The sequence below is a fragment of the uncultured Roseibium sp. genome, assembly GCF_947499295.1.
Taxonomy (GTDB): domain Bacteria; phylum Pseudomonadota; class Alphaproteobacteria; order Rhizobiales; family Stappiaceae; genus Roseibium.
In genome coordinates, this window is sequence record NZ_CANMNP010000013.1 from 57,672 (window position 1) to 172,374 (window position 114,703).

The following is a 114,703-nucleotide window of genomic DNA, read 5'->3' on the forward strand; positions in this document are numbered from 1 at the left end:
TTGAAAAATTGGCGTTATTTTTCAATATTCGGCTCGACCTCTCAGAGGTCGATCTGCCGAATACATGCGTTTTTTTTTAAAAATTTGAGCGCGCTGGTAGCAGGTTCTTCACCGCTGATTTGGTCTCAAGTGCTCTTGTAAGATCCAAGTCAGCGGTGAAAGAGGATTGCTTCAGGCTGGTCTCAATTGCCCGCCTCTGTGTCGATCTCCCAGCGAATGGTGACATCGGCGCTGATGGTGGTTTCACCCGCTTCGATCGGAACTGCAGCTGAGGCCATCATACTTTCTGCCCGCATCATCAAAGGTTGCGGCATCTGGGTAGAGGTTTCGGTGATGAACAGAATATTGCCAAGTCCAACGCCGGCAGCAGCAGCAAAAATCTCAGCCTTGTGTCGCGCATTTTCAACCGCCTTCTTGCGGGCCTCATCGAGCTTTTCATTCGGGTCGCTCACTTCGAACCGAATGCTATCGACTGAATTCGCGCCATTTTCAACCACAAGCGTCAGCAGGCCACCCAGTTTGGCCAAATCGCGAACGTTGACCTCGACACCGTTGCGGATTTCATATCCGATGATATTCGGCTGGCGTCCCGAGCTGCTGTTGGACTGCTCGTAACGCGGGTAGATACCAAATCCCCGGGTCTGGATGTCCTTTGCTTCAATACCCTGGTTTTTAATGGCGTCGATAACCTTGCTGATGGCGGAAGAGTTTTCAGCCAAGGCGTCTTCGGCTGTTTTGGCCGTTGTGACCACGTTCGCGGTGATGACCGCCATGTCGGGTGCCACCGCGACGGAGCCGCGACCCTGCATGGTGATATTGCCGGTTTGAACGGCATGAGCTTCCTCAGCAGAAGCGGAGCTGGATGCGAGCGGTGCCACGACGAGCATCGTTGCGAGCACCAGCTCGCGGAAGAAAGATACAGACCGGCGAGAGGCCGGTATTAAAAGGGAGGTCATGAAAAAGTGTCCTTTCTGAAACATCCGATTGGCGGCGATATGGCTCTTTATTGCGGCCTGGATGAGGCTAACCGGTTCATGTTCCATTCATTCTCATAACGGGCGCAGTCAGCTTCGCCTGCTTGAGGCCTCACCTTCCGCAAAGCCGACTTCACCAGTTTCCGACAAAAGCACGGCAATCGGTCGGGACGCTTCGAACCGCGCGCACACAATAACGATCATGACTGTGAGCGGAACACACAGGACCATCCCGACAACGCCCCAGATGGCACCCCAGAACGCGAGGGACAGCATGATGACCAGGCCCGACAGGTTGAGGTTGGAACCCATAAGTTTGGGTTCTACCAGATTGCCGACGGCGAACTGGATCAGTCCCAGACCGGTCGCAATGGCAAAGAAGGGCGCTAGAGTGTCGTAGTAGACGACCGCCAGCAAACTGGGAAAGATCACACCGATCAGTGATCCAATGGTTGGAATGTAGTTCAACAGGAAGGCGATGAAACCGAACAGCGCCGCATAGGGCAGACCAATGGCCAACAGTACCAGGCTGGTCAGGACGCCGGTTGCCACTGACACAGCCGTCTTGATCGAAAAATAGTGCATGATCGAGCGGTTGATCTCGGCCCGGATGGCAAACGCTGCCTGAGCCTTTTCCGGATCTGAAAAGAGCCGTTCAAATTTGCGGTCGAAGGTCGATTGCTCCAGCACAAGAAACAACACGTAGATGAAAACCAGGCTGGCCGAACCGGCGATGGTCGTCACCAAACTGGCTCCTGCCGTTACCATGCGAGGAACGACGGACTCCGGTAGCAGGTCTTTCAGCTCGATCGGATCATTGAGGTGAAATAGCGAGGAAGCCTGATCAAACAGTTCCTCAAGGCGTCTTTGATAGGTCGGTGCGTCTTGAGCCAACTGGGTCAGGTTGACCGTGACAATGTCGAGAACAAACGTGCTGACAGCGAAAATCGACAGAAGGGACAGGGTAAAGGTCACAAACCCGGGCAAGCGCCACCGGCCAATCGGTATCAGCTGAAAGACGTGGGACAATGAATTGATCATGTACCAAACGATCAGGGCGATGACGAATGGCAAAACCAGCGACCGGCCGACAACGAGCAGCCAGCCGATCATAAGGACCAGGAAAACACTTAAGGTAACGGACAGGAGCGGGGATCGCATGGCAGCTCCGCGAAAAGGATTCGGATAGACATTTTCTGGATGTCATTTAGACCCGAAGCAGCTCCTGAACGGAACCAGTTTTTGCTTGGGGACCGGGTCCTGGCAAAAATCCGTGATCGCAAAACCCGATTTCCCAGAGCTTTTGCATCATGTCTGCGCAAAGCCCTTGCCCGATAAAATGGCCGTGGTATAGGGAAGATCCGCATCGGCCGCCGCAAGCGCGAACCGGCAGGTGCTGTGGGCCTGTAGCTCAATTGGTTAGAGCCGTCCGCTCATAACGGATTGGTTGGGGGTTCGAGTCCCTCCGGGCCCACCATTTTTCTGTGATATTTGAACGCAGATGCGCTGCCGGGCCAGGCTATTCGACGTCAGACTGTTTGCTTGATGATGGAAAAAAATCGGATTCGATCAACCTGGTGCCAGTTGGCAGATTAGTCTGTCGAGTACTTTTTCTCCAATTCATCATAGTAACTCTTTCTGACGGCATCCTGGCGAACTTCGAAACTGGCGACCGGTCCGCTTTCGTCCATCCGGCCGTCGGTTTTCAGCATCGAAAGTGCATCGTGCATGCCTTTCAAGGCACCTTGCAGCGCAACATTTGCATATAGGACCAATCCGAAACCCATTTGGTCCAACTCGTCGAAATCGATAATCGGTGTCTTTCCACCAACAACGAGATTGATCAATTGTGGAGTACCGGACAGCCGGCGGGGAATGTCACGAATGTTCTGCAGATCCTTGGGAGCCTCAATAAAAGTGATATCGGCGCCGTCTTCAATGAAGGCTTCAGCTCGCTCAATAGCGGCGTCAAAGCCATGCGTCGCGCAGGCATCCGTGCGCGCGACAATCATAAAATTGGAATCCAGACGCGCATCGGCGGCAGCCTTGATCCTGCTGCGGGCCTCGCTCAGGTCAACGACGTCCTTGCCTGAAAAATGACCGCATCGTTTTGGATTGACCTGGTCCTCAAGCTGGATTGCGCTGGCTCCAGCGCGTTCAAGTGTGCGGACAGTGTGGTTCACGTTGAGGGCATTCCCGAAGCCGGTGTCTGCATCGACGACAATCGGCAATTCGGTCGTATTGCGGATGGTGGCCGTGTGCTGCGCAATTTCCGGGAGGGAGATGAAGCCGAGATCCGGCATGCCGAGATAGGTGTTGGTGAGACCGGCCCCTGAAATATAGACCGCTTCAAAACCGAGACGGTCGATCACGCTCGCTGCCAACGCATTTGCGGCGCCGGGCATCAAAATGGCGCCGCCCTTGTTCATGCGCTGCCGAAACGCCTTGTTGATTTCATGGTTCATCATTGCAGCGCACTCCGGTTAAAGGAACATGGGCATTGGCGTACTGTGCGCGTTGAGACAAAGCAAGCTGCGCTCTCATGCGTTCTGTCAGATGAAATGGTGAGTGTCAGTTGGCTGTCAGGCTTTTCGCGAGACTTTCCAAAAGCGGAATTGCCTTGGCACGTGCCCCCTCATCAAACCGTGTGGCGAGACCAGACACAGTGAGCGCTCCGGCAAGCTCCCTGGAGCCCGTGAAGACAGGCGTCGATATTGAAGAAATATTGGGGTTGGTTTGTCCGGCCGCACTCACCGTGCCATTTTCGTTGAACGGGGAAAGGTCGCCGACGTCTTCTCCGGAAAACCGGCGGAGCACGAGGCCGGATGCGCCTGTCGAGAGCCGCAGGCGCATGCCTTCTTCGACATGGAATCGAAGCAGGTTTGGGGAATTTTCCCTGTACAAACAAACACGCTCATTGCCTGCACGCACATAAAAGGACGCGGTTTCACCTGTTGCTTCAGCGAGAATTTTTAAAGACGGAGCCACGTGCTCACGCCGGGTGAAGTCACGGCGGAAAATCAGACCAAGGCGCCAAACGCTCGGTCCGACGCTGAAGCTGCCATCTTCGTTGCGCTGCATGAAGCCATAAATGCGCATCGAGTTGGTGAGACGCAGGATCGTGCTCTTGTGAAGACCCGTTTCCTCGGCGATTTCCGCAAGTGTCATGGTTGGTTTTTGCGTTGAGAATGCGCTCAGGATCGACAGCGCGCGCTCAACGGATTCTGTGCGATTGGCAGTCATGGCCGTTCTGTCTGGTGAAACGCAGTCCGGTTCAACTTGCAGCATCCGGGCAAGACTGTCTAGCCTAGCTCCAATTCAGGAGAGGTAAAGTGCGCTACCATCAAATCGCCCAGACAAACTTTCGGGCCGCGGATTATTGCGGCCTTCTCGGAGGAGGCTTTCGCAGCCTGCCTTATTCTCTGCGCCTCTTGGCCGAGAACGCGGCCCGCCATTCGATAGACGGTGCTGCAGCGCTGGATGTTCTGGCCCGTAAGGGAGACGCTGTTCCCTTCCGGCCAGCACGCCTTTTGCTGCACGATATGCTGGGGATCCCGGCGCTTATCGATATCATGGCCATGCGCAATCTCCTGGAAGAGCAAGGCGGCGATCCGGGCACTGTCGACATGAGCCTACCGGTTGATCTCGTGATCGATCACTCCATGTCGATCAATCACTGGGCCGACAGATTTGCTCTGCAGAAGAACATGGATCGCGAGTTTGAAGTCAATCGCGAACGATTTGCGTTTCTGAAGGCCTGTGAAACACGATTTCCCCGTCTGCGCGTCATTCCGCCAGGAGGCGGTATCTGCCATCAGGTCAATCTTGAGTATCTCGGCCAAACCGTTTTGCCGTCTCAAGATGAGGCCGATCTTCTGGTGCCCGACGCCAGTCTTGGCACGGACAGCCATACTCCGATGATCAATGCGCTCGGTGTCATGGGTTGGGGGATAGGTGGACTGGAAGCAGAAGCCATTCTCATTGGGGAAACAACTCCGGTTAACGTGCCGCGGGTGATTGGATTGGAAGTTTCCGGCGCGCCGTCCGGCGACATCACCGCGACCGATATTGCTCTGGTCGTTGCCGAAAAACTCCGGGCAATCGGTGTTGTGGACACCTTCGTTGAACTTTTCGGTTCCGGGTACCGCGCCTTGAGCGTTGCGGACAGGGCAACGATTGCGAACATGGCGCCCGAATATGGTTCGACCATGGTCTTTTGTCCGGTTGACGAGCGCACTATCGGCTATCTGAACGACACGGGGCGCAATGAAAGCGCTGCACGCTCGGAAGCATATTGCCGGACACAAAATCTTTGGCTGGAAGGCGTCGATAGCGCTGTCGATTATGACGAAGTTGTCGAGCTTGATCTGAGCAAAATCGGGCGTTCGGTTTCCGGCCCGTCGAGACCTGAACAGAGGATCGATTTGTCGGACGCGACCGAGAGGCTGAAACTGAAGGATGAAACCGAGCGCCGGGTTCAGGTCGAAGGGCAAGCGCATGACATCGGCGATGGGGATGTGATCATAGCGGCAATCACCAGCTGCACCAATACGGCAAACCCTCGCAACATGGTTACGGCCGGTTTGATGGCGCGCAATGCGGTTGCCAAGGGATTGCAAGTCCCTCCGCATGTCAAAACCTCTCTGGCGCCGGGATCCCGTGTGGTTGCGAAGTACCTCCAGGAGAGTGGACTGCAAAGCCCGCTGGATTCGCTTGGCTTCGAGGTCGCCGCATTTTCATGTTCGACCTGCAACGGCATGTCGGGGCCACTGCATCCTGCGCATGAAGCGACGATCAAAGCGCATGATGTGCAGGGAATTGCCGTTTTGTCGGGAAACCGCAATTTTGCCGGGCGGATCCACCCGCTTGCGTCCCGCAACATGATCGCTTCGCCACCACTGGTCGTGGCCTACGCCTTGATGGGCACGATCCTGAAAGACATTACATCGGAACCGCTGGGCAGTGACCAGAACGGCGATCCGGTTATGCTGACGGACCTTTGGCCCAGCGTCGATGAAGTGACAAAGATTGTCGAGACGTTCGTGACACCGGACGAATTCAACAAAAACTACGCCGCAATCAATGATGTGAATGCTGAATGGAACGCACTTGAGACAGATGCCGGCACCTATGACTGGGTTCCGTCGACTTATGTTTCCTTTCCGCCTTTCGTTCGCGAAATCGAGCGTGAAGCGTCACCGGTTGGCCCCATTACAGGCCTTCGACCTCTGGTCATTTTGGGCGACAGTGTCACGACGGATCACATATCGCCATCGGGTATCATCACTCCGGAATCTGAAGCCGGTCAGTTCCTTCAAGAAAAAGGTGTCGCTCCACGCGACTTCAATTCCTTCGGCACCCGACGCGGAAGTTCCGACGTTGTTGTGCGTTCGACCTTTGCCAATTACAGGCTGCGCAATGAAATGACACCCGACAAGGAAGGATCCTGGGCACGCATTGAACCAGAGGCCGAAGTCACCTCGGTATTCAAAGCGATCCAGACCTATCTCAAGCGAGACCAGAAGCTTGTTGTCATCGGGGGCAGGGAATATGGTTGCGGCTCTTCAAGAGACACAGCTGCAAAAGCGCCCTGGCTAGCCGGTGTCCGCGCCGTGATCGTTGAGAGTTTCGAGAGGATCCACCGGTCAAACCTGGTCAACATGGGCATCGCCCCATTGTGTTTTCCGGAAGGTGTCACGCGCAAGACGCTGGGTCTTGATGGCAGTGAAACTTATGACATTGCGTTCAATGAAGATCTCACTGGAGCAACGCTGTCAATCAATCGCAAGGATGGCAGCGTCGAAACAACCCCTCTGGATTTGCGGCTCTACAATGACGGCGAGCGTGCAACGTTTGCTGCAGGTGGACTTTTGCCACGCGCATTCCGGACATTCCTTGCAGGAGCAGCCTGATGCAGAACCGGTTACGAGCTGCCTTCTACAGGGGAGGGACCTCCAAGGCGGTGGTTTTCAACGCTTCGGATTTGCCGGCAGATCGTTCCTTTTGCGACCGGATTTTTCTGCATGTACTTGGCAGCCCGGACGCTTATGGCCGTCAACTCAACGGCATGGGCGGTGGTTTATCCTCGCTTTCCAAGGCTGTGATCATTGGGCCATCGGATCGCGATGACGCCGATGTCGACTACACGTTCGTTCAGATCGCCGTCGACGAACCTTTGGCAGATTACGGCTCGGCCTGCGGGAACATGGCCTCGTGCGTCGGTCCATTCGCTGTTGACGAAGGCTTGGTTCAGCTTGTGCCTGGCCAATCTGAAGCTCTCGTCAGGATCTATGACACCAATACCGACCGGCTTTATCATTCAAGGTTTCCGGTCCGGGAAGGAAAAGCGGTTGAAGAGGGCGATGTTGCGATCCCGGGTGTGTCGGGAACGGGCGCTCCGGTCGTGCTCGACTTTCTGACCCCTGGAGGGGCCGCAACGGGAAAACTGCTTCCAAGCGGGAAAGCGCTGGATGAAATCAACGTGGCTGGTATCGGCACGATTGCGATTTCGTTGATCGATGCTGCCAATGCGGTTGTCTATGCGCGCGCGTCCGACCTGGGAGCGTCAGCGGCGGATCTGCCCGCACAGCTCGATGCGGATACAAAGCTGATGGCAAAGCTTGAAGACGTGCGCTCAGCAGGCGCCATCGCAATGGGCATGGCAGTGACCGCAGACAAGGTCAAACGCTCAACCCCGAAGGTCGCTATTGTGGGTGGCCCTTGCCAATTCACTTCGCTTGATGGAGCGACGCACGGGCCGGAAACGCATGATATCAATGTGAGACTGGTGTCGATGGGCAATTTTCATCGAGCGATTACACTCACCGGAGGCATGTGTACCGCAGTTGCTGCGCAGGTTCCGGGGTCCCTGGTTCAGGATATTGCGCGCATCGGCGGGAAGGACCTCAGGATTGGAACCCCTTCCGGTGTCTTGATCGTAACGGCGGACGTCAGGTCCGGCAATCATGGGCCTGAAGCGGTGACCGCCGGGACCTATCGGACCCAAAGGCGCATCATGGAAGGTTCCGTCCTTTATCCGGCAAACTTACAAGAGCCGCAGGAAGGAACGAGGCTCTGACAGTCTTTCCGGCCTGCGATCTCAGCGAAAGTTACCCGGATCACGTTTGTTTTGTTCTTCTGTCCGAGGAACCGTTCCTTGCTTGACGCCCGACACGAACACTAGGGCCCGTACCTATGGCTGTACCATAGCGTTCAGCCAGGCGCGGATGAACGTGCGACGCTTGAGCTGGTCCAGATAAACGAGCAGGCCGGGACCGAGACGGATGGGACGAAAGGCTGCCTCGCGCTGCAAAACACCCGGATCGATCGCGGGCAAGCCGGTCAGTTCCTCGATGAGCTGACGATTGGAACCCGATACCAGGAAGTCTATGAACTGGCCGGACAGGTCCACGTCCTGGGTTGTCTTGGGAATGAGCACAGTCCGCAGCATGACGGTGGTAAAATCGTTGAATTGCAGGACATCCAGATCCGGGTTGTCTGGCAGATGTGCTGCCGCGTAGCTGCCAAGCACGTTATAGGCGAGCGCCAGCCGTCCATCGGCAACGTCTTGGATCATCTGGCTTGAGCAGCAATAAAGCTGTGCATTCAATCTGCCCATCACCTCGGCCATACGCCAGAGCGACTCCGATTGCCGGGAGTCTTGTGTTGCAAACAGATAGCCTGCACCGCTTTCCCGGATGTCATAAGTCCCGACTTTGCCGTTGAAACGATCCGGGTTCTCACGCAACAGCGCGATCAGTTCATCCCGGTTGGTCGGCGTCGGCAAACCCTGAAATGAGGATTTGGAAAAGGCCAGCACCGCAGGTTCCTGGGTAAAGGCGAACAGACGGTCCCGCCATTTGGCCCAGTCGGGTAGGGTGCTGGTTTCCGCCGACACGTGACGCAAGGCGAAACCGTCATTGACGAGCTTCGTCTGCAGGTCCATTGCCGATGACATAGCAATGTCGAATTCCGCATTCTCTTCAAAAAGTGCCTTCATCAGCTCGCTGCTGGAGGCGGTGACATAGCGGACCTCTATGCCCGGGTTTCGGGCCTGATAGGCCTCGATGAGCGGCGCGAAGATGTTGAGATCGCCGGTCGACAGAATGTTGAGCGTTGCCGTACGATTTTCGACCTCAAACAAGCGCTCTTCTTCGGCGACGAAAGCGCTCGCCGTGGTGATCAAGGCGCAGCACCAGGCGATTAGGCCAACGGTAAGGATATGGACGCGCATGTGCCTCTCTTTTCCGGGTTGTCCGACAGTTTCAGCGTGCCGCCGTGAGCCCGCATGACTTCCTCAACAATGGTGAGTCCAAGCCCGGAGCCAATAATGTCACGGACATTGTTACCCCGGCCGAACCGCTCGGTCAGGTGTTGCCGGTCGCCATCACCGAGACCGCGTCCCTCGTCGATGACATCGACCCTGACGGTTGATCCAGATTGCAGGATTTCCACCTTGATGATGCTGTCTTCTGGTGAATACTTGACGGCATTGTCCAGAAGGTTTCGCAACGCGTTCTGCAGCAGGATGGGATCGCCTTCCACCGACCCGATCGTGTCCGAGCCGGAGCAGGTGATCCTAATATCCTTCAAGTCTGCAGTCGGGCTGATCGACCTGATCACATCCTGAGCGAGCTCCCTCACATGGAGGCGTTCCTTTTCAAGATTGTCTGAGCGGAGCGCGACCATGGCGTGGTCGAGCAGCTGACCAGCGGAGCGCGAACTCTCGTCCGCAGCACGAATGACTTCTCGCAGGATCTGTTTGTTCTCTGGTTTTCGCACGCTGCGCATGGCGATCTCAGACTGGGTTCTGACAGTTGCGAGCGGCGTGCGCACGTGATGCGCGGCTTCGGCGATAAAATCTTCGGTTCTTGCAAGTGAAGCACTGAGCCGACCCATGAATGTATTGAGAGACTGCAGCAAGGGAACCAGCTCGGTCGGGGCCGACGTTTCGACCGGGCTCAAGTCCTGCGGACCACGGCGCGCGACTGACTGGGCAAGCCTGTTCAATGGCCGCATGGCGTTGTTGGTCGCAAACCAGCTGAGCGCTCCGGAGAGTACGAAAAATCCAATGCCGGCAGCTGCCGCAGCAATTGAGATCTGCAGAGAAACGGCGGCAAGTCCCAGACGTGTCTGAGCGACAAGGACAGTCAAAATCACTGTTTCATCGGCCACGGTCAACCGTCTTGGAAGGGCTGCGATGCGTACTTCGTCACCGCGGTAGATGGCCGTCGCAAAAACCGGATTGCCAGCGTCAATAGTGGCAGACGGCACTGGCAGGTCATCGTATCCTGTGACGGTCAGATCGTCTGCAGTTATGCGGTAGAACACCCGTTCTTCGGCTATTGACCCAAGCATCGACAAGGCTGAATAGGGCACGTCGACAAGGATCTGGCCACGCTCGGCGCGCACAGCCTCAGATATCGCGGTTGCCGAGGCAATCAGGATGTTGTCCTGGGTGGTTTCAGCCGCCTGCTGAGCGAGCGCACGTACCGTGAAATAGAGTGCCACCGACAGTATGGCCGCAACAAGCAGCAATTGAAGGAGAAGTCGCCGTCTGAGCGAGCCTCGTGTGCGGACGGCTGTCATGAGGCCGTCATCCTGTAGCCAACGCCTCGCACTGTTTCAATCTTGACGCGCCCTCCCTGAAGCTTTTTCCGGACACGCCCCACGTAGACCTCGATGGCATTTTCCGAAACGTCTTCGTCATAGGAGAACAAGCGATCGACAAGGTGCGACTTTGAAAAGATCATGTCAGGAGCTGAAAAAAAGACCTCGAGCAACCGCAGTTCCCGGTTCCTGAGGTCCGAGACGTTTCCGGCAACCGCAACGGTTCCCGCTAGAGGATCGAACACAACATCCTGGAAGGTTTTCTGATTTCGCGATGCGCCCTGTCGTCGCCGAAGCACTGCTCTGCAGCGGGCTTCGAGTTCGGAAAAGTCGAATGGTTTGGTGATGTAGTCGTCCGCACCAAGGTCGAGCATCCGGACGCGGTCCGACACTTCGGAACGTGCTGTCAAAACAATGACCGGCGTATCGTTGTCGCCTGTGCGGTGTCTTTCCAGGAAGGTGCGCCCATCCCCGTCGGGCAACATGATATCAAGCAGTATGAGCTCATAGCCGGTGCTGGCCAAACAGACAGCGGCCGTTTCCAGATCGGGTGCATGATCAACGACATGACCGTCAAGGCTCATGCGCTCGACGATGGCTTTTGCCAGTTTCTCATTGTCCTCGATCAGTAGGAAGCGCATGCCAATTCAGCCGTTTGTCGTTGTTTTTTGTTAGCGTGACAGGTTCCTGTCAGCTTTCCCAATACTTTTGTTGTTTGCAAGGGGCTCGTTAAGCCCCAGCGTGTCTGGGAGGATAATATGACACTTTTGAAAATGACCCGACGGGTCGTTCTGGCTGCTGCTGCGGTCTCTTTCTCATTTGCAACTCCGTCCTTTGCAGAACCTGCTGTCGACAGCATTCACTTTCTCATCCCCGGCGGTGCCGGCGGTGGCTGGGATGGAACTGCGCGCGGTACGGGTGAAGCCCTGACAAAGGCCGGCCTTGTTGGCACAGCTTCTTATGAGAATATGTCCGGCGGCGGCGGTGGCAAAGCGATCGGTTTCCTGATCGAAAACGCCGACAGCAACCATGGCACGCTCATGGTCAACTCCACGCCGATCGTGATCCGTTCGTTGACGGGTGTGTTTCCGCAGAACTTCCGTGATCTGACCCTGGTTGCCGGTACAATCGGCGACTATGCAGCACTCGTGGTGCCTGCCGACGGCGAAATCAAGGATGTCAACGGCCTGATCGAGGCTTTCAACGCGGATCCTGCCGGGACCGCGATCGGTGGCGGTTCCGTGCCGGGTGGTATGGACCATCTGGTCGCTGCAATGGTGTTCCAGGCAGCGGGCGCTGACCCGGTTGCCATGAAATACGTGCCTTATGACGGTGGCGGCAAGACCATGGCTGGTCTGCTTTCCGGTGAAGTCCAGGCCGTTTCCACGGGCTTCTCTGAAGCCGTTGAACTGGCCAAGGCGGGTGAAGTGCGCATCATTGGTGTGACGGCGCCTGAGCGTGTTGAGGCCTATGCAGATGCACCGACCATGGTCGAGCAAGGCAACGACACCACTTTCGTCAACTGGCGCGGTTTCTTTGCTGCACCTGGTCTTCCGGCAGACAAGCTGGCCGCTTACCAGGGCGCAATTGCCAAAATGTACGAAACCGATGAGTGGGAAGAAGTTCGTGCTCGCAACGGTTGGGTGAATATCCACAATCCTGGTGACGACTTCCGTTCCTTCCTTGAAGAGCAGGAAAAGTCCATCGGCGATCTGATGAAGAAGCTCGGCTTCCTCTGATCATCGTTCAGCAAAGCTGATACGCAAGACACGTCCGGGACTCCCCGGGCGTGTCGCCTAATCCAAAAAAACGGGGGGAACGATGGCGCTTGATCGCTGGCTGGCACTAGTCATCTTGTTGATCTGCCTAGCCTATGGCTATGCAGCTTACTTCACCATGGACGCGCTTTTGCCGCCGATCATGCAACGCAGCCCAATCTGGCCATCAAGCTTTCCCAAAGTCTTGGCCATTGGCGGAATTCTTCTTTCGCTGAGTATTCTGCTCGGTCTTGAAAAATCCCCTGACAAGAAAGACGCTGCCGATATCAATCTGTCGCGTCTTCATGAATATAAGGTCGGTCAGGCTGTTCTGCTGCTGGGCCTGATGGTTGCCTATGCGCTGCTGCTGCGGCCGCTTGGGTTCCTTACCTCCACCTTTCTCTTTCTCACGGTTGGCAGCTACATTCTCGGTGAGCGCCGCTATGTCATGATGATCGTGGTCGCGGCCATTGCCGCTGGCACGGTCTGGTACCTTGTGGACGTGGTGCTAGGCATCTTCTTAAGTCCATTCCCGTCTTTTCTGATTGGAGGCTGAGATGCTTGAAGGACTTCTGACAGGCCTTGCAACGGCCTTCACTTTCACAAACATCATGATGGTCGTTGGCGGCTGTCTGATCGGTACCTTTATCGGCATGCTGCCCGGGCTTGGTCCGATGTCGATCATTGCCATTATGATCCCGGTCGCGATCACAATCGGTGATCCGTCAGCCGCACTGATCCTGCTTGCTGGTGTTTACTATGGTGCAGTTTTTGGCGGCTCAACCTCTTCTATTCTGATCAATGCTCCAGGCGTTGCTTCAACTGTTGCGACCTCCTTCGACGGCTATCCGTTAGCGCGTAAGGGACAGGCTGGAAAGGCTTTGACGGTTGCCGCGATCTCATCGTTTGCGGGGGGCACCATCGGTGCGGTCCTGCTGATGGTCTTTGCGCCGGCGCTGGCCTCCGTTGCGCTGTTGTTCCATTCGTCCGAGTATTTCGCACTGATGGTTGTCGGGTTGTCGGCGATTGCCGCATTTGCCGGCACCGGACAGGTCGGCAAGGCGCTGCTGATGACGTTCCTTGGACTGATGATGGCGACCGTTGGCGAAGGCGTTCTTTTCAACATGCCGCGCTTCACCATGGGGGTCATGGATCTCCAGTCCGGCTTTGGCTTCATCACACTCGCCATGGCCATGTTCGCGCTCCCTGAAGCCATCTTCCTTGTGCTTGACCCTGCGCGCTCAAAAACCGGCGACGGCAGCGATGGTGGCAAGATCAAGAACTTGCGGATTACCAAGGACGAAGCGCGCAAAATCACGCCGGTGATCGGCCGGCAGTCGCTTCAGGGTTTCTTTATCGGTGTTCTGCCGGGTGCGGGAGCGACGATTGCCTCTTTCCTCGGGTATGCGGTCGAACGCAATATCGCGAACAAGGAAGAGCAGGAAGAGTTCGGCAAAGGCTCAGTGAAAGGCATTGCCGCGCCGGAAAGCGCCAACAATGCCGCCTGCACCGGTTCATTTGTTCCGCTTCTGACACTTGGTATCCCTGGCTCGGGTACGACAGCGATCCTCCTGGGTGCGCTGATTGCGTTGAATGTCAGTCCCGGCCCGCGCCTGATGGTCGATGAGCCTCAGATTTTCTGGGCCGTCATCATCTCCATGTATCTCGGCAACCTTGTGCTGCTGATCCTCAATCTGCCACTGATCCCCTATATCGCGAAGGTACTGGCGGTTCCACGCAACTATCTGATCCCGTTCATCCTGTTCTTTACGTTGATGGGCGCCTATATCGGCCAGAACAACGCCACGGAGCTTCTTCTCCTCGTCGGCTTCGGGATTTGCGCAACGCTGTTCCGCTTTGCAGACTATCCACTCGCGCCGTTGCTGATCGGGTTCATTCTCGGGCCTTTGCTTGAGAACAACTTCTCCCGCGCCATGCAGCTTTACGACGGTGTCGGATTCATCTGGGAACGGCCGATGACGCTCGGTTTGCTGATCCTTGCCGTTGTTCTGGTTGTTCTGCCCGGCTACAGAGCACGCCGTGCTCGCCTGCGTGCAGAGGGTGTCGCTGACGGCGATTGATGACGGCAGCACGAAGGGACACATCAGGTGTCGAAACCTCTTGAAGGGATTCGGGTCCTCGACCTGACCAATGTTCTGGCCGGTCCATTTTGCTGCCACCACCTGGCGCATCTTGGGGCGGAAGTGATCAAGGTCGAGGCCGCGGGCCGCGGTGACCTGGCGCGCAAGCTTGGCGCTGATCCCGACCTGAACGAGAAAGGTATGGGCGTTTCTTTTCTCGCGCAGAATGCGGGTAAGAAATCTGTCACCGTCAATCTGAAACACCCGAAGGGAAGGGCGCTTTTCATCAAGCTTGTCAGGTCCGCAGACGTGCTGGTGGAAAACTTCCGACCAGGAGTAATGGACCGTTTGCAGGTCGGTTACGAAGCACTCAAGAAAGAACAGCCTGAACTGATCTATTGCGCGATTTCCGGATTCGGACAGGACGGACCCTGGGTCCATCGTCCGGCGTATGACCAGATCATTCAGGGAGCATCCGGCGTCATGTCGATCACCGGTGACGGCGAAAGCGCGCCGTTGCGCGTCGGATACCCGGTCGCAGACACTGTCGGAGGTATTACCGCAGCATTTGCGGTCGCTTCAGCGTTAAATGCTTCGCCGAGGGGCAGCTTCATCGATGTCTCCATGCTTGAATCGGTGCTTGCGACCATGGGCTGGGTGGTTTCCAATTACCTGAATGCCGGTGTTGAACCCGCAGCGAACGGCAATGAGAATGTCACATCTGCACCGTCTGGAGCCTTTCAGGCAGGTAGCGGGCTTCTCAATATCGCAGCTAACAAGGACGAACAGTGGGTCTTGCTCACAGATCACCTGGGCTTGAGCGCACTGCGCGCGCGCCCCGAATACGCAACACGCGAGGACAGGAAGAAAAACCGTCTGGCGCTCAAGGCCGAGCTTGAGACGGTTCTAAAAACGCGCCCAGCGCGCGATTGGGCAAAGGAACTCAATCGCATCGGTGTGCCGTCCGGAGCTGTCCTGACTGTGCCAGAAGTGTTGCAAATGCCGCAAATCGCCGATCGGGGCTTCCTGCATACCTTCCAACAAGTGCCTGGTGTCGATCGGGATATCGCCGTGACGACGACCGGGATCAAGCTGGATGGCGATGCACCCAAGGTGTCTACACCGCCACCGCTTCTTGGTGAGCACAATCATGAAATCTGGGGCGGGCTTGGTCTTAGCAGCCAAGAGCTGGAAGACCTTCAAAGCGATGGTGCATTATGAGCAACGGGGGCAAAGATGTATCCGACTGGTGGGCAACAGAAATCATAGACATGGCGCCCGGCCAGATCCGGCTTCGTGGGCGACCGATCGAAGAGCTGATCGGCAACGTGACATTTCCGCAGATGATCTGGCTGATGACCAGAGGCGATTTGCCGACCCCCGAACAGGCAAAGCTTTTGGAGTGCGCCCTTGTGGCGGCGGTTGATCATGGTCCGCAAGCGCCGTCGATAGCCGCTGCACGCATGGCGGTTACCTGTGGGCTTGGTCTCAACGGCGCAATGGCATCTGCAGTCAATATGCTTGACGACGTCCATGGAGGTGCGGGTGAACAGGCTGTGGAACTTTTTGGCTGGATTGATGCAGCCAGGGATGATGGCCTTGGCCTGAATGAGGTCGCAACGAAGATGATTGACCGTTGGCAGGCAGAGCGGACAGCTTTCGTGCCGGGTTTTGGTCACAGGTTTCACAAGCCAGAAGACCCACGGGCACCACGCCTGCTTGGTCTTGTGGACACGGCCGCCGCCGAAGGTGTCGTGAGCGGTCGGTTTGCAGACATCGGGCGGGAAATCCAGAAGATCCTGAACACCAGAAAAGGCAAGCCGGTACCCATGAATATCGATGGGGCGACCGCTGTTGTGTATGCAGAGCTCGGTTTCGCCGGGCAACTCGCTCGGGGGCTTTTTTGCCTGTCGAGGTCGGTCGGCGTGATTGCGCATGCCTGGGAGCAAATGAACCAGGGTGGCCGGAACAAGGGGCCGACACCGCCGGACTATCGCTGGTCTTATACCGGGCCGAACCCAATCGACGACCAGACCTGAGCAAACGGTTCACGGGTTTCAGGGTACTGCCGGGATCATCGTCAAGCTGCCGCGCTCAGAGAAGCTGCAGGATTGATTTTCTTGCCTGGAGAAGGAGTTCCGCGAGGGTGCTTTTGAGGCGCGTGAACCTGTGGGAGGGAACAGGTATCGATACCGCATAGATCTGACCCATCGGATCTCTGAAGGCGAAACCGGCGGCTGAAATGCCGTCCGTGTGCTCATTCAGATCCCAACCGATGCCGGTTTGCCGGATATCTTCGATTTCCCGCATGAACTCTGACAATGGTTTGGGGTCGTCCTCGGTCGCTTTCAATTCCGGCGCTGCGATTGAAACGAGCGCATCGTCCTCGAACAGAGAGAGGGCGGCCTTGCCGTTGGCTGTTGTTGTCATGGGAAAGACTTCACCAACGGCGGAGACAGTTCTAAGGCGGTGGGAGCCGATCACCTGATCGACGAAGACCATGTGGTCTTCCCTGAAGGCAGCCAAGTCAACGGTCTCTTCTGTCTTCGAAGAGAGGTCGACCAAAACAGGCCGAATGAGCTCGGCCATGTTGATCCGGCCAGCGGCCGCAAGTGACTGGATTTCCGGTCCGAGCCTTAGGCCACCCTCGGCAGAACTTGCCATGACAAGACGTTCAGCAATGAGCGCATTCACGATGCGCTGTACCGTAGAACGGGGCAGGTGTACGCGTTCAGCGATGCCGCCAAGACTCAGTCCGGAGTTGTCTTTTTTTAGAATACGCAAAATCTCGGCTGCTCGTGAAATAACTTGAACGCCTTGATTTGATTGCGCTTTCCTTTCGGTGATCATAACTCTTTCCGCCGTTCTTCTGGTCCAGCTCCGGTCTGGAATCACATGCTAAAGCAGCGTGATACCGTCTGCATATAGCAAATTCGCCCATCATGTCGAGAAAACACTTGACCGCATTATGATACACTCGTACCGTAAAGCAATACAGATTGGCACTGACCTTCGGGAGGATCAAAAATGTCAGTGATGATTCGCGGGATCGAGTTTCAGGAAAACCTGAACAACGATATGGGCGTCGAGTTCTATAACCTGTCGCACCGCTATGGGTTTCAGTGCCCGAACTGGCCGTATTTCAAAGATGTCCAGATTGAACGGAAGCACTACATGGCCAAGTCCGGTGTGCTGTCCCAGACAATCACCACCACGATGCATGTAACGACCCACATCGATGCTCCGGCTCATGTCGTTCCCGGAACACCGTTCATCGACGAAGTGCCTTTGCCTCATTTTTTCGGGTCCGGGCTGGTTGTCTCGGTGCCAAAGAAGAGGTGGGAACCGATTACAGGCGACGATCTGGAGAAGGCCTGCGGCCACGCAATCCGCAAGAACGATGTTCTGGTCATCAATACGGGCTGGCACAAGCAATATGAGGATGGCGACTATTTTGCTTATTGTCCCGGCCTCGTTCCTTCCGCCGCCGACTGGATCGTGGAGAAGGGCATCAAGGTCGTGGGACACGATACCCAGGCAAATGATCATCCGCTTGCAACGGCCATCGGTCCGCAGCGCAATGGCCCGATCCTACCGCATCTGGAGCAGGAGTATCTTGAGTGGTCCGGCGGCCGCGACTGGAAAGACGATTTTCCCGAGTGGGAACCGGTTCACAACAAGCTTTTCAGCAACGGTATTCTTGGCATTGAAAATGTTGGCGGCGATCTGGATGCAGTCACTGGAAAACGCTGCACGTTTGCATTTTTCCCATGGAACTGGGACCGGGGCGATGGGTGCATCATCCGGCTTGTGGCGATGATCGACCGTGGTCAGCAGTACCGTATCGAGGCAGGCGAAAGCTTCTGATCCAGCATCACGGGTTGCCTGTTGTGGGCGGCCTTCATGCACAAGGTTCGGGAGGGCAACAATGCATGTGAAACGCTTTGAAGACGCTGCCCCGTACGAGGCGCCAAACCATCGGGATGTGGTCGGTTTGCGGCTGCAAGGGTTCGAAGAAGGTGGTCCGGAAAACCAGTGGGTCGGACTTAGTCAATTCCTGCCTGGCGGAGGCGCAGGGCCCGATTCAACGCCCTTTGAGAAGGTCTACGTCGTCCTGGATGGTGAGATGACTGTGATGACCGAAGGAGCTGAGACTGTTTTGCGAAAATACGACAGCTGCACCATCGCGCCGAATGAAGTGCGCACGATCGAGAACCGGTCAAACCTCGTTTGCACCATGCTCGTCGTGATCCCGTATCCACCGGAGGCAAAGACATGAGTAATGCCTGGAAAAACCCGCTGGGATTGTTTGATGTTTCGGGCAGAGTTGCGCTGATTACCGGCGCTTCGGGAGCCTTTGGCGCGGTCGCTGCAAGAGCCCTTGCGGGCGCGGGATGCAAATTGGTCCTGGCAGCTGGCAACGAGAAGGCCTTGGGCGAAGTGGCCACCGAGTGTGAAAAACTCGGCGCTGATGTTGTCACGAAGGCCGTGCGCCCGACTGATGAGACAGTTTGCGACGGTCTTGCCGATCTTGCCGTGGAGCGCTTCGGGTCGCTGGATATTCTTGTTGTCGCTTCAGGAATGAACAAGGTTGCGAAGATCGATACGCTCACTCCGAAGGATTTTGACGGGGTGATGGAAGCCAACGTGACCCAGTCCTGGCTTCTGACACGGGCTGCCACCAAAAAAATGAAGCAGCAGTCTACTGGCGGAAAGATTGTGCTGGTTTCATCAGCGCGCGGCCTGCTTGGTCATCCGGCCGGATATACGGCCTACTGCGCGTCAAAGGCTGCCGTTGACGGCATTACCAAGGCTCTTGGGTGCGAACTCGGCGAAGAGAACATCACAGTCAACGCCATAGCTCCGACCGTATTCCGCTCTCCTCTGACAGCGTGGATGTTCGAGGAGGACGATACGGCCAAGGGTTTCCGCAAAGGCTTCATCGCCCGTGTGCCGAAAGGGCGTTTGGGTGAACCGGAAGATTTGATCGGGCCATTGTTGTTTCTGGTGTCCCACGCATCGGACTTCTACACCGGTCACATACTTTACGCCGATGGCGGCTACACGGCAGGCTGAACGATGGCTCAATCCTTCATCATAGCCGTACTTGGCGCAGGACTGATGGGGCACGGTATTGCTCTGACGTTTGCCCGAGCAGGACACAAGGTCAACGTCTTCGATGCCTTTCAGGCCAGTCTCGACACCTTGCCTGAACGCGTTTCCAAAAGCCTTGGTGCCATGGGGGTCAAGGACGCCGAGATTGCAGAAGTTCAAGGCCGTATTACGGCTGGCAAAGAGATGAGCACATGCGTGCGAGAAGCCGACTTCGTGTTTGAGGCGGCTCCTGAGAAACCTGAGCTGAAGCGTGCCTTATTTCAAGACGTGGAGCAGCATACGCCCACCAACGCCATTTTGGCGTCCAACACCTCGGTCATACCGATCACCACCATCATGGCGGATCTGAAACATCAGGGCCGTGCTCTCGGCACACATTGGTGGAACCCGCCTCATCTGATCCCGCTCGTAGAAGTTATCAAGACGCAATGGACGGATGAAGCAACAATCCAAAAAACCATCGAGCTGCTGACTTCAGTTGGCAAAACGCCAGTGCGTGTTGAAAAGGATGTTGCCGGTTTCATCGGCAACCGCCTTCAGCACGCCATGTGGCGTGAAGCCATCTATCTGGTGGAAAGCGGCGTCTGCACGGCAGAGGCCGTCGACAAGGTTGTCAATGCCAGCTTCGGGCGCCGCCTATCGGTGCTCGGCCCGCTTGCCAATGCCGATCTCGTGGGCACGGATTTGACACTCGATATTCATGAAAATGTCCTGGCCGACCTCGACAACCGGCCAGCTCCTTCACCCTACCTGCGCGATCTGGTTGAAACCGGAAAGCTCGGCATGAAAAGCGGTGAAGGATTTATGAGCTGGACGCAGGAAGACATGGAGGATGTCCGAACGCGTGTCGCTACTCACCTTAGGAAGCTCGAAACGATCCTGACGTGACAGTCGCTTAAATCTTGAGCGCATCTGGGAGGAAAGATGATGACGCTGATTGGGAAGAAAAAAGGTATCACCCGCCGTGGATTTCTGGCTGGAGCATCGGCCGGGCTGGCCGCGCCGGCGATCTTGACGCGCACGCGTGCCTATGCTGCGGATCCGGTAGTCAAGATCGGCCACGTCAGTCCGCGGACCGGCCCTCTGGCGGGCTTTGCCGAGGCCGATGACTATGTTCTTGAAGGCATTCGCAAGGTGCTTGCGGCCGGTGTTGAGAACAACGGCAAGACCTACCAGGTAGAAATCATTTCCAAGGACAGCCAATCCAACCCGAACCGTGCCGCGGAAGTGGCCTCGGAGCTGATCCTGGGTGATGAAGTCGACATCATTGTTGCGGCCTCCACGCCGGACACAACAAATCCGGTATCTGACCAGGCCGAGCTGAACGAAGTACCCTGCGTCACAACGGATTGCCCGTGGCAACCGTATTTCTTTGGAAGAAACGGCGATCCGGCAACTGGATTTGACTACACCTATCATTTCTTCTGGGGCCTTGAAGACGTCATCAAAGCTTTCCTGGCGCTATGGGAAGAAAGCGGTGTTGAACGCAAGGTTGGCGGGCTTTTCCCCAATGATGCGGATGGCAATGCCTGGGGCGATGAGATTCACGGGTTTCCACCTGCCCTGATTGGAAGTGGTTTTGAGCTGACGGACCCTGGCCGCTATCAACCTCTGACCGATGATTTCTCAAGCCAGATCTCGGCTTTCAAGGAAGCGGGATGTGACATCATTACCGGCAATATGATACCGCCCGACTTCGGAACTTTCTGGTCGCAGTCCGCGCAACAGGGCTTCAATCCGAAGGTGGTGACCATCGGCAAGGCTCTCCTTTTCCCGTCTGTCATTGAATCCCTGGGTGAGCGTGGCAATGGGCTGACATCGGAAATCTGGTGGACACCGGACCATCCTTTCAGCTCCTCGCTGACGGGCGTCTCGGCGAAGCAGCTCGCGGAAGGGTATACGGCATCGTCCGGCCGGCCGTGGACACAGCCTATCGGCTTCAAGCACGCGCTCTTTGAAGTTACGACAGACATTATCCGACGCAGTGCCGATCTGGATGATCCGAATGCGATCCTGGAAGCCATCTCCAAAACCGATCTGGCGACTGTCGTTGGTCATGTGAACTGGGACTTTGGTCCGGTCAAGAATGTATCCAAGACGCCGCTGGTTGCCGGTCAGTGGCAAAAGGGAGCAAATGGAATGGAGCTGGTGATCACCTCCAATCACAGCGCACCTGAGATCCCGACCACGGGGACCTTACAGTTGCTTTCGTGATGCCTGGACGGCGCGTGGCTGCGAGGCCGCGCGTCAGCCATTTTATGACACCAGCTCTGAAGGTCTGCATGAAACCGGTCCTTGAACTACAATCCGTTTCCAAAGCATATGGCGCGATCACCGTGGCCGAAGACCTGAGTTATCAACTTAGGAGCGGTGAGGCATTGGGTGTGATCGGACCAAATGGCGCTGGCAAAACCTCAATGTTCAATCTGATCACAGGGACAGTTCGATCCGACAGAGGAGCGATCTTTCTCAACGGACAGGATGTGACCCGGCATTCGGCAGCCAAACGCTGCCGGGCTGGTGTCGCGCGTTCGTTCCAGATCCCGCAGCCCTTTTCCAGGATGACGGTCTTTGAGAACACACTGGTCGCTGCCACGCACGGAACACAGAATACACTTGCTGCGGCCAATGCGCATTGCCTTGAGGTGCTGGAGCTGACCGGCCTGATCGACCGTGCCAACGATCCGGCAGGCAAGCTGACACTTCTTGGCCGCAAGCGGCTGGAATTGGCGCGCGCCTTGTGCGCCCGGCCACAGGTTTTGCTTCTGGACGAGATTGCCGGCGGCCTGACGGAAAAGGAGTGCCACGATCTTGTCACGACAATCAACACGATCCGCAAGACCGGTCTGTCGATCATCTGGATCGAACACATCGTTCATGCGCTTCTCTCGGTGGTCGACCGACTGATCGTCATCGATTTCGGCAGGAAGATCGCTGACGGCGATCCGAAGGAAACCATGGCGAGCCAAGAGGTTCAGGAAATTTACATGGGAGTGGATGCCGATGGCTGATGCATTGTTGTCCACACAGGCTCTTGAAGCCTATTACGGCGATTTCCAAGCGCTCTTCGGAATTTCGATTGATGTGTTCCCCGGGGAAGTTATAGCCATCATCGGTGCCAACGGTGCAGGCAAAACGACACTGATGCGCTCCATCACCGGGCTGATCAAAAACAAACCCGACATGGTGTTCTGGAATGGTGCGGCAATCGGTGCGCGGCGTGCCGATCAGGTGGCCGCGGCAGGCATTGCCATGGTCCCGGAAGGGCGTCAGCTTTTTCAATCGCTTTCGGTTGAAGAGAACCTCATCATTGGCGGGCAATTGGGTCGGAAGGGTCCCTGGTCGCTCGAGAAGGTTTTTGAGTTGTTCCCGATCCTGAAGGAGCGGAGGAACGTTCCTTCAACGGCACTCTCAGGTGGTCAGCAACAGATGGTCGCCATTGGACGTGCGTTGATGTCGAACCCGCAAATACTGCTTTTCGACGAAATCAGCCTTGGGCTCGCACCCATCATCATCAAGTCGATCTACCAGGCACTGCCGGACATCATCGGCGAGGGCATGAGTGCCATCATCGTGGAGCAGGACGTTGCCAAAGCCCTGAGTGTTTCGAGCCGGGTCTATTGCCTTCAGGAAGGCCGGATTTCCCTGGAAGGGCGTCCGGAGACGCTGAACCGCGACGATATCAGCGCCGCTTATTTCGGAGTTTGAGATGGACTGGATCAACGCCATCATTCAAGGGATCTTGCTCGGAGGGCTTTATGCGCTTTTCGCCGCCGGTCTCTCGCTCATTTTCGGTGTGATGCGCCTGGTGAATATTGCGCATGGTGACTTCATCGTTCTGGCGGCTTTTTTGGGGCTTTCAGTGACTTCTGTTCTCGGGATTTCACCTTTGCTGGCACTGTTCCTGGTGGTTCCGGCCATGGCTGGGTTGGGATATGTGCTGCAGCGCGGCGTTCTCAATCAAACGCTTGGAGATGACATACTGCCCCCCTTGCTGGTGACCTTCGGGCTTTCCGTTATCATCCAGAACGGGCTTTTGGAAATCTATAGCGCCGACCCTCAAAAGATGAGCGCAGGTCCGATCGAGACGGCAAGCATTGCATTGCCTGGAGATCTCAACATCGGCGTCTTGCCACTCGTCATGTTCCTGGTGGCCGTTGCGGTGATTGCCGGTTTGCAATGGGTGTTTTACCGCTCTGCGCTTGGCAGGGCGTTCCGGGCCGTTTCCGACAAACAGGACATTGCTGAACTCATGGGTCTGAACAAGGCACATGTCTTCGGGCTTGCGATGGCCCTATCCCTGGCGGTGGTCGCCATTGCCGGAGTTTTTCTCGGCATTCGAACCAGTTTCGATCCGTCTATCGGTCCTGGACGCCTCATCTTTGGATTTGAAGCCGTCATTATCGGTGGCCTCGGCAACCTCTGGGGCACCTTGATCGGCGGCATCATCCTGGGCGTCAGCCAGAACATCGGTGCACAGATCAATCCGGGGTGGCAGCTTCTTGCCGGCCACATCGCCTTTCTTTTCGTGCTTGCCGTCAGGCCCCGCGGACTGTTTCCGAGGATCGACTGATGACTACGACAACTTATTCGATTTCCCGATCTTCGACGGTGACCCGGACTGCAGCGGTGGTCGGTATTCTGATCGTTGCAGGTTTGATAGCAGCGCCCTGGTGGGCAGGCCGGGCCGACATGAGGTTGTTGAGCGAGATGTTTCTCTATCTCTCTCTTGCATGTCTTTGGAACCTGCTCGCCGGATATGCGGGCCTGGTCTCGGTCGGTCAGCAGGCTTTCGTCGGCTTCGGCGGATACATGCTCTTCGCGCTTGCGATCTTTGCCGGTGTCTCGCCGATTGTTGCCATACCCCTGGCCGGGCTGCTCGGAGCCCTTGTCGCCGTGCCCGTGGCCTTGCTTATCTTCAGACTGCGGGGTGCCTATTTCGCGATTGGAACCTGGGTGATCGCTGAAGTGTTCCGTCTGTCATTTGCGCAAGTTTCCGCACTCGGTGGTGGGTCCGGCACAAGCCTGCCCGTGGCCATTGTGCGTGGCATGGCCTCTAACCGTTCAATGCGTGAAGCAACGACTTACTGGCTGGCGCTTGGAATGGCCGTTCTGGTGCTCGTGGTGATCTATTTGCTGCTGCGGTCCCGCAATGGTCTGGCGTTGACCGCGATACGCGACAGCGAGGTGGCGTCGGAGAGCTTTGGCATCGATATCTGGCGGCACAAATTCATCGTCTACATTATTGCAGCGGGTCTGACGGCGATGACCGGTGCCTTGATCTTCCTGCAAAAACTCCGGATTTCCCCGGATGCGGCCTTTAATGTCAATGACTGGACAGCCTTTGTCATTTTCATCGTCGTCATTGGTGGCATTGGAACGCTGGAAGGGCCAATCATCGGTGTAATCGTGTTCTTCCTGCTGCGGGAAACACTCTCGGATCTGGGTACGACTTACCTTCTCATTCTTGGTGTTGTGGCCATTGTGGTCATGCTGAAAGCCCCCAAAGGCCTGTGGGGGACTCTGAAGGAACGCACGGGGCTGGAGCTTTTCCCGCTGTCGCGCCGGGTCGTGAAAAACAAATCGGAAAAATGAGGAGGCGGTCTTGGCCGGCAAACGCAACAAAACCATCATCACATGCGCGGTGACCGGTGCCATCCACACGCCCACGATGTCTGACGCTCTGCCCTATACCTATGATGCTATTGCCGAGCAGGCGATTGAAGCGGCAGAAGCAGGGGCATCCATATTGCATCTTCATGCGCGCAACAACGAAACGGGCGCTCCATCAGTCGATCCAGCCGACTTTGCACCGTTCCTGCCGCGCATCAAGCAGGCAACCGATGCCGTCATCAATATTTCAACGGGCGGATCCCTAACACTGTCCATTCAGGACCGGATCAGGCCGGCGGCAACTTTCAGTGCTGAAATGTGTTCGATGAATATGGGAAGCATGAACTTTTCGTTCCATCCGCTTGCCAAACGATACGACAATTGGAAGTTTGACTGGGAGCGCGACTATGTCGCCAATTCCGACGGCAATATCTTTCGAAATACCTTCAAGGATATCCGCGAAGCGGCCGAGACACTTGCCCCTCATAACATCAAATTCGAGCATGAGTGCTATGATGTCGGTCACCTCTACAATCTGAAATTTTGCATGGATACCGGATTGTTCAAGGCACCGATCTTCATTCAGTTTGTCATGGGCATTCTGGGGGGGATAGGAGCGGACATCGACAATCTCGTGTTCATGAAAAAGACTGCCGACAAGCTGTTTGGAGATGACTATCGCTGGTCGATCCTGGCAGCCGGCAACGCCCAGATCCCCATGGCCACCACTGCCAGCCAGATGGGTGGGAACGTGCGTGTCGGGCTTGAAGACAGCCTATTTATAGCGCGGGGCGAACTGGCGCGATCGAATGCGGAACAGGTCGCCAAGATCCGCCGCATTGTCGAAGAGCTGGGGTGCGACGTGGCAACACCTGAAGAAGCAAGGGAAATCCTCGATCTGAAGGGCGGAGACCGGGTTGCGTTCTGAGCGTTGCAACAACGCGCCAACCGGTGATGGCGAATACACCGCCACCGGCGCTGATTATTCAATCCACGGTAACACTGAAGGCTCAGGCGGCCCTTTTCAGATGTTCCTCGCCTGACCAGGCGCCACCGGGCCGATAGCGACTTACAACCGAGCCCTCTTTCATTGCAAAGAGATGCAGCCAACCATTGTCGAAAAGGGTTTCGACTTCCGGATGCGCCTGAAGGATGGTCGATATTGCTTCCTGTGGTGCTTCGATCAGTACGGACAACCGCAAGGGTTTGTGAACCAGTGCCTTGCCGTCATGGAGGGTTTGCCAAGGCAGGCCAGGCCTCAAGTTGCCGCCATTTCCTTCGACGACGCCAATACCGCCAACCGCGTTGTGGATCAGCTTGTTGCCACCCCCGAAGACTTTGGGGGCAACCGAAGACCCGTAATATTGCAGGCTGATCCAACTTGCCACGACCATCGGTGCCGTCAGGATCAGTTCCAGGGTCTTGAAGTCTTCGTCCGTTTGCCAATCGTAGCTGTGAAGGAAGGCGCGGCCTTCCAGATCGGCAGTTGCAGTGACATACCGCGGGGCCGCTACAAAAGCGGCGCATCCAGCAAGACCCCATTCGGGCCGGATCTGCGACCAATCCATGGCCCTGGATGCAATAGTGGCGGCTTTGGCTCCCGGCAGCCGCAGAGCACGTTCGGTGCGCGCCTCTGCGCCTGCTTGCTCTAACCACTTTTCAAGGGAACGAACTTCTGTTCCGCTTCGTCCGCAATCCTCCAGATAAAGGGTTACGTTGTCCGTTGTCGTGTTATGGAGACCTGCAATGAAGCGGGTGTCTGAAGGCACTTCGATGCCTTTTGCGGGAAGTCCCTTGCGGGTTTCTGGATCATTGAGCAATGATGCCAGCAACCGGGCGGAAACTTCTCCTGAATACCCGCCGCATGCGCCACAGTGATAGGCACTCTTGTGGGGATTGTTGGTCATTTGCGCTCCGTGGCCAACGAGAAGGACCGTCGGTGCAAGACCCTTTGTCAGGCTCATGGCCTTCAAAACGGATGCCGCAATTTCAACCTTTGTTTCTGCCCCCAGATCCGGATCAATGTGGGGCACTGGCGACCGCCCAGACTTTTTGCCGGACATACCAATAGCGTTCCCGACCAGTTTGAGCCCATATAGCGGACCGGCAGCCTCAACAAACGCAAACGAGGAAACCGCAGCCTGGCGAAACCGATCAAAGGCCCGAAGCACACGGCGCCCGACCCGTTCTTTGTGTTCAGCTTTTTTGTCACCTTGACTGGTAGACGTCAGCGCGGGTTTCAGCAGGACCGGCAAGTGGTTTTCAACGACATCCGATCCATGGTCTGTGTGCGCAAGTGGCAGGCCGAAGAAGCCGGCAAATCCGATGGTCTCTATGCCTGCACTCTGGCTCTCAAGAGCGCGCCGGAACACCTCGGAGCGAACATCGATACAAAAGGCGGCTTGTACCGCCGGTCGTTTGAGCCCAGCGTTGGAGGTTCCAAGCTTGGATACGATTTCGCGCTGGTAAGCACGCTCGGCTGCTTCTTGCAGGATGGCATCGACCACCTGATCACCAGACGCTGAAAGCGGTGCCTCGTGCGCTGAGATTTCCTCCTTCCATTGGTCGTTGATCTCGGGGAAACGGGTGAGCAGAGCTTCCTCCCAGATCAGCCGAATGGCCAAAATATCGGCAAGGGTTGCGTCCGTTCCGCCATTTAATTCAGCTTGCCAGAGCAGCCAGCGGGCGTGTTGTGCCCAGCCGCCAAGGTCAATCAGGAGGCGATGAAATGCCGTTTCTGCAGCGGCGATGCTGAGTCCAAGAGTGTCCGTCGTTTTCAGGACAGCTTGTTCGGCGGTGTCAGGGGCTGCCGAAACATGCGAGCAAAATCCGCTAAGACCTGCAATTTCGGGGGTAAGGTCCCGGCTGGCCCAAGCGCGCCAGGCCATAAAGGCTCCCTCGTCAGGTGCTGGTGTCCACAGTGCCTGTCCCCTGTCAAAGTGACCTGAAGCCCAAAGCCCGAATGTTCTTGAGATGACGGATGGCCAGTCGATTCCAGATGCGGTTGCAGCAAGTTCTGCGATTGTGCTTGCAGTCTTGGGCTCCCGCGCGGGCTGTGAGGCACGGTCTTTCAAAGTTTCGAGGTTGCCAGGTTTCAAGGGCGAGGAGCTCGCGTCCAGAGCCGCGGTCAGATCTTCGTCTCCGATGCGTCCGGTTTGGATATCGTCAAAATGAGCCTTTCTAGGCTGCGTTAGGTTGACACCGGCAACACGGGCAAGGCGTGCCGACGCACCTGCAAGGTCTTCATTCACCTGACCGAGAAAAGGATTGACCGCAACCGTGGCGTCAAGCGGGAAAGCGGGGGGGATGGCACGGATGGCAGTCTCGCCAGCCTGTAAGATGCCTGACTTCCGGGCGGACGTGAATTGAGCGTGTTTGATGAACATGTGTCTTTTCCCCGGCTTACTTGAACTTTGTGACCTGATAACCGCCAACGAAGCGATCAAGGAGGGCGTTGAGATAAAGACCGTTTGCCACATGGACGCGCAGGCCGGCCGTTGAAGGATGATATGTCCAGAGTGGAAAGAGCGCCTGTGCGAAGGCTACGAGACCGAACGACAGGACTGCCAACGTGATCAGTGCCCATTCCAGCGTCCCGGGATCCGGTGCTGCCGGCAAAGAAGAGCCCCAGACCATGTAGGAGGTCTGCTGAAAGACGAAATAGGCAAACGCAACAACGGTGGCCAGAACAGATGTCCGATAGGTCAGTTCCGAGGGCGCCTCGTCTGCGAGGCCCTGGGCCACGAGGTAGGAGACACCGAAGATCAAGATTGCTCCAATAGCCAATACTTGCGGTGACTTGGGACCGGCAATCAAAGCAAAGACCAGGGAAAGCGCGCCATAAAGAACCAGAGCTATCGCAAACGATTTTGCGACATTTGCCAAACTCGGTACGGCAATCGGGCCAGGCTTGCGTACTCCGGCAACTGCGGCAATTGCCCCGCCTGATGACAGGAATGCATGTGCCTTGTATAGCGAATGAGCAACGATATGCAGGAGTGCGAGCGGCCACAAGCCCAGACCGCACTGAAGCAGCATGAAGCCCATTTGCGAAATCGTCGACCAAGCAAGAGCCGTTTTGATGGCGCTTTGGGTCAGCATGACCACTGCACCGAACAGGGCCGTCAAACCGCCAATGGCAACGAGCACACCCATGGAGCCTGGGCTGGCCTGAACAAGTTCGGCAGTCCGGATCAACAAGAATCCGCCGGCATTGATGATACCTGCATGGAGAAGTGCGGAAACCGGAGTGGGTGCTTCCATGACCTCCGTCAGCCAACCGTGGAGCGGGAAAGTTGCAGTTTTCAAAACTGCGGCAGCGACAAGAAAGGCGATGGCAAGATGCTGCGTGAGGGAAAGCTCTGGTTTCACAGCCTGGACAAGCGCTCGAAGGTCTGCAGTTCCATAGGCGGATATGAACAATGCGCTGCTCAGGATCAGCGCCAGATCGCCGGCATGCCAGACGATGGCAAATTTGGTGGCCGCCCTGTGTGCTGCAGCACGTTCAGGATAAAAGAGCAACAGCCTGCGCAGGCCAAATCCAACGCCGATAAACCCGATCACAAGAACCGGAAGACTTCCCGACTGCGCAAGGAACAGCACTGCGGCGAGCGTTGCGAGCATCAATCCGTGAAATGATCCTTCCCGTGGTTCCCCATCCAGATACGTGCGGGAATAGCGCAGGACGATCCAGCCGACGAATGCCACAAGTATCGTCATCGCTGCGCTGATCGCATCCAAACGAATTACAAGCGCAAATGCACCGTCGAATAGCGCAATTTGCGCCGGTCCGAAGGCGAGCAACTGTGCAAGGCCGATAGCGGATAGTAAAAGGGCTGCAAGTGCGGCGTATTCTGAATACCACCCCGAGAGACTCTGTCGGCGGCCAGTTTGAACCCTTGCATGCAATGCTGTTGCAAGCAGAAGTGCCGGGGCCAGTAGGGTCAATGGAATGAGCTGCGACATGGAGAACCTCGCGATCGTTTCTTGTATCGCAGTGCATATAGCGGCTGGCGTTAATTTTAAAAAATAGATATTATATTAGAATTCGTTCTATTTTTTGGAACTAATTATGCTGAACCTTCATCATCTGAGACTGTTTCGGGCCGTTGCACGAGAAGGAACACTGACGGGTGCTGCGCGTGTTTTGAACCTTTCTCAATCTGCTTTGTCCTCCCAGGTCAAAACACTTGAAGCTGCTCTCGGGCATGATCTTTTTGAGCGGCGCGGGCGCGGCCTTTTGCTGACCGAGGCCGGACGGATCGCGCTTGAACACGCGGATGCGATATTTCGAACAGCCGAGGACCTGACGGCTACGCTTCGACACTCGGGTACGGAGCGCAAAGTCCTCAGGGTCGGTTCGCTGGCGACCCTTTCGCGGAATTTTCAGATCGGGTTTCTGAAACCGATGATCCGACGGCCGGATGTCGAAGTTGTCTTGAGGTCTGGTCCACAAGGGGATCTCCTCAGAGCGCTTGAAGCGCTTTCAGCGGATGTTGTTCTTACCAACCTCGTTCCGGCCCGTGACGCTTCGAGCCCCTATCTGGTGCACACTCTGTCCGAGCAACCGGTCAGTCTGGTTGGCCCAATCGGCCTGCCGGAGCTTGCTGAACGCCCCTGGACAAAGTTGCTCGCAGAAGAACCCTTGATCCTGCCGACGCCGGAGTCGGCACTCAGGGCGTCGTTTGATGCGCTGCTGGTGCAGCTCGGGATTGTGCCGAAGATTGCCGCGGAAGCTGACGACATGGCGATGTTGCGTTTGCTTGCACGCGAGAATGCTGGCCTTGCCGTCATACCGCCAATTGTCGTGCGGGACGAACTGGCTGCAGGAACCTTGATGGAACTTGGCCGACTTGAGGGTATCAAGGAAGAGTTTTTTGCCGTGATGCTGCAAAGACGCTTTCCAAACCCTCTCGTCGCGGAGTTGTTGAAAACATTCAAGAATGACACTGCGTGACAGCGTTCCATCGATTGAGGAACGCTGGAAAAGCTTTTGCACAACAGGCAAGATCATCGAGAGAAAGGGCAAAACATGGCCACGGAAGATGACGTTTGGCGCCGTATCGCCTCCAGAAAGGAATTTGTGGCGGCTTATGCGGACAAGGTGCTGGTCGGGGAGGAGCTGCGTTTCACGATCCACTCGACTGGTAAAATCTCCGGGCACGTGGAGGGTCTAGATCTGGTTGGTGAATGGTATTGGGAAGACGGCTATTTTTGCAGGACTGCGACACTGAATGGCGAAGCGTTGGCTCTGGACTGTGAAATCATCGAGGGCTGCGGCCACCAAATGCGTTACACAAGGGAAAAGGGGCGGGGAGAGTTCTCTATTGTTTCCGTTGAGCAGGATTTGCCTGAATAGTTTCGCGGACATGGACCGATAGACCGGACGCCGATGCCGGATAAAAACGGACCGTCGCACGTTGGATCTAGTTTGCTCCGAATGGGAGGGGTGTCCACCTGTTCGCCACACCAACCCAGGAACATTCGTAGCCCTGTTTCGATCAGCTTAACCGAACCGACTTAGCCAAATCGCGCAACGTTCGGCATCTCTGGCGTCATATGTTGCCAGCGCTTCTGCCGGACTTTGGTCGAAATGATCTTCCCTATCTTCTCCCAAGGCTGTCAGAAGCATTGAGTACCATGCGGTAATGCCTCCACGCGGAGGTTTATCGAACATCGGAAACTCAGGAACGCCACCTGCATCGCTTAGCCAGGCATTCGCCAACGAGGGGTTCAACACCATTGCACGGGCAAGGCTGATTGCATCTGCGGAGCCATCCTGCAAGGCTTGCTGAGCCTGGTCCCGGGTTTCAAATCCTCCTGTCAAAATGATTGGCTTGGACGTGACTTTTTTGGCGCGTTTGGCAAAGTCAATGAAATAGGGCCCAGATGAGGACGTGCCATCAGAACTCGATCTAGCGCCTGGGAAATATGTACCGCCGCTGATATCGATCAGATCTACTGACGTAGCGTCCAGTAGGCGCACAACTTCCAGCGCATCTTCCGCAGAAAGTCCACCTTCGAGCTTGTCGGTCGAGTTGATCCTTATGCCAATCGGAAAAGCTGGTCCAACAGCACCTCGAACAGCATCAACGACTTCGCCGACGATGCGAAAACGTCTCTCGACCGAGCCGCCATAGGCGTCAGTCCGGTGATTGAAAAGAGGAGAGAGGAACTGACTGAACAAAAACCCATGACCGGCATGGATCAAGACGCCGCCGAATCCAGCATTTTGCGCGAGTGTCGCAGATTGTGCGTAGGACCGAGGCAGGTCATGGATTTCAGTCAACGACATGCCCTCGCATTTCAAACCATCAACATCCAAAGGAGACAGCCCTTTGGGGGTGCTGATCGGTCCATGAGCCAGTGCACCAGCGTGACCAAGCTGTGGCCAGATATGCGCACCATTTGTTGATCCGCGTTTCGCCAATTCCCTCATGGCAGTTAAGTCTACGCCTGGTGCCAAAACGAGGTTGCCCGGTTTCTCCGGATAGTGTGGGCTCGTTTGGACTTCTCCTATCAGCGAGAGAGCGGCACCGCCTTCTGCCCATCTTTCATACAACCGGATTTGAGCTTTCGTGGGGTTTCCTGCGCCATCTCCAAGGGAGTCAGACATAGCCGACTTGATCAATCTGTTTTTCAATTGCACGCCACAGGGGAGGTCTAGTGGCAACGCCAGCGGGTTTGTCGCAGGTTGGGTTCTCATCTTTTCTTTCCATCGAAATATTTCGATATACAGGTTCAATTGAACGCATGCCGGTTTAGACCAGGGTCATTTTTGTAACTCAAGGCTTCGAGAGTTCGTCTTTGACAGCAGCGATGAATGCTTGAATATTTTCTTCGTTACGTCTGTAGAATGTCCATTGTCCATGGCGTTCTGCAACCACGAAACCTGCTTGTTTCAACAATCCCATATAATTGGAGACTGTCGACTGAGAGAGTTTGGCTTTCTCCTGAATGTATGCGACGCACACACCTTCCAGGTCTTCATGACTTGGTAAAGCAGGCGGAAAGTTTGAGCGGTCCTTTAACCACTCTAGAATCCTGCGGCGGACCGGATTGTTCAGGGCTGATATTGACTTTTCGATGTCCATAAATCGAAATATCTCGATATATGTATTTTGTCAATGCCTCAAAAAAGAGCCGATGTGTGCATTGGCGTTGAAAAATTAGACCGCAAGGTCGACCGCGTTGCTGGCCAGCATCGTCAATCGATCAGCTTCGGCAATTTTTCCGAAGAGTGTCAAACGATGTATATCGTTCAAGAACCTGCGGATGAGTACTTAGGATTACTTTAAAGTCACTTCCTTTCATCCATATTTTAAGTAAAAATCAAACTGTCAATAAATGGTCAGTTTCTTGGAAAATTTCGCCTAACTAATTACTTTTACAATAGAAAAACATCTTTAGTTGAGAGTACGCTTCGGTCTATTTCTTCAATCTATACAGCCTCTGAGGGTATTGGTTCGGTGTTTCAAGGAATATTTATTGAGTTATCAGGGTAAATACGTATGTCTCAGCCAAAGTGATTATATACCTAAGTATTGATATACGTAAGTAGGCCATACGTAAGTAGTCTTGTCTGACAAGGGCGCGCTGTTACTACACTGCGTTGCAGCAATCAGACGCTTGCGCCAGCGAGGGCCTACTTCGACCGCAGCAGCCGGTCCCGGTCCTGGACTGAGGTGCCAACTGCTTCGTAAGCGGTTGGCTGTTCCGGCCGCCAAGTTTCTGCATTTGCGAACCGGTTGCGGCACCACGGGGTGCTTGCCGCTGCTGCGCCCGCTCTTGGAAGCCGGGCGGGAGGATGGACCGCGACGGCAAAGCACTCTGCCGCGGGACAAGCGAAGCAGGTTGTGGCTTCAGCCACGCCTCAAGGGACAACACGGGTTTAGGCGGAGGAGACATCATGTCCGACAACTCATCCAAAAACGGATATTGGGCAGCCAATATGCGCATCATTTCGATCAGCCTCGTTATCTGGGCGCTGGTCTCCTTCGGGTTCGGCATCTTGCTGCGGCCGCTGCTGAGCGGAATTTCCGTTGGCGGAACCGACCTCGGCTTCTGGTTCGCTCAACAGGGTTCCATTCTCGTCTTCCTGGCGATCATCTTTTTCTACGCAATATGGATGAACAAGGTCGACCGTGAACACGGTGTGGACGAAGAATAAGGGCGCCTGAACAAATGGATCAGTTTACAATCAACTTGCTGTTTGTGGGCGGCTCTTTCGCGCTCTACATCGGCATCGCAATATGGGCCCGAGCGGGTTCGACGTCTGAGTTTTATGCCGCTGGACGTGGTGTTCATCCCGTCACCAACGGTATGGCGACTGCCGCCGACTGGATGTCGGCCGCCTCCTTCATTTCAATGGCCGGTCTGATTGCCTTCACCGGTTATGACAATTCCACGTTCCTAATGGGTTGGACCGGCGGCTACGTCCTGCTGGCATTGCTGCTTGCGCCTTACCTGCGCAAATTCGGCAAGTTTACGGTGTCCGAATTCATTGGAGACCGGTTCTACAGCCAGACAGCTCGCATCGTCGCAGTTATCTGCCTGATCGTTGCCTCGACCACTTATGTTATCGGGCAAATGACCGGGGTTGGCGTTGCCTTTGGCCGCTTTCTGGAAGTGGACAACACGACCGGTCTGCTGATCGGTGCCTGTGTTGTCTTTGCCTATGCGGTTTTCGGTGGCATGAAAGGCGTGACCTACACGCAGGTGGCGCAATATGTGGTTCTGATCACCGCCTATACCATTCCGGCGGTCTTCATTTCGTTGCAGCTGACGGGAAATCCGATCCCGGGTCTCGGTCTTTTTGGAGATGATGTTGCCAGCGGAGTCCCGCTTCTGACCAAGCTGGATCAGGTGGTCACGGATCTTGGATTCAATTCCTATACGGCGCACCATTCCGATACTTTAAACATGGTGCTGTTCACCCTGTCGCTGATGATCGGTACTGCCGGGTTGCCGCATGTGATCATGCGCTTCTTCACCGTGCCGAAAGTCTCCGACGCCCGCTGGTCCGCCGGATGGACGCTTGTGTTCATCGCGCTTCTTTATCTGACGGCTCCGGCTGTCGGCGCCATGGCCCGGCTCAACATCACGGAAATGATGTGGCCAAATGGCGGGATCAATGGCGGTGCCGTTGCGGTCGAAACGATTGCCGAGGATCCCAAGTATGACTGGATGGATACTTGGCAGAAAACCGGTCTTCTCGATTGGGAAGACAAGAACGGTGACGGCAAGATCCAGTACTACAACGACCAGAATGCCGAAATGCAGGTTGTTGCGGAAGAAAAGGGCTGGGTCGGGAACGAGTTGACCAAGTTTAACCGCGACATTCTGGTTCTGGCGAACCCGGAGATTGCAAACCTCCCCAGCTGGGTGATCGGTCTGGTGGCCGCGGGAGGCCTGGCGGCCGCACTCTCAACCGCAGCCGGTCTCTTGCTGGCGATATCGTCGGCGGTCAGTCACGATCTCATCAAAGGGGCGATCAATCCAAGAATCTCTGAAAAGGGTGAGTTGTTATCGGCCCGAATAGCGATGGCGGTTGCGATCGTCGTGGCGACCTATCTGGGCCTCAATCCGCCCGGCTTCGCGGCCCAGACCGTGGCACTTGCGTTCGGCCTGGCGGCAGCTTCCATCTTCCCGGCGCTGATGATGGGTATCTTCTCGACCCGCATCAACAACACCGGTGCCGTGGCAGGCATGCTGGCAGGCCTTGTTGTAACCCTGGTCTATATCTTCCTGCACAAGGGTTGGTTGTTCATCCCCGACACCAATTCCTTCTCGGACGCTGATCCGCTTCTTGGGCCGATCAAGTCAACGTCCTTTGGTGCAATCGGCGCGCTGGTCAACTTTGCAGTTGCATATGTTGTGTCCGGCATGTCCAAGGAAACGCCTCAAGAGATCAAGGATCTCGTCGAGAGCGTACGTGTGCCGCGGGGCGCGGGCGAAGCTCAAGCGCACTAAGGCAGCCATTGGGGAGCCGATTTTCGGCTCCTCATTTCTCCCAGACCTGTCCTGTCCGTTCTTGAACGGGCAGGACCCTTGCATTTCCCGGACAAGCATTTCTCAGACAAGGCCAACGCATATGCCCCTGAAACCGGATCAGATCCTGCGGTTCCTGAAATCGGTCCATCCATATGATGTGCTGCCGGAAACCCTGCTGGCGAATTTGTCCGGTCAGATTGATGTGTGGAATTTGGCAACCAATAGCGTTGTCTATGATCTCGGTGACACATTGCGCGGCCTTTTCCTGATTTATGACGGGGCCGTCGAGGTTCGCGATGAAAACGGCGAGCTCATAAGTCAGCTGGGCTTACGCAATTCCTTTGGCGAACGCGGGCTGATGCTGGACGGTGTGGCCGTGACTTCGGCGCGAACGAGCGAGGATACTCTTTTGCTTGTGTTGCCACCGGCGGTGTTTCACGACCTTCTGGCGACACAACAATCCGTCTCATTGTTCTTCAACAGAGCACCCAAGAAACAAGCACGCGGCAATGAGCTGGCGACAACTCGAGCGGAAACGCTCATGACGAAGGACCCTCTCACCTGTCGACCGGCAGACAGCGCACAACTTGCCGCTCGAGAAATGCGCGACAACCGGGTGTCGTCCCTCTGTGTCACTGACGAGGACGAAACTCTTGTCGGTATCGTCACCATTCGAGACCTTTCGGGAAAAGTGCTCGCAGAAGGGTTGGATCCCGGGACGCCTGTCAGAAACATCATGACTGGCAACCCGGTGACACTCCCAACCTCTGCTATCGGTTCGGATCTTCTGCATCTGATGATGGAGAGAAAGATCGGTCATGTGCCGATTGTTGACGGAGGGCGCCTGGCTGGAATTGTCACACAAACGGATCTGACAACTTTTCAGGCGATAAGTTCAGCCGAGTTGGTAGGCGAAATCTCTCGCTGTGCTGACGCAGAGGAGATCTCCAAGGTTACAGCGCGTATTCCGGCGCTGCTGGTCCAACTGGTCGCGGGTGGCAGCCGGCATGAGATTGTCACAAGACTCATAACCGATATTGCCGACACAGCAACGCGTCGTTTGCTGTCGCTTGCGGAAAGCAAACTCGGTCCTGCGCCAGTACCTTACCTTTGGCTTGCCTGCGGGTCTCAAGGACGGCAGGAGCAAACAGGCGTCAGCGATCAGGACAATTGCCTGTTTCTTTCAGATGAAGTGAGCGATGAAGGCCGGAGCGGCTATTTCGCCGATCTGGCGCGAATGGTTTCCGATGGGCTCAATACTTGCGGATACGTCTACTGTCCGGGGGACATGATGGCGACCAATCCGCGCTGGTGCCAGCCTTTGCGCGTCTGGAGGTCCTACTATGAGAGGTGGATCGCCAAGCCTGACCCTGAAGCGCAGATGTTGAGTTCCGTCATGTTCGATCTGCGACCCATCGGCGGAGACACGTCTCTGTTTGAAGAGCTGCAGGAAACGACGCTCAAAGCGGCAAGCGAAAATTCGATTTTTGTGGCTCACATGATCAGCAATTCCCTGAAACACATGCCGCCGTTAAACCTGCTGCGCGGACTTGCGACAATCCGCTCGGGTGAGCACAAAAATGCACTGGATCTGAAGCTCAACGGTGTTGTGCCGATCGTCGACCTTGCCCGCATTTACGCATTGCGCGGACAAATTGGCTCCGTCAATACACGGGCGCGGCTCGAAGAAGCCCGGCAAACGGGGCAGCTCAGCCAATCGGGAGCCGGGGATCTTTTGGATGCCTATGACTTGATCGCCGAGACACGTTTGGAGCATCAGTCCAACCTGATCAAGCAAGGACAGGCGCTGGACAACTTTTTGCGACCGTCCAGTCTATCCGATTTTGAACGGAGCCATCTCCGGGATGCCTTTGTCGTGGTGAAGACGATGCAGTCCGCCGCGGGGCATGGACGGGGCATGCTAAGCTAACAAACTACAAAGAGCCGCTGCGGCAAAGAATGCAGTGGCTCACGGGAGGAAGCCATGTTTGTGGAACTGATCGCGACGATCGTTGCGGGCGTAGCAGCCGCCGGTCTCGTGATGCTGCTGAACAGAACGTTGAAAGGGCGTCTTCCGCGCTGGTTTGCACCTGTGGCTGCCGGTATTGCGATGTTGGCGACAACCATTGCGAATGAATACGGCTGGTATCCAAGGATCAAGGACACGCTGCCGGAAGAGGTGGTGATTGCCCAGACAGTCGAAAACACAGCGTTTTATCGGCCGTGGACATATGTCTTTCCGTTTGTGGAGCGCTTCGTTGCCATAGATCTGGCATCGGTTCGCACCCATCCGGCGCAACCGGCAGTCAGGCTTGCGGAAACATATTTTTTCGGTCGATGGTCTCCTGTCAGCAAATTGCCCGTGGTTACCGATTGCGTTGCCTTCAAACGAGCCGCCCTGATGGATGGCGTGAGTTTCGAAGCTGACGGCGTGATAAACGGCATCAACTGGACGCATGTGCCAGCCGAAGACCCGATCATATCGACGATCTGCGGGACAGAGTGATGTTTACCTCGCTCAGCCTGCGCTTCCGTATCTTCTTGTTGTTTGCCGGGGTCAGTGCGGGCAGCATCCTGGTCGTTGGTGTCTCGCTCTATGTCGGATTTCTGAGGACAGCGGATACCGATCCGGCCTCTGGATTTGTGTTTGCGGCTATCCTTTCCGGATTTGGGCTGCTGGCGATTTGCGCGGCTGTCTGGCTGCTCTTTGATGAAAATGTCGCCAAGCCGATTGAGCATATGGCCTCTGCGATGCGAACGCGCATTCATGCGGACACAAACGCTCCCTTCGATCTGGATCAGGCGCGCTACCTTGGTGACCTTGCTCCGGCCCTTCGTGCCGTTTCGGGCAGGCTGTCTGAAGTATCAGAAGACGCGGACGAGTTGATTGCCGAGGAAACGAGCCGACTGACAGCCGAAAGAGCCCATCTGGCGTTGCTGCTGACCGAAATACCGGTGGCAATCGTTCTCGTCAGCCCAGCCAACCGCATCATGCTCTATGACGGCCAGGCGGCGGACGTGCTTGGGCAGGTTCAAGTGCCGCGCTTAAGCGCTTCTATCTTCGACTACTTTGAAAAAGGCGATCTGGAATCGGAACTTGAAAAACTCGATGGAGCCCGGCGAGAGATTGAGGCGAGTGTGCGCGGAACCCGCGGCAACTTGAATTTCAGGTTGCGCCTGAAAAAGCTGAGCGCAGCAACCGGATACATGATCCTGATCGACGGTACCGACGCATCCATGGCGCCGGAGGCTGCACGCCCCCTGATTTATGATTTTGATTTGTCGGCACGCGATACGGAGCGAGAGATTGAGAACATTCTTCTCAAGGATCTCAGCTTCGTGGTGTTTGACACCGAAACGACGGGATTGATGCCCAACAAGGACGAGATCGTGCAGATAGGCGCGGTCAGGGTCGTGAATGGGCGTATTGTGGAAGGTGAAACGCTTGATCAGCTTGTCAATCCTGGACGTCCGATACCACCGGCCTCAACCAAGGTTCACGGGGTCAATGACGATATGGTCTCGAATGCACCGGGCGCAGAACAGGCTGTTTCACTTTTTCACGATTTTGCCAGGGATGCGGTGATTGTCGCGCATAATGCGCCATTTGATATGGCATTTCTCCGGCGACATGGCAGGCTCTCGGGGCTTGCCTGGGAACACCCGATCCTGGACACAGTGCTGCTTTCAGCTGTTGTGTTCGGGACAGCAGAAGATCACTCACTTGACGGATTGTGCGACAGGCTTGGTATTGAAATTCCTCAAGAGCTTCGCCACACCGCGCTGGGCGATGCGCGGGCAACCGCCGAGGCATTGTGTAAATTGCTACCAGTTCTGACCTCACTCGGATTTGAAACATTCGGGCAAGTTGTTCAGCAAACCAGGCGGCATGGCAGGCTTCTGAAGGATCTGAATTGAAAGTTGCCTCTGCCTGTTGCCACGCCTTGTTTTAGGCGGCCGCAAGGAGCGGAACGCCTGCGCGTTTTCCATCGATCATTTCGCCGCCATAGTCGGACCAAGCAGCACCTTGTCCGATATCTTGTTCGGGCTCCGGGAAGGCACTTTCCAGAACAGTGTCCGTGATGTTGTTGCACCAACCCTCTTCCGGATTGAATTCGAAGACTGCCATGATGTTTTCCAGCTGACCGCTCCGAATGTCTTCCATGAGCTTCTTCAGGTCCATTTCCTCCAGCCCTCGTTCGGGCGTATAAAGACAATTGCCGAGATCACAGACAACGGAAAAGTAAGATCGGTCCAAGTTCAACGCCATTCACATACCTCCAATACGTTCATACGCAGTCAGCTTATACGCAAAATGCGTACAAATCAAGTCGAATGAGTCAAGGCGTATGCTCGATACGTAAAAGGTTGCGGAGGTTCGTTAAGCATCAACTCTGAAGAGGCCGCTCGAAATCCAAGCGCGCAATTCAGCAGTATTTCACGCGCTGGTGCACTGATGGCGTTCAAAGCTATCAGACGATTTGACGGATAACACTCAGGATCTTCGCAATGATGCGGACTTCCGTGGCTTCCTCATCATGCTCGTTAAAAACAACCGGTTCCTGAAACCGGGGGTCATCCGATTCAGGGAGAAGCTCAATCTGACCGTTGTGGCGCAAGATACGTTTCGCAGTGCGTTCGATCGTGTGTCCGCCGTCGCGAGAGCGTTCCACCACAACAAGGTCACCGGATTTGATTTCGATGCCGGCTTCCATGAAGTCCAGACACAGAATGAAATCGCCGTTCCGTGCAATTCGATTAAGACTTTCGCCGTTGATTTGCAAAAGATATTGGCTTTCTGGAGGAAACCTCAGATCACCTGAAAGTGTCGCCCTTTTTGTTGCGTCAGTTTCGAAAAGGCCGGCCTCCATCCAAAGACCGGCGGCAACCTGCCCCTTGATTTCCAGTGCCTGCGCCGCTCTTGAAGGCGTGCTTGCAGCCTCCAGATCCGTGATGGAGTCCGGGGCAAGCGCCAGGATGTCCTCGCGCGTGATCGGGTGTTCGCCCTTTCCAATAAGAACGGGCAGCAGTTTGGCGACAAAGTCCGAAGGCAGAGCAGGTTTTGAATAGTCCTGACTGAAATACCGCTGAATGGACGACGCGTTCTGATAGCCCATTTCGCGCGCGATGGCGCGAATGGACAAGCCGCTTCTATCCTTCAGGTCGACAAGCTGTCTTGAGACAGCGGATTGCTCGATTTCACTCATGCTTGCTGATGCCGGTTGTTGTCCGTGGTGTACGCAATAGCATACAACTTTATAGAAATCTACCTTGACGTACGTACGCGCAAAGCGTACGAATTACTCGTGTAAAGAGTATGTTCAGGGAAGCACAATGAGAACTGCAATGAAATCGACCCGGCTTTCGGCCGAACCAGAGGCGCGGGCGGCAGATGCGTTAGGTGCAGATGCGGTTGGGAGGCCCGGCGATGAGCGAGCTTAGGGATCAAATCGATGCGGCGCGTGCGAAGGTTGCGCATTTGAGGATCAGGGCGGAAAGGCCGGATGCAAGGCTCGAGGATGAATTTGCACTTGAAAAGGCGCGAACAAGGTTGCTGACGCTCGAGTTGAGACATCTGAAGCAACGCAGCACCAGTGTTTCATCAGTGGCGCGTGGCGAAGGCCATCGGCAAAGCGAAAGGCGAAACAAACCAATAGGAACAAATAGAGAACGAAATGGAGGTCGTCCGTCGTCAGCGCGCGAGCGGGCAGAAGCTGCATTCAGCGCGTTGGGGCAAAAGAACGGACCAAAGAAGGAAACCACTTGATGGCATCAAAAGGACATGAAAGATGGGACGTAAAACCCGCCTGGCCGGTACTATTGGTGCGGCTGCAATTGCTCTTGTGGGTGCATGGGAAGGCCTGCGCCTGGTCGCCTACAAGGATGTTGTGGGAGTGCCAACCGTCTGTTACGGCGAGACCTACGGCGTGAAGATGAGCGACCGGCACACAAAGGCCGAATGTGATGCAATGTTACTGGCCTCGCTCAAGAAACACGAACGCGGCATGCGCAAGTGCCTGCGCAACCCTTACTCTATTCCTGCCAAGTCCTATGTCACCTTTGTGAGTTTGACTTACAACATAGGGGTAGCGGCCTTCTGCCGGTCGACGGCGCGAAAACGTCTGAACCGTGGCGACTACAAAGGCGCTTGCAACGCTGCCACCTGGTTTAACAAGGCAGGCGGCCGAACGATCAAAGGCTTGGTCAACCGCCGTACGGCTGAGCACAAGATGTGTCTGGAAGGCCTAAGATAATGGGTCTGGTTGCCTGGATCCTTCAAAGCCGTACCGCTTGCTCTGCCCTTGCCATTGCCGCCGTTTTGGGCGGCATTTTCATTTGGCATCTGGTAGACAAGTCGAGCGCGGTTCGGAAGGCCGTTGTTGAATACGTGGCAGATGTGGAATTGACCGAAGCACGTGCTCGGCTTGCAGAACTGAAGCGCCGCAAGGTCGTCACCGATCGAGCCAACCGGCGTTTTCTCTCCCTAATTGAACAGGCCAACGCGGAAGCGGAAGCCGCATCACAGGAGTTGGAGCATTATGTTTCGACTGTCGAGGACAGTTGCATTGTGCAGCCTGGTCTTTTTGAGCGCTTGCGCAACCGCTGACGATCGATTGCGGGCGGCCGCGAAACAAACCGCAGAGACAGAGGCAACCAAAGAGTTGCCCGACTATCCAGGGGATTGCCGGAAAAAAGAGCGCTCGGGCGTTCGAGAAGGTGAGCCACTGGACTTTGCCTTGATCCGCACCGATCAAGCGCTAGGCAGGGCAAATGCCCGTGTTCGGCGATGTCATCAATGGTATCAAACAATCAAAGTGGGATTTCGAGGAGAGCGATTTGACTGAGGACCAGTTACGCAAAGTCGCCCGTGAAAGTGGGGCAGAGGGGGCACGAGAAGTTTTACGGACACTCGGTGTGGACGTAGATCAACCTTTGGAAGCGCAGAAAGACATGCATTTTCTTCGGGATCTTCGGAAAGGAACGTTGAGCGTCAAAGGAAAAATAATCAATACGGTTATTGGTGCTTTGGTGCTCGCAGGGCTGTACAGAATTCTAAGCGGGCTGAGATAGTAAACCCAACACAGTCTGTAAATTTTAAAGTGCTTGGTCCAATACTCGTTTGTTTTCTGCTGACAATCTGGAGTTTTATGTGTGCTGGTGAGGCAACGATTGTCTCCATCGGGTTGCGGAATTTTGATTTCCTTACGGACTAGTCGGCTGCGTTGATCTGGAAAGTGCAAATAACCTTTCATCCGCTCGCCAATTCGCCTGAAGCCACTTTGGCTTCCAATGAGCAAGGTTTAATGCGCACTGAAATTCTGATCTAGTTTCAGAACTGTGATGGTCTGATGCCTCAACACACTGTTCAATAAATATGACCTAGTGATCAAAAAATCCAGATATTATCTCTAATTCAGAAACGATCTGTAAGCAATTGGCTTCGTATACTGGAGAGAGAGATGCAGAATTCGGAAAAAACAATTCTTCACATCGATGCCTCGGCACGTGTCGAGGGCTCAGTAACCCGTGAACTTACCGAGGTGCTGGTGAAGAACATGCTCGAGAAGTTCAAAGATGCAAAGGTGTTGCGGCGTGATGTTTCGCAAGGCTTGCCGTTCCTGGAAGAAGCGTGGGTGGAGGCTAACTTCACGGATGAAGCATTGCGTACCTCAGAGCAGCGTATGAGGTTGGCGCTGTCAGATACGCTCGTGAACGAACTTAAGTTATCGGACACGATTGTCATAGGCAGCCCGATTTACAACTTTTCCATACCAGCGGCTCTGAAGGCCTGGATAGATCTTGTCGCGCGTGCACGCGAGACCTTTAGGTACACTGACAATGGTCCAGTGGGCCTTTTAGAGGGTAAGAAAGCAATCGTTGTTGTGGCATCGGGAGGCACAAAGGTTGGATCCGAAATTGATTTTGCAACCAACTATTTAAAACACGTTCTTGGGTTTCTCGGTATCATCGATGTTGAAGTCGTCGCCGCCGACCAACTTATGGTCGACCCAAATCGACGCCAAGCAGCACTGGCCGCATCGCTACAGACAGCAGCTTAGTGGGAGCCCGCCAACCGCGAATATGTCTAAGGACTTTCAGGGTTTGCAACCTAAGAGAGTGTTTGATTTGATTTGGCGTTTCGACTGAGCTGAGCGATCTAACTTGTTTAAAGCTTGTTGTCGCTTCCCGACGAACATAAAGGCCAGTTTGATCAATCCACACAACTGACCGGCCGACACCTTCTGGTGCGGCTGGCAGCTAAGTCGCTATAAACAAGTTTAATTTAATTTCCAACAGGCCGATAGTGACCTAACGGCCTAAATTCTCTTTCTTTTTTCGGTTGGAACTAAATCAGTCCAACCACAATCGCAGCCAAAAAGACGAAAGCTGCAAGGAAGGCAATCACATTCAGGTTTCGTACTAGGGTCATCTGCCCGCTCCCGATTACCTCTGTCTGACTAACCAATATTAAGTCAGTGAATTAAGGAAGCGAAGCAAAAAAGATGCTGCAATGCAATGAAGAAATGCTCGTACGGGTTGTTTTGGGTACCAAAAAAATAAGTAACTTGTTGAAAGAAAAAGATACATTGCGTGAATGGAAAGATGGTCGCTTTTTCTGACTAATGACGTTGATAATTTTTGCTCACGCTTGTTTTCGCCACACTTCGGGACAGCTACCAGGGTCGGATTTCTAGTCGCCATCGGTAGCGGAGTGTTAAGGGGAGGATGGTAATCTCCGCTAACGCGAGATGCGCGTCGGAGCTTTGATGATCAGTCTTTCGAAATTATCAGATCTGGCTAGGGACCCCAGTGCGTCAGGCCGCAAGAGCTTGATCACGATGTTAACCGATTTGTTCGTCAGCAGCCGGGATGACCGCGATGAACAGATCAGTTTGCTCTTCGGTGACATTGTTCTGAAAGTACTTGGTCAGCTTGAAGACGAAACTCGGATAATTCTGGCCAAGCGTGTCTGTCGAGAGAAGGATGCGCCAAACGAGCTTATGGTCAAGCTGGCCAGCGACAAAATTGATGTCGCCGAGCCAGTTCTGGAACATTCGACTGTTCTGACTTCTGAGGACCTAGTTTCGATTGCGTCTTCCGCCTCAATGGATCACCTTGGAGCGATCGCCGGACGAAAGTGTGTCGACAAATCCGTCACGGAAGTCCTGGTTGACCGAGGGGACTCCAAGGTTCTCAGCAAAGTTGCAAACAACCAGGGTGCTGAGTTCGCAGACGCTTCATTTCTAAAGCTGGTCGAGAAAGCACGATCCGATGAGGCGATCCAAGCAGCGCTCATAGATCGGAGTGATCTTCCGGACGAGGCCGGACGCGCGCTGCTACCGTTTTTGACCTCCGAGTTGAAGAGCCGCGTCAGTGCGCTTGGCGCAGACAACACACTTGTTCAGCTTATGGCGGAAAGAGCAGCAACAGAAGTTGCCGCTCGCACCCAAAAGCTGGATGAAGCACGTGAGCAATCAAACGCGATGATAAAGGACGTTATCGCAAAGAAAACGAAGGTTGATGACGCCGTTACCGCTTTCGCACGCGCGGATAGAACGGCGGAACTTGGAATGTTACTGGCAAAGTTGAGTGATCTCCCATCAGCTGCAGTCTCTCAACTTCTCTTCAGTTCAAGCGATAAACCACTCATCATTGTCTGCAAGGCCAATGGCGTGACCACTGAAGCTTTTAAAGACATTCTCACGATGCGTGCGCGGCGTCTGCGACTGGGTGGATCAGAGCTTAATTCAGCAATCCAAAGATACGCGGCGTTGAGCGAAGCGGGTGCAACAAGGTCGTTGCAGGCGATCAAGCAGGGCGGATCCACATTCGGCCTGACAAACGCCTAAAGCGCAACAGCTGAGAACTCACAGACACACCTACAGCAAGAGCGATTGTTCCATGAGGACTTCTTCAGGGGGAGGTCAACTCGAGGACCTTTGGATTGTTGCGGTCATTGCGGCTGCCGATATCAGAAATCCACCACCTATGCGGTTGACCAAACGCATAAGCGAAGGGCTTCGAAGTTTGGTGCCAATTGCGGCTGCCGCCAATGCATAGATTGCGGCGTTGAGAATTCCGAGAACCACAAATGTCGACCCCAACAACACCAATTGGGGGGGCACTGCCGCTTGCGGAGCGATAAAGTGTGGCAGGAACGCCATGAAGAAGACGATACCCTTCGGGTTTAAGGCGGTTACGACATAAGCATGCCAAAAAATCTTCTTAGCAGGAACGTCGTCTACCTCGTGGGGACCCAATACTGCTGGTCGGCTGCGCCACAACTTGATGCCCAACCAAACGAGATATGCAGCACCAATCCATTTCAGGACTGCAAATGCGGTTGCAGACGTCGCCAGAACTGCACCCAGACCCATCAATGAGACTATTGCAGCGGTTGCATCACCCAGCCCGACACCCATCACGCTCGCAGCAGCCGATTTGCGTCCTTGAGAAAGCGCGTAACTTACCACAAGCATGATCGTTGGTCCGGGGACCGCGAGTACAATTAGGGTTGCGGCCACATAAGCTACATAAAGTTCGAGTGTCATGGAATGTGCCTTGCTAGATGATGGCCGAGTCTATGCTCGGGGCGCGGCTATTGCAATCGTTGGGGTTTGTCGGACGGGTTATGAGGATAGACGTGAAACACAAAATTTCTGTTCTGGCCATTTGGTTTCTATTAGATCAATTCTCTGCAGCGGTTCCGCAAGGTCATGCAACGCCTATTCCTGAAACAAAACCACTTTTCGACCTCAACGGAATTGGTTTTGTCGAGGGAGTTGACGTTCCGTCTGCGAAACCGCAGCCGGAAAAAGCAGTGCCAAAACAAAAAAACCAACAGACTGCCATTTCAGAAAATTCATGTATCATCCCCAATGCCGAGTTTGAGGAATTGGAGCCGGTGTCCGGAGCAATCCGTGAAGGCCAGTTGAATGACATCGCGTGCGGAATATCGGATCCTGTCCGACTAGAAAGTGTTTCGGCAGTTGGGCATAAAATTGAGTTTTCTTCACCCGTGACGGTTTCCTGCAAGTTTGCGAGGGTTGTTGCTGAGTGGTTGCGGGAAGATGTCCTTCCCTTGGCTTTAAACAACCTGGAAACTTCTGTTTCCGTCATACAAAGCGGACCTGGATATCAGTGCCGCCGGCGGAACAATCTACCGGATGGAAAGTTGTCTGAGCATGCACTTGGCAAAGCGCTCGACATCTCTCACTTCAAGTTAGGAAACGGAACGATCATTTCGGTTGAAGACGACTGGGGAAAGCGCACGAAAGAAGGTAAGTTCCTAGATCGCATTCATGCTGCAGCCTGCAAAAGATTTACAACAGTTCTAGGACCTGAGGCTGATCCAAACCATAAGTCCCACATTCATCTGGATACGGGCTGCCACGGTCAGGACTGCACCTATATTATTTGTCAATAGCGTTGCAAATCCGGCTGAGTTCCCCTTGGCAATCTTTACGTTGTTTTGGGGAGGCTCATGAACCGATATTCAACCGTAGCAATGCCGCGCTCGATCTTCGCCCAGATCAGCCAATTTATTGTTCCAGCCTCAATGTCTTGCAACAAGATGCTCAAAAAGTTTTCAATCATTGTTTCCGGGAAAGACTGCCTATGCAGCCAAGACCAATGGTGAACCGTTCGTACCAAAAACACTTTCAGAGGCGGGAATAGACTGTTTTGGCTTCGCATCTCCTGCACAGTTCACAGCTGTTCTAGCTGCCGTGCCAGATGCCGAGTTCTCCATATGCATCCGATCAAGTCCCCATCGGATATTCGGCTGGCGCTTGAGCGCTATCGTATACGAACATTTTCTCTGGATCACGAAGATGAAGTTGCCAAAAACCCTCGATGCTGGCGAGGCTCCAGAGGGTTTTGTCTCCGTAGAAACCAGGCTGACTGATCAGCATGAAAAAGAGGCAACGAGCAGTGGCCAGTTCGGCTGACCGGATACCCGTTGCCCCAAGTTGACGGGCTTCGTTCATTGAGCGCTAGCTTCTATTGGCAGAAGCGCTGTACACCGCGATACGTGGTGTAAGTGCCGGTAGATGGGTTGAACGACCGGTATTTGGAAGAACAGTACTGATACCAGGCCGGGCTCCAAGGTTGATAGCCAACATTGCCGTGAACATGTCCCGGATGAGGCGCCGGCGGATAGTAGTTTCTCTGAGGTGGTGCGGCGTAACTCGGCTGGCTTGTTGCACCGAGGAGTATGGCGCCTGCAGCAAGGCCAATCACGCCAGCTGCAACTGCAGCGCCGAGATTGTCATTGTTCTTGTGACGTTTGTGCTTACGGTGCTTTCGATGGTGGTGATGGTGACCGCCGCCATGATCCCGCCAACCGTGCCGCGGACCTGCTTCGGCGGTCACAATCGTTGGCACGAGGAGGACCCCGGTCAGGGCTGTTGCAATAAGGCGTTTGCTCATCTTGTTCATCGGTTCTTTCTCCAATGGCCTGCGCCTCTCCAATCGGCGCCCTAGCTGATGACGGCAAAATCACACAAGAGCTCTGAACCACTTCTGAGAAGTCCGTTCATCGGAGGTTCAGGTTTCTGTTATGGAGTGGCATTGTTAGCAGCTCATGCCCGATGGGCTTCGATGAAACCGGGTACCAATCGTGACCAAGTCAGAAAAATCAGGCCAGAACCAGAAGTCTGTTATTCGAGAGACAAGCAGTGAGGCCGTCAAACAGGCAAAGACCTTAATTCGCACCGCCCGATTCGGAGCATTGGCGGCGAATGAAGCTGATACGGGTCATCCGCTTGCGAGCCGTGTCGCAGTCGCAACAGACCTAGATGGTACACCAGTGATCCTGACCAGTGCATTGTCGGGACACAGCGCTGCTATATTACAAAACCCATCTTGTTCTTTGCTGCTCGGTGAACCTGGAAAAGGAGATCCGCTGGCGCATCCCAGAATTTCACTGTTCTGCAAAGCAGTCCGAATTGAGCGCAAATCAGACATTCATGAGCGTTTGCGTAGCCGCTATCTGGCCCGTCATCCAAAGGCAGAGCTTTACATTGACTTTGGCGACTTCAGTTTTTTTCGACTGGAAATGATGCGTGCCAGTCTCAACGGTGGATTCGGAAAGGCCTATGAGTTGAATTCCGAAAATCTATTGACAGAAGTAGTGGACTTGGAGGCTTGGGCCGCGATGGAAAGCGGCGCGATCGACCATATGAATTCCGACCACGGAGACGCTATCAAGCTTTACGCGGAGGTTCTATGCAAGGCCCAATCTGCGAGCTGGAGACTTGCATGTCTTGATCCTGAAGGATTGGATCTGGTCGCAGGTGACAAAGTTGAAAGGCTTTTCTTTCTCAGTCGCTTAGAGAGTTCTAAAGAACTGCGACAAACGTTAGTGGATTTAGCGAACCAGGCGCGAAGCGCCTGACAAATTGATCCTCAGTGTAGTTTCTACGACTGATTGCACTTGAATCTAATTCTGCGGATGGTTATCGAATGACTGGCTTTTAACTAGGACGCCTAAATTGCCTACGATTTAACCGGTCTTCGATCCCGCACCTGCGTTTTTAGCGCGCGACACGACTTGTTCGTCAATGTGGCGGATCGGGACCGGTATGGCTTGTCCAGACCGTATCTGAGACCTTCGATACGCCACCGATATCTCCAAATAGCCAGACCGTGGATCTGCAAAATCGGGTGAAACCGTTTGCACGACCGTCCCGGACGTCTGTTGGCGGACTTCCTTCAGGAAGACCAACGGAATGTCATCGAAAACAGAAATCGAATGGACCATTCGTGGTTCGCAAAACTATGAAATCAACCGGTACTGCAGTCGTTGCAGCACTGAGAGACCTTTTGCCTCAAGCCACAAATTTCGCCTGAATGCTAACGGAAGTCGATTGGATGCTTGGCTCATTTATAGATGTCAAATCTGCGGCAAGAGATGGAACTGCAGCGTCTTTGAAAGAAGGTCTGTTTCAAGTTTGGGACAGCGTGACTTGCAAGCGCTTCAAAGCAATGATCCCGAATATGCTGTGCAACAAGCCGGAGTCATTTCTGCAGTATCAAAATCGAAGCTCGGAAAGGCGACTTGCTGCTTTCAACTTGAGAGAAGACCAGTTCTCGTCTCCGACACTACGAGCTCCAGGTTACGACTTGTCATTCTCAATCCCGAGTTGCTTCGGGTCAGACTGGACGCCGTGCTGGCAAGAGGGCTTTGTCTGTCACGCAAACAGATAGTCAAACACGCAGCCTCGGGAACACTTCGCATTCGAGGCACTGGGGCGAATACACCCAAAGGTCTTAAAAAACCTGTCGCCCGTGATGTCGTGATCGAAATTGAAAGCGAAGCAGAGTTGCAACTCTCCTCGTTGTTCGATCCGTAAGGGGCGTGATTTGAAATCTAGCGGGTGTGTCGGAGAATTTGGATAGAAAGTCCAGTGGCTAGCGACTTGCGACGAAGCTTGCACCGAAGGTGCCGGATCCAGGTTCCGGTACCTTCGGCGCACTTTTGCGCAAGGGAGCAGGATACTGACATTCAATCAATTGCAAACAACGGCAATAAACGCCGCGAAGTCAGTGTCTTCTTGTGAAGGTTCACCATTCAATCAGAACGGGTTTTCATAGCGTGTTTGTCTTTTAGAGCCGCAAAGATTTTGAGAATAATCGCGTTGCATCACAAAAGGCCTTGAAGCCGATTTTGCCTTTTGTAGCAATTCACGAACAAAGCCACCAGATGGTGGCTTTGTTCAAAGAGAGTATAGGGCTCAGGTCGCGCCCCAACCTCCTGCCGTGGGGGTAATGACGGTGACAGCTTCACCAGCGTCCAGTTCAGTCTGGTCGCAACCTTCCAATATCTCGATACTTCCGTCTTTTCGGCGAACTTCAGTTCGTCCAAGCTTTCCGTCGCTACCACCGTCGAGCCCTTTCGGGGTTACAGTTCGGTGGGACGCCAAAATTGAACAGTCCATTTTCTCAAGGAATCTCAGCGTGCGACGGGTGCCGTCACCAGCATTCCATTTTCCACTGCCTCCCGAATCTTTGCGAATATGAAAGTCTTCAAGCAAGACCGGGAAGCGAAATTCAAGGACCTCCGGATCAGTGAGACGAGAGTTCGTCATGTGAGTATGGACACCATCGGTGCCATTGAAGCCCGGACCGGCCGGAGAACCGGAGCAGATGGTTTCATAATACTGGTAAGTGTCATTGCCGAAGGTCAGATTGTTCATGGTGCCCTGGGCATTGGCCATTGCCCCAAGCGCGGCGAAAACCGCATTGGTGACATGCTGGGATGTTTCGACATTTCCTGCAACGACCGCAGCCGGATAGGAAGGTCTCAACATGCACCCATCAGGGATGACGATGTTGATCGGCTTCAGGCAGCCGGCATTCATCGGGATGTCACCCTCAACCATCACCCGGAAGCAATAGAGAATTGCCGCGCGTGTGACTGGCTCCGGAGCATTGAAGTTGTTTGGTTTCACTGCAGAGGTGCCGGTGAAATCCACGGTGGCTTCGCGCTTGTTCTTGTCGACCGAGATTTTGACCTTGATGATCGCACCCTGGTCCGTCGGGTACTCATATTCGGAGTCCTTGAGTGCTTCTATGACGCGCCGGACACTTTCTTCGGCATTGTCTTGAACGTGCCCCATATAGGCCTGAACCACATCAAGACCGAAGTGGTTGACCATCTTGTTCAGTTCCTGAATGCCTTTTTCGTTGGCTGCGATTTGTGCTGACAAGTCCGCGACATTCTGGTGCGGGTTTCTTGCCGGGAAGGGATGATCGGTTAAGAGGTCAATAAGCTCCGCTTCGCAAAACCGTCCTTCATCGACAATCTTGAAGTTGTCAAACAGAACGCCTTCCTCGTCGACACTTGTCGCTCGCGGGGTCATAGATCCGGGGGCTGAGCCGCCGACATCGGCATGATGGCCTCTCGATGCGGACCAAAACAAAATCTCTTTGCCGTCATCGTCAAACACCGGAGAGACAACAGTGATATCAGGCAAGTGAGTGCCACCATTGTAAGGCGCGTTGAGTGCAAACACGTCACCCGGCTTGATTTTACCCTTGTTCAGTTTGATGACTGTCTCGACGGAGCGGTCCATTGAACCCAGGTGAACCGGCATATGCGGCGCATTGGCAACAAGCGCACCGCCGGCATCAAAGACTGCGCAGGAAAAGTCGAGGCGTTCCTTGATGTTGACCGAATAAGCCGTGTTCTGGAGTGTCACCCCCATCTGTTCCGCAATTGACATGAAGAGATTGTTGAAGACTTCCAGCATCACCGGGTCTGCGTGCGTGCCAATCGCATCGTCCCTGACAAGAGGAACAATCCGCCGCAATATGACATGATCCTTGGTGTTGATTTCAGCCTGCCAGCCGTCTTCAACCGCGATCGTCGCGTGCGCTTCGATAATCATGGCCGGCCCGGAAACCTTCATTCCGGGTTTCAGTTCTTCCCGTTTGAAAATACCAGCCTTTTGCCAGCCGCTTTCCGAATGGATGTAGGTTGATGTTGCCGGGGACGGCATACCTGTTGAAAGATGAATATCGGGCTCAACCAGCCCTGCGCCACCACCTGCTGTTTCGACCTCCAATGCTTCGACCACAATCGGTTTGCTGTCATACGCAAATCCGAATTGTTTCTTGTGAGCGTCTTCAAACGCGGCACGCATTTCGTCAACGCCGCCAAGTGGCACGGGCAAAGGCGTATCTGTGCCGTCATACCGTAAGTGAGCTGTGGCGAACGTGCGCCGGGTGGCGGCGGGAATGGCCTGTTTTTCAAGTTCGGCCTCAGTCTGGCCAGCCAGCTGGTCCCGCAAACCTGCCAACTCCTGCAGAAGTTCCTCAGTGAGCGTTTTCACCACAGCTTGCTGGCGATCGGCTCTGATATCCGCCAGACCCATACCATAAGCTGACAGAATGCCGGAAAACGGATGCAGTATCACTGTCTTCATGCCAAGACTATCGGCCACTTTGCAGCCAGTCTGACCGCCTGCGCCGCCAAAGCAGGTCAGTGCATATTCGGTTACGTCGTAACCTCGTTGAACAGAGATTTTTTTGATCGCGTTTGCCATGTTTTCGACGGCAATCTTCAAGAATCCATCGGCAACTTCCTCGGGCGTACGACCGTCGCCGATACGCATAGCCAGATCGGTAAACCTCTTTCTGACGATGTCCGCATCCAACGGTTCGTCCTGATTGGGGCCAAAGATCTTGGGAAAGAAATCAGGAGCCAGTTTGCCTGTCATTAGGTTGGCATCGGTCACCGTGAGAGGTCCTCCACGGCGGTAACATGCAGGGCCAGGATTGGCACCTGCTGAATCCGGACCGACCTGAAATCGGCCATCCGTATAGTGAAGGATGGACCCTCCACCAGCAGCTACGGTATGGATCATCATCATGGGTGCGCGCATACGCACACCTGCGACTTCGGTTTCGAACGCCCTTTCGTAGTCTCCCTCATAGTGGCAGACGTCGGTGGATGTCCCACCCATGTCAAAGCCGATGATTTTTTCAAACCCCGCCATTCGAGAGGTTTCCACGGCGCCGACAACCCCGCCAGCCGGACCTGACAATATGGCATCTTTGCCTTGGAACAGATCGGCTGCCGTCAATCCACCCGACGATTGCATGAACATCAGGCGAGGGCCGGTTCCCAGTTCTTCCTGGACCTGGTCCACGTAGCGGCGCAAAATCGGCGACAAGTAGGCATCAACTACTGTGGTATCGCCGCGTCCGACGAGTTTCATCAGCGGCGAAACTTCATGCGAAATGGATATTTGAGGAAAGCCGATGTCCTCGGCAATTTTTTTCAAGGACTGTTCGTGAGCTGGAAATGCGTAGGCATGCATCAAAACAATCGCGACAGAACGAATTCCCGCATCCCATGCAGTTTGCATCTCGCGTCTTGCCTGGATTTCGTCCAATGCAATTTCAACGACACCATCAGCCTGCACCCGTTCGGAAATCTCGTGAACCAGCTCATAGAGTAGTTCCGGCTTGATGATTTCTTTTGCAAAAATGTTGGGCCGGGCCTGATAACCTATTTCCAAAGCGTCGCGGAAACCCTTGGTGATAAAGAGAGCGGTTCGTTCGCCTTTGCGCTCAAGGAGCGCATTTGTGGCAACGGTCGTGCCCATTTTCACCGTTGCGATCTTGTCCGAAGGAATCGGTTGCCCCTGGTCGACGCCCAGCAGCTCGCGAATTCCCTGAATGGCAGCATCTCTATAGGCTTCAGGATTTTCGGACAGGACTTTGTGAGGATGAAGAGTGCCGTCCGGAGCCCGACCAACGATGTCGGTAAACGTGCCACCCCGATCGATCCAAAAATCCCACTTGCCTGTCATTTTCTTCCCTCTGATCCTGCAGTTTTATGCGTTCGCGAGACCTAATGTAGGAGCCCGCATCTCCTTAGATTGAGTTTATGTAGACATTTTATCGATAAATTGTCGATAAAAAAATCTCAATGACATCCCATTGATTGTTTTTATTGGTCTGTTCGCCCCTTGAGCAATCTCAAACCGCTGGCGCCCCAGCCGAAGCGCTGGGCCGCAGGAGGTTTGTCTTTGTTCGAGACTGCTCGGGTCGCGGCTTCAGTTTCTGCAGCATTGCTGTGAACGACAAGCAGCCAACGTTCTCCACTTTCCGTGTCCAGTGACAATTCCGCAGGTTGCATAGACTTTTCAGTTGCTTTGAAAGCACTCGGTTCTCGCAGATAATACTCCAGTGCTGGCGCTGCAAAGCCCTTGTAGAGCACCAATTTGTCGTTCGGCATTTTCTGCTCTCGGTAATCCTGAACGATTTCCCGCCATTCAGGGCGGATCTTGTCCGTCAACGTGAAGCTGAGTTCCGAATAGGACAGTATCAAAGATGCAGCGATCAGTGCTGGTGGCAACAAGCGGATCTGAAGCGAGCAAGCACCGGCCGAAGCGAGCAAAAGGAACCCAGGCCAGGCGGCAATCAGATAGCGATCAAAGAGAATTGGCTGAACCAGAACAGAATACACATATGCGAGCACAAGTGGCCCAAAGGTATAGGCCAGCAATATAGCCAGGTTCTGACTTGAGCGGGTGGCGTTCCCCGAACGAATTGCCGTCTCATAGATCAACTTGACTAAGAAAATTGCTGCAAATCCCAAGAGAAGAATGATCAGCTCGAGTGAGCCGGAAATGGCAAATGCCATATTCTTCAAGAAATTCAGGTCCGGAAATGCGATCCAAAAGCCATCCGCAGCAACTGATCTCGCGCGGCCAGCCAGGATCAGCAGCCATGGGAAAAAAGCAATGGCGCTTGCCCCCATCGCAATACAGGCTGCAACCGCGGGAGATCCTGTCAGAGACCGGTTCTTGATGACATCGCGCAGCGCATAGGCCGCGCAAGTCAGGCCAACCGGGGCAAAAGCCAAGAGCGCATAGATATGGCTATAGAGAAATAGAGCACCAAAAATCGTCAGCAAAACGAGCCATTTGCGAGAAGGTTGCTTCAGCACATTCAGAACCGAGAGCAAAAACCCCAATCCGCAGGTGGCCAACAGGGCATACATCCGAGCTTCCGTGGAATACCAGATGTGGAACGGTGAAAAACACAACAAAGCAGCAGCCAACAGGCCAAGCCGTTGGCTGCCTATGGACCTGCCAACCAGATAAGTGAGCCAGACAGCAATTGTTCCGAGGATTGCCGATGGGACGCGAAGGGCGATTTCACTGTCGCCAAGAAACGGCATGGTCAGCCAAAGAATAATGTTGTGCAATGGGGGGTAGTTGTCGGCTGAAACGGCTGTGAGGAGTTCGGAAAAGCTCCCATTGGATTGGCTCCAGCTGACGGCTTCATCATACCAGAGACTGGTTCTGTCGAGATTGACAAAACGCAACACCGCTGAAATCAGCAGCACTGCAGCCAGGGAGAGTGAATTGAAAACACTACCTGTTTCCCTCCGCATGTCTGTCTGCAGCACTTACACATTCCTCACCATTCAACTATATGCGCGAACGCTAGCCAATCCTTTGGAGTTAGCAAAGCCAGAACATCTAAAAAGGCAAACGATAATAATTTATCGATAAAATGTTGATGTTTTATATTTTTGAGTCTAGCCTCAAAGAAGATGCGCTTTTGAAGGTGTTCAAAGAATGCACCTGAGCGTCATCCTGTCAGGTTGAGACCTGCTTCCAAGAGGAGACTGTTTTGTTGAATTCATGTTTTTTGTCCAAGGCCGGACTTTGTCTGGCTGCCGCCGCCGCCTTCGGTCTCGCGGGTGTCTCTGCAGCCACCGCTGAAACCGAATGGAACATGCCCACGCCTTATGGAGATGGAAACTTTCACACCCAAAACATCAGCGCATTCGCTGAGGATGTAAAAGAAAAGACCGGAGGCTCGCTGAACATCCAGGTGCATTCCGCAGGCTCATTGTTCAAGCATCCAGAAATCAAAAATGCTGTTCGCAAAGGCATTGCACCTATTGGCGAAGTGCTGGTGTCGCGCCTTTCCAATGAAGATGCGGTCTTTGGGGTTGATTCAGTGCCGTTTCTTGCACCTTCCTATGATGACGCATGGAAGCTTTATCAGGCCTCCAAGCCTGCGCTTGAAGAAAAACTCGGTGAACAGGGGCTGCAGCTGCTTTATGCTGTGCCATGGCCGCCCCAAGGTATCTACGCCAAAAAAGAAGTTGCGAAGCTTGACGACATGAAGGGGCTCAAAATACGGGCCTATAATGCTGCAACGGAGCGATTTGCCATTCTGGCAGGGGGCATTACGGCGCAGATCGAAGTTCCGGATATCCCCACGGCGTTCTCAACTGGTCGGGTGGATGCCATGATCACGTCCCCGTCGACTGGTGCCAATTCAAAGGCCTGGGATTTTCTGACGCACTATCATGATACACAGGCCTGGTTGCCGAAAAACATGGTCATCGTCAACAAGCGTGCCTTTGATGGATTGAGCGACACAGAGAAGACTGCGGTTCTTGAGGCTGCAGAAGTCGCAGAAACACGCGGATGGGAAGCCTCAAAGGTTGAGACGAAAAGCAAGACCAACGTTCTGGCCGAAAACGGCATTACAGTTGTGCAACCGAGCACCCAGTTGATTGAAGAGCTCGCGGCAATTGGCGAAACCATGGCGAGTGAGTGGCAGGAGCAAGCCGGCGCAACCGGCGCAGCTGTACTTGAAGCTTACAAAAAATAGACAGGCTTCTTGCGCCGGACCAAAAAGGTCCGGCGTTTTTCATTCTAGCGTCTAATCCGACGGGGGAAGCGGATGCGAAAGGCATTGAACGCGCTTTATCAAGCGTCAACGGTTCTGGCTGCCAGTTGCCTTGTGGCCATTTCATCACTTGTAGTTCTTCAGGTGGTCGGACGAATGTTCGATTGGGCTAGGACTGTCCTCAGCCTGGAGCCATTGGGACTGCAAATCCCCTCTCTTGCAGAATTCGCAGGTTTCCTGCTGGTGGGCGCCTCCTTTCTCGCCCTTGCCGGAACGCTACGCAATGGGGACCATATTCGCGTTTCGATCCTGCTTCAGGCCGTAAAGCCTCCTGCGGCACGTTTGTTGAACATCTGGGTGCTAGCGCTTGCTCTTGCACTGGCTTCGTTCTTCACATGGCACACTGGCATGCTGGCCTATGACAGTTTTCAGTTTGATGAGACTTCGGTGGGCATCATTCCGGTGCCGCTCGTCTACCCTCAGCTCGTGATGACATTCGGTTTGCTTGTCTATTCGATATCGCTTGCCGACGATTTGATCGTAGCAATTACCGGCGGTGCCCCGAGCTTTGAAACTGCCGTCAGATCCGATCCGATCGAGGGGAGCGAATAATGGACCTTTCCTGGATAGCTGCATTTTTGGGTCTGGGAATGCTGGCTGCGCTCGCAACCGGCATTTGGGTTGCTGTCGCTCTATTTGCGGTTGCTCTGGCGGCAATGATGGCGCTGGTTTCAGTTCCAGCAGGCTCGGTCATGTCCACGACGGTTTGGGGGGCGGCAAATTCTTGGGACCTGACCGCCTTACCGATGTTTATCTGGATGGGCGAAATCCTGTTTCGATCCAGGTTGTCGGAGGACATGTTTGCCGGGTTGTCGCCCTGGATGAGAAGCCTGCCCGGTCGCTTGCTGCATGTGAACATTCTCGGATGCGGAATTTTTGCGGCGGTTTCCGGATCTTCGGCGGCAACAACTGCTACCGTGGGGCGCATGTCGCTGCCGGAGCTGAAACAGCGCGGCTATGACGAACGTATGGCCATTGGTACGCTGGCAGGGTCCGGCACGCTCGGTCTTTTGATCCCACCCTCGATCATATTGATTGTTTATGGTGCGGCCACAGAGCAATCTATTGCACGTCTTTTCATGGCGGGAGTACTCCCGGGCGCGATGCTGTGCCTGCTTTTCATGGGCTATGTTGCTTTGTGGGCGATGATGAACAAGGGCAAGATGCCTCCGCAAGAGGCGGCGGTTCCCTTCCTTGAACGTGTTTATGCAACCAGGCGACTCTTTCCGGTCATTGCATTGATTGTCGGTGTGATCGGTTCGATTTATGCGGGCCTGGCCTCCCCTACAGAGGCAGCCGCAATTGGCGTCATGCTGTCACTTCTGCTGTCCTGGATGTCCGGCACATTATCTCGTGAAAGCTTTGCGCAGGCATTGATGGGTGCGACGCGGACCTCTTGCATGATAGCGTTCATTCTGGCTGGGGCTGCGTTTCTGACGGTTGCAATGGCGTTTACCGGCATTCCTCGGGAACTTGCCGCGTGGATCGGTTCCATGGAGCTTTCGCCCTACGCACTCTTGATCGCTCTCACGTTGTTTTTTGTCGTGCTGGGATGCTTTCTGGACGGAATTTCCGTAGTGGTACTGACCACATCCGTGATCCTTCCCATGGTGGAACAGGCGGGGCTGGACCTCATCTGGTTCGGTATCTATCTGGTTCTGGTTGTCGAAATGAGCCAAATTACTCCGCCGGTCGGTTTCAATCTTTTCGTGCTTCAAGGGATGACAGGGCGCAACATTTTCACAGTGGCGCGCATGGCTTTGCCATTCTTCTTGTTGATGATCGTGGCCGTTGTCCTGATTGTTACATTTCCGGGCTTGGCTCTTTGGTTGCCGCAGACAATGCTAAGCAACTAATGAAAGCCTGCCCGGAGGTCTCTGAAATTGACGGATAAACCCGACGCTAAACCAGTACAAAAGAAAGATGCCAATATCGGGCCTGTAGTGTCGGCCGCTCATCTGGCTTCCGGGGCAATGCCTGCGCTCTCCGAGATCGAGTTTGCGGTCACGATGATGGTCAACGCCTACCACCGCTGGATGGTGCGCTGTATGTCGGCGAGCGGTTCTGAAGGCCTTGGTCCTCTCGATGTTCTGGTGCTGCATTCTGTCAATCACCGGGGGCGGGCCAAGACACTTTCGGATATTTGTCTTGTTCTCAATATCGAGGATACGCACACCGTGACCTATGCTCTCAAAAAGCTCGAAAAAGCCAAACTGATAGCGTCGGGCAGGAGAGGCAAAGAAAAAACGGCGGAGATCACCTCAGCAGGTGAAACTGCCTGCCTGGAATACAGGCGCTTGCGTGAAGCTTTGCTGGTTGAGCCCATGAAGTCACTCGGACTTGATGAAAGCGAGTTGTCTCGTCTGGCCGCGACTTTGCGGCTCGTATCCGGCAATTATGATCAAGCTGCCCGCGCCGCTGCGGCCATGTAAATTGTCGCTTGCGAGTTGGGCTCATATTTTTGTTGTATATTCCAAAATTTCTTGTAATACCGAATTATGGACGATCAAAACGCTGTTTCGGCGCTGGGCGCACTCGCTCAGGACAACAGGCTTGCTGCCTTTCGATTGTTGATGCAGCAAGGACCGAACGGCTTGCCGTCCGGAGACGTCGCCATGCGATTGAACGTGCCGCCGACCCGTATGTCGTTTCACTTGACGACACTTGAGAGGGCCGGACTGCTCATTGCACGCCGTGATGGCAGGCATATCCACTATTCGGTTGATATTGATGCCATGAGGACCTTACTGGCTTTTCTCGTAGAGGATTGCTGCGGCAATGATCCGAGCGTCTGCGGTTTTTCACCCAGCACGATCTCCAGGCCCAAAAACGCTGTCTAGGACCGGAAAACATGACAATCACGATCTATCACAACCCCAAATGCGGCACGTCACGGAACACGCTTGAAATGATCCGCAAGTCAGGCATCGAGCCGCAGATAATCGAATATCTGAAAACGCCTCCAAGCAGAGAAAAGCTTCTCGAGTTGATTGCCCAGATGGGTATTTCGGTGCGGGATCTTATTCGTCAGAAAGGAACGCCCTTTGAGGAACTTGGGCTTTCAGATGGCAAATGGACTGATGATCAACTGGTCGATTTTATGATGGAACATCCCATATTGATCAATCGACCGATTGTGGTGTCTGAAAAAGGGGTTCTTCTGTGTCGCCCTTCAGAAAAGGTGATGGACCTGCTCTCTACCGAAATCGGATCATTCACTAAGGAAGACGGTGAGATCGTGAACTCGGGATCCACGGATGCCTGATCTCGATCTGGTCGGAAACGGACTGCGAAATGTCATCAAAACCGACATAGCGCCCATTGCGGGCGATCGGCTCATGTCGTTGAACGACGAGATGCACGCTCCTCGTGTTCTGTTGCTTTATGGATCTCTGAGGGAACGTTCCTACAGCCGATTTTTGGTTCACGAGGCTGAAAGGATATTGAACGCCTTCAGAGCAGAAACCCGGATCTTTGACCCTGAAGGCTTGCCATTGCCGGATGATGCTGAAATCGACCACGCAAAAGTGGCTGAACTCAGGGAGCTGTGCAATTGGTCGGAAGCCCAGGTTTGGTGTTCTCCAGAGCGGCATGGTGCGATGACCGGAGTATTGAAATCCCAGATTGACTGGATCCCTCTCAGCACTGGAGCTATTCGGCCCACTCAGGGCAAAACGCTTGCACTCATGCAGGTTTCGGGCGGATCTCAATCCTTCAACGCGCTCAATCAGATGCGAATTCTCGGCCGTTGGATGCGCATGGTCACAGTTCCCAACCAATCGTCTGTTCCAAAGGCTTATCAGGAATTTGACGAAGACGGGCGTATGAAACCGTCTCCTCTTTACGATCGCGTTGTCGATGTCATGGAAGAGTTGATGAAATTTACGCTGTTGGTTCGCGGCAGATCCACTTATCTCGTGGATAGGTACTCGGAACGCAAGGCAGATCGTGAAAAACGCTCGGCCGCTTCAGAAGCCGCGCTGGGTGTTGCCCGCTGATCGAACCCGTTCCGATTATCCGGCCGTTTTCAGTTCCGCGTTTTTCTCAGTCGCTGGGTCTTCCATCGGCTTTGAACTTTGAGCGAGTTCCGGAGCAAGCCGGATTTTCGGAGATTTAGCCCGCCGAACCATGTTTTGGGGGAACCACAAACCGCCTTCTTCGTTTAATGGAAAGACTGGGTATTCGGCTTCATGCCGTGTCACCTCGTCGGGTTTGCCGAACATGTATCCCTGCACCAAATCACAACCGGTTGCGCTCAGCAGCACAGCCTGTTCTTCGGTTTCAACACCTTCTGCAGTGATGACAACATCGAGCGAACGTCCAAGGCCCACAATGGATGTGACAATGGCGTCCGTGCTGGCATCTTTTCCGAGATTTTGAATAAAGGCCTTGTCGATCTTGATTTTGTCGAATGGAAACAGGCTGAGATAGCTGAGCGATGAGTAGCCTGTTCCGAAATCGTCCATGGCAATCGACACACCCATGTCTCGGATTTGCCTCAGCGTTTCAACAACGGCGTCTGTGTTTGAGATGAGAAGGCTTTCTGTAACTTCGATCTCAAGCCGGTGCGGATCAAGTCCTGAGTTCCTGAGCGCAGTTGCGACGCGGTGCTGTGTTTCACCCGCAATGAACTGAGCTGCTGAAACGTTGACCGCAATACGTCGGCTCTTGTCTTCCCAAAGTGCGGCCTCCAGACAGGCATGATTCAGGACCCAAGTGCCAATCTCTTCGATAAGTCCTGTATCTTCGGCTATTGGAATGAATATGTCCGGACGAATGGTACCTTTGGCCGGATGATCCCAGCGGATCAGTGCTTCATAGCCCTTCAACTCCCCGTCGCGCAAAGAGTACTGCGGTTGGTATAGCAGTTTGAACTGGTTGAACTTAAGGGCCTTGGACAGGCCTTCCTCGACTTCTTTCCTTTTTTGAGCTTCGGCGTCGAGCTCAGCGGTGTACCAGGAAAATGTCGACCGGCCGCTGTGTTTTGCCCGGTAGAGGGCAAGGTCGGCGCAATGGAGCAGTCGCGATGCCCTCCAGGATCCGTCTGTTGCGCGTGCAATCCCGACAGAAAGCGAGATCTTGATGTCCTTGCCGTCTATTGTGCAAGGGGCATCGGTGGCCGCAATCATGTCCGCTGCAAGGCGGGTCATGCGGGCCGGATCCGAAATTGACGTCAACATGACCGCGAATTCGTCGCCAGACAGACGGGCAACAAGGTGATTGTTGAAGACAGATTTCAAACGCTCGCCGACAATCTGCAGAAACACGTCACCTGTTCCATGGCCGTACGTGTCGTTGATTTCCTTGAATTTGTCGACGTCGATCAACATGACGCCAATGTTGGAGGCTTTGGCCTGTGACAGACGTAGAGCTTCCGTCAAACGTGCATTGAATACGGCCCGGTTCGGCAGCCCGGTGAGCGTGTCGTGGTGAGCGAGATATTGAATGTCGCGATTTGTGCGCACCTGATCATAAAACCGCATCCACAAGAGAAAGCCTGCAAACACGATGGAGGCAAGGCAGAGGCCACCGATGGCCGCGCTGATTGACCAAATAAGAGGTGTCAGGCTTGTAAGGAGTTCCGACTGGGTCACCAATATGAGCAGACCGGGCACGTTCGGACCGATGTTTTCAGGTCTGTAAGCAAGCACAGCATTCGGCCCGAATTTCCCGAACAACGTCATGTCCGGCACGGCTGTCAGCAACTTTGAAGAATTCAATGCAGTGCGTGCGCTGGTCAGCGTGTCAGCAGAAACCAGCGTGTTGGCTTTGTACCAGTCAATCTTGCCGAAGCCGGTATCGAATTTCTCGGCGCTCGATGTTGAGCCGGGAAAGACAAGTGCTGCGTCCAGGACTTCGGACCGCCCCATCTTAAGCTGCAACATGTCTCTGATGTTGTTCAAAGTGCTTGTGGGCAGCAGGGATGTCGGCTCTTGTGCCTTGGATAAACGGAGCTGACTAACCTTCGGCAGCGCCGGCTGACGATCCTGCTGCAAGGACACAAGCATGTCCTGTATGGATTTCTCATACGGGATGAAGGCTTGTTCCAAACCACGCACAACCAGCCAATGGGTCAGCAGTCGGTTACTGGCATAGACCCCCAGCGCCAATGTCAGAACCAGTGACATCGATATGAAAAATATTACAATGTTTCTTCTGACCAGGGGGGCAGCCATTCGGCGTATTACCAGTATCTCAACATAAGTGCGAAAATTTTAGTCGCAATTCCTTTAACCATCATGAATCCCCATTGGGAATCAGGGCTATATTTGCTTATCTCAATTGTCTTCAGTCCCAGTCACGCTGTTGATCATGGCCAGTTGCCACCATGATCACTGGTCAAACATCCCTGTGGTGGATAAGAGTGTTGTGAGCAATTGAATCAGATGGATTGGGCTGGCCAGAACTTTCTGGTGCTATTCCGAATAGGAGCGCATGGGTGAGCGTCTGGAGCAGCCTGGGCAGTATTGTAAGTTCTATTGGTACGGGTGGAGCTCAATTCGTCGACCGGCTCGTACAGCTTGTGCTGGCACGCCCGGAAGGCACCAGCAGTGTTGGCTTTACCGTTGCAATGATCGCCTTGTCGGCCAAGATGGCAAAGGCCGATGGGGTTGTTACAACCGATGAGATCATCGCGTTTCGGGAGCTTTTCGAAGTTCCACCGAAAGAAGAGCGCAATGTTGCCCGCCTTTTCAATCTGGCGCAGGAAGATGTCGCCGGATTTGAAGTCTATGCCAAGAAGCTGGCTGATCTGTTTCCCTACGATCACAAGACTTTGCTCGACATTCTTGACGGCCTGTTTCACATCGCCAAGGCCGATGGTGTCGTTCACGAAAGCGAAGTCGGCTACCTTTCAAAAGTGGCTGAAGTCTTTGGACTGGACGAACGAGAGTTTTCAAAAGTCCTCGCGCGTCACGTTCGCAAGGACGGAAATCCTTATGATGTCCTCGGGCTTGGACCTGACGCCAGCAATGCCGACCTCAAGGCTCATTATCGCCGGGAGGTTCAGGAAACCCATCCGGACCGCTTGATAGCCAGGGGTGTTCCAGAAGAATTCGTCCGCATTGCGAATGACCGGCTCGCCGCGTTGAACAACGCCTGGGCACAAATCAGCGCGGAAAGGGGTATATGAGCGCCTTAACAGATACGGGAGTTCCAGCGAGGGTTCATCCGTCTCCCAATCACGGCCCACGAGCTAACGGTGCCCAAATCGATATGGTCGTTTTGCACTATACGGGCATGCAATCAGCGGAAGCCGCTTTACAGAGGCTATGTGATCCTCGAGCAGAAGTGTCTGCACACTACTTTGTTGACGAAGATGGATCGATCCTCCAGTGCGTTCCGGAGGCCCGGCGTGCATGGCATGCGGGGCAAGGTTCCTGGAAAGGTGAAACGGATACGAACTCCCGCTCGATCGGCGTTGAAATCGTCAATCCGGGACACGAATTTGGGTACCGTTCTTTCCCAACCGCCCAAGTCGCTGCAGTTATCGAGCTTGTCAGCGACATTTGTAGAAGACACGGAATTCAGCCCTGGATGGTTTTGGGACATTCCGACATCGCTCCGGAACGAAAAGTGGACCCTGGAGAGTTGTTCCCTTGGGACCGCCTGGCCGCATCCGGGGTCGGGCACTTCGTCGATCCGAGCCCGATTGGCAGCGGATTGATGATGCAGGAAGGCGATAGCGGTCAGCCTGTAGAGGCTCTTCAGTCCATGCTCGCTCTTTACGGCTACGAGGTCGCCGTCAGCGGTGATTTCAGTACCCAGACAAAGCATGCCGTTTCCGCGTTTCAACGGCACTTCCGCCCTGAAAAGGTGGATGGGGTGGTTGACAGATCAACGATCGAGACATTGCACGGCCTTCTGAAAAGGTTGCCGTCGCTCGCGAGTTGAACCGGACAGACGTCTGAGAAAAACTGTTGGCTCAAAGTTCGTTCACGCAACTGTTGAAATTATGCTGCGCTGCGGCAAGAAAGACTTCTGATTCGCCAGATGGCGTCACAGTCTTTCTCCAATTTGCCAACCAAACGCCCTGTTGCCTGCCCAATTTCGTCAAAATTTGCAGTTTCTGACGAATTTTTGCGCCGAAACTCCGAGAGAATTCGAAATAAATTGAAATAAATCGTGATTGGGAGGTGCCCAATTTTGTCCCATAGCTCCGTCATTTCTCCGCCTCGAAATCAACAACACCAAAAACCAAAAGGGCTGGACTGAATGTTACGGTCATTGACGAAAGTTACTGGGGCGCTTTGCCTTTTCGCCTATGCTACATCCTCTTTCACATCTTCTGCCATTGCAGTCGGATCAGGTGCGGACCCGATCCTGCATGTCATAGACACTAAGAAGAAGGACAAGGATGCCAATTCAAATGATGTGAAGCAGGCCACGAATGTCGGTTCGGGATCAAAACCGATCCTTCACATCATCGAACCGGAAAAACCGGAAAAGTCTGCGAAGAAACCCAAGGCATCGTCCGCGAAAGTGAAATCGAGTGCGAAAAGCACAAAAAACGCCAAGGCCAAGACATCCAAGAGGTCAGCAAGTCGCGACAGTTATACCACGCTGATCCGCAAGGCAGCGGCCAAACACGGAGTTCCGGTCAAGATCGCCAAGGCTGTTGTTGAAGTTGAAAGCAATTTCAACCCGCGCGCACGGGGCAGGGCCGGTGAAGTAGGTCTGATGCAGATCAAGCCCGCGACGGCCCGTGGCATCGGATATCGGGGCTCGACAAAGGCGCTTTACGATCCGGCGACCAATCTCGAATGGGGCATGAAATATCTTGCCGGTGCCCATCAGAAAGCCGGTGGCGACTTGTGCGGCACGATCTTGCGCTACAACGCCGGACACTATGCAAAGCGCATGAATCCGGTCAGCCGCCGCTACTGCTCCAAGGTCAAGCGTCTTATAGGTTCCATCTGAATAGATTGCAGGGCGGTCAATCGTGGACCAAAACCCGTCGGGAGATCCCGGCGGGTTTTTTGTTTGCATACTCCAAAACTACGCAAACTTTCGCTGCGCTGCGGGTACGGAAGCTGGAACAGGCGTCCCTTCCGGAACATCTGCGGCGGCAAAGGGTGGACCAAGGGCAGTAACGACAGGGACAACACCTGCCCACAGGTCTGTTCCAAGGTCTTCCTTATCGTCGACTGGACCGCCAGTTCTGACCTTTGAACTGGCATGTTCGATCTCAAGTGCGAGCACGCCTGTTGCTTTGTGCTCGGTCGCTGTCATTTCGCGGCATTCATCCCAACGACCGGGCATCAGATGATCGGTGATGGCTTTCAAGGCATCGATTTGCTCGGCATGGTCCTCAACAAGTCGCGCAGTGCCATGAACGATCGCGCAACGATAGTTCATCGAATGATGAAAAGCGGAACGAGCGGCCACGATGCCGTCGACGAGAGTCACGGTCAGACTTGCGGGGACACCCTTTGCATTTTCCTTGATGATGCGTGTTTTGCTCGCACCGTGAATATAGATCTTGTTGCCGGAACGTGCATAAGCCATCGGGATGACCATCGGTCGTTGTTCATGGATGAACGCACAATGCGCCAAAAGACCCGCGTCCAATATCTCGTTGACGAGATTCCGGTCGTAGCTTCCTCTGTTCATCTGCCGGATTTTAGCGTAGCGCGGCAAATCATTTGCCTGCCGCTTTTCCAAGGAGGACATCAAACTCTCCACTTGACTGTCAGTTGTGCGATGTTCTTTGCTCAAGAAATTGGCTCCACAAAAGGTCCGGTTTTTTAAAAATGACAGAACCAGTTTTGCCCGAAGGTGTTTTGACGCTCAAAAGACGGTCAGACGTGCCGCTCGCTGAGCAGATTTATCGGTCGATCAGGATAGCTGTTCAGTCTGGTCTGCTGCACTCGGGCAGCGCCTTGCCATCAACGCGTCGTCTTGCTGCCTCGTTGCAGGTCGGCAGAAATACGGTGAACACGGCATACGATTTGCTCAGAGCTGAAGGGATTACCAGGGTCAAGTCCGGAGCCGCGCCGCGCATTGCAAGCGGCATTCGTCTGGAAGGTGGACCTTCCCCTGCCGGACGTGGTGCGACGTTGCCGCGCCTCTCTGGGCGCGGAGAACTCATGGCAGCAAATATTCGTGGAAACGGGTGGGCCTTCAGACATGGAGCGCTGCAGCCTGGAACGCCCGCATTAGACTGTTTTCCATATGAAGAGTGGGCAAGATCGCTTCGCCGAGCCGCCCGACTTGAGCGTAGTCCGGATCTGCAATACCGAAACTTTTCCGGCCTGCCTGCATTGAAGAAACGTCTAGCGCGCTACCTTGCATCTGAACGTGGGGTAAGAGCAGAACCGGAACAGATCCTGGTCACCAGTTCCATGCAGGCTTGCCTGTCCTTGCTGTCTCTTGCATTGGCCGACCCCGGAGATGAAGCCTGGCTCGAGGAGCCAGGTTATCTCGGTGCTCGCACTGCGTTTCATGTGGCAGGGCTTAAGGTTCGGCCGCTGCCGGTGGATGAAGAAGGCGCAGATCCGGGCAAACTCGCACAGTGGGAGAAACCACCAAGGCTGATCTACGTCACGCCTTCCCATCAATACCCGCTTGGCATCCGCATGCCGCTCGCGCGACGTCTTGCGCTGTTGGACGCAGCACGCGAGGCCGGGGCGGCAATCCTGGAGGATGACTACGACAGCGAGTTCCTGTTTTCAGGTCGTCCAGTTGCAGCGTTGCAGGGTCTGGCGAGCGAAGGTCAGGTGATTTATCTCGGGACCTTCTCGAAAAGTCTGATGCCGGGTTTGCGCATTGCCTATTGCGTGGTTCCGCAAAACCTGGTGGCATCGCTTGAGCAGTTCATGCGCAACATGGGTTGTGCGGCCAATGTGCAGGCTCAGGCAGCGCTTGAGCATTTCATGGACTGCGGTGCATATCAAAAACACCTGAAGCAGATCCGCAGGGTCTATGAAGCGAGGGGGATTGCGCTGGTCGAAACCTTGCGGGCGTGTTTGGGCAATCGCGTCGACGTCAAGCTGCCAACAGGTAATGTACAGGTTGCGATCCTCTTTCGGGACCCGATTGACGATGTCACTCTTGCCGTTGCCATGCAATCAAGAGGTTTCGCGGTTTCGCCGTTGAGCAACTGTTATCTCGACAGGGGCGCTAAACCCGGGCTTATCATCGGTTTCGCTGGCGCTCAGGAGAGACAGATGGTGGCCGGTATCGATACACTCAGCAATCTCTTGGACAGTGGAAATTTCTGTATATGAAACTTCGAGGTTTTATCGCTATCAGGACGCAATGCTTCTTGCGGCATAATCCGCTGCTGCCCTAATTCTTGAAGAGCCGCAGTCAGCTTTGGCCATTGCGTTGAGGCCAAGAATAACAGCGAGAACGAAATTGGCTTGGTCGCGGGCACAGAGCGAAGCCGTTTCGTCGCCGTCTCTTTCCAGCGTTCGCAACAGCCGATTTTCCAGTTCGGTCATCTTTGAGCAAACAAACGACTGTTCACCACTATGCGCATCAGCTGTTTCGCTAGATGAAGACAAAAGCAGGCAGCCTCGCGGCGTATTGAGGGACATGAACGATCCGATGTGCCGAATGAAGTTCGCGACCGCCTGTTTTGGCGGCTTGTCTTCGTCGAGGATCTTGAGGCCAACCTCGGTCGCCTCATTCCAGTATTTTTCAAGAACTCTTTCGAATACGTCGTCCTTGCAGCCGAAAGCGGCATAGAAACTGCCGCGTTTGATGCCGGCAGCGTCTTGAAGATCGTCAACAGAAGTTCCTCTGTAACCGTTGGTCCAGAATACATCGACAAAAGCGTCAATAGCATCATCGACATCAAAGGATTTTGGTCTTCCGGCCATGAAACCTCATTGCATTTCAGTCTCCGGCATTTGATTTGCCGGAGACTGAAAATCGTTATTCGGCTGCGATCGCCGCTGGAGCCCAGGCGAACTTCTGAAACGGTGGATCAACAGGCGTGTCAGCCAGGTGGTTGACGTAATTAGACATTACTTTCTGTGCGACGCCAAGAATGACGTCAAGAACATGTTGTTTGGTGTAGCCGGCGGCCAGAAAGCTCTCCACATCTTGCGTTGAGACATTGCCGCGTTGACGCACGACCTGAAGCGTGAACCGACGAAGGGCTTCAAGTTTCGCGTCTTCAAGCGGTTTCCCGTTTCGAAGGTCTTCGATGAGGCCGCTGTTGATTTTCTGCATATGTGCAATGGCGGTATGGGCCGGTACGCAATAGTGACAGGTGTGCTCCACATTGATCGTCATCCAAACCACAGTTTGCTGAGCTGCAGTGAGGCTGGTCTGCTGGAAGAGCTCATGAAGCTTCTGGTAGGCCTCCAGGTGCTGGGGAGATTCAGCCATGACGGCATGCAGGTTCGGTATCATCCCAAACGCTTGAAGTGAGTTGTTGAGAAGCGGTTTGCTCTGCTCTGGTGCGGTCTCAAGTGTGTGGCGTGAAAATTCAGTCATATGCCTGTCTCTCTTTCATTTCAGAGCGCGACTCGCACTCATGATGGCAGGAGACATATGGGAATTATGTACTGCATAGTCAAAAATGTAGTGATGCTATTTTTCGGCAGAAAACATTGGTTTTTTAGTTCGCTCAAGGAAACGTGAAACCGAAGCTTTCAGCTGAATTCCCTAAAAGTTAGCCAAAAGCCGAGACAGTCAAAATGATCGGACAGCTCGCCAGCGCCATGCGCAGTTGCTTGACCTTGCCGACAAAGCCACTTAAGTCCGCAGACGCCAGTCGGCCGGACAGCCGCTGCCGCAAATGCCGAAAGGTTGCGGGGGAGGAAAGTCCGGGCTCCAAGGAAACACGGTGCCGGGTAACGCCCGGCGAGGGCGACCTTAGGGAAAGTGCCACAGAAAGCAAACCGCTCCGGGTCAATCGAAAGGTTGTATCGGAGTAAGGGTGAAAGGGTGGAGTAAGAGCCCACCGCGCTGCTGGCAACAGCAGCGGCATGGTAAACCCCACCGGGAGCAAGACCGAATAGGGACAGCATTGGGCCATGGAGCGATCCTGGCCCGGGCCCGTTTCCAGGCCGACTGTCCGGGTTGGTTGCGCGAGGTGCCTGGCAACAGGTGCCCCAGACGAATGGCTGTCACGTCCGCGAAAGCGGGCCATACAGAACCCGGCTTACAGGCCGACTGGCACTTCTTTGACCACTTTCAGCATGCGGTATATTGCGGCGTGCTTTTCAGGAAATCTCCATATGCATCTGCATTTGGGTATGAGAACTGTTCGGCCACCGGATTGGCGCGCTTGCGCTTTGTTGCGCCCATGTCGGCCAGCAACTCGTCGAAGTGACGGAAATGAAATGGTGCAGAACACAACCCACCATAAACCTTGGCGGCGGGACGTTCGTGACGTTTCCATTCAAGCATTTCATCGATATTTTTGCGCATGACGTCTGCGCTGGGCTGGTTGGCAAGCTTACCGTCGGCATAACGTACCAGCCAGTTGGCGATCATCTCGGCCGACAGGATCGTGCAGAAGCTGGAATTGAAACCGACGAACCCCATGTCGGGCAGATCGGGATTAACGGCAAGTCTAAAGACCCGATATTGCCCGTCCGGCTCAATCAGCTTGTCCTGATACGTTTGCGCCAGGTATGGGACTCCCAGTTTCCAGCCAACAGCGAGAACGGCAAGGTCGCAGGGCAACTTGTCGCCGTTCGCAAGAACCACTTGACCTTCCTCATACCGCTCAAAAGTACTTCTTATCGGCTTTATAGATCCGTTCTCAAAGCCTTCAAACAGGCCAGGCGTTACGATCGGCAATGAACAAGACGCGTCTTTCTCGATGGGGCCGTCTGGAACCATGTCCCACTTCTTCAGTTTCAGTTGAAGTTTGAGAAGCGTTTCAAGTCCTCGGAAATTGGCCCAAATCAAAGGAGTGAACGCGGCGAATACAGCTTTACGTATGGGTGAACGCCCCCAGCTGTTGAACTGCTGCTCCTGTGCGCGCATGTACAAAAGCCGTTTGAAATTGATGCCGCCCACAAAATATGGAACGCGCCATACCGGTTCCCGGTAGACCATTGTTACGGATCTCGCTCCGTTTCGGGCTGCATTGACGACGATGTCGGTGGCCGATTTCGACCCGCCCAACACGACCACTCTTTTGCCATCTGCCAGATTGCTATCGGTGTATTCGGAACTGTGCATGACGTTGCCACCGGCAGCTTCAAATTCGGCCTGTCCTGGGTGGCGCATAATGTTCTTGTTGGAAAACTGGCCGGTACATACAGCGACGAAATCGAATTCTTCGGACCATGTCTTTCCGGCTGCCTCCAAAGTGAGCGTCCAGCCTTTCCCGCCATCGGCGCGCTTTTCCATGGATTGAACGCGGGTATTGAGACGAAAAAGTCTGCATAGCTTATGCTTGTCGGCATAGGCATGCAGGTAAGCGTGCACCTGAGGCCCCTTTGGCCATTCCGGATAACTCTCCGGCATCGGCATATCTGTAAAACGGTAAAGGTCTTTCGGCGATTGTGTCTGGACATCCGGGTATGACCTTGATGGTTCCCAAACCCCGCCAAGATCGTGACTGCGTTCAAACCCGAGTACGCGGTGGCCGCGCTCGTCAAAAGCTTTGGCAGCCGCAAGCCCACTTACGCCGCCGCCGATGACGGCGACAGTCTTGCGTTTCGTCATTGAACTAGTCCTCTGTCTTAATCTATGAGACGGCTCGTTCGATCAGGCCTCATCTGGCGGGGGTAGAAAATCGACCTCGTGCAACGCAGAAAGCCGCACAAGCTCCGCGGGGTCGGTAATGCCGTTCAGGGCGCCGAAAAGGTCAAACAGCTTTCGGGTCGGCGCGACACCAAAGACGCAGGTTGCCGTCTTTCCGGACCGATTGAAGATGCCGTGAGCTTCGCCCATGGGCATGCGCACCGTGTCTCCAGGGCCGGCTTTGTGAACGTTGCCGCCCATTTCTACCTCCAGTTCCCCCTCCAGCATGACGATCCATTCGTCCTGTGTGGGATGAATATGAGGTGGCACGAAGGTTTCCGCCGGTATCTCGGCATGCCAGATAAAGGCGTTGTTGCTCACCAGCTTGGGCGTATAGGTGTGGCCAACAACATTCCAGCTGACATTGTCCAACCCCTTTTCGGCAGAGGTGACGCCTGCTCCGTTCTGCATGATGTTTGTCTCGCTTGTCTTTGCGTTAATCAGCGCAAAAAGCTAAGCGCGCCTTGCGCAAAAGTTTTATCCGATTTGCGAAATTACCTGATCACCTGCTGTGAAATGCCGCATTGCGGAACGTGTTCTTCTTGAACGGCGAAGGCTTCGACGGCATGCTCTCATGCATGATTTCGCAGCTGTCAGGCAAAACTCCGCTGGATCGCTATCGGTGCTTCGAAACGTTGGATGTCGATGAAGCCCGGGACATTGTTGCGCGCCATTTTTGCAATCATCGATTGGAGTTGGCTTCGGCAGATGCTCGTTTTGACGCTTGTCAGAACAGAGTGGCCGGCCGGCACCTGTCACTGAACTACCTTCGATACGGTGCCGATGTGTCCATCGACCCCGGAGAGTTGGCGGATTTCTACCTGATACAGATACCTATCGCCGGCACCGCGGAGGTCGCGAATGGTCATCAGTACGTCTCGTCCGATACCAGGACAGCGACACTTCTGAACCCTGATCGCCATACGAAGATGCAGTGGCATGCGGGTTGCGAACAGGTTCTCTTGCAAATCGAACGCGCATTTGTTCGGCAGATTGCGGTTCGCATGGCTGGAACCGAGCTTGGTCCCATAAGGTTCAACGCAAAGCTTGATCTTACGCAGCCGGAGCTTGCCCGGTGGTCAAGGAGGCTTCGCGGGCTTTTCAAGGGAGCTGAAGCGGGGGAGATCATTAGCAATAAAAACGATCGTTGCCAGGACCTCCTGGAAGAAATGCTGGTTGCATCGCTGTTAGATAGCCAGCCAAATACCGTTTCTCCGATGCTGGGCAGGACCAGCAGCGGGGCGACGCCGGCGATCGTCAAGCGTGCTACTGAAATGATCTGTGAGCGCTTTCAGGAAGATATCAGCCTGCTGGACATCAGTTCACACTCCGGAACAACGCCGCGCAATCTCCAACTGCTTTTCAAGCGCGAGTTTGGTCGCAGCCCGTTCCAGTATCTGCAAAGCATCCGGTTGGCATATGCGCGCCATCTTCTGATCAGTGGATCCGACAGTCTCACGATTGCGGAAGTGGCCGACATGTCGGGGCATCGGCATTTCGGCCGTTTTAGCGTCGCTTACAGACGGTGTTTCGACGAAACTCCTCGGGAAACCCGGCGTTATCATAAATTCCGTTGAGCTCCGTTTTTGGGAAGAGACGAATTTCCCAAATGTTTAACGCAATCCGCGCGTATTTTTCTTGGGCGAATTGGTAACCCGGTTCTTGGGATGCTGCGAGAACCGGCTGAATTTTGCTTAAGGTGGTGCGCGGTTTCCCGTCGTTTTTCATTCTCCACAAGTCTTTAGGCGCTAGGCAATTTTTGCCTAAATCCGCAACTGCAATTTGGAAAACCTCCGTATTCCTGCGAATCCGATTCTTGGTTTCTGTCAAGGCTTCATTAAGCATGTTCGTCTTAACATCGCTCGACGGGGTCGTGTGCGATCAAATCATGCTGGAATCCATGAGATTCCATTGACCGCCCATGAATTCCCATGGTATCCCATAAGAACCCAGAATGGGGAGTGCGGGCCCATATTTGTCGGGCTCAGGGCATCTGTTTTAACGGCTTAGCAGGAGCCGCTTTCGCAAATTGCATGTCCTGGCGGGTATCTGGCCTTCCTTCATTCCAGGGTGATTAGGGGATTTCTGCGGGTGGGGACCCGCTTCGAGGGGATTTATGGCCGGATTTGTTTCTCACTACACCAACCGGCTGGATGCCAAGGGTCGCGTTTCGATCCCGGCGCCTTTCCGCTCGGTGCTTGCGAGAGATGGTTTTGAAGGTCTTTATTGTATCAAATCCTCCCATTGCGACGCGGTCGATGCAGGCGGCAACGAACTGCTGGCGCAGATCGAGGCAACGTCTGAGGCCTTTGCCAAACTTTCACCTGATCACGATGCGCTTGCCGTCGCTCTTTTTGGGGCCAGCGAAAATCCGAGAATTGATGGAGATGGGCGTATGACCATCTCCGACATGATACGGGACCACACAGGCATTTCCGATCAGGTCACATTCGTTGGCCTGAAATACAAATTTCAGATCTGGGAACCAAACAAGTTTCGTGAGTACAGCGCGGAGGCCCAAAAGCGCGCGCTCGCGATGCTGTCGGGGCAGAGCCCCGTCTCCTCTCAAGGAGGACCGGCATGATGACGCTTGGCGTAAGAGATGAAAATCTCGCCGCAGGCGGACCTGAGCGTCATGTGCCGGTTCTTCTGGATGAGGTTCTTGAGTGGCTGGACCCGCAGCCCGATGAAGTCATGGTCGATGGCACATTCGGCGCCGGCGGTTATTCCCGTGCAATTCTAGAGCGTGGCGCAAAAGTTGTCGGCATAGACCGGGATCCGGATGCGATTGCCGGTGGGCAGACGTTGGTCCAGGAAGCCGAAGGCCGCCTGATACTTGTTGCTGGACAGTTTGCAGGTCTGGAAGATCATGCTCGTCAGTCTGGATTTGATGGTGTTGACGGGGTTGTTCTGGACCTTGGCGTTTCGTCCATGCAGCTCGATGAGGCCGAGCGTGGTTTTTCCTTCATGAAAGACGGCCCGCTTGACATGCGTATGGAGCAATCCGGCCCGTCTGCGGCCGATGTGGTCAACGAGATGCCGGTGAAGGACCTTATTCGCATCATTGGCCTTTTAGGGGAAGAAAAGCGGGCTACGACCGTTGCGCATGCGATTGGCAATGCGCGCAAGGAAAAACCATTTTCTCGCACGCTGGAGTTGGCGCGTCTCGTTGAGAAGGTGCTTGGCCGCTCACCGAAGAAAGCCCAGATTCACCCGGCAACGCGTACGTTTCAGGCGCTGCGGATCTACGTAAATGGAGAGTTGCACCAGGCAGCTGAAGCATTGGGTGCCGCTGAGCGCATTCTTAAGCCCGGCGGGCGTCTTGTGCTGGTGAGTTTTCATTCGCTGGAAGACCGTATCGTGAAGCGGTTTTTCCAGGACAGGACACGAACTCGCGGGGGTGGTTCGCGTCATATGCCCGAGCAAGAAGTGCCTCCGGCGACATTTGAGCTTTTGACGCGCAAGGCTGTGGAAGCGGCGGCGGATGAAACAGGCGTCAATCCGCGGGCTCGTTCCGCAAAGCTCAGGGCTGGTCGCCGCACGGAAGCGCCGGCGCGGGAATTGGATATCCATGCAGCGGGTGTTCCACGCCTGGCAGACTATCATGGGTTAGGGGGCTGAAGGTGGTTCGTACGCTGAACATATTGTTCATTCTGGCAGTCGTTATTGGCGCTGCAACCGTCTACGACATGAAGCTGGCGGCAACAAAATCGGCGGAGAAAGTTGCCGATCTTCAGCGTCAGATCGATGAAGAGCGAAATTCCATCCGGCATTTGAAGGCCGAGTGGAGCCTGTTGAACAAGCCCGACCGGCTGCAGGCCCTGGTCGAACGTTACAACGATTATCTCCAACTGAAGCCGCTTGATGTGAAGCAGATCGTGGCGCCGGAAGACCTTCCTGCGCGCCCGGTCATGCTGGAGCCGATCGGCGGCAACCAGATGGGCGGCTATGCCGGCTCATCGGCAACGATCCGATGAGGGCGGTAAAATGACGTTGGTAAGCGAACCGGAAAGTTTCCTCCAAGTGCGGCGCTCCCAGCCACGGGCCGCCCGGGGATCCGTGTCATCAAGCGCGGTCAAGTCTCGTGTCTACGTCGCCATGCTTGCCTTTGCATGCGTTTATGTCGCTATTGCCGGGCGTCTTGTCATGCTTGCGCAGATGGAGGAGGCGCCGTCACGTGCCTTTATCTCCGCTCAGGACTCTGTTTCGGCATCGCGGCCTGATCTCATTGATCGTAATGGAGAAATCCTCGCCACGGATATCAAGACCGCGTCGCTCTATGCCGAGCCGCGTCGCGTCATTGACGTTGACGAGGCCGTCGAGGGGCTGATCCGCGTTCTGCCGGAGCTTGATGAGGCCCTGGTGCGCCGCCGCCTGGAAAGCGGCACGGGCTTTGTCTGGCTGAAGCGCGAAATGACGCCGCAACAAGCCAAGAAGATTCACAATCTGGGTCTGCCCGGTGTCGGGTTCCTGTCTGAAAACCAGAGATTTTATCCAGGTGGCCCGACTGCGGGACACATTGTCGGTTCGGTCAATGTCGACAATCAGGGTCTGGCTGGTATTGAAAAATACATTGATGGTGAATGGCTCGCAGATCTGCAGTCTCTCGGCTTCACGTCGGACCGCTCGATGGAGCCCGTACGCCTTTCCGTTGATCTGCGTGTTCAGCATGTAGTGCGCGATGAGCTGGTCAAGGCAATGGAGCGCTACAAGGCAATCGCAGCCGCTGGGATCGTTCTGGATGCTAAAACTGGCGAAGTCGTTGCGATGTCCTCCTTGCCTGATTACGATCCGAATGATCGTTCGCAGGCACTTGAAAAAGACCGTCTGAACAGAGCAACAGGCGGTGTCTTTGAAATGGGCTCCGTTTTCAAAACATTCACGACTGCGATGGCGCTGGATTCCGGGGCGGTCTCAATCAACGACAGTTTTGATGCCACGCGCCCGATTCGAGCCGGAGGTCGCACAATCTCTGATTTCCACGGGAAAAACCGCATATTGTCGGTCCCGGAAATCTTCATCTATTCCTCCAATATCGGCACAGCCAAAATGATGCTGGCAACCGGTATATCCAGGCAGCGTGAGTTTTTCGAACGCCTTCATCTGACGAAGCGTTTGAAGACTGAGTTGCCGGAAAATGCAGCGCCGTTGCTGCCGCCGAAATGGAACGAGCTGGCAGCCATGACGATTTCATTCGGTCACGGAATATCGGTGACCCCAATGCAGACCGCAGTTGCTGCAGCTGCACTCGTGAATGGCGGTAAGCTCCTGCCTCCAACCTTTGTGCCGCGCAGCCCGGCAGATGTCCAAGCTGTTGAAAAACAGGTCATTTCACCCGAGGTTAGCCGGATCATGCGGTATCTTTTCCGCCTGAACGTGCTGTCCGGATCGGGGCGCAAGGCGGATGTTCCTGGCTATGTCGTTGGCGGCAAGACGGGAACTGCGGAAAAGATTGAAAATGGCCGATATGTCGACAATAAGCGGCGTAACTCGTTCCTGTCAGCCTTCCCGATGGACGATCCGCGCTACGTGGTGCTTGTCGTGATCGACGAGCCCAAGCGCGAGCGCGAGGGAACAGGCGTTACCGCAGGTTGGAACGCTGCGCCCATGGTTGGCGCAATTGTACGCCGCTCCGCGCCGATGTTGGGTGTAATGCCGCGTTTCGGTAAAGGGGATGAACCAATCGAGATTTCCTATTAAGGAGACACTTTAACAAGGTTCGAGAGCCGGCGGGGTCGCAGCCGGTACCGGTTCTCGAAAAGACGACGCACAGATGACGATCGGGTGAAATGGATCTTGAATATCTAGCCGCTGGCCTTGATGTGCCGGGCGAGGCGAAGAACCTGCAGCTTTCTGGGTTGACGGCGGACAGTCGAAACGTCGGGCCCGGCTATCTTTTTGCAGCTCTGAAGGGCACCACAGTCGATGGCACAAAGTTCGCCCCGGATGCGGTCGCTTCCGGGGCTCTTGTCATTTTATGCGCTTTGGATGCGGTCGAGAGCGTCAGAAACAACTGCCCAGCTGGGACGATCGTGCTTGGCGCTGGAGAGCCGCGGCAGGTTCTGGCGCGCATGGCGGCAAGATTTTACGGTGCTCAGCCGGATACGATTGTTGCTGTTACCGGAACCGCAGGCAAAACCTCCGTCGCTCATTTCGTCCGGCAAATTTTTCAGTCGGCAGGCCATCCGGCAGCAAGCCTTGGAACACTTGGGACAATCAAACCTGATGGTGAAAGTTACGGCGGACTGACGACGCCTGACCCGGTGGCCCTTCAGAAGGAGCTTGCGGAGCTTCATGTCGAGGGGATTGACCATGCCGCTATGGAGGCCTCGTCCCACGGGCTGGATCAATTCAGATTGGACGGTGTGCGGCTGACAGCGGCGGGTTTCACCAATCTTGGCCGCGATCACATGGACTATCACGCCACTCTTGAAGACTATCTTCAAGCCAAGCTCCGCCTGTTCTCAGAACTTCTACCGACTGGCGGAACGGTGGTTCTGGATCCAGGCGAGAAATATGCTGACAGGGTTGCAGATGTTGCCCGAGAACGTGGTCTGGCCGTATTCACGGTTGGAGAAACGGGCAAGGATCTCACTCTCACCGGACTGAGGCCGCAAGGTGCGGGGCAGGAGTTGACCCTCCAGACCGTACGCGGCGAATACAGGGTTACGCTGCCTCTGATTGGCCGGTTTCAGGTTTCCAACGCGTTGATTGCTGCCGGATTGGCGATTTCAGCCGGTATCGATACGGGCACGGCACTTCGGTCGCTTGAGAATCTGAAGGGAGCGCTTGGACGACTGGAACTCGCCGGCAAGACCGGTTCAGGGGGCCTTGTATTTGTCGACTACGCCCACAAGCCGGACGCGCTGGACAACGCTCTAGCGGCGCTGAAGCCCTTCGCACGTGGAAAATTGTTCGTCGTGATCGGCGCTGGTGGCGATCGGGATCCCGGCAAGCGTGAATTGATGGGGGCTGCGGCTTCCCGCCAGGCAGACCTGGTCATTGTCACCGACGACAATCCGCGGTCCGAAGATCCGGCCACGATCCGCAAGGCCGTTCTTGCAGGTGCACCGGGAGCCATTGAGATCGGGGATCGGTTTGAGGCGATCGCGGAAGGTGTCCGCCGTCTTGAGGCCGGCGATATCTTGTGTGTTGCGGGAAAAGGACACGAAACGGGCCAGATTGTTGGCGACACAGTGATTCCCTTTTCAGATCACGATGCAGTGCAACGCGCCATCAGCAATGAAGGAAACACATGAGCGAGCCGCTTTGGACTCTGAATGCCTTTGCTGAGGCTGCAGCAGGCAGCACCAGAGGTGATGTTGGTGCAGACATCACCGGAATATCCATCGACAGCCGGTCACTTGAGCCCGGGGATGCTTTCATAGCGATCAAGGGCGACCGCCTAGACGGCCACGACTATGTTGCCGCAGCGCTTGATGCCGGTGCAGCCGTGGCGCTCGTATCGGAAGACAGGCTTTCAGAATTGCCGGAAGAAGGGCGCTATGTGATCGTCAGCGACACGCTGGAAGCGATGCGCAAGTTGGGTATTGTTGCGCGCGCGCGCTCAAATGCCAGAATTGTTGCGGTGACCGGGTCCGTCGGCAAAACAGGAACGAAGGAAGCGCTTCGCATGACGCTGGAGCAATCCGGCAAGGTTCATGCCTCAGCTGCATCTTTCAACAATCATTGGGGCGTGCCCCTGACGCTTGCGCGTATGCCTGCGGATGCAGACTTTGGAGTGTTCGAAATCGGCATGAACCACGCCGGTGAGATCACACCTCTGGTCAAGATGGTTCGCCCACATGTTGCGATCATCACCACGGTTCAACCGGTTCACCTGGAATATTTCGATTCAGTTGAAAAGATTGCCCAGGCGAAAGCGGAGATCTTCAGTGGCTTGGAGCCGGGCGGTATCGCGATCTTGAACAGGGACAACCAGCAATACGATCTGTTGAAGTTCCTGGCCGTCAATGCGGGCGTATCGGTTGTCCAAACCTTTGGTGAAACAGCTTCGGCAGACAGTTGCATCGAAAACCATGCCAGTTATCCAGGTGGATCGAGTGTCGATGCAAATATCCTGGGACAGGAGATCACTTACAAGATCGGTGCACCCGGCAAACATTTCGTCAAGAACAGCCTGGCGGTGCTGACCGCAGTTGTTGACCTTGGCGCCGACCTTGCAAAAGCCGGTTTGGCGCTTGATGCGATGCGCGCTCCCAAGGGCAGGGGTGAGGTGACGCGGCTGCCGATGCCAGATGGCGAACTGAACCTTATTGACGAAAGCTATAATGCCAATCCGGCTTCAATGCGTGCGGCTCTTGCGGTACTTGGCGAAGCGCCGGTCACACGTCCGGGGCGACGCGTCGCGGTTCTGGGCGACATGCTGGAACTTGGCGCCGACGCCGATAGGCTGCACGGAGAGTTGCAGGTGCCGATCTTTGAAGCTGGCATAGATGCGGTCTACTGCGTTGGGCCTCACATGCATGCGCTTTGGCAGAACCTGCCACGGGAAATTCGGGCTCACTACAGCGAAAGTGCAAAAGATCTGGAAGACCTTCTTTTGGGCGACGTCAGGTCTGGTGATGTTGTTATGATCAAGGGATCGCTTGGTACCCGAATGGGCCCGCTTGTCGAGGCCCTCAAAAAGGAATATCCGCCCGCGGACGATATCGCGGCGGCATAAGGGATAGCTGATGTTTTATTTCTTGGGGGAATTTGCGGACCAGATATCGGCACTGAACGTGTTCCGATACATCACGTTCCGCACAGGCGGTGCGATCATGACCGCCTTGTTTTTTGTCTTTCTGTTTGGTCCCAAAATTATTGCCAGCCTGCGTATTCGCCAGGGACACGGTCAGCCCATCCGCTCCGATGGACCGGAGAGCCATCTCCTGACCAAAAAAGGCACACCGACGATGGGAGGGCTGATGATCCTCTCCGGTGCGATGGTTGCAACCCTTTTATGGACGGATCTCTCCAACCCTTATGTCTGGGTGGTGATCTTCGTAACACTTGGTTTCGGTAGCATCGGTTTTTATGATGACTATCTGAAAGTGACAAAGTCGTCCCACAAGGGTTTCGGCAGCAAAGCGCGTCTTGGTCTTGAATTTCTGATTGCCGGAGTTGCCGCCTATGCGGTCACAGTGCTCGACGCATCGGAGTATTCCGAGGCGATAACCTTTCCATTCCTGAAGGACTTCACACTCAATCTCGGTCTGATTTTCATCCCCTTTGCCGCCTTTGTCATGGTCGGCGCAGGCAATGCGGTCAACCTGACGGACGGGCTTGATGGGCTCGCAATCGTACCGGTGATGATTGCATGTGCTTCCTTCGGTTTGATTGCCTATCTGTCCGGTAACGCTGTTTTCGCAAGCTATCTGCAAATCCATCATGTTTCGGGAACAGGTGAACTCGCGGTCATCTGCGGTGCCGTCATTGGCGCAGGTCTCGGGTTCTTGTGGTTCAATGCGCCTCCGGCGGCGATCTTCATGGGTGACACGGGATCGCTTGCTCTGGGCGGTATGATTGGAGCTATTGCAGTCGCAACCAAGCACGAGATCGTACTGGCAATCATCGGCGGTTTATTCGTGCTTGAGGCTGTTTCAGTGATTGTCCAAGTCATATCGTTCAAATTGACGGGCAAGCGTGTTTTCCGAATGGCCCCGATCCACCACCATTTCGAGATCATGGGTTGGACCGAAAGCCAGGTGGTGATCCGCTTTTGGATCATTGCTGTTGTGCTTGCTCTGGTTGGCCTCGCCACGCTGAAGCTGAGGTAGGCCACATGATCCCAGTCACCACATTTGCAAACCAGAAGGTTGCCCTGTTCGGATTGGGTGGATCCGGACTTGCGACCGCGCGTGCCCTCAAGGCAGGCGGTGCCGATGTGGTGTGTTTCGACGACAACGAAGGCAGGGTCCAGCAAGCTGCCGGCGAAGGCTTGCAGACATCAGACTTGAAGCAGATTGACTGGTCGGATGTCAGCGCACTGGTTCTTGCGCCTGGAGTCCCGCTGACACATCCGTTACCGCATTGGTCAGTCGAACTGGCGCGAGATGCGGGTGTTGAAATCATCGGCGATGTGGAGCTCTTCTGCCGCGAAAAGCGCAGGCTTTGCCCAGAAGCGCCGCTGATTGCCATCACAGGCACAAATGGGAAGTCGACAACAACCGCACTTGTTGCCCATCTCCTGAAAGAGCTTGGACTGGATGTCCAGGTTGGCGGAAATATCGGCACACCGGTCCTGGACCTTGAAAGACCGCAGCCCGGTCGACACTATGTTGTGGAGTGTTCTTCTTACCAGATCGATTTGGCTCCATCGCTTGACGCGACCGTCGGCATCCACATGAACCTGTCGCCCGACCATCTCGACAGGCATGGTTCCATGGAAAACTATGCTGCGATCAAGGAGCGGCTGGTGGCGGGTTCGAAAGTTGCCATTGTCGGCGTGGATGACCGTTTGTCCTCAACGATTGCCGATCGCCTGGAACTTGCGCGCAAGCCTGTCTGCCGGATCGCTGGTGAGCGTGAACTCACCAATGGAATTTATGCGCGCCACGGTCGCCTCTACGAAGCGCACGAAGGAACGCAGAGCGAAGTCGCGACGCTTGGGGGTATCGACAGTCTTCGCGGTGATCACAACGGCCAAAACGCTGCCGCGGCATTCGCTGCATTGCGCGCGCTGGAGCTTCCTGCAGACCGTATCGCTGAGGCAATGAAGACCTTTCCGGGCCTTCACCATCGCATGGAAGTCGTTACGAGGCAGGGACGTGTTCTCTTCATCAATGATTCCAAGGCAACAAATGCAGACGCGGCTGCGCGGGCACTGGCAAGTTTTGACCGGATTTACTGGATTGCAGGCGGGCGGGCCAAAGAAGGCGGCATTTCATCCCTGGACGAATATTTCCCGAAGATTGCGAAAACATTCCTGATCGGCGAAGCAGCTGACGCTTTTGCGAAGACGCTGGATGGTCGTGTTCCTTACAAGGTCAGTGGAACCATGCCACAAGCGGTCAAGGATGCAGTTGCCGAAGCGGCTGAAGACGACGCAGCCGAGATAGCGATTTTGCTGTCTCCTGCCTGTGCGAGCTTCGACCAATTTCCAAATTTTGAACTGCGGGGCGCTGCTTTTGTAGATGCGGTGCGTGCCTTGCCTGGTGCTGGTAACACTCAGGAGGTGGCATAGCATGGTCTCGCGCGCGGATCGCAGCAAATTTGCCGAATGGCTCTGGACGGTAGATCACTATCTGCTTGCTGCCTTCGGGCTTTTGCTTTTGGCAGGTGTGGTCTTTGCCTTTGCCGCAAGCCCGCCCGTGGCGGAACGGATTGGCGTTGACTCTCTTTATTTCGTCAAACGTCAAGCAATGTTTGTTGTTCCAGCACTTGTCATCATGTTGGCCGCGTCTTTGATGACGCCCCGCATGGTTCGCAGGGCAGCGCTTGTCGTGTTCACAGTCTCGGTATTCCTGTTGATTGCCACGCTGTTTATGGGATTTGAAACTAAGGGCGCGCGCCGGTGGATTTACATAGCCGGGGTTTCTCTGCAGGCCTCAGAATTCCTGAAGCCGGCTTTTGTAATCCTGGTGGCATTTTTGCTTTCTGAAAGTGGCCGTCGGCGCGAGATCCCAGGTATCTTGTTTGCCTTTGTCCTGTTTGCCATTTGCGCGGCGCTGTTGATCGCGCAGCCCGATTTCGGTCAGACCATGCTGCTTGGTCTCGTCTGGGCAGGCCTTTTTTTTCTCAATGGCATTTCCTGGGTGATCATCATCGCGCTGGGGCTGATCGGCGTTGTGGGGCTCTTTGCGGCCTACGTTTTTCTGCCGCACGTTACCAATCGCGTTGATCGTTTTCTTGATCCGAGTTCCGGCGACACATTCCAGGTGGATACGGCAATGGAATCCTTCCTGTCTGGTGGCTGGTTCGGTCAGGGGCCGGGTGAGGGGACCGTCAAACGCGTTCTGCCGGACAGCCATGCGGACTTTATCTTCGCTGTTGTCGGCGAGGAGTTTGGCGTTGTTGTTTGTCTGCTACTGGTTGGTGTCTTTGCCTTTATCGTCATCCGGGGTCTGAGCCACGCGGGCCGTGACCAGGATGCGTTCAGCCGTCTTGCCACGGCAGGTCTCCTGGTTTTGTTCGGGTTGCAGGCGACCATCAATCTCGCCGTCAATCTTCACTTGATCCCATCCAAGGGCATGACCTTGCCATTCATTTCCTATGGCGGATCGTCGCTCCTGTCGTCTGCCATGACTGCAGGTGCCATTTTGGCTCTAACCCGACGGCGTCCGCGGCCCTCGCGCAGCGAAGCCGTGACGGTTAGCCGACTTTCGCCTTCTTCGTTGATGTAGTTTCAGACCGGTATTCCATGGGTAAGACAGTATTATTGACGGCGGGTGGCACAGGTGGCCATCTTTTTCCCGCACAGGCGCTGGCAAGCGAATTGCTCCGGCGTGGTTGGACCGTGGAACTGGCGACCGATGAGCGTGCAGACAAATACGGGTCTGCTTTTCCTGCCAGAAATGTTCACATCATCGCTTCTGAAACCATCCGTGGCCGCAATCCGATTTCGCTCGCCAAGACTGTTTTCAGTCTCCTGAAAGGCACGTTGCAGGCACGCTCCGTGATCAGGACGCTGAAGCCAGACGTTGTCGCGGGATTTGGAGGTTATCCAACTTTTCCACCCATGTTTGCAGCTCGAATGACCGGAACGCCGTCCATTCTTCATGAGGCCAATGCGGTCATGGGCCGTGCAAACAAGCTCCTGGCGAAAGGAGTGACCGCGATTGCTACAAGTGTTCCGATCGAGGACTTGTCGGATACGTTCTCGAGCAAACAGGTCGAGACGGGCAATCCAGTGCGCGATGCTGTGCTGGAGGCTGCTGATTTGCCTTATGACGCGCCGTGCTCCGATGGTGAGTTCAAACTGCTTGTCTTCGGCGGCTCCCAGGGAGCACGTTTCTTTTCAGATTTGGTTCCACCGAGTGTTGAACACCTGCCTGGTGAAGCAAGATCCCGTTTACGCATTGTGCAGCAATGCCGTTCCGAAGACATGGATCGCGTGCAAAAGGCCTACAAGGATCTTGGCGTTGCCGCCGAGTGCGCCCCTTTTTTCCAGGATATGCCGAAGCGCATCTCACAGGCGCACATTGTTGTTTGCCGCTCTGGTGCTTCGTCCGTGAGTGAGCTTAGCGTACTTGGCCGTCCATCCATCCTGGTGCCGCTTCCGGGTGCAATCGACCAGGACCAGGCGGCCAACGCCAAGGTTCTTGAAAAGGCCGGTGGCGCCTGGCCGATCCGCGAGGTGGACCTGCATCCGGAGCGCCTTGCAAAAGAAATTCTCCGCTTCATGGATGCACCCGACATGCTGTCGAAAGCTGCCGAAAGAGCGCGCAGTGTCGCCAAACCCGATGCAGTGAAGCGACTGGCCGATTTGGTCGAGACCATTGCGCATAAAAAAGGAGAACGGCCATGAAAATGCCGCAGGACATCGGACCGATCCACTTTGTCGGTATCGGCGGTATCGGCATGAGCGGCATTGCCGAAGTGTTGAAGACACTTGGCTATCAGGTTCAAGGCTCCGACATGGCCGAGAACGCGAATGTTCAAAGACTGCGTGCGAATGGAATTCCGGTCACTGTCGGGCATGAGGCGGATAATCTCGGCGAAGCTGAAGTTCTCGTCGTGTCTTCGGCGATCAAGAAGGACAATCCGGAATTGGTCGCCGCTCGGGAGAAGCTTATACCTGTGGTTCGGCGTGCTGAAATGCTGGCGGAACTCATGCGCTTCAAGCAGGCTATTGCGGTCGGCGGAACTCACGGCAAAACCACCACCACTTCCATGGTGGCGGCCTTGCTCGATGCCGGACGGTTGGACCCGACGGTGATCAATGGCGGTATCATCAATGCCTATGGAACCAATGCCCGGATGGGTGCCGGTGACTGGATGGTGGTAGAGGCCGACGAAAGCGATGGTACGTTTGTAAAACTTCCTGCAGATGTTGCCATCGTGACGAACATCGACCCAGAGCATCTCGATCACTATGGCGATTTCGCAGGGGTGCGCGCAGCGTTCCGGCAGTTTATCGAAAATGTACCGTTCTATGGGTTTGCGGTGATGTGTCTCGACCATCCGGAAGTTCAGACCATGATCGGAACCATTGAAGACCGCCGTGTTGTTACCTACGGCACCAATCCACAGGCGGATGTCCGCTTCACCGATGTCTCCATGGATGGTGGTAAGTCCATCTTTTCGGTCACAATCAGGGATCGGCGCACGGATCAGGAGATCGAACTGAAGGATCTCGTTCTGCCGATGCCAGGATTGCACAACGTATCCAATGCTACGGCTGCAATTGCAGTAGCAGCGCAACTTGGTGTCGGTCCCGAAGATTTGGAAAAGGGAATATCGTCTTTTGGCGGTGTGAAGCGTCGGTTTACTCACACAGGGACCGTGGACGGTGTACAGATCTTTGACGACTACGGTCATCATCCCGTGGAAATCAAGGCGGTTCTGCATGCAGCCCGTCAGTCAACAACGGGCAAGGTTATCGCCGTCATGCAACCGCATCGATATACGCGGCTGCAGAGTCTGTTCGACGATTTTTCGAACTGCTTCAACGATGCCGACAGTGTGATAATCGCGCCGGTTTTTGCCGCGGGTGAGCAGCCGATTGAAGGCGCTCTGCACACCGACCTCGTGTCCGGCATGAAAACACGCGGGCACCGGCATGTTCAGGCCATCGACGGTCCCGAAGAGATCCCTGGCCTGATCAAGGAACTGGCTGAACCCGGTGACTTCGTTGTCTGTCTTGGAGCCGGGAATATCACGCAATGGGCCTATGCATTGCCCAAGCAGCTTGAAGAATTGTGAGGGAGACAGAAATGTCGTTTCCCGATCTGCTTCAGCTCTACCCGGAACTTGAAGAGGGTGTTCGCGGCAGGCTTACGGCCAACCAGCCGCTCTCCGCAGTGACCTGGTTCCGGACAGGGGGACCGGCGCAGCTGATGTTCCAGCCTGCAGATGAAGACGATCTGGCCGTTTTTTTGACGAAGCTGCCGCGCGACATTGCGGTGCTGCCCGTCGGTCTTGGTTCAAACCTGCTGATCCGCGACGGAGGCCTTGAGGGTGTGGTTGTGAGGTTGAGTGCCAAGGGCTTCGGTTCGATTGACACGGCGGGTGGAAACCGTCTGCGCGCAGGGGCCGCTGTTCCGGACAAGCGTCTGGCTGAAGCTGCGGCGACAGCTGGGTTGGGTGGTTTTGCATTTTACACCGGCATTCCTGGCGGGCTTGGCGGCGCACTCCGGATGAATGCGGGTGCGCATGGCACCGAAACGCGCGAACGCATGGTTGAGCTGACCGCAATCGACCGAGACGGAAAGAAGGTGGTGTTGAGCAATCCGGAAATGGGGTACGCGTATCGTCATTCAGCGGCTTCCGGAGACCTGATTTTCACCTCTGCAGTCTTCGAGGGTATTCCACAGGACGAAAACGCCATTCGCGAGGAAATGGCTGAAGTCGTGGCCCATCGGGAAAAAGCCCAGCCTATCCGAGAAAAGACAGGCGGATCGACTTTCAAGAACCCACCGGGGACTTCGGCCTGGAAGGAAGTTGATGCGGCTGGCTGCCGGGGTCTGACGATCGGCGGCGCGCAAATGTCAGAAATGCACTGCAATTTCATGATCAACACAGGCTCGGCAACCGGACACGACCTGGAACTTCTGGGCGAAACGGTGCGGGCGAGGGTGCTGGCACACAGCGGCATAAAGCTGGAATGGGAAATCAAACGTCTCGGTCAGTTTGGCGCGAAGGGTGCCATCAAGCCGTTCCTTGGACAAGAAGGGGAGGCCGCGTAGATGGCTAAGAAACACGTCGCCGTATTGATGGGTGGATGGGTCAATGAACGGCCGGTTTCCCTTTCCAGCGGAAAAGACTGCGCCGATGCTCTGGAAGAGGCGGGCTACAAAGTTACCCGTGTCGATGTCGACCGGAATGTCTCTGCCGTATTGAAGAAACTGCAGCCCGATGTGGCCTTCAATGCGCTTCACGGACCGTTCGGTGAGGATGGGTGCATTCAGGGAATTTTAGAATTTCTTAACATCCCCTACACGCATTCCGGTGTGATGGCTTCAAGCCTTGCGATGAACAAAGTGAAGGCCAAAGCAGTGATGGGAGCCGCCGGAATTCCGGTGACCGAACACATTGTCGTGAACCGGCACAAGATCCAGCGCGAACACCCGATGGATCCGCCATACGTGCTAAAGCCGATCAATGAGGGCTCCAGCTTCGGAGTGCTGATTATCAAGGAAGATCAAGAGTTTCCGCCTCAGGAGCTGAGCCGGACGGACTGGCCTTATCCCGATGTTCTGATGTGCGAGCGGTTCATTGAAGGACGGGAACTTACCTGCGCGGTCAGGGACGATACCCCCCTTGGGGTCATTGATATCATTCCAATGGGGCACGGCTTCTACGATTACGATGCAAAATATGTAGAAGGCGGTTCAAAACACATTCTTCCTGCAAAAATTTCACCGATTGTTTACCAAACCATAGAGACACTAGCGGTTAAGGCGCATCAGGCTTTGGGATGCCGAGGTGTTTCCCGGGCCGATTTCCGATTCGACGAGCGCGAAGACGGAAGCGGAGAACTGATCTGCCTTGAAGTGAACACGCAACCAGGCATGACGCCCACATCTCTTGTTCCGGAAATGGCGGCGCACAAGGGAATGAGTTTCAAAGACCTGGTCAGTTGGATGGTTGAGGACGCAAGTTGCTGTCGCTAGGGCGAAAAAATAACCGGGACCTACTGACCCCGCTGGAAGCCGAACTGGCTCCGCGCGGGCGCGGTGTCGCGCGTTTGCATCGCCAGCCTGTGTGGCGATCCGCGGGGCGTCTCGCCGATCTTCCTCGCTGGACGGGGTCCGCAGCTGCTCTGGGTTTCTTAACCTTAACAATTGGTTATGGAATAGTCATAGGAGGGCACGGGCGCATTGTTTCCGACACGCTGCTGTCTGCAGCCGGCTTCGGGATCGAAGCGGTCAAGCTTTCCGGTCAGCGTGAAATCAACGAATTTCAAATCCTCGAAGCGCTCGAAATTCACGAAGGGACATCTCTGGCACTGTTCGATGCTGCCGGGGCCCGCGAGCGTTTGAACGACATGGCTTGGGTGAAGAACGCTTCGGTGATGAAATTTTATCCGAGCACACTTCAAATCAAGATCGAAGAGAGAGTGCCATATGCTCTCTGGCAACGTGGCGATCTGGTATCGATCGTAAACGAATCAGGTGACGTCATCACCGACGATGTCGACGGGCGCTATGCGAATCTGTTGCTGGTCGTCAATCATGGTGCGCAGCGAAGGGCTGTCGAAATTAACAAGGCCCTTGAAAATGTGCCGGAGCTGCGGCCGCGTGTTCGTGCTGCATTCCTGATCAGTGATCGTCGTTGGGATCTTCAACTTGAAAACGGTATTTCGATCCGGCTACCGGAGCAGAATATTGATGCGGCTCTGGCAGACCTTGTGAAGATGGATGATGAGAACGGGCTCTTGTCGCGGGATATTGTGGCCATCGACATGCGCCTTGGCGACAGGGTCACTGTCCGTTTGTCGGATGAGGCTGCCGAAGAACGGAATATCATGACCGGTGGCGAAGGCGGATCAAAGAAGAGGGAGCGGGATACATGAGCCGTTCCTCTTCAAATCTCTACCTTCCGAAAATGCGGCCGCTGCCGAGCAGACGGGCTGTTGTTATGTCTGTTCTTGACGTCGGGTCGACCAAGGTCTGCTGCCTGATTGCCAAATTGATCCCGCAGGAAGACAAGGCGATCCTGTCGAGCCGGTCCCACAAGGTGGAAGTGCTGGGATATGGCTATCAGCGTTCGCGCGGCATCAAGTCGGGTGTCGTCGTCGATATGGATGCTGCCGAGCAGGCAATCCGTCTCGCAGTTGACAGCGCAGAGCGTATGGCCGGTGTAACCGTTGAATCCCTGATAGCAAATATCAGTTGCGGCCGTTTGCAGAGCGAGATCTACAGCGCGGGTGTGCCGCTGGCTGGTGACAGCGTCTCTGAGGCCGACATTCAACGCGTGCTTTCTGCAGGTTCCAGCCATTCGGTGACAGAAGGCCGTGCGGTTACGCACGCTTTGCCGATTTCCTATTCGCTCGACGGCAGCCGTGGAATTCGTGATCCGCGCGGCATGATGGGCCACAAGCTTGGTGTGGAAATGCAGGTGGTCACAGCAGAAGTGCCGCCTGTCCGCAATCTCGAGCTTTGCATCAATCGCGGTCATCTTCATGTGGAAACCATGGTAGCAACACCGTTTGCCAGTGGCCTGTCCACAATTGTCGATGACGAGGCCGAACTTGGCGTTGCCTGCATCGACATGGGTGGTGGCACAACAACGCTTTCTGTCTTTGTCGACGGTCACATGGTGCACCTGGATGCGATTGCCGTTGGCGGCAACCATGTGACAACAGATATCGCACGTGCATTTGCAACGCGTCTTCAGGATGCGGAGCGCTTGAAAACACTTTATGGCTCGCCGCTGGCGTCCAGCTCTGATGATCGTGATCTGCTTACGGTCCCGCCGCTGGAAAGTGACAGCGACTTGCCAAACCAGATTCCGCGTTCGGCGTTGACAAGAGTCATTCGTCCGCGCGTGGAAGAAATCCTTGAACTCGTGAGGGATCGGCTTACGGCCTCCGGTTTTGCCGGAAGGGTGGGCAAGCAGATCGTTCTGACAGGGGGCGCAAGTCAGCTCACGGGTCTAGGAGAAGTTGCGCGTCACATCCTGGGGCGCAACGTCCGTCTTGGCCGGCCATTAGGCGTCGCCGGTCTTCCCGAGGCTGCCAAAGGCCCGGCATTTGCTGCCGCGGTAGGCCTCTTGATTTATCCGCAAGTCGCCCAGATCGAACAGTTCGAGCACAAGAGCCGTCGATCCGGGTGGGGCGGGCAATCTGGTTATCTGGCCCGTGTCGGTCAGTGGATCAGGGAAAGCTTCTGACGACATGAGCCAAGAAGACGAGAACCAGGAAACGGAGCTGCCGAACATGGCAGATGAAATTAGGGAAGAAGAGGGTTCTCCCGTAGCGGGGGCGCCAGTGGGTCGCGAGGATAATATGACCATCAACCTGAAGATGCCCGACATTCAGGAGCTGAAGCCGCGAATTACGGTCTTCGGCGTCGGCGGCGCGGGCGGAAACGCCGTCAATAACATGATCACTGCAGGTCTCCAGGGGTGCGACTTTGTTTGCGCCAACACGGATGCCCAAGCACTTGCCATGAACCAGTCCGATCGCCTCGTCCAGATGGGCGTAGCTGTAACGGAAGGTCTTGGTGCAGGCTCTCAGCCGGAAGTCGGCTCAGCCGCGGCCGAAGAAGTGATCGACGAAATCAACGATCATCTGTCTGGATCGCACATGGTGTTCATCACCGCCGGAATGGGCGGTGGCACCGGTACTGGCGCTGCGCCCGTTATTGCCCGCGCAGCACGCGAGCAGGGCATCCTGACAGTTGGTGTTGTCACAAAACCGTTCCAGTTCGAAGGCGCCCGTCGCATGCGCATTGCCGACAGCGGCATTGATGAACTGCAGCGCAATGTCGACACGCTGATCGTTATTCCGAACCAGAACCTGTTCCGGATCGCCAACGCACAGACGACCTTCGCGGACGCCTTTGCCATGGCCGATCAGGTCCTTTATTCCGGGGTTGCCTGCATCACCGATCTGATGGTGAAGGAAGGCCTGATCAATCTTGATTTTGCTGACGTCCGGTCCGTGATGCGCGGTATGGGCAAAGCGATGATGGGCACCGGTGAAGCCAGCGGCGAGAAGCGCGCGCAACAGGCTGCCGAAGCCGCGATTGCGAACCCGCTTCTGGATGAATCATCCATGAAGGGTGCCAAGGGTCTGCTCATCTCGATCACAGGCGGTAACGATCTTACCCTGTTCGAGGTGGACGAAGCTGCAACCCGCATTCGTGAAGAAGTCGATTCAGACGCAAACATCATCCTTGGCGCGACATTCGACGAGACGCTTGATGGTATCATCCGGGTGTCCGTGGTTGCTACCGGAATTGATCGGGAGGAAGGCGCAGCCGCCGATCCGTTTCCCGCGTCAGCAGCACAGTCTTTGAAGTCTGCGGCTCCTGCACAGATCGCTGAAATCGCAACGCCCAAGCCGGCAGCTGCGAAGCAAATCACCGCAGATGCCGCCGCAAAAGCAGTCGCAAATCTTGAAAAGGAACTTGCGATCCCTGAGCCGACACCGGTATCCGTTGCCAGCGACCCGGCTGTTGAGATCAAGAAGGTGCAGCCAGTCGCTTCGGGTCTGGCAAACAAGTCACCGATGATGGACATCGAAGACGAAACGCCTACGCGCGTCGTCGAGGATGCTCCGGTCAGCAAGCCCTATATTCCGCCCGCAGCGGAAGAACACAGCCCTGCACCGCGCATGCCGCGCGTTGAAGATTTCCCGCCGATCGCTCAGCGTGAAATCCGGGCACAGCACACAGAGGCGCCGGCACCGCAAACTGCGGCTCAGCAACCCGCGCCGTCTCAACCTGCCGCTCCCACCGCGCAGTTCGATGACAGTGGTGAGGAAGACAGGCGGCCAATGGGGCTGTTGCGACGCCTTGCCAGCGGTCTTGGCCGCCGGGAAGACGAGGAAGACCAGGAACAGGAACTGAACGCGCCTCAGGCCGCGCGTCCGGCTCCGCAGATGCAGCCTGCTCTTCAGCCAGCACCGCGTGCGCCGCAACAAAGGCCTGCCGCGCAAGGGGCGACGGGTCAACTTGACGGCACCGGACGCGCTGCGCCCAAGCCGGTTGCCGCCTCAGAAGACGAGCAGTTGGAAATTCCGGCGTTCCTGCGCCGCCAAGCCAACTGATTCGAAACGCGATCTCCTTCCCTGATCGCAACAGCCCGGAGCTCACGCTTCGGGCTGTTTCCGTAACGGAATTGATTTCCGCTTTTAGATCAGTGATTTGCAGGTCTGTGGATCGTTACAAAGCGTAATAAAGCTTTATTTCGTTCATAGCTGGTTCGCGACTATCTTGCCCCCAACTTGTGATCGTTAAAAGTTCGTAGAGCCCGATAGGGGATTTTGCGGCTGTCCAGATCACACACTGGAAGGGTAGGGGCTTATGACCGCTTATGTAGACCGACAAACGACACTTGCAGAACAAGTGACGTTGACCGGTATCGGTGTTCATTCAGGCAAGCCCGCCTCGATTACCTTGATACCGGCCGAAGCCGGTGTCGGAATTGTTTTCACCCGTACAGATCAAGATGACAGTGTCGAGGTTCCAGCTCGCTGGGACAAGGTTTCCGCTACTGCCCTTTGCACCGTTCTCGGCGATCCTTCCAAGGATGGGATCTCCACGGTTGAGCACATCATGGCTGCGCTTTTTGGCATGGGTGTCGACAATTTGATTGTTGAAATCGACGGCCCGGAAATGCCGATCATGGACGGCAGCAGTGCCGTCTTCGTGGAAGCCATCGAACAGGTGGGCGTCAAGCGGCTGGATCGCGGTCGCCGTTACCTGAAAGTCAAGAAGGCCGTTCGTGTGGACACCGGCAGCGCCTGGTGTGAACTGCATCCTTATGAAGGCACGAAGTTCGACATTACCATCGACTTCGACACGCCTTTAATTGGGCGCCAGGAATTCTGTGCCGACATGACACCGGGTGTGTTCCGTGACGAGTTGTCCCGGGCTCGTACATTCGGCAACGTCAAGGATGTCGAGCAGCTCTGGAAAATGGGTTTTGCGCTCGGTTCTTCCCTGGAGAATTCCGTCGCGATCGCCGAAGACAAGGTTCTCAACCCGGAAGGCACGCGCTGGCCGGACGAGTTTGCCCGTCACAAGGCGCTTGATGCAGTTGGCGATCTTGCTCTTGCAGGCTTGCCGATTCTAGGTCTCTACCGCTCCTACAAGGGCGGCCACAAGATGAACCACGCCATTTTGGTCAAATTGTTCGAAGATCCGAGCTCTTTCGAGGTCGTGGAGTCGCCGGCCTTCAGGCAGGTCGGTCAGGTTGACAACGGCGGATTGGCCGCAGCAGTCGCTTTCGGCCCGGACGTATCCTGACAAGATTGATCGTAAGTTACGGGCCGCTTCATTGAAGCGGTCCTTTTTATTTGGCGGAAAAACTGATCAAATAAGGCACCTTGCCATAAAAAAGCTCAAAAAAACCGTCAGATGGCCGATGAAGGCGTGACGGGGACATGCGATTTCCGCTAAACACTGCTGTCGACGCAGGAATATGGCCGGATGGGCGAATGAGCCCGGGAGTATGGGTGTGAACGGAATGGACACTGGTTTCGCTTGGAACGGGACCAAGCGAATGCAATTGTTTCTCAGAATGAGCGTACTGGCATTGCCGGTTGCCCTGGTTGCGTGCGGCGGCAAGGACGACCTTGACGAACTTGCTCTGAACGACACCCCGCCAGAAGTTCTCTTCAACGAAGGACTTGCTCTCCGCTCTCAGGGGAAACTTGGCGATTCAACGCAGAAGTTCGAGGAGCTGGACAAGCTTTACCCCTATTCCGAATATTCCAAGAAATCGCTGGTGAACCTGGCATTCCTGAATTATTCGCGCGGCAAATATACGGAAACCGTTACAGCAGCCAAACGCTTCGTGACGCTTTATCCGGGTGATCAAGATTCGGCCTATATGCTCTATCTGGCGGGTCAGAGTTATTTCCGGCAGATGCCCGACATCACGCGCGATCAAGCTGTCACCAGAAAGTCTGCCGCGGCCTTTAACGAGTTGATCCAGCGTTATCCGGATTCAGAGTATGTTCCGGACGCGGAAAAGAAGCTGCGCATCGTGAAAGACCAGCTTGGCGGCAAGGAAATGCAGGTCGGGCGCTACTATCTGAAAAAGCGCAACTACATTGCTGCCATCAATCGCTTTAAAACGGTTGTCGTGGACTACCAGACGACCCGGCATGTTGAAGAAGCACTGTTCCGGCTGACCGAGGCCTATTATGCGCTCGGTGTTGTCAGCGAGGCACAAACCGCTGCCGCTGTCCTGGGGCACAACTACCCGGATACACAGTGGTACAAGGATGCGTTCTCGCTTCTCAACAAGGGTGGCTACGAGCCGACAGAAGACAGTGGAAGCTGGATCAGCCGCGCATTCCGCTCGGTCTAGTCTGCAACCGCTAAAATCAAGTTGAAATGCCTTAACAAGGCTCTGGCAAGACGGCGCGGTCCTCCTATATGGTGGGCCGCGCCGAACTTTTAGGAGCGACCCTTCATGCTGGTCACGCTGTCTATCCGTGACATCGTTCTCATTGACCGTCTTGATCTTGATTTTACGGCTGGAATGTCTGTTCTTACAGGCGAGACCGGTGCCGGTAAGTCAATTTTGCTGGATTCTCTGTCACTTGCGCTTGGGGCGCGCGGAGACGCGGATCTTGTCCGTCATGGTGAAGCCCAGGGTCAGGTGACGGCGGTCTTTGACGTAGCCGGCGCTCATCCGGTACGCGAATTCTTGCGATCAAATGATGTCGATGACGACGGCGACGTGATCCTGAGACGCATACAGACAGCGGATGGGCGAACCCGTGCCTTTGTCAACGATCAGCCGGTCAGCGCGGGCCTCTTGAGACAGGCCGGAAGCCTGCTCGTCGAAATACACGGTCAGCATGATGATCGGGCGCTTGTCGATCCAGATAGCCACCGTTCGCTGATCGACCTCTTTGGCGGCTTGACGGCCGATGCAGAAGGTATTTCTGCGGCCTATTCTGCCTATCGGGCCGCTGCGAGAGCGGTAACCGAACATGAGCAACGTATTGAGGCTGCGCGCAAAGAGGCAGACTATCTGCGATCTTCCGTTGATGAATTGTTGCAGTTGAAGCCGGAGCCTGGCGAAGAACAGCAACTGGCAGAACGCCGCACAGACATGATGCAGGTGGAGAAGATCGCTGGTGATCTCAACGAAGCTTTCGAGACGCTGAACGGATCTGCGTCTCCTATCCCGGAACTGGCAAGCCTGCTCAGGCGCCTTGAGCGCAAGGTTGACCAGTTGCCGAGGCTGTTGGGGCAGCCGGTTCGATCGCTCTCCGAAGCATTGGATCAACTTGAAGAAACGCGCGGCGGACTTGAAAGCGCTTTGCGTGAAACGGAATTCGACCCACGCGAGCTGGAAAGCGTGGAAGAGCGATTGTTTGCACTGCGCGCTGCGTCCAGAAAGTACTCGGTAACTGTCGAGGAGCTTCCGGCCCTCTGCGACCGGATGGTCGCCGATCTTGCAGACCTTGATGCCGGTGAAGACAAGTTGGCAGCCCTGGTCGATGCATCGGCAAAGGCCCAGTCGAGCTACGACAAGAAAGCAGCGTCCCTGTCGCAAAAGCGGCGAAAGGCGGCAAAGGCGCTGGAGAAGGCTGTTGAGCAAGAATTGCCGGATCTGAAGCTGGAGCGTGCCCGCTTTATCGTTGAAATGCAGAGCGAACCCGAAGCCCGAGGCAGAACCGGCACCGATCAGCTGGAGTTTCACGTCCAGACCAATCCCGGTACCAAACCCGGTCCGATGATGAAAGTTGCTTCCGGCGGTGAACTGTCGCGGTTCCTTCTGGCCCTGAAAGTGTGTCTTGCGGACAAGGGCTCTGCTCCAACGCTTGTCTTTGATGAGATCGACACTGGTGTCGGGGGGGCCGTTGCCGAGGCGATTGGGGTTCGCCTGGCGCGGCTTGCCAGTACCGTTCAGGTGCTGACGGTCACGCATGCGCCACAGGTTGCTGCGCGTGCCGAGGGACATTTCCTGATCGCCAAGGAGGCTGCCAAACCGGACAGGGTGGCGACCCGCGTGCAACGAATTGATGATGACCATCGCAGCGAGGAAATCGCTCGCATGTTGGCGGGCAGCGTCATTACCGAAGAAGCAAGGGCCGCGGCCCGTAAACTCCTGACAGTTGCGGAATAGAGAGACGCTCATGGCAGACCCCGTTGAGACCTCCACACTCGATATCGATGCGCTGTCACCGGATCAGGCCACGCTCGAGCTGAAGCGGCTGGCAGCGGAAATTGCCGAACATGACCGCAGATATCACCAGGAAGATGCTCCAACTATTTCCGATGCGGACTATGATGCATTGCGCAGACGGAATACAGCGATTGAGGAACGATTTCCGGATCTCGCCGTTGCAGATGGACCCTCCACCCAAGTGGGGGCGGCACCCGCGTCCGGGTTCGGCAAGATTGCCCATCGTGTGCCGATGTTGTCATTGGACAATGCCTTCAACGACGATGATGTGCGTGATTTCGTGGGTCGGGTCCGGCGGTTTTTGAAGTTCGATCCGCATCAGGGTGTCCTTGGTGTTACGGCTGAACCGAAGATCGACGGCTTGTCCCTGTCGCTGCGTTTTGAGAACGGTGATCTTGTCTATGCAGCAACACGCGGCGACGGCACGACAGGCGAGAATGTCACTGCCAATGCGAGAACCATAAAGGACATTCCGCAAACGCTTGCAGGCAAGGTCCCGGAGATTGTTGAGATCCGGGGCGAAGTCTATATGGCGCACAAGGATTTTCAGGCCTTGAATGAGCGCATGGCGGCCAATGGCGGCAAGGTTTTTGCCAATCCGCGTAATGCGGCTGCCGGTTCTTTGCGCCAGTTGAAGTCTGAAATAACGGCGTCCAGGCCCTTGCGTTTCTTTGCCTATGCCTGGGGCGAGATGAGTGCGATGCCTGCCGAAACACAATTCGGCATGGTTGGCCGGCTCAAGGACTGGGGCTTTCAGATCAACCCCTTGATGAAACGATGCGAAACCGTTGAGGAGCTTCTCGGTGTCTACCATGGCATTGAGGAAAACCGCGCGCGGCTCGACTATGATATCGATGGTGTCGTTTACAAAGTCGACCGGCTCGATCTGCAGGAACGGCTTGGGTTTGTGTCCCGTTCGCCCAGATGGGCAATTGCACACAAGTTTCCTGCCGAGCAGGCATTCACTGTACTGAATGATATCGAAATTCAGGTTGGCCGAACCGGTGCACTGACACCGGTTGCCAAGCTGGAGCCCATTACAGTTGGAGGCGTTGTTGTCTCCAACGCGACTTTGCACAACGAAGACTATATCAAAGGCATCGGCCAGGATGGGGAACCCCTCCGCGATGGCAAGGACCTGCGGATCGGCGATACGGTCAAGATCCAGCGCGCGGGTGACGTGATCCCCCAGATTGTCGATATTGACCTCGAAAAGCGCCCCGTTGACGCGGTTGCGTTTGAATTTCCGACTGTTTGTCCTTCCTGCGGCAGTCATGCGGTGCGCGAAGTAAATGAAAAGACAGGCCGGGTAGATGCGGTTCGGCGTTGCACCGGAGGGCTTATCTGCCCGGCTCAGGCAACAGAGAAGCTGAAACACTTCGTTTCACGAAATGCCTTCGACATTGAAGGTTTCGGTGACAAGCAGGTCGATGCCTTTTACCAGGATGGTCTGGTGATGAGCCCCGCGGATATCTTCACATTGGAAGAACGGGACAAGCGGTCACTGACCAAATTGCGCAACAGGGAGGGCTGGGGAGCCCTGTCGGCCAAGAACCTTTTCGAAGCGATCAATGCGCGCCGGGATATTGACCTGCACCGTTTTATCTTCGCACTTGGTATCCGGCATGTGGGCGAGGGGAACGGCAAATTACTGGCAAGAGCCTATGGGTCGTGGCAGGCGTTCTTCGACGCCATGCAGGCAGCTCATGACACTTCAGGAGAAGCCTTTGCCGATCTGAATGACATTGATGGCATTGGGCATATTGTTGCAGACGCGCTGGTGGAGTTTTTTGCAGAACAGAGAAACCGTGCACAGCTCGACGCTTTGCTGGAAGAGGTAAGGCCCAAAGAGGCTGAAAAGATCGATGCCACAGGATCACCTGTCGCCGGAAAGACTGTTGTCTTTACCGGCTCTCTGGAGCGTATGACCCGGGAGGAAGCCAAAGCGATGGCCGAGCGCTTTGCGGCAAAGGTATCGGGCTCGGTCTCGAAAAAAACCGATCTTGTGGTGGCAGGTCCTGGAGCTGGCTCCAAGCTGAAGAAGGCGCAGGATCTGGATGTGGAGGTCATCTCTGAGGATGACTGGTTTGATCTCGTCGGCATGTAGGCGAAGGTGCTCATATTCGGTCAGTCAATTCATTGCGGAACACAAGACCTGCCTTGAGGCTCAATTTGGCGCAATGCGGATTTTTCGCATTGTGTGCTTGCTGACCATTGGCAGTCTCAAAGGGCAAAATTGGTGTGAATTCGCGCCTAGAGAATCCTCCTGGAAATGACACAACAGGGCAAACGTTTCCGGGTCCGGTGATATACGTATTGGCACTTATGACAGGGGCAGAAAAATTGAGACTACCACCTGAAATTGATTCGCTTGGCGAATGAAATTTTTTGCGTCGGAAAATGCCAAGTTTGCGATTGACGTTAAGTAACAAGTAACGCGCTCCCTCCACTTTTATGGAACGTAATTTTGTTCTGGAGGGGATGCGATGATGAAGCGCATTAAGGTGCAAATCGGGCTCCTTGCGATTGTTCCGATGCTCGCCGTGGTCGGTTTCGCGGCTTTGAGTGTTTATGAAAAGTCTGTCGAATTGGCGCATCATGAGTTCATGAGACCGCTGACCCGGATTGCCGAAGATGCCGGCAATCTCATTCACGAGCTTCAAAAAGAACGGGGTATGAGCGTTGCGCTCATCAAGTCGGATTATGATCCAGCCGCTCGCGCCAGACTTGATGCACAGCGGCCCAAATCCGACGATGCTCTGAAGACGTTTGACGATCATCTCGCCGCGATTAGTCTCAGTGACGAAGCGTTGCTTGCTGATCTTCAGCATGTCGCGGAAAAAGTGCACAAGACCGACTCATTCCGGCAGGCCGTTGATGCGAAACAGTTCACGGCTGGCGATGTGGTCAAGAATTACACCTACGAAGTCCATAAGTTGATCCATGTGATTGGCATCACGACGGAATCCAGCCCATCAGCCGAAATTACCACCGAATTACTTGCCTATCTGACGGTTGTGGAAGCCATGGAATCCGGCGGCCTGGAAAGGGCAACGGGCGCAGCTCTGCTGAACGAGTTCAATCTTTCCGGAGAAGTTAATCTTCAGACCTACAAATCCGTCATCACCCACTATGGTGGCGAGAAAGCCTTCCTGAAGGAGTTCGCATCAATCGCGACAAAAAAGCAAAAAGCACTTTGGGAAAACACAGTAAAAGGTGCGTCGGTTGACGAAACGCTTGCATGGCGGAAGGTTATTCACGACTTGCCGGCAACCAAGGACGCGAAAGGCATTGAAGGCGCCGCTTGGTTTGCCAAGGCGACGGAACGCCTGAACCTGATGAAAACGGTTTCCAACGATTTCATTCACCGTGCCGAAGCGGCTGCCGACGCCGATTCGTCCCGACTGAATTCCGAGATCTTCGTCCTTGCGGCGGTTGCCGTTGGTTTCGTTGCAGTGACGCTGGCGCTCGTCGTTTGTCAGGTTATGGCAGTTACGAAAATGCTGGGTCGTCAACGAGATGGCATCACCGAACTGGCCGATGGCAATCTGGAAATCTCAATCTCTGACACGGATCGTCCTGATGAGATTGGTGATATTGCGCGGGCTTCCGAAGTCTTTCGCGAAAAGCTGATCCGTCAGCAGGAACTTGAAGAAGCTGCGGAAGTTGATCGTGTTAAGCGCCGCGAGCGACGGACACAGCTGGAGAATGCGATCCGGCATTTCGAGACATCTGTGACGAGTATCCAGGAACAGCTTTCCGGCGAGACCAGAGGTGTTCAGGACAGTGCCGGTGAAATGCTGACAATTGCCCTTCATGCCGACGAAAGTGCTCGTGCCGCCAATTCGGCAACGGAAGAGGCAACCACAAATGTTCAGACGGTTGCTTCTGCTGCGGCTGAACTGTCGGCGTCTATCGGCGAGATTTCCCGCCAGGCCGGAACGGCCATGCAGATCTCAGCGTCCGCTTCTGAAACGGCGGTCGCGGCCGACAAGGATATCTCCATCCTGGCGGAAACGGCCGACAAGATCGGCGAAGTCGTCGAGATCATTCGCGCCATTGCCGAGCAGACAAATCTGCTGGCTCTGAATGCGACTATCGAGGCTGCACGCGCAGGTGAAGCCGGAAAAGGGTTTGCGGTTGTGGCTGCGGAAGTGAAAGAGCTTTCCACCCAAACAGCGAGGGCGACCGATGAGATCGCCAGCCAGATATCCGGCATTCAGGGGTCGACCCAGAAATCGGTTGCCGCAATCCGTGACATCGTTGAGAAAATCGAGGAAGTGCGCGGTGTGACCGAGACGATTTCTGCTTCCGTCGATGAACAGAACGCTGCGACAAGCGAGATTACGCAAAGCATCACCTTTGCTTCCGATGGCGCTTCCGCGGCGGCAAGCAACGTTGCCGGTGTCTCCGGTTCAATTGATCAGACACGCCAGAAGTCGGAAACACTGAGCCAATCCGCTGAACAGTTGGGTCTGGTTGCCAATGATCTCTCCGACGCTGTCGGGGAGTTCCTCAACGAGGTTCGTGAAGAAGAAGAAGCGGCCTGACCGACAGCGAATAGTCGATTGAAGCGGGGCAGTCCCTTGATACTGCCCCGCTTTCATTTTTTCTGGTCATGTTCATGGATACCATTGCAGCTGCAACGAAGCTGAACGAAGGGTGTCCCGGAAACTGCCTTGGTTTTGACGCTCTCCTGAGATTTGCCTCTGACCATCGTGAGACAGGCAGCTGTCCTTTGGGGCCAACCTGCCAAACCCATATTCCAAGCTGGTTCGCTGGTTTATCTTGTCCCCACGAAATCCTTATCTTCTGCCTCGCCACGTTCATTTTGTTGCTATATTGTTCTCTATGAACATTTTTATGTAATCGGACCAAAAATCATGGCAGACCCTGACGGGTATGACGATCCGTTTGATGATCCCTTTCAGCCGATTGGCACGAAGGCTGAACCCGCAGCAGCACCTGCAAGACCCGCGGGTGGGATCGCAGCCCGCGCCATGGCGGCACGTCAGGCGCCCGATTACCTGACAGGTCTCAATCCGGAGCAGCGGCTTGCTGTCGAGACAACGGAAGGTCCGTTGCTTGTGCTGGCGGGTGCCGGAACTGGCAAAACGCGGGTGCTGACCACACGAATAGCCCATATTCTTGCAACGGGTCTCGCGCGCCCTTCCGAAATTCTGGCCGTCACGTTCACCAACAAAGCGGCACGGGAAATGAAAGAGCGTATTGCGGGTTTTGTCGGTGGCAATGTGGAAGGCATGGCCTGGCTCGGGACTTTCCACTCCATCTGCGTCAAAGTCCTGCGAAAACACGCTGAACTTGTCGGACTGAAATCCAGCTTTTCCATTCTCGACACGGACGATCAGATCCGGTTGATCAAACAGATCATTCAGGCGGAAGGCCTTGATGACAAGCGTTGGACAGCCCGCGCCTTTGCCGGAATGCTCGATGGCTGGAAGAACCGTGCGCTTGGTCCTGCAGACATTCCCGAAGGCGAAGCGCGCGCTTTTGCCAACGGCAAGGGGCGCAGGCTCTATGAGGAGTATCAAGAACGCTTGTCGATCCTCAATGCCGCTGATTTTGGCGATCTCCTGTTGCATGTCATCACGCTCTTCAAGACCCGTCCGGATGTCCTGAAGGAATATCAGCGCCGGTTTCGCTACATGCTGGTTGATGAATACCAGGACACGAACATTGCGCAGTATCTCTGGTTGCGATTGTTGGCACAGGGAAACCCGAATGTTTGCTGCGTAGGTGATGACGACCAGTCGATATATGGCTGGCGCGGGGCCGAAGTTGATAACATTTTGCGCTTTGAACATGATTTCAAAGGCGCCGAGGTTATTCGACTTGAGCGAAATTACCGGTCGACCAGTCATATTCTGGCTGCGGCGTCCCATCTCATTTCCTACAACGAAGGGCGACTCGGCAAAACGCTTTTCACTGATTTCAACGAGCCGGATCATGATCTGGTTTCGGTCGCTTCCGTTTGGGATTCAGAAGAAGAAGCCCGCACCATCGGTGACGAAGTTGAAGCGTTGCAGTCCAAAGGGCACGTGCTCAATCAAATGGCGGTGCTTGTCCGCGCTTCCTTCCAGATGCGCGAATTTGAAGATCGTTTTGTAACCCTGGGGCTGAATTATCGGGTGATTGGCGGTCCGCGGTTCTATGAACGTATGGAGATCCGCGATGCCATGGCCTATTTCCGGTGCGTTGCCCAGCCGGCGGACGACTTGGCATTCGAACGTATCGTCAATACGCCAAAGCGTGGGCTGGGTGATGCCACGCTCAAACTTGTCCATGGTCTTGCCCGCGCGGAACGCATTCCTTTGATGCAGGCTGCAGCGCAATTGATCGACACAGAAGAGCTGAGGCCGAAGCCCCGCAATGCACTAAAAAATGTGCTCGATAATTTCGAGCGTTGGCGGCACCAGCTTGAGCAGATCAAACACACCGAGCTTGCCGAAATCATTCTGGACGAGAGCGGCTATACTGAAATGTGGCGTCAGGACCGGTCGGCCGAGGCGCCTGGCAGGCTCGACAACTTAAAAGAACTAGTTCGTTCCATGGACGAATTTGAGTCTCTCAGTGGTTTTCTGGAACATATCTCGCTGGTCATGGATCGGGACAGTGCGGATGCGAGTGACGCCGTTTCCATCATGACACTGCACTCGGCCAAGGGGCTCGAGTTCGACACAGTGTTCTTGCCGGGATGGGAAGAAGGCCTCTTCCCCCACCAGCGTGCCCTCGACGAGAGTGGCCGGGCAGGGCTTGAGGAGGAGCGCAGGCTTGCCTATGTCGGCATCACCCGCGCCAAGAAGCGGGCAAAGATCTACTTTGCCTCCAATCGCCGGATTCACGGATTGTGGCAATCCACGGTGCCGTCCAGGTTCCTGGACGAATTGCCACCCGATCACGTCGAAATTGCCGAACCGTCTTCAAATTATGGCGGGTATGCGGGTGGAGGCTATGGCCCGTCGCGTTTTGACAGCAATGACCCTTTCGAGCGCGGCAGCTATTCGACGCCCGGTTGGCAGCGTGCACAGCGGGCCAAGCAGAACTCAGATGGTTTTTCAGAAGGTGGTGGACGCGGCTATAAATCCGCTCGCATGAAGCGCCAGGGACCATTGACCATAGAAGGGGAGCTGGTGGCGAAATCTGTCAGCGAAACACCGTCAGAATACTCCACTGGCGAGCGGGTCTTTCATATCAAGTTTGGCTATGGCGCGATTAAATCGATCGAGGGAAACAAGTTGACCATCGATTTTGAGAAGGCCGGCATGAAAAAAGTCATCGACAGTTTTGTCGAGAGGCATTGATGGGTGTTCCGGCTGTGTGTCTCTGGGTTCGTCTGTGTTCAGCGCTGTATTGAGCAGCGACATATTTTCCGAGCACGTTTGTTTGGCGATGCCTCTCAAAATAGGGGATTGACCAAGGAAAAACCGGCCACCCGAAGATGACCGGCCGGTGTCCCGAACCAGCTAGGCAAAGTGTATTCGAGTTCTTGGCACGAATACAGTTGATCGGGAGACCTAGTCTGACCGCGCAAATGTGGGGCGTGCGTCAGACATTCCAGACGGCTAAGCTGTGTAGTCTGCAAGCAGCGATGTGACATCGGTGTCGGATTGATCGCCGGATCCATCGTAGGCAGAGCTGCTTTGCATTTGCGTCAAGATAGCGGACATCAATTCTTCCATCATGGCGCTGCCGTTTTCACCCGGAGGTGGCTCTTTGGCCCCTGGAGGTCGCCCGATCTCACCTTCCTCGAACATTTCCAGCAGGTGCTCGGCCTGGTCCTGGTCGATGGTCCCGGCTTCAATCTGATCGTCAAGCATGCTTTCAAAATTTGCCTGAATTTCTTCTTTGGTGGGGCGTGTACTGTTGGGTGGTGGAGGCCCATTCTCCATTCGCTCAGCATGCATGGCATCCAAAGCTTCCAGCATGGCGTCCTGGTCATCGGCAGTGATTTCACCTGCTTCAACCTGTGCTTCCAGGCTTGCGACCGCCTGATCTCTGGGAGACGGACCTGGCGGCATCATGGGCGTTGAACCGATCTGCATCTTCATTCAGCTCCTAAATAGGTGTTTAAGCCATTGCTTAAGCGACGGTGCTGCTGAAAATGTTAACGCCGTCTTAACCTTGAGGCGGGGCTGATTTCGGCCTGTTTCCAACATTCTTGACAGAAACATTGGGAAACACTTTTCACGGACATTAACCTTGAAAGGGAGCTGCAATTCACACAGGAGAAGACCTAAGGTCCAGCCATGCACAAACCTCCACACATCCTGATTGTCGAGGATGATTCGGAAATCGGACTCCTCATCAAACGGCATTTCGTTGCCAACGAATTCAAGGTGACGCTGGCGCAAGACGGAGCGGAAATGGACCGATTGCTGGCGAGCAATCGGGTGGATCTGATCTTGCTCGATCTCATGTTGCCCGGGGAAGACGGTATCAGTATTTGCCGGCGGCTCCGTGCGACCAGTGCCGTGCCGATAATTATTGTCTCTGCCAAGAATGAGGACATTGACCGTGTGGTTGGACTGGAAGTTGGCGCAGATGACTATGTGCCCAAGCCGTTCAACCCGCGAGAGTTGATCGCACGGGTGCGCGCCTTGTTTCGAAGAATGGAACTGTGCACGCGATCAGCACAGCCGCCGACCGGCAAACTGTACTTCGAAGGCTGGTGCATGGATTGCCGCTCGCGTTCTCTTCACAACAGTGAAGGAGCTCTCGTTTCCGTCACGCCTGCTGAATTCAATCTGCTCTTGGTTCTGGTGGAACGCAACGGCCGGGTGCTGAGCCGCGAACAGCTTGTTGAACTGACACTTGGCCAGTTTGGGGCAACAAACGGCCGGAACATTGACATTTTGGTCAGCCGATTGCGCTCTAAGCTAGATGCCGGTGGGGCCGTTTATCAGTTTATTCGAACGGTCAGGGCCGGGGGATATGAATTTGTCGCTACGGTGGAGCGCGATGAAGTTGAGGTTTGATTGCCTCTGGCCGGACAGCATGTTGAATCAGATCCTGGTGCTGTTATCGGCCGCCGGTGTTTTCATGGTTCTGATTGGTGCTGTTACGTTCCTGTTTGTTAAGCAAGCCTACGACAACACAAGCGCGGTGATGAACAGTCACCTGGTTAGCGTCGCAATTGCCAAACTGAACGAGACGCCACCGATCGAGCGCGCTGAGGTTTTGCAAACACTGCAGCAGGAACTGCCCGATGTCGCGATTTCGTGGGCAGATGATGCAGTTCTGAGTGACTATGGTGGCGCTAGTGAAGGCGAACGCTTCGGGCCCTTCATAACGGGCGACACGCTGTTCGGCATGCGCATCGAGCACGTTTTAGGTCCTCACGAGCGAGGTCTGGAAAAGCCACCGCTTGTTTTTGTCAGGCTGAAAGACGGTTCGCTATTGGCAGCAGAATGGGGACCGCGAGGACCGCCACCGTCGGTTCTTGGAGCGCCGTTCTATCTATTCTTCGGATTTTTGGCGCTTACCCTGTGTGGCTTGCTGATCTGGGCTGCCCGCAGCCTTGTCGGTCCACTTGCTGACCTTGCCGCTTCGGTTAGCCGTTTTGGTGAAGCTTCGACGTCTCCAGTGCCAATCAGCGAGGGCGGTCCGAAGGAAGTGCGGGCTGCGGCCAGTGCCTTCAACCGTATGCAGTTGCGTATCAATGCGTTTCTGGAAACTCGAACCCGAATGCTGACAGCAGTCAGCCACGACTTGCGAACGCCATTGACGCGTTTGCGATTGCGTCTGGATCTTCTGGAAGATGAGGAGGTTCGCGAACGGAGTTTGCAGGACTTGAGGCAAATGGAGTTGCAGATCGACTCCGCACTGACCTTTTTGCGTGATGGTGAGAGTGCGGAGCCGATGCAACGGATCGATCTACCCAGTTTCCTGCAGACACTGGCGGATCAATATGCGGACACTGGACGAGGCCTGAGGATTCGTTTTGATGGTTCGCTAAGTGTCATGGGGCGAGCCAGTGAGCTGAGCCGCGCATTTTGCAATCTCATCGACAACGCGCTGCAATATGGAGCGGAATTAGAAATCCTCGCTTGGTGTACTGGCGACCGGGTTCAGATCGATTTCGTCGATCACGGACCGGGTATTGCTGCCGATGACCGCGAGCGCCTGCTGGAGCCATTTGAGCGTGGAGACTTTGCGCGCCGGATCCGGGAGGGAACCGGCTTTGGATTAGGTCTGCCAACCGCCAAGTCAATTGTCGAGGTCGCAGATGGACGTTTAGAACTTTTGGAAACACCAGGAGGCGGTCTCACGGTTAGTCTTTCGCTACCTCTGGCTCCGTAGTCAGTGAGCGGGATTTCTGACTTTTAAACGCGCCAATCTGAAAATTGGCTGTTCCCGCGCTAAAGATCCGTGCCCTTTGGTTTGATCAGCAGGTTTCTCTCATTCAGATATGGATGGATCTCAACAGCTTGCCTCAGGAGCTTTTGACCAAGCTTTGCGCGCCCCATGCTGAGGAAAATCATCGCTTTGCCCGACAGGGCTCCAAAGTGTCGGGGTTCAAGCTCCAGCACCCGGTCGATGTCCTCAAGGCTTTCGTCGTAGTTGCCCTGCAGGAACAAAACGAATGCGCGCTGGTTCCAGCCTTCCGAATAATCCGGTGCTTCTTCCACCACTTCATCAAGAATGTCTTTTGCGCCTTGAAAGTCATAGATGCCACGCCGGCTCATGGCTTCATCAATGCGTTCCCGTATGGCCGGATTCGGGGCAGCGTTCAGCCAGGCTTCCCAGATCTGGTTTTCAATCTTCTTGGCTTCCACTTCATTGGAAGCGTTTTTGAGTGCGCGGAACAAGGCGTCCTGCTCTGGTGTTGCACTGGCAGCCGGCAGCGGAGCAGTCAAAAGGATTAATGTCGCGGCAATGGCGACCTTAATCCAGGACGGAGAGTGGATTCTCACAAGTGTGGACATGGTACCTCCCGTTTCTCTCTTCTCTAGAGATGGGGCGAAACAGGCATTTGCCCAGGCTTTTGCTGAGGCTCTACTGGAATGTGAAAGGCCGGGCCGCTATACCGCTGGCCTTGTGGCCAATTTCAACAAGGCGTGAGCGAACATGAAAACCATTCGGGTGCGGATAACAGCCGAGGAACTGGAAGCCAAACGGATTTCCGACATTCTTGAACGCGCATTCGAGGATGAAGGCAATCCGGTAACGGTTTATGAGGCGTCGTCTGACGGCAAGATCTGGGCAGCCGAAGTTCTGTTGTTTGATGTTTCGCCCGAGGAGGCAGAAGCAACTGTTCGCGATCGTGTTGGTGCCGACGCTTTTGCCGCTCCGCTTGAAGCCGAAGAGTTGCCTGATATCAATTGGGTTGAGAAGAGCCTGGAAGGACTTAAGCCTGTTCGAGCCGGGCGGTTTCTGGTTCACGGAAGCCACGACCGGGACAAGGTTCTGCCCGGCGCAATCGGGCTGGAGATCGAGGCGGCTCTTGCGTTTGGGACTGGGCATCATGGCACCACCGCAGGGTGCCTTGAGGAAATTGATCGGCTTCTCTCACTGCGTGAATATGACAACATTCTGGATTTGGGCACCGGCACGGGCGTTCTTGCGATTGCCGCAGCTCTGAAAGCCAGACAAATCGTGCTGGCCACGGACATTGATCCAGTCGCTACTCAGACAGCTCTTCAAAACGCCCGTCTCAACGGCGCAAGTCATCTTGTTCGAGGATTTACGGCAAACGGCATGGATGACCGGCGGTTCGGATTGTACGGACCGTTCGATCTTGTGGTTGCCAATATTTTGGCGCGACCCTTGATGAAAATGGCCAAGTCCATTGGGGAAAAGATGACCCAAACAGCAACACTTGTCCTGTCAGGCCTTCGCGTCGAGGACGGACCCCGGATCCTGTTCGCATATCGGTGCCAGGGATTTGTATTGGACCGCCGCAGGGAAAAGGACGGCTGGTTGACGCTGACACTGGTGCGCGGACAAAAATTGGCCTGAGCTGCACTAGAGTGCCTATTTCAGTCACTTCCGATCACAAAAAAAGCCCGCCGGGTGAATCGGCGAGCTTTAGCATGTGCACAGTTCTTGATCTTGTCCTGAGCCCTAACCTGTCGTCCGATCAGAAGCCTGTTGTTGTAGACCCTTCACGCTCTAGCTCTTCACGGTCATAGCCGTGTGCAGCGAGCGTCGCGTCGTCGAGAGACAGCAGGTAGCCATTGACGTAGCGGCGTGCCTGAACAGACCGGGCCTCAACCATACGATCGAATGCGCGGCGCATGAAGCCGTTGCGGGTGGATGTCGTCGTTTTCATGGTCATTTTCTCAATCCCATTTGGAGTTTTGAGAGCTTCCCTAGGGAGCCACGTCTTTCTTATTGTGTTGGTCCTTATATGCGCCTTCAACGATGAGTCTGGTAGGCCTGATTGCGCATGACAGCTCTGCGTCTCTCGCATATGCGAAAGAAATGCTGCGCTGCACTATTGATGTGAATTTCATCCCTTTCCGAGGGCTTGAAAGGAAAAATTATCTGGCTTGATCCATAGCTGCGGGCAAATTACCGTGCCGCCATGTTTCAATCTTTTGAAGATCTCAGCGATCCTTCCTGCGGGGCGCCGCATGCGGCGCTCTTGCGGGCTGAACTCGGCCGTCTTGGGCTGGACGGATTTTTGATACCGCGCGCCGACGCCCATCAGGGTGAGTATGTGCCTCCTCATGATTGCCGGCTTCAGTGGCTGACAGGATTTACAGGGTCGGCGGGTGTCGCTGCTGTGCTCGCCGATCAGGCTGCCATTTTCGTGGACGGCCGATACACGATCCAGGTTCGCGAGCAAGTCGATATGGAGGTGTTTCCGGCCGCGCACCTGATCACCGATCCTGTCACAAACTGGCTGGCATCCAGATTGAAGCCCGGACAAAAAATCGGCGTCGATGCGATGCTTCATACGGTTCGTGAAGTGCGTCGGCTTCGGAAAGTCTGCGAGGCTGCAGACGCGGAGCTCGTGACGCTGGACGAAAACCCCATCGATACTATCTGGGTCGACCGGCCGGAACCTCCGCTGGGTGAGGTAAAGCTTTATCCCCTGGAACTCGCCGGAAAGGCGTCCGAAGGCAAAATTGCTGAAATTCAGGCAGCGCTTTCAGAAAAGAAGGCAGATGCTTGCGTGTTGACCCAACCGGATTCAATAGCCTGGTTGCTGAATATCCGTGGCTCCGATGTCACTCACACGCCTTTGCCTTTGTCGTTCGCGACCGTTCCGTCGACCGGCAAGCCGTCTCTATACATTGACGGTCGCAAGCTTTCCAACTCGGTGCGCGACGCGCTCTCCGAACTTACCGAGCTGGCTGAACCCAGTGAGTTTATGGAAGGGCTCAAAGCGCTTGGCCGGGACGGTGCAAATGTCATGATTGACCCGTCACTGGCCGGTATCGGCATTGCAGATGCAATAAGCGATGCGGGCGGCTCCTTGATTGAAGCCCAAGATCCTGTGCTTTTGCCGAAGGCAATCAAGAACGAAGTCGAGTTGAAGGGGGCCCGTGAGGCCCATGTCCGCGATGCCGCTGCCTATATCAGGTTCTTGTGCTGGTTCGACGAGGAAGCGCCCAAGGGCGAACTGGACGAAATTGGTGTTGCTGAAAAACTTGAAGAGTTTCGGCGTGATACCGGTGTTCTGAAAGATGTTTCCTTTGATACGATCTCTGGTGCGGGGCCAAATGGTGCCATTTGCCACTACAGGGTCAGCCACAGCAGCAACTTGAAAATTCCGATGGGAAAACCGTTCCTGATCGATTCGGGCGCGCAGTTTGAAGACGGAACGACCGATATTACCCGCACGCTTGCGGTCGGCGACGTTTCGGCTGAAATGAAGAAGCATTATACGTTGGTGCTAAAAGGTCATATCGCCATTTCGACTGCGCGTTTTCCGGAAGGAACGACAGGAGCCCAACTTGATACACTCGCAAGGATCGATCTCTGGCAGGCCGGGCTCGATTTCGATCACGGCACAGGTCATGGGGTGGGAGCTTACCTCAGTGTCCATGAGGGGCCGCAGCGCATTGCGAAGACTGGTACAACCCCTTTGAAGCCAGGCATGATCCTGTCGAACGAACCTGGATACTACCCGGCCGGCGAATACGGTATCCGGATTGAAAACCTGGAGATCGTTACCAAAGCACGGGACATAGCCGGAGGCGAACGGCCGATGCTGGGGTTTGAAACGATCACCTTGGTCCCAATGGACCTTCGAATGGTGGATATTGCCCTCCTGACCGACCGGGAACGCGCTTGGCTGAACAGCTATCATGATCGTGTTCGTGGCGAGATTGGCCCATTGGTTGGGGCAAAAGAACGCATCTGGCTGGAACAAGCCACAAAGACAATCTAGTATTGGAGGAGCCGGAGAAATTCGGCTCCGTTTCGAAATCTATTCAATTGCAGTTTGTATTCTATGGGTGACCTCGTGCGCGCCGAAAAAATACTGAAAATGCCTTATTACGCAGCGGCTCTGGCAACTGGAGCGAAATCCTTTTGTGACAATCCGCTCATAGGAAGCCGACGCCTGAATGAGGCCGGGCTTCATGTGCGCCGCATTAAACTTGCGGAAAAGCTGGCGGATTTTCGGCGGCGCAAACTCAGACATTTGTTACCTGAGGAAGATCGGGTCGCTTATGAGCGTGATGGGTTCATAGCAACACCCGGGCTTTTGACAGATAAGGATCTCGCAGGTGTTCGACATGAAGTTGAAACGACGCGGTTCCACGCATGGGATATGCGGCAAGGCAATGCCGTAACACGATTTATTCCACTGCCACCCAATGTTTTGAAAGATCTTCCGTTTTTGAAAGCGCTCGTTTGGTGCAAACCGTTTCAAAACGGCCTGCGGTACCTGGCTTCCACAGACGGGGACCCGTTGGTCTACCTTCATATCGTAATGACCGACCCGGGAAGCAAAAAACGTGCTGACCCGCAAACGGCTTTTCATTCCGATACATTCCATCAGACCGCCAAATCCTGGTTCTTTCTCTACGATATTGACGACGCCGAAGGGCCTTTCACATACATTCCAGGTTCGCATCGTCTTACCGAAGAACGATTGAATTGGGAGCGAGAGCAAAGCCTAGTTGCAGCTGAGAGCAAGAACAAGCTTCACGCACGAGGATCGTTCCGGCTACGGACGGACGAACTGAGCCGGCTGAATTATCCTCAAGCCACCCGGTTTGCGGTCCCGGGAAATACGCTCGTCGTTGCTGACACGCATGGCTTTCATGCGCGTGCATCGAGCGAACGACCCTCCGTCAGGGTCGGCATTTATGGTTCTCTGCGTCGCAATCCGTTCCTTCCCTGGGCAGGCCTTGATCCGTTCAACTTACCGGGGCTCCAGGGGCAGCAAGCAAGACTGTTTGTTGCCATGAAAGATCGTGAAGCGAGAAAAAAAGGGCGGGCCTCACACATGTATGCCGGCAAGATATTGGCAACCGAACCGCCAGCGCATTAAAGCTTCGGCACGTCTGAAAGTCAGTTGTGCTCTTCCTTGGTGGCCTTGATCAACGCGGCATTGAAATAACGCAAACCTCTCACGTGCCGGGCCGTGCCAATGATCTTTGTGGCGTCGCCCTTCCGCACCACCGGCAGTGCTGCCTTGCCGCAGGAGTCAAAACTTTTCAAGGCACTTTCCAGAGAATCCGTGTCGTGTAGATAAGGACCGTCTTCACCTGGATTGAACGCGCGCTCTTCTTCCTTTTCAGGTGGCGGATCCATGAAATCGCGAACCTTTACGGTTTCACTCAAAAACTGGTGCACGCCTTCGTTCACGAAGCAGCCGCGCATCCCCAATTGCCAATGAAAATAGGATTTGCCGTGAACGGCCTGGGTCAGTCCCGTTGCGATCGATACGGCGAGCAGCAGTGCTATGGATAGGGCGTAACCACCGGTCAGCTCAAACACGATCACGGTTGTTGAAAAGGGCGCTCCAAGCACCGCGGCGGCAACAGCCCCCATACCCAAGATGGCGTAAAGACCATGACTGGACGCCATTTCCGGAAATACAGAGGCCGCGATCAATCCGAATGCGCCACCTGTCATGGCGCCAAGATAAAGGGACGGCGAGAATATGCCGCCTCCGAACCGGGAGGCCAGCGTAATGGCTGTTGCTGCTGTCTTGACCACCAGAAGCGTGAGCATGGTCTGAATTGTCAGTTCGTGTTTCAGCGCAAGGTCGGTCGCCTCATACCCAACGCCGAGGACTTCAGGAAAGAAAATGCCAATTGCCCCGACGGCCAGACCGCCAAGAACCGGGCGGAACCAAAGTGGCATTGAGATATTGCGTGCGGTCCAGTCTGTGCCGATCAATGCGAATTGAAACGCGATGGCCACGGCTGCGCAGGTCAGCCCCAGAAGAGCGAAAGCCGGAATCTCCAGATAAGAGGATATCTCATACTGGGGAATTTCGAACGCGGCGACATTCCCGAACCAAAGCCGGGAAAGCAACGTGCCCACCACCGACGCCAGAACTATGGGTACGAAGGCCGAAACAGCGTAGTGGCCGAGCACCACTTCATGGGCGAACAAAACGCCTGCAATCGGTGCATTGAACGACGCAGAGACGCCGCTGGCAACCGCGCAGGCCAGCATCACGCGTCGCCCGGCATCCGGGAGATTGAAAAAATTGCAAACGGCAGTGCCGAGCGTTGCACCCAAATGAACGACTGGTCCTTCGCGACCGGCACTTGCCCCGCCACCCAGGGAAATGGCTGTGACAACCGCGGACCAGAGGCCAGCACTGAGAGGCAGGCCCCGCCCGCCATGTGCGCGTGCCTCAATCACGTCCGCGACACCACCCGCGCGCTGCTGAGGGTGGAAGCGATGAAGGATCCAGCCGACAAGCAGTCCAGCAAACGCCGGGGCGAGCAAGATAACCCACCAGGGTTGTTGGCGTGCAGCCTGTATGGTCAGCTCGGTGACCGTTCCAAGCCAAGGCCACTGGATCAGCCCGATTGCCGTACGAAAGGCAATTGCGGCCAGAGCCACCAGCGCGCCGACGAGGATAGCCAAAAACCAGATGAGTGGGAGTTTGTTGCCGCGAAACTGGCGCAGGTTTGGAGTAATCCAGCTGATGAGGATCTTGGGAAGCTGACCGGCTGTTTCTATTATTTTACGCATCAGTCATGGCACATGGAGCGGAATTCCTGCTTTTGTGCATTGTGCCCGAGTCGCAGCAAATAACTAGTCGACCGACGACACTTTGAATGTCAATTCACGTCACAAACTTCAAATTTGAGAAAAGGTTGCTTGGAGATTGATGTCTTGACGCTTGATTGACGTCATTTCCGAATTTCAATGCGTCTTCCGCTGCGCGCCGGTCGCGGCAGGCTTTCATGCGCCTTGGCAAGGGCAGAAAGGTTCTGAAAGACATCTTGCGGCCAATCAGCAACCTTTCTAGCCGACATGTCCACATGGAGGCTCATCTGTTCCATCGTTGCAGAAAGCCAGTTTTCTTCTGCGTGCCAAAGCTCCTGGTAAAAATGGGCGCGCTTGTGGTCGAAGTCGATCAACTGAAGTGTTGCTGTCACGGGCATCCCTGCACTGAGTTCACGCAAGTAACAAACATGGGTCTCAGCTGTGAAAAATGAAGCGTTTCTAGTTTTCACGTAGTCCG

102 protein-coding genes, 1 tRNA gene, 1 other RNA gene and 1 pseudogene (1 of these 105 running past the window's edge) are annotated in these 114,703 nt (G+C 54.9%); 75 read left to right on the top strand and 30 right to left on the bottom strand.

Going from position 1 to position 114,703, the window contains the following annotated elements; genetic code table 11:
• Window positions 1-182: 182 nt before the first annotated feature.
• Both Q0835_RS19150 and Q0835_RS19155 read right to left on the bottom strand, forming a co-directional pair.
• Entirely contained in the window at window positions 183-956 is a 774-nt protein-coding gene (locus tag Q0835_RS19150; protein ID WP_298963787.1) for an SIMPL domain-containing protein, read from the bottom strand.
• Between the two features lie 108 nt (window positions 957-1,064).
• Window positions 1,065-2,135, bottom strand: coding sequence for an AI-2E family transporter (locus Q0835_RS19155; RefSeq protein ID WP_298821786.1), 1,071 nt, complete (start codon window positions 2,133-2,135; stop codon window positions 1,065-1,067).
• 239 nt (window positions 2,136-2,374) lie between these two features.
• Here Q0835_RS19155 and Q0835_RS19160 point away from each other — a divergent pair.
• Window positions 2,375-2,451: transfer RNA gene (locus tag Q0835_RS19160), tRNA-Ile, on the top strand.
• A 115-nt stretch (window positions 2,452-2,566) separates the two neighbouring features.
• Here Q0835_RS19160 and Q0835_RS19165 read toward each other — a convergent pair.
• Both Q0835_RS19165 and Q0835_RS19170 read right to left on the bottom strand, forming a co-directional pair.
• Complete coding sequence (locus Q0835_RS19165; RefSeq protein ID WP_298963788.1) at window positions 2,567-3,442, bottom strand: isocitrate lyase/phosphoenolpyruvate mutase family protein; 876 nt, start codon at window positions 3,440-3,442, stop codon at window positions 2,567-2,569.
• A 103-nt stretch (window positions 3,443-3,545) separates the two neighbouring features.
• Complete coding sequence (locus tag Q0835_RS19170) at window positions 3,546-4,217, bottom strand: IclR family transcriptional regulator (RefSeq protein WP_298963789.1); 672 nt, start codon at window positions 4,215-4,217, stop codon at window positions 3,546-3,548.
• Window positions 4,218-4,306: 89 nt separating this feature from the next.
• On the opposite strand from Q0835_RS19170, the gene acnA reads away from it, so the two are divergent.
• Together acnA and Q0835_RS19180 are read left to right on the top strand one after the other, a co-directional pair.
• Window positions 4,307-6,886: an aconitate hydratase AcnA gene (acnA, locus tag Q0835_RS19175; RefSeq protein WP_298963790.1), complete on the top strand. Its 2,580-nt coding sequence runs from the start codon at window positions 4,307-4,309 to the stop codon at window positions 6,884-6,886.
• Window positions 6,886-8,052, top strand: a complete 1,167-nt coding sequence (locus tag Q0835_RS19180) for a PrpF domain-containing protein (RefSeq protein WP_298963791.1) — start codon at window positions 6,886-6,888, stop codon at window positions 8,050-8,052. Before acnA ends, Q0835_RS19180 begins: the two co-directional genes overlap by 1 nt.
• A 114-nt stretch (window positions 8,053-8,166) precedes the next feature.
• Here the strand turns inward: Q0835_RS19180 and Q0835_RS19185 are convergent, their stop codons facing one another.
• From Q0835_RS19185 to Q0835_RS19195, 3 genes are read right to left on the bottom strand one after another with little or no spacing between them, the layout of a single operon-like run.
• The gene (locus tag Q0835_RS19185) at window positions 8,167-9,207 is read right to left on the bottom strand and encodes an extracellular solute-binding protein (protein ID WP_298963792.1); all 1,041 of its coding nucleotides are present in this window, start codon (window positions 9,205-9,207) and stop codon (window positions 8,167-8,169) included.
• Window positions 9,177-10,562: a sensor histidine kinase gene (locus Q0835_RS19190; protein ID WP_298821799.1), complete on the bottom strand. Its 1,386-nt coding sequence runs from the start codon at window positions 10,560-10,562 to the stop codon at window positions 9,177-9,179. Before Q0835_RS19190 ends, Q0835_RS19185 begins: the two co-directional genes overlap by 31 nt.
• Complete coding sequence (locus Q0835_RS19195) at window positions 10,559-11,224, bottom strand: response regulator transcription factor (protein WP_298821801.1); 666 nt, start codon at window positions 11,222-11,224, stop codon at window positions 10,559-10,561. The genes Q0835_RS19190 and Q0835_RS19195 overlap by 4 nt, the downstream gene beginning before the upstream one ends.
• Before the next feature lie 117 nt (window positions 11,225-11,341).
• On the opposite strand from Q0835_RS19195, the gene Q0835_RS19200 reads away from it, so the two are divergent.
• The 5 genes from Q0835_RS19200 (at window position 11,342) to Q0835_RS19220 (ending at window position 16,460) form a co-directional block, all read left to right on the top strand.
• Complete coding sequence (locus Q0835_RS19200) at window positions 11,342-12,322, top strand: tripartite tricarboxylate transporter substrate-binding protein (protein WP_298963794.1); 981 nt, start codon at window positions 11,342-11,344, stop codon at window positions 12,320-12,322.
• Window positions 12,323-12,404: 82 nt separating this feature from the next.
• On the top strand, window positions 12,405-12,896 hold the full coding sequence (locus Q0835_RS19205; RefSeq protein ID WP_298963795.1) for a tripartite tricarboxylate transporter TctB family protein: 492 nt from the start codon (window positions 12,405-12,407) through the stop codon (window positions 12,894-12,896).
• Between the two features lies 1 nt (window position 12,897).
• Window positions 12,898-14,421, top strand: coding sequence for a tripartite tricarboxylate transporter permease (locus Q0835_RS19210; RefSeq protein WP_298963796.1), 1,524 nt, complete (start codon window positions 12,898-12,900; stop codon window positions 14,419-14,421).
• 27 nt (window positions 14,422-14,448) lie between these two features.
• A complete protein-coding gene (locus Q0835_RS19215) occupies window positions 14,449-15,642 on the top strand; it encodes a CoA transferase (protein WP_298963797.1) in 1,194 nt (397 codons plus the stop codon).
• The gene (locus Q0835_RS19220) at window positions 15,639-16,460 is read left to right on the top strand and encodes a citryl-CoA lyase (RefSeq protein WP_298821810.1); all 822 of its coding nucleotides are present in this window, start codon (window positions 15,639-15,641) and stop codon (window positions 16,458-16,460) included. Before Q0835_RS19215 ends, Q0835_RS19220 begins: the two co-directional genes overlap by 4 nt.
• A 55-nt stretch (window positions 16,461-16,515) precedes the next feature.
• Here the strand turns inward: Q0835_RS19220 and Q0835_RS19225 are convergent, their stop codons facing one another.
• Entirely contained in the window at window positions 16,516-17,271 is a 756-nt protein-coding gene (locus Q0835_RS19225) for an IclR family transcriptional regulator (RefSeq protein WP_298963798.1), read from the bottom strand.
• Between the two features lie 177 nt (window positions 17,272-17,448).
• On the opposite strand from Q0835_RS19225, the gene Q0835_RS19230 reads away from it, so the two are divergent.
• From Q0835_RS19230 to Q0835_RS19275, 10 genes are all read left to right on the top strand, one after another.
• Window positions 17,449-18,288 carry a cyclase family protein gene (locus Q0835_RS19230; RefSeq protein WP_298963799.1) on the top strand — a complete coding sequence of 280 codons (840 nt, stop codon included), beginning with the start codon at window positions 17,449-17,451 and terminating at the stop codon, window positions 18,286-18,288.
• A gap of 61 nt (window positions 18,289-18,349) precedes the next feature.
• Window positions 18,350-18,700: a cupin domain-containing protein gene (locus Q0835_RS19235; RefSeq protein WP_298821817.1), complete on the top strand. Its 351-nt coding sequence runs from the start codon at window positions 18,350-18,352 to the stop codon at window positions 18,698-18,700.
• On the top strand, window positions 18,697-19,497 hold the full coding sequence (locus tag Q0835_RS19240; RefSeq protein ID WP_298963800.1) for an SDR family oxidoreductase: 801 nt from the start codon (window positions 18,697-18,699) through the stop codon (window positions 19,495-19,497). The genes Q0835_RS19235 and Q0835_RS19240 overlap by 4 nt, the downstream gene beginning before the upstream one ends.
• Window positions 19,498-19,500: 3 nt before the next feature.
• A complete protein-coding gene (locus Q0835_RS19245; RefSeq protein ID WP_298963802.1) occupies window positions 19,501-20,424 on the top strand; it encodes a 3-hydroxyacyl-CoA dehydrogenase family protein in 924 nt (307 codons plus the stop codon).
• 39 nt (window positions 20,425-20,463) lie between these two features.
• Window positions 20,464-21,750 (top strand): ABC transporter substrate-binding protein, encoded by a 1,287-nt coding sequence (locus Q0835_RS19250; RefSeq protein ID WP_298821848.1) that lies wholly within the window; start codon window positions 20,464-20,466, stop codon window positions 21,748-21,750.
• 68 nt (window positions 21,751-21,818) lie between these two features.
• Complete coding sequence (locus Q0835_RS19255) at window positions 21,819-22,547, top strand: ABC transporter ATP-binding protein (RefSeq protein WP_298963803.1); 729 nt, start codon at window positions 21,819-21,821, stop codon at window positions 22,545-22,547.
• Window positions 22,534-23,244, top strand: coding sequence for an ABC transporter ATP-binding protein (locus Q0835_RS19260; protein WP_298963804.1), 711 nt, complete (start codon window positions 22,534-22,536; stop codon window positions 23,242-23,244). The genes Q0835_RS19255 and Q0835_RS19260 overlap by 14 nt, the downstream gene beginning before the upstream one ends.
• 1 nt (window position 23,245) lies before the next feature.
• Window positions 23,246-24,109, top strand: a complete 864-nt coding sequence (locus Q0835_RS19265; RefSeq protein WP_298821826.1) for a branched-chain amino acid ABC transporter permease — start codon at window positions 23,246-23,248, stop codon at window positions 24,107-24,109.
• Window positions 24,109-25,131 carry a branched-chain amino acid ABC transporter permease gene (locus tag Q0835_RS19270; RefSeq protein ID WP_298963805.1) on the top strand — a complete coding sequence of 341 codons (1,023 nt, stop codon included), beginning with the start codon at window positions 24,109-24,111 and terminating at the stop codon, window positions 25,129-25,131. Before Q0835_RS19265 ends, Q0835_RS19270 begins: the two co-directional genes overlap by 1 nt.
• Window positions 25,132-25,141: 10 nt before the next feature.
• Entirely contained in the window at window positions 25,142-26,077 is a 936-nt protein-coding gene (locus Q0835_RS19275; RefSeq protein ID WP_298963806.1) for a 3-keto-5-aminohexanoate cleavage protein, read from the top strand.
• Between the two features lie 82 nt (window positions 26,078-26,159).
• On the opposite strand, the gene Q0835_RS19280 is transcribed toward Q0835_RS19275, so the two are convergent.
• Complete coding sequence (locus Q0835_RS19280; protein ID WP_298963808.1) at window positions 26,160-28,535, bottom strand: DUF2309 domain-containing protein; 2,376 nt, start codon at window positions 28,533-28,535, stop codon at window positions 26,160-26,162.
• A 16-nt stretch (window positions 28,536-28,551) separates the two neighbouring features.
• Window positions 28,552-30,114: a proton-conducting transporter membrane subunit gene (locus Q0835_RS19285; RefSeq protein ID WP_298963810.1), complete on the bottom strand. Its 1,563-nt coding sequence runs from the start codon at window positions 30,112-30,114 to the stop codon at window positions 28,552-28,554.
• 106 nt (window positions 30,115-30,220) lie between these two features.
• Here Q0835_RS19285 and Q0835_RS19290 point away from each other — a divergent pair, with 106 nt between their 5' ends.
• Window positions 30,221-31,105, top strand: coding sequence for a LysR family transcriptional regulator (locus Q0835_RS19290; protein WP_298963812.1), 885 nt, complete (start codon window positions 30,221-30,223; stop codon window positions 31,103-31,105).
• Between the two features lie 75 nt (window positions 31,106-31,180).
• Window positions 31,181-31,507 carry a hypothetical protein gene (locus Q0835_RS19295; RefSeq protein ID WP_298821838.1) on the top strand — a complete coding sequence of 109 codons (327 nt, stop codon included), beginning with the start codon at window positions 31,181-31,183 and terminating at the stop codon, window positions 31,505-31,507.
• A 147-nt stretch (window positions 31,508-31,654) separates the two neighbouring features.
• On the opposite strand, the gene Q0835_RS19300 is transcribed toward Q0835_RS19295, so the two are convergent.
• Window positions 31,655-32,854, bottom strand: coding sequence for an NADH:flavin oxidoreductase/NADH oxidase family protein (locus Q0835_RS19300; protein ID WP_298963814.1), 1,200 nt, complete (start codon window positions 32,852-32,854; stop codon window positions 31,655-31,657).
• Window positions 32,855-32,933: 79 nt separating this feature from the next.
• Complete coding sequence (locus Q0835_RS19305) at window positions 32,934-33,242, bottom strand: metalloregulator ArsR/SmtB family transcription factor (RefSeq protein WP_298963815.1); 309 nt, start codon at window positions 33,240-33,242, stop codon at window positions 32,934-32,936.
• Between the two features lie 815 nt (window positions 33,243-34,057).
• Here Q0835_RS19305 and Q0835_RS19310 point away from each other — a divergent pair.
• The 5 genes from Q0835_RS19310 to Q0835_RS19330 all read left to right on the top strand — a co-directional run bounded on the left by Q0835_RS19310 (window position 34,058) and on the right by Q0835_RS19330 (window position 40,059).
• On the top strand, window positions 34,058-34,318 hold the full coding sequence (locus Q0835_RS19310; protein ID WP_298821843.1) for a DUF4212 domain-containing protein: 261 nt from the start codon (window positions 34,058-34,060) through the stop codon (window positions 34,316-34,318).
• Window positions 34,319-34,332: 14 nt separating this feature from the next.
• The gene (locus tag Q0835_RS19315; RefSeq protein WP_298963816.1) at window positions 34,333-36,120 is read left to right on the top strand and encodes a sodium:solute symporter family protein; all 1,788 of its coding nucleotides are present in this window, start codon (window positions 34,333-34,335) and stop codon (window positions 36,118-36,120) included.
• 121 nt (window positions 36,121-36,241) lie between these two features.
• Window positions 36,242-38,071 (top strand): DUF294 nucleotidyltransferase-like domain-containing protein, encoded by a 1,830-nt coding sequence (locus Q0835_RS19320; RefSeq protein ID WP_298963817.1) that lies wholly within the window; start codon window positions 36,242-36,244, stop codon window positions 38,069-38,071.
• A gap of 54 nt (window positions 38,072-38,125) precedes the next feature.
• Window positions 38,126-38,647 (top strand): hypothetical protein, encoded by a 522-nt coding sequence (locus tag Q0835_RS19325; RefSeq protein ID WP_298963818.1) that lies wholly within the window; start codon window positions 38,126-38,128, stop codon window positions 38,645-38,647.
• Window positions 38,647-40,059 (top strand): exonuclease domain-containing protein, encoded by a 1,413-nt coding sequence (locus Q0835_RS19330; protein WP_298963819.1) that lies wholly within the window; start codon window positions 38,647-38,649, stop codon window positions 40,057-40,059. Before Q0835_RS19325 ends, Q0835_RS19330 begins: the two co-directional genes overlap by 1 nt.
• Window positions 40,060-40,090: 31 nt before the next feature.
• Here the strand turns inward: Q0835_RS19330 and Q0835_RS19335 are convergent, their stop codons facing one another.
• Together Q0835_RS19335 and Q0835_RS19340 are read right to left on the bottom strand one after the other, a co-directional pair.
• Window positions 40,091-40,411 carry a hypothetical protein gene (locus Q0835_RS19335; protein ID WP_298963820.1) on the bottom strand — a complete coding sequence of 107 codons (321 nt, stop codon included), beginning with the start codon at window positions 40,409-40,411 and terminating at the stop codon, window positions 40,091-40,093.
• A 202-nt stretch (window positions 40,412-40,613) separates the two neighbouring features.
• Complete coding sequence (locus tag Q0835_RS19340; protein WP_298963821.1) at window positions 40,614-41,348, bottom strand: LexA family transcriptional regulator; 735 nt, start codon at window positions 41,346-41,348, stop codon at window positions 40,614-40,616.
• Between the two features lie 221 nt (window positions 41,349-41,569).
• Here Q0835_RS19340 and Q0835_RS19345 point away from each other — a divergent pair, with 221 nt between their 5' ends.
• The 6 genes from Q0835_RS19345 (at window position 41,570) to Q0835_RS19370 (ending at window position 45,992) form a co-directional block, all read left to right on the top strand.
• On the top strand, window positions 41,570-41,908 hold the full coding sequence (locus Q0835_RS19345) for a hypothetical protein (RefSeq protein WP_298963822.1): 339 nt from the start codon (window positions 41,570-41,572) through the stop codon (window positions 41,906-41,908).
• Between the two features lie 22 nt (window positions 41,909-41,930).
• Window positions 41,931-42,395, top strand: coding sequence for a lysozyme (locus Q0835_RS19350; RefSeq protein ID WP_298963823.1), 465 nt, complete (start codon window positions 41,931-41,933; stop codon window positions 42,393-42,395).
• Window positions 42,395-42,748, top strand: a complete 354-nt coding sequence (locus Q0835_RS19355) for a hypothetical protein (protein ID WP_298963824.1) — start codon at window positions 42,395-42,397, stop codon at window positions 42,746-42,748. The genes Q0835_RS19350 and Q0835_RS19355 overlap by 1 nt, the downstream gene beginning before the upstream one ends.
• Window positions 42,749-42,912: 164 nt before the next feature.
• On the top strand, window positions 42,913-43,212 hold the full coding sequence (locus Q0835_RS19360; protein WP_298963825.1) for a DUF6127 family protein: 300 nt from the start codon (window positions 42,913-42,915) through the stop codon (window positions 43,210-43,212).
• A 389-nt stretch (window positions 43,213-43,601) separates the two neighbouring features.
• Window positions 43,602-44,201, top strand: coding sequence for an NAD(P)H-dependent oxidoreductase (locus Q0835_RS19365; protein WP_298963826.1), 600 nt, complete (start codon window positions 43,602-43,604; stop codon window positions 44,199-44,201).
• Window positions 44,202-44,981: 780 nt separating this feature from the next.
• Complete coding sequence (locus tag Q0835_RS19370) at window positions 44,982-45,992, top strand: DUF2336 domain-containing protein (protein WP_298963827.1); 1,011 nt, start codon at window positions 44,982-44,984, stop codon at window positions 45,990-45,992.
• A gap of 75 nt (window positions 45,993-46,067) precedes the next feature.
• On the opposite strand, the gene Q0835_RS19375 is transcribed toward Q0835_RS19370, so the two are convergent.
• Complete coding sequence (locus Q0835_RS19375) at window positions 46,068-46,694, bottom strand: LysE family translocator (protein ID WP_298963828.1); 627 nt, start codon at window positions 46,692-46,694, stop codon at window positions 46,068-46,070.
• Window positions 46,695-46,786: 92 nt separating this feature from the next.
• Between Q0835_RS19375 and Q0835_RS19380 the strand changes: the two genes are divergently transcribed.
• Together Q0835_RS19380 and Q0835_RS19385 are read left to right on the top strand one after the other, a co-directional pair.
• The gene (locus Q0835_RS19380; protein WP_298963829.1) at window positions 46,787-47,569 is read left to right on the top strand and encodes an extensin family protein; all 783 of its coding nucleotides are present in this window, start codon (window positions 46,787-46,789) and stop codon (window positions 47,567-47,569) included.
• 65 nt (window positions 47,570-47,634) lie between these two features.
• Window positions 47,635-47,989, top strand: a pseudogene (locus Q0835_RS19385) (ornithine decarboxylase); the annotation flags it as partial.
• Window positions 47,990-48,144: 155 nt separating this feature from the next.
• Here the strand turns inward: Q0835_RS19385 and Q0835_RS19390 are convergent.
• Window positions 48,145-48,582, bottom strand: coding sequence for a BA14K family protein (locus Q0835_RS19390; RefSeq protein WP_298821400.1), 438 nt, complete (start codon window positions 48,580-48,582; stop codon window positions 48,145-48,147).
• Between the two features lie 181 nt (window positions 48,583-48,763).
• Here Q0835_RS19390 and Q0835_RS19395 point away from each other — a divergent pair, with 181 nt between their 5' ends.
• On the top strand, window positions 48,764-49,540 hold the full coding sequence (locus Q0835_RS19395; protein WP_298963830.1) for a HugZ family protein: 777 nt from the start codon (window positions 48,764-48,766) through the stop codon (window positions 49,538-49,540).
• A gap of 108 nt (window positions 49,541-49,648) precedes the next feature.
• On the opposite strand, the gene Q0835_RS19400 is transcribed toward Q0835_RS19395, so the two are convergent.
• Complete coding sequence (locus Q0835_RS19400) at window positions 49,649-49,906, bottom strand: hypothetical protein (RefSeq protein ID WP_298963831.1); 258 nt, start codon at window positions 49,904-49,906, stop codon at window positions 49,649-49,651.
• On the opposite strand from Q0835_RS19400, the gene Q0835_RS30380 reads away from it, so the two are divergent.
• Window positions 49,875-50,498 carry a DUF1062 domain-containing protein gene (locus Q0835_RS30380; RefSeq protein WP_366142366.1) on the top strand — a complete coding sequence of 208 codons (624 nt, stop codon included), beginning with the start codon at window positions 49,875-49,877 and terminating at the stop codon, window positions 50,496-50,498. The genes Q0835_RS19400 and Q0835_RS30380 overlap by 32 nt on opposite strands.
• A 381-nt stretch (window positions 50,499-50,879) precedes the next feature.
• Here the strand turns inward: Q0835_RS30380 and Q0835_RS19405 are convergent, their stop codons facing one another.
• A complete protein-coding gene (locus Q0835_RS19405; RefSeq protein ID WP_298963832.1) occupies window positions 50,880-54,464 on the bottom strand; it encodes a hydantoinase B/oxoprolinase family protein in 3,585 nt (1,194 codons plus the stop codon).
• A gap of 140 nt (window positions 54,465-54,604) precedes the next feature.
• Complete coding sequence (locus tag Q0835_RS19410) at window positions 54,605-56,071, bottom strand: glycosyltransferase family 39 protein (RefSeq protein ID WP_298963833.1); 1,467 nt, start codon at window positions 56,069-56,071, stop codon at window positions 54,605-54,607.
• A gap of 230 nt (window positions 56,072-56,301) precedes the next feature.
• Between Q0835_RS19410 and Q0835_RS19415 the strand changes: the two genes are divergently transcribed.
• The 7 genes from Q0835_RS19415 to arsH all read left to right on the top strand — a co-directional run bounded on the left by Q0835_RS19415 (window position 56,302) and on the right by arsH (window position 61,370).
• Window positions 56,302-57,294 (top strand): TRAP transporter substrate-binding protein, encoded by a 993-nt coding sequence (locus tag Q0835_RS19415; RefSeq protein WP_298963834.1) that lies wholly within the window; start codon window positions 56,302-56,304, stop codon window positions 57,292-57,294.
• A 72-nt stretch (window positions 57,295-57,366) separates the two neighbouring features.
• Window positions 57,367-57,924: a TRAP transporter small permease gene (locus Q0835_RS19420; RefSeq protein ID WP_298821386.1), complete on the top strand. Its 558-nt coding sequence runs from the start codon at window positions 57,367-57,369 to the stop codon at window positions 57,922-57,924.
• Complete coding sequence (locus Q0835_RS19425; protein ID WP_298963835.1) at window positions 57,924-59,228, top strand: TRAP transporter large permease subunit; 1,305 nt, start codon at window positions 57,924-57,926, stop codon at window positions 59,226-59,228. Before Q0835_RS19420 ends, Q0835_RS19425 begins: the two co-directional genes overlap by 1 nt.
• A gap of 117 nt (window positions 59,229-59,345) precedes the next feature.
• Window positions 59,346-59,804 carry a winged helix DNA-binding protein gene (locus Q0835_RS19430; RefSeq protein WP_298821452.1) on the top strand — a complete coding sequence of 153 codons (459 nt, stop codon included), beginning with the start codon at window positions 59,346-59,348 and terminating at the stop codon, window positions 59,802-59,804.
• Between the two features lie 66 nt (window positions 59,805-59,870).
• Window positions 59,871-60,212 carry a metalloregulator ArsR/SmtB family transcription factor gene (locus tag Q0835_RS19435; RefSeq protein WP_298963836.1) on the top strand — a complete coding sequence of 114 codons (342 nt, stop codon included), beginning with the start codon at window positions 59,871-59,873 and terminating at the stop codon, window positions 60,210-60,212.
• Window positions 60,213-60,223: 11 nt separating this feature from the next.
• The gene (gene arsC, locus Q0835_RS19440; protein WP_298821376.1) at window positions 60,224-60,637 is read left to right on the top strand and encodes an arsenate reductase (glutaredoxin); all 414 of its coding nucleotides are present in this window, start codon (window positions 60,224-60,226) and stop codon (window positions 60,635-60,637) included.
• Window positions 60,630-61,370: an arsenical resistance protein ArsH gene (gene arsH / locus Q0835_RS19445; RefSeq protein ID WP_298963837.1), complete on the top strand. Its 741-nt coding sequence runs from the start codon at window positions 60,630-60,632 to the stop codon at window positions 61,368-61,370. Before arsC ends, arsH begins: the two co-directional genes overlap by 8 nt.
• Before the next feature lie 15 nt (window positions 61,371-61,385).
• Here arsH and Q0835_RS19450 read toward each other — a convergent pair whose 3' ends face one another.
• Window positions 61,386-63,548: an EAL domain-containing protein gene (locus tag Q0835_RS19450; RefSeq protein ID WP_298963838.1), complete on the bottom strand. Its 2,163-nt coding sequence runs from the start codon at window positions 63,546-63,548 to the stop codon at window positions 61,386-61,388.
• A 263-nt stretch (window positions 63,549-63,811) separates the two neighbouring features.
• On the opposite strand from Q0835_RS19450, the gene Q0835_RS19455 reads away from it, so the two are divergent.
• The 3 genes from Q0835_RS19455 to Q0835_RS19465 all read left to right on the top strand — a co-directional run bounded on the left by Q0835_RS19455 (window position 63,812) and on the right by Q0835_RS19465 (window position 66,291).
• Window positions 63,812-64,504 (top strand): molecular chaperone DjiA, encoded by a 693-nt coding sequence (locus tag Q0835_RS19455; protein WP_152500750.1) that lies wholly within the window; start codon window positions 63,812-63,814, stop codon window positions 64,502-64,504.
• Window positions 64,501-65,265: an N-acetylmuramoyl-L-alanine amidase gene (locus Q0835_RS19460; protein WP_298821369.1), complete on the top strand. Its 765-nt coding sequence runs from the start codon at window positions 64,501-64,503 to the stop codon at window positions 65,263-65,265. Before Q0835_RS19455 ends, Q0835_RS19460 begins: the two co-directional genes overlap by 4 nt.
• A 588-nt stretch (window positions 65,266-65,853) precedes the next feature.
• On the top strand, window positions 65,854-66,291 hold the full coding sequence (locus Q0835_RS19465; RefSeq protein ID WP_298963884.1) for a transglycosylase SLT domain-containing protein: 438 nt from the start codon (window positions 65,854-65,856) through the stop codon (window positions 66,289-66,291).
• Window positions 66,292-66,369: 78 nt separating this feature from the next.
• Here the strand turns inward: Q0835_RS19465 and Q0835_RS19470 are convergent, their stop codons facing one another.
• A complete protein-coding gene (locus tag Q0835_RS19470; RefSeq protein ID WP_298963839.1) occupies window positions 66,370-67,044 on the bottom strand; it encodes a pyridoxamine 5'-phosphate oxidase family protein in 675 nt (224 codons plus the stop codon).
• 80 nt (window positions 67,045-67,124) lie between these two features.
• On the opposite strand from Q0835_RS19470, the gene Q0835_RS19475 reads away from it, so the two are divergent.
• Window positions 67,125-68,600, top strand: coding sequence for a PLP-dependent aminotransferase family protein (locus Q0835_RS19475; RefSeq protein ID WP_298963840.1), 1,476 nt, complete (start codon window positions 67,125-67,127; stop codon window positions 68,598-68,600).
• A 21-nt stretch (window positions 68,601-68,621) separates the two neighbouring features.
• Here the strand turns inward: Q0835_RS19475 and Q0835_RS19480 are convergent, their stop codons facing one another.
• Window positions 68,622-69,197: a TetR/AcrR family transcriptional regulator gene (locus Q0835_RS19480; RefSeq protein ID WP_298963841.1), complete on the bottom strand. Its 576-nt coding sequence runs from the start codon at window positions 69,195-69,197 to the stop codon at window positions 68,622-68,624.
• A gap of 55 nt (window positions 69,198-69,252) precedes the next feature.
• Window positions 69,253-69,819, bottom strand: a complete 567-nt coding sequence (locus Q0835_RS19485; protein ID WP_298963842.1) for a carboxymuconolactone decarboxylase family protein — start codon at window positions 69,817-69,819, stop codon at window positions 69,253-69,255.
• Window positions 69,820-70,095: 276 nt separating this feature from the next.
• On the opposite strand from Q0835_RS19485, the gene rnpB reads away from it, so the two are divergent.
• An RNA gene (gene rnpB / locus Q0835_RS19490) (RNase P RNA component class A) lies at window positions 70,096-70,508 on the top strand.
• Window positions 70,509-70,521: 13 nt separating this feature from the next.
• On the opposite strand, the gene Q0835_RS19495 is transcribed toward rnpB, so the two are convergent.
• Both Q0835_RS19495 and Q0835_RS19500 read right to left on the bottom strand, forming a co-directional pair.
• Entirely contained in the window at window positions 70,522-72,009 is a 1,488-nt protein-coding gene (locus Q0835_RS19495) for an NAD(P)/FAD-dependent oxidoreductase (protein ID WP_298963843.1), read from the bottom strand.
• Between the two features lie 42 nt (window positions 72,010-72,051).
• On the bottom strand, window positions 72,052-72,498 hold the full coding sequence (locus Q0835_RS19500) for a cupin domain-containing protein (protein ID WP_298821355.1): 447 nt from the start codon (window positions 72,496-72,498) through the stop codon (window positions 72,052-72,054).
• Between the two features lie 131 nt (window positions 72,499-72,629).
• Here Q0835_RS19500 and Q0835_RS19505 point away from each other — a divergent pair, with 131 nt between their 5' ends.
• From Q0835_RS19505 to Q0835_RS19615, 23 genes are all read left to right on the top strand, one after another.
• Window positions 72,630-73,664 carry an AraC family transcriptional regulator gene (locus Q0835_RS19505; RefSeq protein WP_298963844.1) on the top strand — a complete coding sequence of 345 codons (1,035 nt, stop codon included), beginning with the start codon at window positions 72,630-72,632 and terminating at the stop codon, window positions 73,662-73,664.
• A gap of 539 nt (window positions 73,665-74,203) precedes the next feature.
• Window positions 74,204-74,671 (top strand): division/cell wall cluster transcriptional repressor MraZ, encoded by a 468-nt coding sequence (locus Q0835_RS19510; RefSeq protein ID WP_298821352.1) that lies wholly within the window; start codon window positions 74,204-74,206, stop codon window positions 74,669-74,671.
• Entirely contained in the window at window positions 74,668-75,708 is a 1,041-nt protein-coding gene (gene rsmH, locus Q0835_RS19515; protein WP_298963845.1) for a 16S rRNA (cytosine(1402)-N(4))-methyltransferase RsmH, read from the top strand. Before Q0835_RS19510 ends, rsmH begins: the two co-directional genes overlap by 4 nt.
• 2 nt (window positions 75,709-75,710) lie before the next feature.
• On the top strand, window positions 75,711-76,064 hold the full coding sequence (locus Q0835_RS19520; RefSeq protein WP_298821348.1) for a hypothetical protein: 354 nt from the start codon (window positions 75,711-75,713) through the stop codon (window positions 76,062-76,064).
• A gap of 10 nt (window positions 76,065-76,074) precedes the next feature.
• Entirely contained in the window at window positions 76,075-77,787 is a 1,713-nt protein-coding gene (locus Q0835_RS19525; protein ID WP_298821346.1) for a penicillin-binding protein 2, read from the top strand.
• A gap of 89 nt (window positions 77,788-77,876) precedes the next feature.
• The gene (locus Q0835_RS19530; RefSeq protein ID WP_298963846.1) at window positions 77,877-79,346 is read left to right on the top strand and encodes a UDP-N-acetylmuramoyl-L-alanyl-D-glutamate--2,6-diaminopimelate ligase; all 1,470 of its coding nucleotides are present in this window, start codon (window positions 77,877-77,879) and stop codon (window positions 79,344-79,346) included.
• Window positions 79,343-80,773, top strand: a complete 1,431-nt coding sequence (locus Q0835_RS19535; RefSeq protein ID WP_298963847.1) for a UDP-N-acetylmuramoylalanyl-D-glutamyl-2,6-diaminopimelate--D-alanyl-D-alanine ligase — start codon at window positions 79,343-79,345, stop codon at window positions 80,771-80,773. The genes Q0835_RS19530 and Q0835_RS19535 overlap by 4 nt, the downstream gene beginning before the upstream one ends.
• 10 nt (window positions 80,774-80,783) lie before the next feature.
• On the top strand, window positions 80,784-81,869 hold the full coding sequence (gene mraY / locus Q0835_RS19540; protein WP_298821339.1) for a phospho-N-acetylmuramoyl-pentapeptide-transferase: 1,086 nt from the start codon (window positions 80,784-80,786) through the stop codon (window positions 81,867-81,869).
• Window positions 81,870-81,874: 5 nt separating this feature from the next.
• Window positions 81,875-83,275 (top strand): UDP-N-acetylmuramoyl-L-alanine--D-glutamate ligase, encoded by a 1,401-nt coding sequence (gene murD, locus Q0835_RS19545; RefSeq protein WP_298821336.1) that lies wholly within the window; start codon window positions 81,875-81,877, stop codon window positions 83,273-83,275.
• Between the two features lies 1 nt (window position 83,276).
• Entirely contained in the window at window positions 83,277-84,434 is a 1,158-nt protein-coding gene (locus Q0835_RS19550; protein WP_152500766.1) for an FtsW/RodA/SpoVE family cell cycle protein, read from the top strand.
• A 17-nt stretch (window positions 84,435-84,451) separates the two neighbouring features.
• Window positions 84,452-85,558: an undecaprenyldiphospho-muramoylpentapeptide beta-N-acetylglucosaminyltransferase gene (gene murG / locus Q0835_RS19555; RefSeq protein ID WP_298963848.1), complete on the top strand. Its 1,107-nt coding sequence runs from the start codon at window positions 84,452-84,454 to the stop codon at window positions 85,556-85,558.
• Window positions 85,555-86,955 (top strand): UDP-N-acetylmuramate--L-alanine ligase, encoded by a 1,401-nt coding sequence (gene murC / locus Q0835_RS19560; RefSeq protein WP_298821329.1) that lies wholly within the window; start codon window positions 85,555-85,557, stop codon window positions 86,953-86,955. Before murG ends, murC begins: the two co-directional genes overlap by 4 nt.
• Window positions 86,956-86,966: 11 nt before the next feature.
• Window positions 86,967-87,938, top strand: coding sequence for a UDP-N-acetylmuramate dehydrogenase (gene murB / locus Q0835_RS19565; RefSeq protein WP_298821327.1), 972 nt, complete (start codon window positions 86,967-86,969; stop codon window positions 87,936-87,938).
• The gene (locus Q0835_RS19570) at window positions 87,939-88,865 is read left to right on the top strand and encodes a D-alanine--D-alanine ligase (RefSeq protein ID WP_298963849.1); all 927 of its coding nucleotides are present in this window, start codon (window positions 87,939-87,941) and stop codon (window positions 88,863-88,865) included.
• Entirely contained in the window at window positions 88,853-89,767 is a 915-nt protein-coding gene (locus tag Q0835_RS19575; protein WP_298963850.1) for a cell division protein FtsQ/DivIB, read from the top strand. Before Q0835_RS19570 ends, Q0835_RS19575 begins: the two co-directional genes overlap by 13 nt.
• Window positions 89,764-91,086, top strand: a complete 1,323-nt coding sequence (gene ftsA / locus Q0835_RS19580; protein ID WP_298821321.1) for a cell division protein FtsA — start codon at window positions 89,764-89,766, stop codon at window positions 91,084-91,086. Before Q0835_RS19575 ends, ftsA begins: the two co-directional genes overlap by 4 nt.
• 115 nt (window positions 91,087-91,201) lie before the next feature.
• Window positions 91,202-92,968, top strand: a complete 1,767-nt coding sequence (gene ftsZ, locus Q0835_RS19585; protein WP_298821448.1) for a cell division protein FtsZ — start codon at window positions 91,202-91,204, stop codon at window positions 92,966-92,968.
• Between the two features lie 256 nt (window positions 92,969-93,224).
• Window positions 93,225-94,169 (top strand): UDP-3-O-acyl-N-acetylglucosamine deacetylase, encoded by a 945-nt coding sequence (lpxC, locus tag Q0835_RS19590; protein WP_298821319.1) that lies wholly within the window; start codon window positions 93,225-93,227, stop codon window positions 94,167-94,169.
• 256 nt (window positions 94,170-94,425) lie between these two features.
• Window positions 94,426-95,238 (top strand): outer membrane protein assembly factor BamD, encoded by an 813-nt coding sequence (locus Q0835_RS19595; RefSeq protein ID WP_298821317.1) that lies wholly within the window; start codon window positions 94,426-94,428, stop codon window positions 95,236-95,238.
• Window positions 95,239-95,343: 105 nt separating this feature from the next.
• Complete coding sequence (recN, locus tag Q0835_RS19600; RefSeq protein ID WP_298963851.1) at window positions 95,344-97,011, top strand: DNA repair protein RecN; 1,668 nt, start codon at window positions 95,344-95,346, stop codon at window positions 97,009-97,011.
• Between the two features lie 10 nt (window positions 97,012-97,021).
• Window positions 97,022-99,178 (top strand): NAD-dependent DNA ligase LigA, encoded by a 2,157-nt coding sequence (gene ligA / locus Q0835_RS19605; protein WP_298963852.1) that lies wholly within the window; start codon window positions 97,022-97,024, stop codon window positions 99,176-99,178.
• 379 nt (window positions 99,179-99,557) lie between these two features.
• Window positions 99,558-101,621, top strand: a complete 2,064-nt coding sequence (locus Q0835_RS19610; RefSeq protein ID WP_298963853.1) for a nitrate- and nitrite sensing domain-containing protein — start codon at window positions 99,558-99,560, stop codon at window positions 101,619-101,621.
• A gap of 333 nt (window positions 101,622-101,954) precedes the next feature.
• A complete protein-coding gene (locus Q0835_RS19615) occupies window positions 101,955-104,393 on the top strand; it encodes a UvrD-helicase domain-containing protein (RefSeq protein WP_298963854.1) in 2,439 nt (812 codons plus the stop codon).
• A gap of 261 nt (window positions 104,394-104,654) precedes the next feature.
• Here Q0835_RS19615 and Q0835_RS19620 read toward each other — a convergent pair whose 3' ends face one another.
• The gene (locus tag Q0835_RS19620; RefSeq protein ID WP_298963856.1) at window positions 104,655-105,140 is read right to left on the bottom strand and encodes a hypothetical protein; all 486 of its coding nucleotides are present in this window, start codon (window positions 105,138-105,140) and stop codon (window positions 104,655-104,657) included.
• A 198-nt stretch (window positions 105,141-105,338) separates the two neighbouring features.
• Here Q0835_RS19620 and Q0835_RS19625 point away from each other — a divergent pair, with 198 nt between their 5' ends.
• Both Q0835_RS19625 and Q0835_RS19630 read left to right on the top strand, forming a co-directional pair.
• Window positions 105,339-106,067 (top strand): response regulator transcription factor, encoded by a 729-nt coding sequence (locus Q0835_RS19625; RefSeq protein WP_298822174.1) that lies wholly within the window; start codon window positions 105,339-105,341, stop codon window positions 106,065-106,067.
• A 19-nt stretch (window positions 106,068-106,086) separates the two neighbouring features.
• A complete protein-coding gene (locus Q0835_RS19630; RefSeq protein WP_298963857.1) occupies window positions 106,087-107,391 on the top strand; it encodes a HAMP domain-containing sensor histidine kinase in 1,305 nt (434 codons plus the stop codon).
• Between the two features lie 59 nt (window positions 107,392-107,450).
• Here Q0835_RS19630 and Q0835_RS19635 read toward each other — a convergent pair whose 3' ends face one another.
• Entirely contained in the window at window positions 107,451-108,017 is a 567-nt protein-coding gene (locus Q0835_RS19635; RefSeq protein ID WP_298822176.1) for a tetratricopeptide repeat protein, read from the bottom strand.
• Between the two features lie 142 nt (window positions 108,018-108,159).
• Here Q0835_RS19635 and Q0835_RS19640 point away from each other — a divergent pair, with 142 nt between their 5' ends.
• Window positions 108,160-109,050 carry a 50S ribosomal protein L11 methyltransferase gene (locus Q0835_RS19640; RefSeq protein ID WP_298963858.1) on the top strand — a complete coding sequence of 297 codons (891 nt, stop codon included), beginning with the start codon at window positions 108,160-108,162 and terminating at the stop codon, window positions 109,048-109,050.
• Between the two features lie 121 nt (window positions 109,051-109,171).
• Here the strand turns inward: Q0835_RS19640 and Q0835_RS19645 are convergent, their stop codons facing one another.
• Window positions 109,172-109,369 carry a hypothetical protein gene (locus tag Q0835_RS19645; RefSeq protein ID WP_298963859.1) on the bottom strand — a complete coding sequence of 66 codons (198 nt, stop codon included), beginning with the start codon at window positions 109,367-109,369 and terminating at the stop codon, window positions 109,172-109,174.
• 249 nt (window positions 109,370-109,618) lie between these two features.
• Here Q0835_RS19645 and Q0835_RS19650 point away from each other — a divergent pair, with 249 nt between their 5' ends.
• Together Q0835_RS19650 and Q0835_RS19655 are read left to right on the top strand one after the other, a co-directional pair.
• Window positions 109,619-111,433, top strand: a complete 1,815-nt coding sequence (locus tag Q0835_RS19650) for an aminopeptidase P family protein (protein ID WP_298963860.1) — start codon at window positions 109,619-109,621, stop codon at window positions 111,431-111,433.
• A gap of 75 nt (window positions 111,434-111,508) precedes the next feature.
• Entirely contained in the window at window positions 111,509-112,543 is a 1,035-nt protein-coding gene (locus Q0835_RS19655) for a phytanoyl-CoA dioxygenase family protein (protein WP_298963862.1), read from the top strand.
• Between the two features lie 20 nt (window positions 112,544-112,563).
• On the opposite strand, the gene Q0835_RS19660 is transcribed toward Q0835_RS19655, so the two are convergent.
• Entirely contained in the window at window positions 112,564-114,207 is a 1,644-nt protein-coding gene (locus Q0835_RS19660) for a chloride channel protein (RefSeq protein ID WP_298822181.1), read from the bottom strand.
• A gap of 161 nt (window positions 114,208-114,368) precedes the next feature.
• Window positions 114,369-114,703, bottom strand: the 3' portion of a protein-coding gene (locus Q0835_RS19665) for a thioesterase family protein (RefSeq protein ID WP_298963863.1). The gene runs 154 nt beyond the window's last position; the window shows 335 of its 489 coding nt (coding positions 155-489); the start codon falls outside the window, past its right edge — the gene reads right to left on this strand; its stop codon occupies window positions 114,369-114,371.

Bases quoted from the DNA above. Each gene is read 5' to 3' on its own strand.
- Q0835_RS19150 (WP_298963787.1), bottom strand. From the start codon at position 956: ATGACCTCCCTTTTAATACCGGCCTCTCGCCGGTCTGTATCTTTCTTC.
- Q0835_RS19155 (WP_298821786.1), bottom strand. From the start codon at position 2,135: ATGCGATCCCCGCTCCTGTCCGTTACCTTAAGTGTTTTCCTGGTCCTT.
- Q0835_RS19165 (WP_298963788.1), bottom strand. From the start codon at position 3,442: ATGATGAACCATGAAATCAACAAGGCGTTTCGGCAGCGCATGAACAAG.
- Q0835_RS19170 (WP_298963789.1), bottom strand. From the start codon at position 4,217: ATGACTGCCAATCGCACAGAATCCGTTGAGCGCGCGCTGTCGATCCTG.
- Q0835_RS19180 (WP_298963791.1), top strand. From the start codon at position 6,886: ATGCAGAACCGGTTACGAGCTGCCTTCTACAGGGGAGGGACCTCCAAG.
- Q0835_RS19185 (WP_298963792.1), bottom strand. From the start codon at position 9,207: ATGCGCGTCCATATCCTTACCGTTGGCCTAATCGCCTGGTGCTGCGCC.
- Q0835_RS19190 (WP_298821799.1), bottom strand. From the start codon at position 10,562: ATGACAGCCGTCCGCACACGAGGCTCGCTCAGACGGCGACTTCTCCTT.
- Q0835_RS19195 (WP_298821801.1), bottom strand. From the start codon at position 11,224: ATGCGCTTCCTACTGATCGAGGACAATGAGAAACTGGCAAAAGCCATC.
- Q0835_RS19200 (WP_298963794.1), top strand. From the start codon at position 11,342: ATGACACTTTTGAAAATGACCCGACGGGTCGTTCTGGCTGCTGCTGCG.
- Q0835_RS19205 (WP_298963795.1), top strand. From the start codon at position 12,405: ATGGCGCTTGATCGCTGGCTGGCACTAGTCATCTTGTTGATCTGCCTA.
- Q0835_RS19210 (WP_298963796.1), top strand. From the start codon at position 12,898: ATGCTTGAAGGACTTCTGACAGGCCTTGCAACGGCCTTCACTTTCACA.
- Q0835_RS19220 (WP_298821810.1), top strand. From the start codon at position 15,639: ATGAGCAACGGGGGCAAAGATGTATCCGACTGGTGGGCAACAGAAATC.
- Q0835_RS19225 (WP_298963798.1), bottom strand. From the start codon at position 17,271: ATGATCACCGAAAGGAAAGCGCAATCAAATCAAGGCGTTCAAGTTATT.
- Q0835_RS19230 (WP_298963799.1), top strand. From the start codon at position 17,449: ATGTCAGTGATGATTCGCGGGATCGAGTTTCAGGAAAACCTGAACAAC.
- Q0835_RS19235 (WP_298821817.1), top strand. From the start codon at position 18,350: ATGCATGTGAAACGCTTTGAAGACGCTGCCCCGTACGAGGCGCCAAAC.
- Q0835_RS19240 (WP_298963800.1), top strand. From the start codon at position 18,697: ATGAGTAATGCCTGGAAAAACCCGCTGGGATTGTTTGATGTTTCGGGC.
- Q0835_RS19245 (WP_298963802.1), top strand. From the start codon at position 19,501: ATGGCTCAATCCTTCATCATAGCCGTACTTGGCGCAGGACTGATGGGG.
- Q0835_RS19250 (WP_298821848.1), top strand. From the start codon at position 20,464: ATGACGCTGATTGGGAAGAAAAAAGGTATCACCCGCCGTGGATTTCTG.
- Q0835_RS19255 (WP_298963803.1), top strand. From the start codon at position 21,819: ATGAAACCGGTCCTTGAACTACAATCCGTTTCCAAAGCATATGGCGCG.
- Q0835_RS19260 (WP_298963804.1), top strand. From the start codon at position 22,534: ATGCCGATGGCTGATGCATTGTTGTCCACACAGGCTCTTGAAGCCTAT.
- Q0835_RS19265 (WP_298821826.1), top strand. From the start codon at position 23,246: ATGGACTGGATCAACGCCATCATTCAAGGGATCTTGCTCGGAGGGCTT.
- Q0835_RS19270 (WP_298963805.1), top strand. From the start codon at position 24,109: ATGACTACGACAACTTATTCGATTTCCCGATCTTCGACGGTGACCCGG.
- Q0835_RS19280 (WP_298963808.1), bottom strand. From the start codon at position 28,535: ATGTTCATCAAACACGCTCAATTCACGTCCGCCCGGAAGTCAGGCATC.
- Q0835_RS19285 (WP_298963810.1), bottom strand. From the start codon at position 30,114: ATGTCGCAGCTCATTCCATTGACCCTACTGGCCCCGGCACTTCTGCTT.
- Q0835_RS19290 (WP_298963812.1), top strand. From the start codon at position 30,221: ATGCTGAACCTTCATCATCTGAGACTGTTTCGGGCCGTTGCACGAGAA.
- Q0835_RS19295 (WP_298821838.1), top strand. From the start codon at position 31,181: ATGGCCACGGAAGATGACGTTTGGCGCCGTATCGCCTCCAGAAAGGAA.
- Q0835_RS19300 (WP_298963814.1), bottom strand. From the start codon at position 32,854: ATGAGAACCCAACCTGCGACAAACCCGCTGGCGTTGCCACTAGACCTC.
- Q0835_RS19305 (WP_298963815.1), bottom strand. From the start codon at position 33,242: ATGGACATCGAAAAGTCAATATCAGCCCTGAACAATCCGGTCCGCCGC.
- Q0835_RS19310 (WP_298821843.1), top strand. From the start codon at position 34,058: ATGTCCGACAACTCATCCAAAAACGGATATTGGGCAGCCAATATGCGC.
- Q0835_RS19315 (WP_298963816.1), top strand. From the start codon at position 34,333: ATGGATCAGTTTACAATCAACTTGCTGTTTGTGGGCGGCTCTTTCGCG.
- Q0835_RS19320 (WP_298963817.1), top strand. From the start codon at position 36,242: ATGCCCCTGAAACCGGATCAGATCCTGCGGTTCCTGAAATCGGTCCAT.
- Q0835_RS19325 (WP_298963818.1), top strand. From the start codon at position 38,126: ATGTTTGTGGAACTGATCGCGACGATCGTTGCGGGCGTAGCAGCCGCC.
- Q0835_RS19330 (WP_298963819.1), top strand. From the start codon at position 38,647: ATGTTTACCTCGCTCAGCCTGCGCTTCCGTATCTTCTTGTTGTTTGCC.
- Q0835_RS19335 (WP_298963820.1), bottom strand. From the start codon at position 40,411: ATGGCGTTGAACTTGGACCGATCTTACTTTTCCGTTGTCTGTGATCTC.
- Q0835_RS19340 (WP_298963821.1), bottom strand. From the start codon at position 41,348: ATGAGTGAAATCGAGCAATCCGCTGTCTCAAGACAGCTTGTCGACCTG.
- Q0835_RS19345 (WP_298963822.1), top strand. From the start codon at position 41,570: ATGAGCGAGCTTAGGGATCAAATCGATGCGGCGCGTGCGAAGGTTGCG.
- Q0835_RS19350 (WP_298963823.1), top strand. From the start codon at position 41,931: ATGGGACGTAAAACCCGCCTGGCCGGTACTATTGGTGCGGCTGCAATT.
- Q0835_RS19355 (WP_298963824.1), top strand. From the start codon at position 42,395: ATGGGTCTGGTTGCCTGGATCCTTCAAAGCCGTACCGCTTGCTCTGCC.
- Q0835_RS19360 (WP_298963825.1), top strand. From the start codon at position 42,913: ATGCCCGTGTTCGGCGATGTCATCAATGGTATCAAACAATCAAAGTGG.
- Q0835_RS19365 (WP_298963826.1), top strand. From the start codon at position 43,602: ATGCAGAATTCGGAAAAAACAATTCTTCACATCGATGCCTCGGCACGT.
- Q0835_RS19370 (WP_298963827.1), top strand. From the start codon at position 44,982: ATGTTAACCGATTTGTTCGTCAGCAGCCGGGATGACCGCGATGAACAG.
- Q0835_RS19375 (WP_298963828.1), bottom strand. From the start codon at position 46,694: ATGACACTCGAACTTTATGTAGCTTATGTGGCCGCAACCCTAATTGTA.
- Q0835_RS19390 (WP_298821400.1), bottom strand. From the start codon at position 48,582: ATGAACAAGATGAGCAAACGCCTTATTGCAACAGCCCTGACCGGGGTC.
- Q0835_RS30380 (WP_366142366.1), top strand. From the start codon at position 49,875: ATGTCATCGAAAACAGAAATCGAATGGACCATTCGTGGTTCGCAAAAC.
- Q0835_RS19400 (WP_298963831.1), bottom strand. From the start codon at position 49,906: ATGGTCCATTCGATTTCTGTTTTCGATGACATTCCGTTGGTCTTCCTG.
- Q0835_RS19405 (WP_298963832.1), bottom strand. From the start codon at position 54,464: ATGACAGGCAAGTGGGATTTTTGGATCGATCGGGGTGGCACGTTTACC.
- Q0835_RS19420 (WP_298821386.1), top strand. From the start codon at position 57,367: ATGCGAAAGGCATTGAACGCGCTTTATCAAGCGTCAACGGTTCTGGCT.
- Q0835_RS19425 (WP_298963835.1), top strand. From the start codon at position 57,924: ATGGACCTTTCCTGGATAGCTGCATTTTTGGGTCTGGGAATGCTGGCT.
- Q0835_RS19430 (WP_298821452.1), top strand. From the start codon at position 59,346: ATGCCTGCGCTCTCCGAGATCGAGTTTGCGGTCACGATGATGGTCAAC.
- Q0835_RS19435 (WP_298963836.1), top strand. From the start codon at position 59,871: ATGGACGATCAAAACGCTGTTTCGGCGCTGGGCGCACTCGCTCAGGAC.
- arsC (WP_298821376.1), top strand. From the start codon at position 60,224: ATGACAATCACGATCTATCACAACCCCAAATGCGGCACGTCACGGAAC.
- arsH (WP_298963837.1), top strand. From the start codon at position 60,630: ATGCCTGATCTCGATCTGGTCGGAAACGGACTGCGAAATGTCATCAAA.
- Q0835_RS19450 (WP_298963838.1), bottom strand. From the start codon at position 63,548: ATGGCTGCCCCCCTGGTCAGAAGAAACATTGTAATATTTTTCATATCG.
- Q0835_RS19460 (WP_298821369.1), top strand. From the start codon at position 64,501: ATGAGCGCCTTAACAGATACGGGAGTTCCAGCGAGGGTTCATCCGTCT.
- Q0835_RS19470 (WP_298963839.1), bottom strand. From the start codon at position 67,044: ATGTCCTCCTTGGAAAAGCGGCAGGCAAATGATTTGCCGCGCTACGCT.
- Q0835_RS19475 (WP_298963840.1), top strand. From the start codon at position 67,125: ATGACAGAACCAGTTTTGCCCGAAGGTGTTTTGACGCTCAAAAGACGG.
- Q0835_RS19480 (WP_298963841.1), bottom strand. From the start codon at position 69,197: ATGGCCGGAAGACCAAAATCCTTTGATGTCGATGATGCTATTGACGCT.
- Q0835_RS19485 (WP_298963842.1), bottom strand. From the start codon at position 69,819: ATGACTGAATTTTCACGCCACACACTTGAGACCGCACCAGAGCAGAGC.
- Q0835_RS19495 (WP_298963843.1), bottom strand. From the start codon at position 72,009: ATGACGAAACGCAAGACTGTCGCCGTCATCGGCGGCGGCGTAAGTGGG.
- Q0835_RS19500 (WP_298821355.1), bottom strand. From the start codon at position 72,498: ATGCAGAACGGAGCAGGCGTCACCTCTGCCGAAAAGGGGTTGGACAAT.
- Q0835_RS19510 (WP_298821352.1), top strand. From the start codon at position 74,204: ATGGCCGGATTTGTTTCTCACTACACCAACCGGCTGGATGCCAAGGGT.
- rsmH (WP_298963845.1), top strand. From the start codon at position 74,668: ATGATGACGCTTGGCGTAAGAGATGAAAATCTCGCCGCAGGCGGACCT.
- Q0835_RS19525 (WP_298821346.1), top strand. From the start codon at position 76,075: ATGACGTTGGTAAGCGAACCGGAAAGTTTCCTCCAAGTGCGGCGCTCC.
- Q0835_RS19530 (WP_298963846.1), top strand. From the start codon at position 77,877: ATGGATCTTGAATATCTAGCCGCTGGCCTTGATGTGCCGGGCGAGGCG.
- Q0835_RS19535 (WP_298963847.1), top strand. From the start codon at position 79,343: ATGAGCGAGCCGCTTTGGACTCTGAATGCCTTTGCTGAGGCTGCAGCA.
- mraY (WP_298821339.1), top strand. From the start codon at position 80,784: ATGTTTTATTTCTTGGGGGAATTTGCGGACCAGATATCGGCACTGAAC.
- murD (WP_298821336.1), top strand. From the start codon at position 81,875: ATGATCCCAGTCACCACATTTGCAAACCAGAAGGTTGCCCTGTTCGGA.
- Q0835_RS19550 (WP_152500766.1), top strand. From the start codon at position 83,277: ATGGTCTCGCGCGCGGATCGCAGCAAATTTGCCGAATGGCTCTGGACG.
- murG (WP_298963848.1), top strand. From the start codon at position 84,452: ATGGGTAAGACAGTATTATTGACGGCGGGTGGCACAGGTGGCCATCTT.
- murC (WP_298821329.1), top strand. From the start codon at position 85,555: ATGAAAATGCCGCAGGACATCGGACCGATCCACTTTGTCGGTATCGGC.
- murB (WP_298821327.1), top strand. From the start codon at position 86,967: ATGTCGTTTCCCGATCTGCTTCAGCTCTACCCGGAACTTGAAGAGGGT.
- Q0835_RS19570 (WP_298963849.1), top strand. From the start codon at position 87,939: ATGGCTAAGAAACACGTCGCCGTATTGATGGGTGGATGGGTCAATGAA.
- ftsA (WP_298821321.1), top strand. From the start codon at position 89,764: ATGAGCCGTTCCTCTTCAAATCTCTACCTTCCGAAAATGCGGCCGCTG.
- ftsZ (WP_298821448.1), top strand. From the start codon at position 91,202: ATGACCATCAACCTGAAGATGCCCGACATTCAGGAGCTGAAGCCGCGA.
- lpxC (WP_298821319.1), top strand. From the start codon at position 93,225: ATGACCGCTTATGTAGACCGACAAACGACACTTGCAGAACAAGTGACG.
- Q0835_RS19595 (WP_298821317.1), top strand. From the start codon at position 94,426: ATGCAATTGTTTCTCAGAATGAGCGTACTGGCATTGCCGGTTGCCCTG.
- recN (WP_298963851.1), top strand. From the start codon at position 95,344: ATGCTGGTCACGCTGTCTATCCGTGACATCGTTCTCATTGACCGTCTT.
- ligA (WP_298963852.1), top strand. From the start codon at position 97,022: ATGGCAGACCCCGTTGAGACCTCCACACTCGATATCGATGCGCTGTCA.
- Q0835_RS19610 (WP_298963853.1), top strand. From the start codon at position 99,558: ATGATGAAGCGCATTAAGGTGCAAATCGGGCTCCTTGCGATTGTTCCG.
- Q0835_RS19615 (WP_298963854.1), top strand. From the start codon at position 101,955: ATGGCAGACCCTGACGGGTATGACGATCCGTTTGATGATCCCTTTCAG.
- Q0835_RS19620 (WP_298963856.1), bottom strand. From the start codon at position 105,140: ATGAAGATGCAGATCGGTTCAACGCCCATGATGCCGCCAGGTCCGTCT.
- Q0835_RS19625 (WP_298822174.1), top strand. From the start codon at position 105,339: ATGCACAAACCTCCACACATCCTGATTGTCGAGGATGATTCGGAAATC.
- Q0835_RS19630 (WP_298963857.1), top strand. From the start codon at position 106,087: ATGTTGAATCAGATCCTGGTGCTGTTATCGGCCGCCGGTGTTTTCATG.
- Q0835_RS19635 (WP_298822176.1), bottom strand. From the start codon at position 108,017: ATGTCCACACTTGTGAGAATCCACTCTCCGTCCTGGATTAAGGTCGCC.
- Q0835_RS19640 (WP_298963858.1), top strand. From the start codon at position 108,160: ATGAAAACCATTCGGGTGCGGATAACAGCCGAGGAACTGGAAGCCAAA.
- Q0835_RS19645 (WP_298963859.1), bottom strand. From the start codon at position 109,369: ATGACCATGAAAACGACGACATCCACCCGCAACGGCTTCATGCGCCGC.
- Q0835_RS19650 (WP_298963860.1), top strand. From the start codon at position 109,619: ATGTTTCAATCTTTTGAAGATCTCAGCGATCCTTCCTGCGGGGCGCCG.
- Q0835_RS19660 (WP_298822181.1), bottom strand. From the start codon at position 114,207: ATGCGTAAAATAATAGAAACAGCCGGTCAGCTTCCCAAGATCCTCATC.